This window comes from Roseovarius sp. E0-M6, from assembly GCF_037083845.1.
Classification (GTDB): domain Bacteria; phylum Pseudomonadota; class Alphaproteobacteria; order Rhodobacterales; family Rhodobacteraceae; genus Roseovarius.
The window spans coordinates 57,672-170,647 of record NZ_JBAPLA010000003.1; the positions used below are offsets into that span (position 1 = coordinate 57,672).

Consider the following 112,976-nt stretch of genomic DNA (forward strand, 5'->3'; position numbering starts at 1 on the left):
AAAGTTTCGGGGGTGAGATCAAGGGGCAGAACCGCGACGGTGCCGGCGCCGTCTTCACGGTCAAACTCAGGGCGGCACAGATAGAGGAAGCCGTGGCATGACAACGCGTGTTCTGTTGGTCGATGACGATCGCGCCGTGCGCGAGGCCTTGGCACAGACCCTGATGCTGGCGGATTGCGATGTCCTGACCGCAGGAAGCTTTATCGAAGCCAAGGATCATATTACCCGCGACTTTGACGGTGTCGTGCTCTCTGACATCAGGATGCCGGGCAAAGACGGTTTCGCGCTTTTGGCCCATGTGCATGCGGTGGATACGGACCTGCCGGTAATCCTGTTGACCGGCGAAGGGGACATCCCCATGGCCGTCAGGGGCATGAGCGGAGGGGCGTTCGCGTTTCTTGAAAAGCCCTGTGACCCTGATGACCTGATTGAAACGCTGCGCAAGGCACAGCGCACCCGTGCGGTTGTGCTTGAAAATCGTGCGCTGAAATCAGCGTTGGAACGTGGGGATGCGGCCTCGCGTATGTTGTTTGGCCGGTCCGAACTTGCCGAAGCTCTGCGCGCACGCGTCCGTGCGGTGGCCCGAAGCGGCGCGGATGTTCTGATTTCGGGTGCTCCCGGATCGGGTAATGCGAAGGTGGCGGAGGTGATACATCTTCTTGCCGCAGGATCGGTGGCACCCTTTGAAAAGACGCCAGCGGATGGGCTCTCGCCGGGGGGCTTGATGCGTTTGCTGGAAAGCGCGCAAGGCGGCACGCTCTATCTTGACGAGGTGACGCAACTCCCCGCTGATACGCAATTTGCACTGCTCGACCGTCTGGAAGAAGAGGCCGGCGCCAAAGACATCCGCGTTGTGGCAGGCACCTATCGCGAGATTGATGCCGAAATGCGCGAAGGCCGGTTCAATTCCGATCTTTTCTACCGGCTTGATGTGATGCGCGTGCGCATTCCCACGCTCAAGGAACGGCCCGAAGACATCCCGATTCTGTTTCGCCACTATCTGCGCATCGCCTGCGAACAGGCAAACCTGCCCGAGCCTGAGGTGCCCCCCGAAACGCTGAGTCGGCTGATGGCGCAGGACTGGCCCGGCAACGCGCGTTCGTTGATGAATGCCGCCATGCGGTATGCGCTCGGGCTCTCGGAAAGTCCCGAGGTGGCCGATATGGGGCTGGCTCAACAGATGGCGGCGGTGGAGCGGTCAATCCTCATTGCCGCCCTTCAGGAATGTGCGGGAAACGCGACGGAGGCCGCTCAATCGCTGAAACTTCCGCGCAAGACATTCTACGACAAGTTGGCACGACACGAGATCCGGGCCGAGGATTTTCGCGTCTGAGACGCACCGCAAGAGGTCATGGCGAGGGCAGAACGCGTAAAGAATGTGCGGGTTTTCGCACATATCGCACTGAGGGGCGTGCGGATTTCCGCACATGGCACAGGCCTTGGTTGCTACCTTCATGATCTAACTAATTAGTTATAAAGGATTATTAACGCCTCACCCGGAAGTGATCTTTTCTCTTGTCAGGTGGGGGCGGTGGCGCTCTTCTGCCCGGTGATCGCAATGTCAGTCGATGTGAAATCACTGACCTGATCGAAACCGGGAGGATGAAGATCATGAAATTCAAGACAACACTGGCTGCGGCGCTTGCCGTCGGGATGACCGCGACAGGGGCGCACGCGGCGGACGCATGTGACGATGGCGAAGTCGTCATCAAGTTCAGCCACGTCACAAACACCGACAAGCACCCCAAGGGCATCGCTGCATCGCTTCTGGAGAAGCGGGTCAACGAGGAAATGAACGGCAAGGCCTGTATGGAGGTGTTCCCCAACTCCACTCTCTATGACGATAACAAGGTGCTCGAGGCGCTGTTGCAGGGCGACGTGCAGCTCGCCGCGCCGAGCCTCTCGAAATTCGAGGCGTTCACCAAGAAATATCGCATCTTCGATCTGCCCTTCATGTTCAAGAACATCGACGCGGTCGATGCCTTTCAAGCATCCGAGACAGGGCAGGCTCTCAAGGACAGCATGCAGCGCCGTGGCCTTCAGGGGCTGGCCTTCTGGCATAACGGCATGAAGCAGATGTCGGCGAACAAGCCGTTGGTCGAGCCATCGGATGCCGAAGGTCTTCGGTTCCGGGTTCAGTCGTCGGATGTTCTCGTCGCGCAGATGGAAGCGATCGGTGGCAGCCCGCAGAAAATGGCCTTCTCCGAGGTCTACGGCGCCTTGCAACAGGGTGTGGTCGATGGTCAGGAAAACACCTGGTCCAACATCTACGGCAAGAAATTCTTCGAGGTGCAGGATGGTATCACCGAAACCAACCACGGCATCATCGATTATCTTGTCGTGACGTCGACCGAATGGCTCGATGGGCTTGAGCCCGATATGCGCGATCAGTTCCTCACCATCCTGACGGAAGTCACCGAGATGCGGAACAGCGAAAGCGCGAAGGTCAATCAACAGGCGCGTCAGGCGATCATCGACGCGGGCGGCACGATCCGCGAGTTGAACGCCGAACAGCGCGCGAAGTGGGTGGAAACGATGAAACCCGTCTGGGAACAGTTCTCGGATGACGTCGGTCAGGAAACCATTGATGCGGCGCAAGAGATCAACGCCAGCATGTAAAAAATTCGCGCGGCCCGAAAATGATCGGGCCGCGCAGTCCGGTTTGAACCCGGCATGAATATTCTTCACGGGAACATCGTCACCACTTACGGAAATCACCTTGCCGGCGGCATGCTTGACGGCTGGCACAGGGAGGGACGGACATGAAACCGACAGGACACCGCTCATCTATCGACCGTATCGAGGAAACGCTCATCGCGTTTCTTCTGGGTGCGATGACGCTTATCACCTTTGCGAACGTCGTGGCGCGCAAGGGGTTCAATTCGAACATCCTCTGGGGTCTCGAACTCACGGTGTTCCTGTTTGGCTGGCTGGTGCTTCTGGGGGCGTCATACGCGGTCAAGAAGGGCGCGCATCTGGGGGTGGATGTCATCATCAACCTGCTGAGCCCGCCCGCGCGCCGCATCATGGCGCTGGTGTCCGTGACAATCTGTATCGTCTTCTCGCTTCTATTGTTGAAAGGCGCGTGGGACTATTGGGCGAATTTCGCCAACCTGCCCGCAACCGAAGGGCGCTGGTTCCCGCTTGGCTTTGAGGACAGGTTTCTGGCCAAGGGCTGGTATGAGGTGAACGACATTCCGCTTCCGTGGGTCCTGCAATGGATGGAACCCGTCTTCAACGAGGGCGAGGCCTATAACAAGATACCGCGCCTTATTCCCTACTTCGTTCTGCCGCTGTCGATGACCCTTCTGACGCTGCGTTTCGTGCAGGCGGGCGTTCGCATCTGGCGTGGCGACATCGACCGCATCGTAGCGAGTCACGAGGTCGAGGACGACCTTGATCAGACCCGCGCCGCCCAGCTTCGCGAGGAGAAAACCTGATGCCCGTTTTGCTTCTATTCGCGATGGTGGTGGGGTTCCTGCTGATCGGGGTGCCGATCGCTGTGGCGCTTGGCTTGGCGTCGGTGCTGTTCCTGCTCATCTTTTCCGACGCCTCGATGGCGTCGGTCGCTCAGACATTGTTTCAGGCGTTCGAGGGGCATTTCACCCTTCTGGCAATTCCGTTTTTCATTCTCGCAAGTTCGTTCATGTCGACCGGTGGTGTGGCGCAGCGGATCATCCGCTTTTCCATTGCCTGTGTCGGCCATCTTCGTGGCGGTTTAGCGATTGCGGGGGTCTTTGCCTGCATGATGTTCGCGGCGCTTTCGGGGTCTTCACCCGCCACGGTGGTCGCGATCGGGACAATTGTCATCGCGGCGATGCGGCAGGCGGGTTACACCAAGGAATTCGCCGCCGGCGTGATCTGTAACGCGGGCACGCTTGGCATTTTGATCCCGCCGTCCATCGTGATGGTGGTCTATGCCGCCGCGGTTGAGGTGTCGGTGGGCCGGATGTTCCTTGCCGGTGTGATTCCGGGGATCATGGCGGGCCTCATGCTGATGATCGCGATCTATGTCATGGCGCGGATCAAGAACATGCCCGCGGGCGAATGGCGCGGCTGGAGCGAGATCGGGGAGTCCTTCCTTGATGCCGTGTGGGGCTTGCTGCTTATTCTGATCATCATGCTGGGCATCTACGGCATTCCCGGTGTGACCGGCGCGTTCTTTACACCGACCGAGGCGGCGGCCGTGGCATCTGTCTATGCGTTCCTGGTGGCATCGTTCATCTATCGCGACATGGGGCCGCTTGCCGCGCGCGATGGGCGGCGGCGCCGAAACCTGCTTCAGGCCCCGCACGCGCTGTTCACTGCATTTTTTCACCGCGACACGCGCGACACGCTTCTCGATGCGGGCAAGCTTACGATCACATTGATGTTCGTCATCGCAAACGCCCTGATCCTCAAGCACGTGCTGACCGAGGAACAGATTCCGCAGATGGTGGCGAATTCCATGCTGAACGCGGGCTTTGGGCCGGTGATGTTCCTTGTGGCCGTGAACGTGATCCTGCTGATCGGTGGTCAGTTCATGGAACCGAGCGGGCTTTTGGTGATTGTCGCGCCGCTGGTCTTTCCCATCGCGATCGAGCTGGGCATAGACCCGATCCACCTTGGTATCATCATGGTGGTGAACATGGAAATCGGGATGATTACGCCGCCCGTCGGTCTGAACCTGTTCGTGACCTCGGGTGTCGCCGGGATGCCGATGATGAGCGTGGTCAAGGCGGCTTTGCCGTTCCTTGGGGTGCTCTTTATCTTCCTGATCCTGATCACTTACGTGCCATGGTTCTCGACGATGCTGCCAAATGCGCTCATGGGCCCTGAAATCATCACGAATTAGCGCGCGTCACACCCGGTCGCGGTCACGCTTCCCGGTGACGGAGTGCCGCCCTAGCGCAGCAAACCCTTGATTGCTGCGGCGTGATCAGGCGTGGCGGCGCGGGTATCTGCCGCAAGCGTTTGCGCTTCGGTCATCAGTGTCTCGGGGGTGGTCAGCCGATCGACAAGACCCCAACCATGTGCGGTCTCCGCGTCGATTTTCTGACCGGCTATCAGGAGGAGCTTGGCCCGCGACGGCCCGATCAGGGCGGTAAGGCGCGCGGGGTCCGATGGTTGCGGCAGAAAGCCGAGCTTCATGACTGGATAGAAGAATTTTGCCTCCGACACCGCCACGCGCAGGTCGCAGGCCAAAACCATGCCCATAGCGCCGCCCGCCACCGTCCCGTTGAGCGCGGCGATGGTCAGACAGGGCAATGCCGACAAGGCGCCTGAAAGGCGCTCCCAGTCGGGGCTGGTGGCAAGACCGGCGCGCGCGGCCTCCAGATCGGCGCCGGCACTGAAAATCTTGCCCGCGCCGGTGAGGACAAGAACGCGCGCATCCTGCGCGGCTTCGGCGATATCGGCCAGTTCCCCCAGCATCTGTGCCGTCAGTGAGTTGGCCTTCTCGGGCCGGTCGATGATCACCGTCCAGACGTCGTCGTCACGTTCGCAACGAATCATTTCAGGCCCGCTTCCTTGCGGATTTGCGGATCGCGGAGTGAGATTTCCTGACCGAGCCAGCCATCGGCCTCGGGCCCGCACATCCACAGGAGTGCGCGCGCGGGCCACTCGGGCGGGATATGCTCGGACCAGTCCAACTCGCTCACCGGGTTGATGCCGCTGTCCTTGATCCGGTGCTGCATGTCGGTGGCCACAGTGCCGGGAGAGAGGCCCATGACCCGAAGGCCCTTTTCCGCCCCTTCAAGGTTTGCCGCTTCGGTCAGCATCGCCGCCCCGGCCTTGGACGTGCAATAGTGGCTCCAGCCTTCGAGCGCGTGATGGGCGGCGCCGGATGAAATGGTGATGATCGTTCCGCCGCCCGCGGCTTCCATGACCGGCATCGCGGAGCGCATCCCGTAGTAGACGCCCTTGAGATTGATGTCGATCGCGCGGCCCCACGCTTCGGGATCGGATTCTGACAGATCGGCGATCGGTTCGATCACGCCAGCGTTGTTGATCAGGATATCGAGCCCGCCCATCTTGACACAGGTTTCGGCCACGGCGGCCTGCATGGCCTGCCAATCGGACACATCGCAGGCTATCGCAAGCGCGCTATCGCCAAGCTCGGCGGCCAGCGCCTCGATCTGATCAGCACTGCGGGCCAAGAGCACGACCTTGGCGCCCGCTTGGGCAAAGATCCGCGCGGTGGCTGCACCGATTCCCCGGCTCGCGCCGGTGATCATCACGGTTTTTCCTTCAACTGACATGACTGAGTCCTATATTGTGCGCCAAGTGTTGGTAGCGCGCAAAGACGCAAAGCGTCCAGCAGGAACCGCCCTTGACCCCGCTACTGAATAGCGTGAAGTTTGTGCGGGCTTTGATTTTTAGGGAGGGGGGTCTTCATGGGCGCTTCAAGAATTCTGGGCGGCGTGACCGCCACCGCAACATTTGTCATGACGTGTGCCCCGGCTTTTGCCGATGTGACCTCGCAGCAAGTCTGGGAGGACTGGAAGGCATATCTGGGCGGCTTTGGGTATAGCGTGCAGGCTGATGAGGCTGCCGATGGTGGCGACCTGACCGTGTCGGACATCGTCCTCGATATGCCGTTACCCGAAGCGGAAGGCGACCTGACGATTTCCGTTCCCGAGGTGTCCTTCACCGATAATGGCGATGGCACGGTATCGGTTTCATTTCCCTCGCCGCTTCCGATTCTGATCCAAGGATCGGGCAAGGAAGGCAGCGGCGCGGTCACGCTCGACTATACGACCACGGGGTATTCGATGGTGGTTTCGGGCGACGTGGACGCCATGACCTATGTCTACGAGGCCGACACCATGGCCGTGACCCTCGAGGATGTCATGGAAGATGGCGAGATGGCGGAGGTCGGCGACGCGCGCTTCGAATTGACCGATGTCTCCGGTCAGTCGGAGATGCGCGTGGGCGACCTGCGGCAGGCGACTCAGGAATTCACGTCGGGTCCGATCTCTTACATGCTGGATTTCGAGGACCCCGAAACCGGTGATCGCATGCAGATGAACGGTGAGGCTGAAAGCCTGTCGGTCACCGCCGAAGCGGCCATGCCGCCCGCGACGGATATGTCAGATCTCAACGCCGCGCTCGCGGCCGGATTTGCCGTTGATGCGGAATATTCATTCGGCCCGGGCAACACCACTATCGACGTTGATCAGAAATCCGGGGGCGAGGCGTTCAAGGCCACCACCACGAGCAATGGCGGCACCCTGAGCGTGGCCATGGACGAAAGTCAGCTTGGATATGGCATCGCTTATCAAGGGCTGGAAATGGAAATGGCCAGTAGCGACCTGCCGTTTCCGGTGGAGCTCGCGTTCGAGCAACTGGGACTGGATCTCATGATGCCGGTTTCGCAAAGTGAAGAGCCGCAGAACTTCAAGCTTGATCTGCTTCTGGCCGATTTCACGATGTCGGATTTCATCTGGGGCATGTTCGACCCCCAAGGCACTTTGCCGCGCGATCCGGCCACTGTCGCGGTTGACCTTTCCGGTCAGGCGACGCTCAACACCGATCTGATGGATCCCGAGGCGATGGCCTCTGCGGATATTCCGGGCGAAGTCAACGAAGTTGCCCTCAACGATCTGCGGGTGAGCTTTGCCGGGGCCGAGTTGACCGGTTCGGGGGACGTCGAACTCGATAACAGCGATATGTCGTCCTATGATGGCATGCCCAAGCCTGTGGGCACCGTCAATCTGGCCCTTGAGGGCGGGAACGCGTTGCTGGACAAGCTTGTCGCCTTGGGACTCGTTCCCGAGGAGCAGGCGATGGGCGCGCGCATGATGATCGGCATGTTCGCGGTGCCCAGCGGCGAAGACAGCCTGACATCCACGATCGAGTTTACCGAGGAGGGTCAGATTCTGGCCAATGGTCAGCGCCTGAAGTAATCCATCGGCGTCACCACACGGGCAAGGGCCGCTGGCAAAAACCGGCGGCCCTTGTTTCATTCGGTCGCGCGGTCTACCTCTGCGCCACAGTTCCGGAGGCACAGTATGATCATGACACCGCAAACCCTGACCGAAGCCCTGCTTGACGCGGCGCACCGCGCCGGGGCCGACACAGCGGATGCAATGGCCTCGGGTGGGGCGTCGATTACTGTCGATGTGCGCGCCAGCACGCTTGAGCAGGCAGAGCGGGCGGAGGGAACGGATATTGGCCTGCGTGTCTTTGTAGGGCGCCGTCAGGCCAGTGTTTCGGCCTCGGATACCAAGCCCGAGACGATCACCGCGCTGGCCGAACGCGCCGTTGCCATGGCGCGCGAAGCGCCGGAAGACCCCTATGCCGGGCTTGCCGACCCGGAACAACTCGCGCGCGACTGGGATCTTGCCGCGCTTGACCTAGAAGAGCCCGACTCGGAGCCTGCTCCGGTCACGCTTGAAGAGGTTGCGCGCCGGGCCGAGGAGGCCGCGCGCGCGGTCGAGGGTGTGACGCAGGTTCAGTCCGCCACCGCCGCCTATGGCCACAGCGAGACTCATCTTGCGGCCAGCAACGGATTTTCGGGCGGCTATGCCCGGACCGATCACGTTGTCTCCTGTGTTGCCATCGCGGGCGAGGGCGCGGGCATGGAGCGAGATCACGACAGCGATGCGCGCATCTACCGCACTGACCTGCGCAGCCCCGAAAGCATCGGACGCCTTGCCGGAGAGCGCGCAGCGGCGCGGGAGGGGGCGCGCAAGCCACCCACCGGCGCCTATCCGGTGCTCTTTGACGAACGCGTGGCGCGTAGCCTGATCGGGCATTTGCTGTCGGCTGCCAACGGCGCGGCCGTGGCGCGCGGGTCTTCGTGGCTGATGGGGCGGCTTGGTGCTCAGGTCCTTCCCGAGGGGCTGACCCTGTTGGAAGACCCCCACCGCCCGCGCGTCATGGGCTCGCGTCCGTTTGACGCCGAAGGCCTGCCCACGTCCAGACGCACCATTGTCGAGAATGGCATCCTTACCGGTTGGACACTTGATCTTGCGACAGCGCGGCAACTGGGCATGTCGTCCACGGCGAACGCGCAGCGCGCCACATCGGGCACACCAAGCCCCGGCGTTTGGAACGTCGCCCTGACCCAAGGGGACCGCGACCGCGCGGGCCTGATGCGCGACATGGGCACAGGTCTTCTTGTGACGTCGATGATTGGATCGACGATCAACCCCAATACCGGTGACTATTCACGCGGCGTGTCCGGTTTCTGGGTCGAAGACGGTCAGATCGCCTATCCGGTGAACGAAGGCACCATCGCGGGAAGCCTTCCGGAGTTCTTGTGCCGGATGACCCCGGCCAACGATGCGCGCCCCCATGTGTCGCATGTGGTGCCATCGCTTCTTGTCGAGGGGCTGACGCTTGCCGGGTCGTGACCTTTCGCTACTGATTGAGGCCGCGCGCGAGGCGGGAAGCGTTGCCGCGCGCTATTTCGAAACCGGAGCGGAACGCTGGGACAAGTCTGCCGGGGCAGGCCCCGTGACCGAGGCGGACCTGGCCGTGAATGGCCTGCTGAGTGCCCGGCTTCGGGATGCGCGCCCCGACTATGGCTGGCTTTCGGAAGAAAGCGAGGATGGCCCCGAACGCACCGAGCGGGACAGTGTTTTCATCATTGACCCGATCGACGGCACACGCAGCTTCATAGATGGATCGCGGGCCTGGGCACATGCGTTGGCGGTGGTCAACGCGGGACGCGTCACCGCCGCTGTTGTCTATCTGCCAATGCTGGACAAGCTTTATGCAGCGGAAACGGGTGGGGGAGCATCCCTCAACGGGGTGCCGATTGCCGTGTCGCGGGGCGCTGACCTTGCGCAGGCTTCGGTGCTCTCGGCCAAGCCCACGCTTGATCCGAAACACTGGAAAGAGGGGATACCCCCGGTGTTTCGTCGCGAGCATCGCCCCTCTCTGGCCTATCGTCTGAGCCTTGTGGCCGAGGGGCGCTTTGATGCGATGCTGACCTTGCGGGGCACATGGGAATGGGATGTCGCCGCGGGTGATCTTATCCTGCGCGAGGCGGGCGCGTTAACCAGTGACCGGACGGGCGCGCCGCTTTTGTTCAATAACCGGTATCCGCAGGTGAACGGCATCGTGGCGGCGGGCCCGGTTCTGCATGGTGATCTGTTGGGCCGCCTGGCCTGAAGGCAATTCGGGCAGCCTCAGAAAGCGCCCATCTCCAACCCGGCCCCAAGCGCCTGCCCAAGCTCTCGGCAGCGGTCGAGTTCCGTCTCGGGGATGGTTTTCTCGGCAAGGATATCCTCAGGGGTCTGGGCGTGGGTGCAGACGATCAGGGCAGGTTGCACCTCTTTCAGGCGCCAGCCCTGTGCGATCCTTGCGGTCTGTCGCGCCGCGTTTTCTCCGTCCGAGCCTGCGCAGACCATCTGCGCATAGGGGCGGCCTTCGATCCGGCCCAGAACCGGGTAATAGCAGCGGTCAAAGAAATCCTTCATGACCCCGGAAATCGCGGCAAGGTTTTCAGGCGCGCAGAACACATAGCCGTCGGCCTCTAAAAGCGCCTCCGGCTCCGCCTCGGCAGCAGGCAGGAGGGTGACCGATGTCTCTTCGCCCGCGGCTTTGGCGGCGGCCTCGGCCATCTGGCGGCTGCCTCCGGTGCGGGAATGATAGACGATCAGAAGCTCGGCCATGGCCCTATTTCTGGCCGATCTTGGATTCGGTGCCCGCTTTGATGCGTTTGATGTTGTCCCGGTGTCGCCAGAAAATGACAAGCATCAGAAGAACCCCCAACACAAGTATCTGTCCATACCCCAGAAGCACGATCCAGATGATCGAGAGCGAGGCCGCCGTGATCGCTGCCATGGAGGATATCCGCGAGATGACGGCCGTCACAAGCCACGTCAGGCATGCGGCAACGCCGACGGGCCATGCCAGCGCGAGCAGAAGGCCCAGAAACGTCGCAACCCCCTTGCCGCCGTGAAACCGAAGCCAGACCGGAAAGCAGTGACCGACAAAGGCCATCAGTCCGGCCGCCTGTGCCGCGTCCTCACCAGAGACGGCCCGCGCAATAAGCGCGGCGAGCGCACCTTTGGCCCCATCCAGAAGCAGCGTGGCCAGTGCCGCGCCCTTTGAGCCGGTGCGAAGCACATTCGTCGTGCCGATGTTGCCCGATCCGATTTCGCGCAGGTTGCCGAGCCCCATGGCACGGGTGATGACGATGCCGAACGGCACCGACCCGAGAAGGTATCCAAACGCGGCCCAGAGAATGAGCAGAAGCGGTGTGGTCTCGATCGGCGGCATCAGGGGGCCTCGAACACTTGGGAGCCTGCGACGTAGGTTGCCAGAACCTTACCCTGCATCCTCGCGCCGTCAAACGGCGTGTTCTTGGACTTTGACCTCAGCGTCCAGCGGTCGAGCACGAAAGGTGTATCCGGGTCGAAAAGAATCAGGTCGGCGGGCGTTCCGCGGGCGAGCGTGCCACAGGGCAGTCCAAGCCGTCGCGCCGGATTCGTTGCCATCGCCCGAAACAGGGTCGGCAGATCGATATCGCCCGAGTGATAGAGGCGCATCGCCGCCGGCAGCAGGGTCTCAAGTGCCACCGCGCCGCTGGCCGCCTCCTCGAAGGGCAGTCGTTTGCTTTCTTCATCCTGCGGGGTGTGCATCGAGCTGATGGTATCGATCAGCCCGTCGCGCACCGCCGCGATCACCGCCTGCCGGTCGTCTTCGGATCGCAGAGGAGGTTTTACCTTGAAGAAGGTGCGATAGTCGGCCACGTCCAACTCATTAAGGGTGAGGTGATGGATCGACGTGCCTGCCGTGATGTCCAGACCGTTGCGCTTGGCACGGCTCAGGGCGGGCAGGGCGCGGGCGGTCGTGATCTGATCCGCATGATAGCGCGCGCCGGTCATTTCGAGCAGGGCGATATCGCGATCAAGGCCCATACGCTCGGCCATCGGGCTCACGGCTGGAAGCCCCCTGAGCGATGCGAATTTACCACTTGTCGCCGCCGCACCATCCGAGAGGATCGGTTCCTGAGGGTGGGCAATTACCAGAGCGCCAAGGCTGCGCGCATAGGTGAGCGCCCGCGAAAAGGCCTTGGTCGACGTGACAACATGGTCGCAATCTGTGAACGCGATGGCCCCCAAATCCAGAAGAAAGCCGATTTCGGTCATTTCCTGCCCGGCGCGCCCTTTGGTCAGGGCGGCCATGGGCCGGACATTGACCGGGGCGGCCTCGTTCGCGCGCCGCGCCACGAATTCGTAGGTCTCGGGGGTGTCGATGGCGGGGTCTGTGTCCGGGCGCGTGACCATCGTCGTGATCCCGCCCGCCGCCGCGGCAAGCCCGGCCGAGCGGTAGGATTCTTTGTGGCGCTCTCCGGGTTCACAGACCTTGACGCCGATGTCGACGATGCCCGGTGCAAGGCATTTGCCCCCGCAATCTATCACCTGCGCGTCGCCCGAGCCCTCTGGCGCGTCGCCTGTGCCGCTTGATGCGATGGCCGTGTCCTCGACCAGAAGCCAGCCGGGCGCATCCGTTCCGGCCTCGGGGTCGATCAGGCGGGCATTCCTGAAAAGCGTGCGTGTCATGGGCGGGCCTGTGAAAAGCGTCTCAAAGGCTCATAAGACAAAACTGCGAGCGGGAAAACCGTTGCAATCGCCGATGGGCGTGTGATGCTGCCTTTATACCCTTAGGAGGTGTGTGCATGTTGGGCAGGTTTGTATTTTTTGTGGCACTGGCCGTAGCCGGAGCGGTCAGCGGGCAGGACGTGGAGGTGCCCGCCGAGGTGATCGAGGAGTGTGATGCGATGGTCGACGGGTATGACAAGATGCCCGGATGCCTCAAGGGCGGCACGATCGGGTATCATATGCTTGAGGCGGCGGCGCGTGACGATCTCTATGGTGATACGGCGCGTGAAATCGCACGCGCCTGCGCCGCCAGTAACGAAGGGTATTACAAGCAATGGGTCTGCCTTGAGAATGCTGCCGAAAAGGCGGTCGAAATACGGGGTATGATCGGTGAAGAGCAGATGAAAGACCGGTGCTATCGCGCCGTTTCGGACCCTGACACATATGAGCGCCTCATGCAGGAGGCGGGTGACCTTCGCAGCCGGGTTTTGGGGGACGGGTATTGGAGCGGGATCACCAGCTATCATGCGTTTGAAGGCTGTGATGACGATGCCGGGCACGACCACGAGCATGAGCATGAGGACGATTCCGGCGGGTTTTCGCCCGCGTCGTGCCGGGCCTATGCCGAGGTCGAGACTGTGCTCGAAACCCGAAGCGAGAGCGAGTTGCGCGCCAGTTTGCAAAGCCTGAAGGCCTTGCCCGAGCAGGCGCGCCTCGACGCGCTGGCGGATCATGGGCTATCGCCCCAAAGCGTCGAAGCGCTTCGCTCGGAGTTGGACGGTGACGCCGCTTTGGGGGCGATGATGCTGATGATGGGGTTTCTGCGCGACGCGCATCCCGATCTTTTTGCCGACGTGTTGGCCTTGCAAGGAGAAAGCGCAGAACCCATGGCCGACGCGATGACCGCCGGTATGCTTGATCTTCTGTTGGGCGGCATCATGAACAGTTACCGCACGGCCTGCCCCAGACAATGAACGGGCCTGATTGCCCGGTTTCCGCGGGGCGCAGGCGGCGGCTTAAGCCGGTCTTGACCCGGTCGACCCACCCGCCGCGAAGAAGGGGGTGTCTTTTACGCGTCGGGCGCTCCGCCGTGGCGTTGGGCCGTTTCGATCCGCTTTCGGATCTTGTCGGGACTGCGCACGAAATGCATCAACATCGCAGTGCCATCCGTAAGCTTCAGCCGCAGGTTCCACGAAAAAATTGGCGTGGCGCTGGCGATCTGGGAGAGAGGAAGCGCGAAATCCTGTTCGGGAAAACGGGCATCCTCAAAGAGAAGCCGGCGATCCGTCAGATGCCAGCATTCGCTGCTGTGCCGCATCCAGCGCGATGGCCCGTCGAAGAGGAAAACCGACAGCGCCGCAAAACCAATGACTATGCCCAGAAAGCGCCACATGGGAAGCACGGGTGACCAATACCCCAGCCCGAGAGCGAGACCCGCAAAGACAAGCGCCGTGATCGCCCCGATGAGCAGGGCCCGGTAAATGAAGACAGACAGGGAGGCCGGAAACATGGCCAGATGACGCTCACCCTCCAGTAGCGGGGTGGCGGGCGCCTTTGACAGGCTCATGCGGCGATCCAGATCATCAGGCCGGTGAGCACGAAGATCACAAGGAGTGCGATCATCGCGACGCGGCCCGACATGGCAGCCTCGGAGGGCTTCTCGGGCTGTGTCTCTACGGGAACTTCGCCCTGCGCACTCTCATGCGGGAGGGTTTCGAATTGCACCGGGGCGCGTTCCTCGCGCCATGTGCCGATCCAGCGCAGAGGCGGTTGGGGGGCGATCTGCTGTTCATGGCCGCCGAAGGCCCGTGACAGCACCACAAGAACATGGCCGCTGACGGCATCAAGTTGTGCGCGGTCGCCTGCCAGATCGGCCTGAGAGATGCCCAGCCCCTCGTTCATATAGCCCATCAGGCCCAGCCCCGTGAGATCGCTTACCGGGAACACTTCGATATATTCGTGCTCGAGGTGGCCCGCGCCGAGCGCCGCCCGCAACGGCCAGTCATCGCCATTCTCTTCTACGAAGGAGGGGATGTCTTCGGGGGGCAAGTCGATGGAAAACAACCGGACAAGGCCGTGCTCGTTTTTGGGAATGTGAAACCTGTCACTCATACGATGACCTCTCTGGCCGCTTTGGTTCGCAGATTGCGGGCCAACAGGTCCATCGCGGCCATACGCACCGCCACACCCATCTCGACCTGCTTCTGTATAACCGAACGGTTGATGTCGTCGGCGAGTTCCCCGTCGATCTCGACGCCCCGGTTCATGGGGCCCGGATGCATGACGATGGCGTCGGGCTTTGCGTGACTCAATTTCTCGGTATCAAGGCCGTAACGGTGATAATATTCGCGCTCGGACGGGATGAAACCGCCATCCATCCGCTCACGCTGAAGGCGCAGCATCATGACCACGTCCACATCGTGGAGCCCTTCGGTCATGTCATCGAACACCTCGACGCCGAACGCGTCGATGCCCGAGGGCATCAGGGTGGGCGGGCCGATCAGGCGCACGCGATTCTCCATCTTGCCCAGAAGCTGAATGTTCGAGCGGGCCACGCGGCTATGGGCGATATCGCCGCATATCGCGATGCTGAGCCGGTGCAGCCGCCCCTTTGCCTGCCTTATGGTGAGCGCGTCCAGAAGGGCCTGTGTCGGGTGTTCATGGCGGCCGTCCCCCGCGTTGAGAACGGCGCAATTTACCTTCTGCGCGAGAAGGTCCACCGCGCCTGAATGCGGGTGCCGAACCACCAGAAGATCGGGATGCATCGCATTGAGCGTGAGCGCCGTGTCGATCAGCGTCTCGCCTTTCTTGATCGAGGAGGCCTGCATCGCCATCGACATTACATCCGCCCCGAGCCGCTGACCGGCGAGTTCGAAACTGGCCTGCGTGCGGGTGGAGTTCTCGAAGAACATGTTGATCTGGGTGAGCCCCGCCAACGCGTCCGAATGCTTGATGTCGCGGCGGTTGAGATCGGCATACTGATCCGCGAGATCAAGAATGGTGGTGATATCGCCGGGCGACAGGGGGTCGATCCCCAGAAGGTGGGAATGTGCAAAGCTCATGAGCGAATCCGTCCCGTATTTGCCCGCTTATAGGAAGCGGGCGGTCGATGAGCAATAGGAGGGACGGATCGCCGCGAGATCAGGCCACCGGGCAGACGAGGAACGAGAATCGCCTGTCTGTGGCGTCGAAATGTTTGTCAGTGGTTATGATCGTAAAGCCGGTTTCGGATGTCTCCAGCACGACTGCCTTTTCGACATAGTTTTCCTCAGCGACGGCGGTGGCCAAAACCACAGGCGTCTTGTCATAGGCGGTGTCGAACGTGGCGCGGTAGGAGCCGGGGCGCTGGCGGACGATCTGAAGTCCTACAGTGGATATGTCCAGATCGGCCCCATCATACATACCCCATATCCACCGATGCTCGGCCTGCCAGTCTGGATCGGGCTGATCGGTGAGGATCGCGCACTGAAATGCGCCGGACCTGTCGAAATGACGGTGCCCGTCGCTTCCGACGCCGAGTATGTTTATCCCCGCGCGAAAGACGTGGCCCTTGCGAATGCCGGTCTCGCGCAGCACCGAACCGTTTGTCGGTGCGCCGGTCGCCTCTCCTTGGGTGGAACGTGCGATCGGGCAGATCAGGCCGGCGTGGTTCCAGTCTTCATTGAACTCCCGCGGATTTAAGGCGTTCGTAAACTCCTGATAATAGCTATCTTTGAGCGAGATCGTGTAGGCATTTTGCCTGAGTTCGGTGGTCTTGGTGCCGTCGTATTCAGGCTTTTCGATGTCAAGATAGGTCATGCCCTTGTTGGGGTTGCCATCGACCTGAAAGAATTCGGGTGGTTCGCTGATGTGCGATCTACCCGAGTGGGAATAGTCGTCCACCGTCTTGCCAAGGAGGCAAGCGCCGCGACGGTTGCCATGGCTATACCCCGAAGAGCCGCTATGTATCGGATAGGCGAAATCCGACCGGATCAGCACGAAGTTGAAGTTGCGCGCACCACGATAGGCGCCGCCGACGGTCGTCGCGATCTCGAAGGAGCCGTCATCGGACACCGGGGTCCGAAGGAGATAGGCGGAATCGATATAGTCGCTCGATTTGCCATACTGATTGAGCAGAAGCACGGCATCGCCGCCGCCCCCGCTGACCGTTATGCCAAAAATCCCGCCGCCTTTGTGCGTGACCTCGAAATCGCCCTGGCAGAGCTTTGTGCCATTTTGCGATACGCGGCCCGCAACGAAATTCGGAGTTTCTGAAATCACGGTAGGTCTCCATCTATGTCTTTTCATGGTTGATAAGTGATTAACGGCACGGTGTTAAGCATATTGAGCCAGAGTGAACCTCAGGGTCCGCCGGTGCCCTGTGCCGGTGCCACCTTTCATGCCGTCACGTGACGCGTTAAGGTCTGGCCATGGATTTGCAGCTTGATCATCACACGGCGAAGGCGCTGCTAGACTGGCAGATCGAGATGGGCGCGACCGAGGCCATCGGCGATGCGCCGATTGATCGCTATGAGCTTGCTGTGGCGGCGGCCAAACCCGCGCCGATTGAGGCCCCGACCGATCCGGTGCCCACCGGTGACGACGCGGACCCGATTGCCGAAGCCCGCGCGGCGGCGGCCAAGGCGGATGATCTGGGCGGGCTCAAGGCTGCGATGGCGGCGTTCGAGCATTGCGACCTAAAGCTTGGGGCGCGGCAGCTTGTCTTTTCGGACGGTCACCCGGCGGCACGGATGATGATCGTGGGAGAAGCGCCGGGGCGGGATGAGGACCGCGTGGGCAAGCCCTTCGTGGGCCGGGCGGGTCAGCTTCTTGACCGGATGCTGGGTGCGATCGGATTGGACCGCGCGTCGGACGATCCGTCGAAGGCGGTTTATATCACCAATGTCCTTTCATGGCGGCCACCCCAGAACCGTGATCCGTCACCCGAGGAAATCGCGATGCTGTTGCCGTTCGTCGCGCGCCATGTGGAGCTTGTGAACCCCGATATTCTGGTGCTCATGGGCAATATCAGCTGTCAGGCCGGGTTGGGCCGCCGTGGCATTACGCGGCTCAGAGGGACATGGACCGAAGCCTATGGCAAACCCGCGCTGCCGATGTTTCACCCCGCCTACCTGCTGCGTCAGCCGACGGCCAAGCGCGCGGCATGGGCCGACCTTCTCAGCCTTCAGGCGCGGTTGCGCGGCTAAGGCGCGCGTCATGGACCCTTTGGCTTGCACATCCTGCGCCAAGGTCCAATATCGGCGGAAAGCCAAAGTATGAAAGCCCCTGATATGAGCCAGATCGACGAAACCCGCGATTTTATCGCCGTGCGCATTGCCGTCCTGACCGTGAGCGATAGCCGCGACGCGAGTGACGACCGCTCGGGCAATATTCTGGTGGACCGGCTTGAGGCGGCGGGGCACACGCTTGCCGATCGGATGATCGTGCGCGATGAACGCGATCAGATCACCGAGCATCTGCGCGAATGGATTGCCTCGGACGAGGTGGATGTCGTCATCTCGACAGGCGGCACCGGCCTGACCGGGCGGGATGTGACGGTCGAGGCGCATCGCGATGTCTATGAGAAAGAGATCGACGCCTTCGGCACGGTCTTCACCCACATTTCAATGCAGAAGATCGGCACCTCGGCGGTGCAGTCGCGCGCCACGGGCGGTGTTGCGGGGGGAACTTATCTTTTCGCTCTGCCGGGTAGCCCCGGCGCCTGCAAGGACGCGTGGGATGAGATCCTCAGCTATCAGCTGGATTATCGCCACAAGCCCTGCAACTTCGTCGAGATCATGCCGCGCCTGGACGAGCATTTGCGACGCAAGTAACCGCTCGGGGTTCTTGGTTTTTGGCGCGGAGCGGCTAAATATACGGCATCCCGCGCCCGAAAGGCTGTCTTAACCCATGCGATTTCTGCGTCAAAGCCTGACCGGATTGGTTCTCGTGTCTCTGACACTGGGGCTGTTGGCGCTCGCCGGACAGGTGATCTGGACCGCGGTGGATGAACGCTTGTCGCGTGAACCGCGCGCTGAATCGCGACGCGAGAGGGTCTTTGCGGTAAATGCGATCCGGGCCGAAGCGGGTGTGGAAACCCCCGTTCTGACAGCCTTTGGAGAGGTCCGGAGCCGCCGCACACTTGAAATCCGGGCACGCACGGCGGGAACAATCATCGAATTGGCGCAAAGCTTTGTCGAAGGAGGCGAGGTGCGCGCGGGGCAGCTTCTGGCACGGATCGATCCGGCGGATGCACAGTCCGCGCTTGATCGTGCCGAAAGCGATCTGGCCGATGCCGAGGCCGAAACACGCGATGCCGAACGCCGGCTTGCGCTGGCGCGGGATGAATTGGCCGCGTCCCAGGATCAGGCGGCTCTGCGCGAGCGTGCGCTGGCCCGGCAGCGCGATCTTGCCGAGCGCGGCGTCGGCACTGCCGCCGCCGTCGAGACCGCGGAGCTGGCCGCCAGTCAGGCACAGGGCGCGGTTCTGGCCGCGCGGCAGGCCGTGGCCGCCGCCGAGGCGCGGGTGGATCAGACCTCCAACGCGCTGACACGGGCCGGGATTGTCCGCGACGAGACCGCCCGCCGCCTGACGGAGACGCGCATCACCGCAGATTTCGCCGGACGTCTGAGCGGGGTGGACGTGGTTGAGGGCGGGCTTGTTTCAGTGAATGAGCGTTTGGCCGATCTCGTGGATGCCGATTCACTGGAGGTGGCGTTCCGCGTCTCGACGCCGCAATATGCGCGGCTTTTGAACGATGCGGGGACACTCATTTCCGCACCCGTGCGTGTGACGCTTGATACGTTCGGAGCCAATATCACCACGAGCGGCACGCTCACCCGCGCCAGCGCTGCCGTGGGCGAAGGTCAGACCGGACGCCTTCTGTTTGCGCGGCTTGAGGATGGGCGGGGCCTCAAGCCCGGCGATTTCGTCACCGTCCGGGTCGAGGAACCGCAGCTTGCCGATGTGATCCGCCTGCCGGCCACCTCTTTGGGATCGGATGGCACGGTGCTGGTTCTGGGCGAAGACGACCGGCTTGAGGCGATCGGGGTCACGCTTGTGCGGCGGCAAGGAGACGACGTGTTGTTGCGCGCGCCCGCACTCGAAGGGCGCAGGGTGGTGGCCGAACGCTCGCCGCTGCTGGGCAGCGGGATCAAGGTGCGTCCGCTTGATCCGGCGGGACAGACCGGGGCCGAGGCCTCGGCGGTGATCCTCACGGATGCGCGCCGCGCGCGCCTTATCGCCTATGTGCGCGAGAGCCGTGATCTTCCGCAAACCGAGAAAGAGCGCCTGTTGCGTCAGCTTGATGGACGCGAAGTGCCTGCCCGCGTGGTCGAGCGGCTTGAATCCCGGATCGGGGGCTAGCGCGCATGGCGCGCGCTATTCCTCCGGCCGCTGGTGGGCTTTTGTCGTATTTCACACGCCACCGGACGGCTGCGAACCTACTTCTTGTGGTGATGATCGTGCTTGGCGTTGCCGCCGCGCCGCGCATGCGGGCGCAGTTCCTGCCCGATGTGATCATCGACACCGTGAGCGTCAATGTCATCTGGGAGGGGGCAGGGGCCGAGGATGCGGACGCGGCCATCGTTCAGGTTCTTGAGCCCGCGCTCCTTTCGGTCGAAGGGGTCGAGACAAGCAGCGCGCGCAGCCGCGAGGGCGGGGCGAGCATCACGCTCGAGTTCGAGCCGGACTGGGACATGTCGCGCGCCGCCGACGATGTGCAAACCGCTGTCGATGCCGTCACAACGCTACCGGAGGGCGCAGAGGAGCCGACGGTACGGCGCGGGGCATGGCGTGACCGGGTCACAGACGTCGTCCTGACCGGGCCTGTGTCACCCGATCAGCTTGGGCTTTATGCGGACGAGTTCGTGGCCCGCCTCTTTGACCGGGGTGTGACCCGCACGACCCTGCGGGGAGTGGCAGCACCCGAGACGATCATCGAAGTGCCCGCAGTCAACCTCATGGCCTATGACATCACCATGGCCGAGATCGCCGCCATTGTCGGGCAGGAGGCCGACGCCAATCCGGCGGGCGACGTGAGTGGCGCCAATACCCGCGTGCGCACCGGTGTTGAAAAGCGCGAAGCGGATGAGATCGAGGCGATCGCGCTGCGCACCAACCCGGACGGCTCGACCCTCAAGATCGGGGACATCGCCACTGTGAGGGTCGAGGGGATTACCCGCGAAAACAGCTACTTCGTGGGTGAGCAGCCGGCCATGTCGATCCGCGTTGACCGCAGCGCGCAGGGCGATGCGATCGGGATTCAGAAAACCGTGGAAGACGTCGCGCGCGATCTGGCCGAGACATTGCCCGAGGGGGTCGAGATCGACCTGATCCGCACCCGCTCCGAGCGTATTTCGGGACGGCTCAACACGCTTCTGGAAAACGGGGCTATGGGCCTTGCCCTTGTGGTCGCGCTCTTGTTCCTGTTTCTGAACGCGCGCACCGCCTTCTGGGTGGCGGCGGGTATTCCCGTGGCGATGCTTGCGGCGGTGGCGCTGATGTATGCCGCGGGACTTACCTTCAACATGATCTCGCTTTTCGCTTTGATCATCACGCTGGGGATCGTGGTGGACGATGCCATCGTGGTGGGCGAACATGCCGATGCGCGCTCTCGCAAGCTGGGCGAGCCGCCGGCCATCGCCGCCGAAAACGCGGCGCGACGGATGGCGATGCCCGTTTTCAGCGCCACGCTGACCACGCTTATCGCGTTCTTCGGTCTGACATTCATCGGCGGGCGGTTCGGGACGCTGATCCTCGATCTGCCGCTTACGGTGATCCTCGTGCTGGCCGCCTCTCTGGTGGAATGTTTCCTGATCCTGCCGCATCACATGAGCCATGCACTGACCCATACGGCGAAGAAGCATTGGTATGATGCGCCGAGCCGGGTGGTCAATCGCGGCTTTGTCTGGCTTCGCGAGACCATCTTTCGCAAGCTGATGGCCGGGGTGATCGCGTTGCGTTATCCGGTGCTTGCGCTGGTGGTTCTGGTGCTGGCGACACAGGCCGCGGTGTTCGCGCGCGGGGATGTCACCTGGCGGTTTTTCAATGCGCCCGAGCGAGGCAGCGTCACCGGAAATTTCGCAATGGCACCGGGCGCCACGCGCGACGACAGCCTTGAGATGATGCACAAAATGCAGCGCGCAACCGAGGCACTTGGCGCGGAATACGAGGCGCGCTATGGCCGCAATCCGCTTAGCTATGTCATCGCCGAGATCGGCGGCAACGCGGGTTACGGGCTGGCGGGGGCGGAAACGAAAGAGCCTGATCAACTGGGCGGTATTTCCATCGAATTGATCGATTCGGACCTGCGGCCCTATTCCAGCTTTGCCTTTGTCGCGGAACTTCAGGAAAAAGTGGTTAATCATCCGCTCGCCGAGACCGTGAGTTTCCGTGGATGGCGGTCGGGACCGGGGGGTGACGCGCTTGATGTGCAGTTCTTCGGGGCCAGCGCCGAGGATCTGAAGGCGGCGTCACAGGCGCTCAAGCGTGCGCTGTCGATCTATCCCGAGGTGTCGGCGGTTCAGGACGATCTGGCCTATGACAAGGAGGAACTGATCCTTGAGTTGACGCCGCAGGGTCAGGCGCTGGGCTTTGAGATTGACGGTTTGGGCCGAACGCTGCGCAACCGGCTGGGCGGGATCGAGGCGGCGGAATATCCCATTGGTCCGCGCAGCGCGACGATCCGCGTGGAGCTTCCCGAGGCGGAGATGACTGCCGATTTCCTGGAACGAATGCAGCTTAGGACTGTGGAGGGGAGCTATGTTCCGCTGGCCGAGATCGTGAGCGTAACACAGCGCACGGGCTTTTCGACCGTGCGGCGTGAAAACGGGCTGCGCCTGATCAGCGTGACAGGCGATATTTCCGAGGACGACCCGGCCCGCGCAGCCGAAATCATGGCCGCGCTCGAGGCTGATATCCTGCCGCGGATCGCGAGCGAAGAGCAGGTGGAATGGCGTCTGTCCGGGCTGAGCGAACAGGAGGATGATTTCCTGCGTGATGCCCAACTTGGCCTGATGCTGACGCTTCTCGGTATTTACCTCGTGCTGGCTTGGGTGTTCTCAAGCTGGACCCGACCGGTGGTGGTGATGGCGATTATCCCCTTCGGCCTGGTTGGTACGATTTACGGGCATCATCAGTGGGATGTGCCGCTGAGTATCTTTACGGTGGTGGGCCTTCTGGGAATGACGGGGATCATCATCAACGATTCGATCGTGCTGGTGACGACGGTGGATGAGTATGCCACTGAACGCGGTCTTGTCCCGTCGATCATCGACGGGGCGGCGGACCGATTGCGACCCATCATGCTAACCACGATGACCACGGTTCTGGGGCTGACCCCGCTGCTTTTCGAGCGGAGCCAACAGGCGCAGTTCCTCAAGCCGACCGTGATCACGCTGGTTTATGGATTGGGCTTCGGGATGGTGATGGTGCTTCTTGTGGTGCCAGCACTCATGGCGATGCAGCAGGACGTGGCGCGGCAGGTCGCGGCGCTGCGGCGCGGGCTGCGGTTTCGTAACGGGAGCGTGCGCGCGGCTCTTGTCCTGGCAGTTGCGGCGGTGGCGGCGTGGTTCGTTATGAGCCTTGGATGGGTGATGGCCACCGGGGCCACCGCGATGGGCCATGTCATGACCAAGGGTGGGGCACTGGGCGCGTTCGTAGCAGGCAGCCTTTTGATTGCGCTGGTGATTTTCGCAGTGATCGGAATCGCGCGGATCGTCCGTAAGCCCGCCTGAGCAGGCTGTGTAACACCGCCGCGCGTGTCACCCGTGGGTGCAGCCCTTGATGTCGACTGCGCGGTTGGTGCCGAGCACGGTAAAGCGCAGCCCCGATCGGTTGACCGCGAAAGGACGCCCCGACACATGCGCCAGAAAGCTTCGCGCGGTGAGCAGATCACCGTCGCGGGCGGTCTTGGCGGGGGCCACCCAGATTTCGGGATTGGCGGTTTCGATGACCACCACTTCGGAACCACCGGTGGCGGGCATGGTGATCCGGGCGGTGACAGTCAGGCCGTTCTTTGCAGGCTCGATCCGGCAGGTGACGCCCGACACGCCTGCCTCATGGGCGGAGTGTGGGCGCGCCGCGAGGGCCGCAGCGATCGCCGGGTCGGGGCGCGTCACAGACGCGGAAAGCCGGCCCTGAACCCGGAGGGACACGGGCACGCAAACATCGCTGCATACCCCCATGTCGAGCATACCGTCGAGCGTGACATCGCCCCTTGTTTTGCTGGGCTTCACGGCAAGGGGGAGGATCACCTGATCCTTGTAGCCGATGGTCCGCACGCCGCCCTGATCAAGGACGCGGGGGCGGGGCCAGAGGGTGTGAACGCCAGACAGGTTGCGTGACCCGCGCCAATCGAATTGCGGTGGGATGCCGGCATCGCCGGGTGCGCGCCAATAGGTTTTCCAGCCGGGATCAAGGGTGAGCAGAAGCCCGGCCATATGGGTGCCGTCAGCCATCCGCCACCCCGGCAGAATGCGCGCCTCGACCACGTATTCGCCTGCGCGCAGGGGCAAGGCGACAAAGAGCGTCAGCAGAAAAGCGAGGATACAACGTGTCATCCGCGTGACATGGGCGATTTTTGGGACAATTCCAACTCACTTTCGCGCCAGCTTTGTTGCGGGTCGCTGCCGGGGCGGGTTGCGGAACCGGCCCGAAGGACCCATTGTCAGAGGCATGAGTGATGACATGGACCTGACCGGAAAGCTATTGATCGCCATGCCCGGCATGGGCGACGAGCGGTTTGCGCATTCCGTCGTTCTGATCTGTGCCTATTCCGATGACGGGGCCATGGGACTTATCATCAACAAGACAGCCGACGATCTTCGTCTGGATGACCTTCTTGAGCAATTGTCGATTGAAAAGAACGCTTTGTCCCGTGATATGCCGGTGCATTTCGGAGGGCCCGTGGAGCATGGCCGGGGATTTGTCCTGCATGACCGGGGCTATCATTCGTCGATTTCTTCGATGGAATTCGCACCGGAATTTGCCATGACCGCGACGCTCGATATCCTTGAGGATATGGCGCAGGGGGGCGGGCCAGACGAGGTGATCCTTGCGCTGGGATATGCCGGATGGGGGCCCGGTCAGCTTGAATCCGAGATTGCCTCGAATGGCTGGCTTATTTGCGATGCCACGCCGAAAATCGTCTTTGGGACGGGCGATGATCAGAAGTGGGAGGCGGCGCTGACCACGCTGGGCATATCGCCGCTGACCCTGTCTTCAGATGGTGGCCGGGCCTGAACGGCCGCCGATTTCCTTACAGTTTATGACCAGAGCGCGGGAAATGTAGGTGCGGTCCTGCACCGAATTATCTGTGCGCCCTTGGTTAACAGGGGTAACGGCGCGGTTTCGAATGTCGGCATTCACGTCGGTATTCACGTCGGTATCACGTCGGTGCGCGGACGGCCCCGGCCCCCTCTTAACACAGCGCACGGGTGGAATTTCGGGTTATTAAGTCAGGTTTGTTGCCGTAAAATTGGTGAAAAACAAGCCTGAATTTTCACGAACTTCTATCAGGCCCGGTCACGTATCCCGGGGGGCCGCGGCACGGGCAAGGCGGTCGTTGATTGCCGCGCCAAGGCCGGTGGTCGGTATGGGGGCCACAGCGATGCCCGCAGGGGCACGCGCATCGAGCGTGTGCAGATGGCCAAAAAGGTTTGCCGCGGCCTCGGTCAGATCGCCGGCGCGCGAAAGATTGAGATCACATGCCATCGGGCCAAAACCAAGCAGCACCTCGCCCGGCATGACATGGGTGGCCTCAAGGCGGACCCGCGCGCCGGGGGCATAGTGGGAGACCATCTGCCCCGGCGCAGTCAGTGCAGCCTCTGCCGACCTGCGCAGGAGAGGCGCGCCAAGCGCGGCCTCGATCGCTTCTGCGGGCAATCCGCCGGGGCGCAGAAGAACAGGTGTGTCCGAGAGGCCCACGATCGTGCTTTCGAGGCCGACCGCGCAGGCGCCACCGTCAAGCACCGCGTCGATGCGCCCATCAAGACCGTCATGCACATGGGCGGCGGTGGTCGGACTGATCCGGCCCGACGGATTGGCCGAAGGGGCCGCGAGGGGGCCGCCGAACGCGCGTAGAAGGCGTTCGGCCAGCGGATGCGCCGGGCACCGGATGGCAAGCGTCGGCAGTTCGGCGGTGACGAGAGGCGAGAGGCCGTGCCCCGCCCGAAGAGGGAGCACGAGGGTCAGCGCACCGGGCCAGAACGCCCCGGCGAGCCGGTCGGCCAAGTCGGACCATACGACGAAATCCCGCGCCTGTTCGGCATCGGCCACATGCACAATAAGCGGATTGAAGCGGGGCCGGCCCTTGGCCTCGAATATCCGGGCGACCGCCATGTCCGAGCGTGCATCGCCGCCCAGACCATAGACCGTCTCGGTCGGGAAGGCGACGAGACGGTCTGCGTGCAAGACCTTGGTGGCGCGGGTGATCCCGTCATCGTCGGGTGAAAGATGCAATGTCTTGGTCATGTGTGACGCGGCGTTTCCATTGATGGACCGAGACTGTGGCTTAGGCTATGTCCCGAGACAATGCAAAAGCCCGGCAAAAGCCTTTTGGAGTGGAGTTCAGATGCCCTATCACGCCCCTGTCGAGGAATACCGGTTCCTGTTCGATCATGTCGTGGCCCTTGAGCAGGTGACCGCCACGGAGAAATTCGCGGAGGCCACGCCCGACATGGTGTCGGCCATTTTGACCGAGGCGGGGCGCATGTGCGAGGATGTTCTGGCCCCGCTACAGCGACCGGGCGACCTACATCCCGCGCATCTGGAAAACGGTGTCGTGCGCACCAGCCCCGGCTATGCAGAGGGCTATAAGGCCGTGGCCGAAGGTGGCTGGGTGTCGATCAGTGCGGACCCCGAGCATGGCGGCATGGGGTTGCCTTTGACGCTGGCCACGGCGGTCAACGAAATGATGAGCGCGGCCTGCCTGAGCCTTCAGCTCAACCCGCTGATGACACAGGGCCAGATCGAGGCGCTTGAGAACCACGCGAGCGATGAGCTCAAGGCGATCTATCTGCCCAAGCTGGTGAGCGGTGAATGGTCGGGCACGATGAACCTGACCGAGGCGCAGGCCGGATCGGATGTGGGCGCCTTGCGGACCCGGGCCGAGCCCAATGGCGACGGCACGTATGCGATCACCGGTCAGAAAATCTATATCAGTTGGGGCGACAACGATTTTACGGAGAATGTGTGCCATCTTGTTCTGGCCCGGCTTCCCGGCGCGGCTGAAGGGACGAAGGGCATCAGCCTGTTTCTTGTTCCGAAATACATTCCCGACGCCGAGGGCAATCCCGGAAAGACCAACGATCTCAAGGTGGTGAGCCTTGAGCACAAGATGGGTCTGCATGGAAGTCCGACCGCGGTGATGCAGTATGACGGGGCACAGGGCTGGCTCATCGGGGAGGAGCATGACGGGATGCGCGCCATGTTCACCATGATGAACAACGCGCGGCTGGGTGTTGGCGGACAGGGCATCGGTGCGGCCGAGGGCGCCTATCAACACGCCTTGGCCTATGCTCAGGAGCGCAAGCAGGGCCGCACCCCCGTAGCAGGAGGCAGCGGCACGATCATAGAGCATGCCGATGTTCGCCGGATGCTCGCCACGATGAAGGCCGAGATTTTTGCCGCGCGGTCGATCGCGCTATCCTGTGCGGTGGCGATCGACATGGGCCATGCCACCGGAGAGGCGGAGTGGAAGGCACGTGCGGCGTTCCTGACGCCCATTGCCAAGGCGTTCGGCACCGAGACGGGCATGCGTGTCTCTGAAATGGGTGTGCAGGTGCATGGCGGCATGGGCTTTATCGAAGAGACGGGGGCCGCGCAGTATTCCCGCGATGTGCGGGTGACGGCGATCTATGAGGGCACGAACGGCATTCAGGCGATGGACCTTGCCGGTCGCAAGCTGATGGACGGGGGCGAGGCCGGTGCCGCGATCCTTGACGAGGTGGAAGCACAGGCAGAGGCCGCGCGCGGCACGCTTCCCGCGTTGGCCGAGCCGGTCTGGCAGGCGGGCGAGAGCCTGCGCGAGGCGACAGAGGCATTGGTGGCATCTGAGGCGCAGGACCGGTTCGCCGGGGCCGTGCCGTTCCTGATGGGGTGGGCGCGGGTGTTGGGTGCGCACCATCACCTGACCGCGGCGATGGCCGAAGGTGGTGACGGACCGCGGACGCGGCTGGCCACGTTTTACATCGCCCGGATGCTGCCCGAGCATGCCGCGCATCTGGCCCATGCGGTGGCGGGGGCCAAGGGGCTTTATGCCCTGAGCGACGAAGATTTCGCGGTCTGAGGTGAGTGCCGGGCTGAAGCCCGGCCTACGCGCGGCTGTGGTTGACGCGGTTCGCGTGACGGGCGAAGAGCGGGGCCATGGATAGCATGACAAGATCAGGTAAGATTTGCACACCTTGGCCCGAGCCGCCACAGGATGGTGAGGCCGTGGAAGTGGCGCGGGGCATCCTGTGGATCAGGCTGCCGCTTCCGATGGCGCTTGATCATGTGAATATCTACGCGCTTGATGATGGGGAGAGTTGGACCGTGGTGGACACGGGCATCCATTCCAAACGCGCGGTGGCGCTGTGGGAAAAGGTGTTGTCGGGGCCGCTTGGGGGCAAGCCGGTAAAGCGTGTGATCCTGACGCATCACCATCCCGATCACATTGGCATGGCGGGCTGGCTGATGGAGCGGTTCGGGGCCGAGCTTGTGACAACGCGCACCGCCTATCTTTTGGCGCGGATGCTTATCCTCGACGTGGAAGAGCGCCCGACCGAGCAGGCGCTGAGCTTTTGGCGGCGGGCCGGGATGGCGCCGGACATCTATGCCGAGCGCAAGGACACACGGCCTTATAATTTCGCCGACACGAGCTATCCCATACCGGTGGGCTATACCCGCGTGGCCGAAGGCGACACGATTTGCGCCGGTGGCCGCGATTGGGACGTGCGTGTGGGCCATGGCCACGCGCCCGAGCATCTGACGCTTTGGTCGCGGCAGGACGATATTGTTCTTGCGGGGGATCAGATCATCAGTTCGATCAGCCCCAATATCGGTGTCTATCCCACCGAGCCCGAGGCCGATCCGTTGAAGGAATGGCTTGCAAGCTGTGAGCGGCTGAGGGGCTACGCGCGGCCTGATCACCTTGTGCTGAGCGGTCACAAGCTACCGTTCACGGGGCTGTCGCACCGGTTGTGGCAACTGAGCGAGAATCATCATGGCGCGCTCAGGCGGCTGGAGGCGCATCTTGATGTGCCACGCACGGGGGCCGAGTGCTTTGCGCCGCTCTTCAAACGAAAAATTGATCACGGCACCTATGGATTGGCCCTTGTCGAGGCGGTTGCGCATCTCAATCATCTGCATCAGGCTGGTCGGGTCACCCGCACGGCCCGCGCCGATGGCGCATGGCTCTGGCAGAGGAGAGACGAGTGATGGATGATGAGATCAGAACATCGGCGGAGGCACTGGAGGCTGCGGCTATTCCACGTTGCCGCGAGGTGCATGCCGATCCCGAAAGGTGTCAGCAGGGCGAGGACGTGACCGAGGGCGTGAAGCTTAAGCCCGTCGAAGAGAAAAGTGCTGCGCAATGGGCGTATGAGCGGCTGATCCTGTATATCCAGAATTTCGAGAAGACCCTCGACAATGAACACGAGGTCGCGATGGGCTTTGCCGGGGATACGACAGGTGTCATCCGCATTGAGGGGATGGGATTTTTCGATCCCGATATCGTGACCTTCTATGGCAGCGATCCGGCGGGGTCCAAGACCCAGCTTGTTCAGCATGTGACGCAACTGAGCGTGATGCTTCGCACCTTGCCCAAAAAGGTCAAGCAGGCCGAGCCAGAGCGCATCGGTTTCCGGCTGGCGGCGGCGCTTGAGAAAGAGTGAGCGCGCAGCCCGGCACCCCGGTCCGTTTCCCCCTGAACATGCATCTTAAGATGTGGCGATAGGCAGTTTTACCCACCGCCGCGCAAGGCCCCGGCGCTATGGTCAGAGCCGACATATGCGGGCTATGCCGGGCCTTAAAGCGTTTCACGCCTTTCGCTGATGTCTCAGGGGAAAGGCGAAATGCTTTGGGTCATGCGTGGCGGAACAGGCTGCCATAACCGTCGAGCCGGTCGGGGATGCCCGCGAGGCGCAGGCAATGCCACATCATCGCCTGATTGGAACAGATTACTGGCTTGCCCAGCTTTTGTTCGAGCGAATCGACGATGTCGAGCGACCGCAGGGCGCCACAGCTGATGAAGAGGGCGTCTGCGTCGGGGCTGTCCACCGAGGCGGCGAATTCGGCAAGATAGTCAGGCCGCAGGCGGATCATGTCGCTGTCTTTTTCGACATTGAGGCCGCGAATGGCCGTGATTTCAAAGCCTGCGGCGTTCATGTAGGCGGCTTCCTGATGGTTGATCGCGTCAAGATAGGGCGTGGCCACGGAGATGCGGTGGGCCCCGACGGCGCGCAACGCGGCCAGAACGCTCGCGATGAGCGAGGTCGCCTGTGCGCCCGGAGCGACCTTGCGCAGTTCGTCATGCACGCGCTCTTCTCCGATAACGAGGCTCCCGGATTTGCAAGCATAGCAAACGACGTCAAGCGAGCCATCGGGTAGAAGCGTTGCCGCCGCCGGAGCAAGATCGTCCACTTGCCGGGCGAGCGTTTCGACGGTGATCGAATCGGCGATGGGCGCGCGGGCGAAATGGATGCCGACCCCCTCGGGCCGGAGCGTGAACATGTCATCCTCGACTGTCTGTTCCGTGGCAAGCACGACGAACCCGATCTTGGCCCGCGCGTGGCGACCGCTGTCAAAGCCTGTGTCGGGGACGGAATGGCCGGATTCCTGTATACGCATTTAACCGAAATCCTTTGTTAGAGTTTGCAGTTTCGCTTTTTGACTCAAAAGATCTATGCAGCATACGAATTTTTACGCAAGGTAGGTGAGTTCCCTCCCGTCCCCCCGAAATACCAACCCAGGAGGCCCCCGAGATGCTGGATGAAGCCGGCAACCGCACCCGCCGAAGACGTGGCGGCCGCCGCGAACGAGGTCGACCGGCAGCGGGGCTATGAGACCGGGTATCGCACCGGACGCTCGATCGGGGTGGCCTATCTGGAGGCACCCGAACTGAAGGAAGGGGACCGGGCGGTGCTTGAGCCGGGCATGACATTTGCGGTGGATGGCGGCATCTCGGTTGACGGGGTGCCGGCGGGCCGTATCGGCGACAGCGTCGTCGTGACCGAAACCGGAGTGGACTACATAACCGAGTATCCCCGCGAGATACTGCTGAGCAAAAGTTGAGCCTGCCGGGGCCGCGACGGGCGATATGCGCGCGATTACCGCAGCCATTGGGCGTGACACCCTTTTCCAAATGCAGTAATCAGCGGTGAAACGGATGCACCTATCAGGGAATTGGCACGATGGCTGAGCACAAGCACGGCGAAATGGATATCACCGAACAGGAAAAAACCTTCGAGGCGTTCATCAAGTGGACGCTTCGGGTTGGCATCTTTTCGGTGGCGGTTCTGATCTTCCTCGCGATCTTCAACGCCTGACGCCCTGAGCGCGGGCATGATCCGGGGCCGGAACATGCGCAAACTGGCTATTGCCCTTGGGGCTTTGCTTATACTTGCAGGCTGTGCCGGAAAGGGCGTCTGGGCCCCGGATGAGGATGTCGCCCGCGCGGCTTATGCCCATGACGGGCCGCCGCGCCTGACGCTTTTTACCATGCTCAACAACCGGACCGGGGCTGGGGCGCATACGTCGCTGATGGTCAATGGATCGCAGCGGATCATTTTCGATCCCGCCGGATCCTTCAAGCACGAGACCATCCCCGAACGGAACGATGTGCTTTACGGGGCGACGCCGCAGGTGGTGGATGTCTATACGCGCTATCACGCTCGCAAGACATTTCATGTGAAAATTCAGCGGCTTGATGTTTCGCCAAAGGTGGCGCGACAGGCGATGGCGCTGATGCAGACTCATGGCGCTGTCGGGCAGGCCATGTGCTCGAAGTCGACGTCGGGGATACTGGCCGAGCTGTTTCCGGGCCGGATCAGCCCGACATGGTATCCCAAGACCCTCGCGGCGCAGTTCGGCGCTTTGCCCGGCGTGACCGAAGAGACGCTGCACGAATATGACAGCGACGACAATTCCAAGGTTCTGGCCGAATGGAACGCGGAAAAGGCGAACTGAGACCTTCAGGCGTTTCGCGAAACGCTTTGGTCGTAAACTCCAAAGACAAAGGCCCGCCAGAGGATGTCTGGCGGGCCTTGTGCGGTCCGAGAGGCGATGTCAGCAGAAGATCTTGGTCAACGCCTTGTCGGTGGCGGTGATAATCTCGTCGATGTCGTCCTTGGTCGCGATGAGCGCGGGCGAATAACAAAGCGTGTTGTTGAAGCCGGGGATCGAACGGTTGGTGACACCGATGACCACGCCCTGCGCCATGCAGTCGGCGACAACCGCCTGTGCCTGTTTTTCGTCCACCGGCTCTTTGCTGCTGCGGTCGGCCACAAGCTCGGCCCCGAGAAAGAGACCCTTGCCGCGCACATCCCCGATGACCGCGTGCTTGTCCTGAAGCGCGCGAAGCTGATCGGTCATGTAATCGCCCATGGCGGTGGTGTTCTCGAGGAGGCCTTCTTCCTCGATGATCGCCATGTTTTCGAGTGCGGCCGCGGGGCCGGCGGTGCAGCCGCCGAAGGTCGAGATGTCGCGGAAATAGTTCAGCGGATCGGTGGCGTCGTCGCGGAACATCTCGAAGACGCGCTCATTCGTGACACAGCAGGCGATGGCCGCATAGCCCGAGGCGACGCCCTTGGCCATGGTGACGAAATCGGGTTCCACGCCGTAATGCTGATAGCCGAACCAGTGGGTGCCGGTGCGGCCCACGCCGCAGACGACCTCGTCGATATGCAGCAGGATGTCGTATTTGCGGCAGATTTCCTGCACGCGGGGCCAATAGCCATCAGGAGCGGGAATAACGCCGCCGCCTGCGGTCACGGGCTCAAGACAAAGCGCGCCCACGGTGTCGGGGCCCTCGGCAAGGATCACCTCTTCGATGGCATCGGCGGCGCGCCGGCCATAGTCCTCGCCCGAGAGATCCCATTGCGCACGGTATTCCATACAGTGCGGCACACGAACGAAACCGGGCGCGAAGGGGCCGTATTGTTCGTTGCGCTCATCCTGACCGCCCGCCGACATCGTGGCGAGGGTGGAACCGTGATAGTCGCGGTCGCGGTAGAGGATCTTGTGCTTGCGGCCGCCATGGCGCTTGTGGGCGATCTGGCGGACCATCTTGAATGCCTTCTCGTTCGCCTCGGAGCCGGAGTTGGTGTAATAGACCCGGCTCATCCCCGGCATTTTCGAGATCAGTTTTTCGGAGAACATGGCACCGGGGATGGAGCCTGCGGAGCCCGCGAAATAGGGCAGCTTGATCAGTTGGTCGCGGATGGCGTTGGCGATGCGTTCCCGCCCATAGCCCACGTTCACCGTCCAGACACCGCCAGAAACGGCGTCGATATGTTCCTTGCCCTTCTGGTCCCAGACGCGCATGCCCTTGCCCTCGACGATGATCCGGGGATCGGCCTTGGGGTCGTCGCCGGTAAAAGGCTGGTGCTGAATCAGGTGATGCCAGACATGGGCGCGGTCCGCGTCCACGACTTTGTCGATGTCGTTCTCGAGAAACTTTCCGTCCATCATTGGGGGCCTCCATTGGCCGGACGCGCCGACCTTCGTACGATTTGATCAAAGATCATTGGACCGAGATTCGCCAAAAGCGATAGGGCCAGTCCACAAGGAAATGTATCACCAGATTGCCGCATGGCGCAAAGGCGGGCGTGGCGCGGGCCATTTTTCTGCGGTGAAGAAAACGGCCCTAGATTATGTGTTGAACGCCTTTCGACGTCCGGGATAGGTGCGAAATGCCGCAGCGCGGCGGGGAGGCACGACTATAAAGACGAGGGTTACCTGGCGATGGAAATCGACGAACCGGACGGCCCGCTCATCCGCCCACCCCGTCATAGCCGCGTTTCTGCGCTTTGTAGAGCTGTGCATAGAGGCCCTCTTGGGCCAGAAGCTCTTCGTGCGTGCCGTCTTCGACGAGGCGCCCGCTTTCGAGCACGAAAATGCGGTCGGCATCCGAGATCGAACTGAGCCGGTGGGCCACGACGATGGTTGTCTTGCCCTTGGTGAGCCGGGTGAGCGCGGTCTTGATGCGCTCTTCGGTGGCCTGATCGAGAGCGGAGGTCGCCTCGTCCAGGAGCAGGATCGGTGCGTCGCGCAGGAAGGCGCGGGCGATGGCGATGCGCTGTTTCTGACCACCGGAGAGTTGCGCGCCCTTGGGGCCGACCGGGGTCGGGCCGCGGCGTTCGATCAGGTCCGCGATCTCGGCATCGCGGGCCGCCTGCCAGACCTCTTCGTCGCTGGCCTCGGGTTTGACGTAGCGGATGTTGTCCCAGATCGACGCGTTGAAGATCACGATATCCTGCGCGACCACGGAAAATGCCGCCCGGAGCGCCCCCACCTGAAGCTGATCGATGGAGGTGTCGCCGAAGGTGATGCGACCGCCCTGCACGTCATAGAGGCGCGACAGGAGCGAGAGGATCGTTGTCTTGCCCGAACCGGTCGCGCCCACGATGGCCGAAACGCGGCCCCCCTTGAACGTCATGTCGAGCCCGTCGAAGAGCGGCTGTTCGGGATCGTAAGAGAATGTCACGTTCTCGAGCGTGATGTCGGCCGACGTGTCAAAGTGATCGACCGCGCCTTCGGCATCCGAGATGGTGGGTTTTTCGCGGAAGAGGCTGCGCACCCGGTCCAGCAACACGAGATTGGCCTGAAGACCACCGAAGAATTGTGCCAGGAGGCGGGCCGGATCAAAGACCATGACCATTCCCAGCAGGAAGGTGATGATACCGGCGCCATCGACATCAAAGGAGGGGGAGAGCACCATGTAGCCGCCGCCGCCGATCACGAGGACATAGACGAAGGCCGAACTGAGGTCGATCGAGGGCATCACCAGCGCCTGTGTGATCTGCACCCGGTTGAGAAGGTCGCGAATCGAGGCGGTGCCTTTCATCAGGCGGCTCGCCTCCATCTTTTCCTGACTGGCGATCTTGACGGTGCGCATGCCGGTCATCGTCTCTTCGATGCCGTTCATGTATTCGGCGATGGCGGTTTCGGCCTGTCCCTGTGCGTCCTTCACCCGGTCCGAGACATAGTTCATCACCCAGATGATGAAGGGAAGGATCACGACGGCGGTGGCGAACAGGATCGGATTTTTCCAGATCAGGTAGCCCGAGACGATAATCACGGTGACCGCATCGCGCACGGCGTTGGCGATGCCGAGCCCTACGAAATTGCCCAGAAGCTGTGTGTGAGTGACGATGCGCAGGATGATATCGCCGGATTTCGTGCGCTCGAAATAGGCAAGGTCGAGCGACATGAGATGGACGAGCAGATCCTGTCGCATCTCGAAAATCGCCTGATTCGAGACGCGCACGGTAACCAGCGGCACGAGATAGGACATGAGCCCGCGCACCGCGAAGAGAAAGAATACCGCGACGCAGACCAGCGCAAGATCGCGCAGCGAGCCGCTTTCGAAGATTACGCGCAACCCGCTTTCGGTCATCGACAGGAACTGCTGATAGACGAGCCCCTGAACGAGGATCATGAGGAGCACGAGAGCAAGCCGCCCGGAATGCTTGCGCAGGTAGGTCCGCCAGAACCAGAGCAGATTGTCGCGGTCGGCCGGGGAATAAAGCGGTCCGCGGGTTCTCGGAGGGGTGTCGGTCATCGGTGGCGGAGTCCTTGGTCGTTGCGACCACGCTTTAGCGCGTCACCCGGTCAAGGTCACGCGGAAAGGCGGGCGGGGATTGGGGGCGCTGCCCCCCGCCGTGACCGCCCCCGGGGCGATCACGGCACCCCCCGGGATATTTAAGGCAAAAAGAAAGAGCGCGGGTGCCGTTCGATTTATGCAGGTCACTCCCAGCAGCTGACGAGCACTGTCATCCGGCGGGCGCGATCAGACAGCGCGTCGGGGCTGATCTGATTTTGGGTCGAGGTGGAGGTGGGCTGAATGCCTGCGGTGTCGAGCGCGGTGATGATGGCCTCGGCATCAATGGCGAGGCTCACGCCGTCGGGCAGTTGTCGGCCCGTGTCGGGGCCGGGCAGGAGCATGCCGAGCACACCGCCCGCCGTATCCAGCACCGGGCCGCCCGCGTCACTGTCGAGCGCGTCGAGCGCGAGGCGCGACATGGTTTCGTCACCCGAGAGCCCGCGAAGATCGGCCAGTTCGCCATAGGTGAGCGATGGGGCGCCCAGCACGCCGCCGAAGGAATAGCCCGCGACCGCAATGCTGGAATTGAGCCGTGGTGTGGATTGCTGGAACGCGGCCACCGCCATGGGTGCAAGCCGGTCCTGCGGGCGGAGAATGGCGATGCCAGTGGTGTCGTTGCGGTCCACGATATCGGCACGGTGATCATTTTCGATGGTGATATGGCCGCAGCCTTCGACCGCACGCGCCGACGTTACGACGGCGCCGGAACTGTCCACGAAGAAGCCCGAACGTGACCGCAGCGGGCGGCGGATTTCGAGCCCCGACACGAGATCGATGCTTTGAGCGTCGTTAAAGCCTTTGGCGGGATCAAGTACGCCGTCGATGCGGGTGAAGCTATCTTGCATTTCACCCAATATACGTGTGCGGCGCTCCTCGTCGCCGGCGGGCCAGACAAGCGTGAAGCCCTTGATCCGCCCGTTTTCGAGCGAGGCGACAGTGTGCGATATCATCGTGGCGCTTTCGCCGATGAGCACGAAACTGCGGTCTTTGCGTTCGCGCGGGCCGTCCACCGGCACGATCTTGAGCGTCTGCATGATGTCGTAGAGCCCGAACAGCGTGTCCTGATCGCCTTCCTGACTGATCAGGAGCACTTTGGCGGGAATGTCGCCCGTGGCCTCGTAATGGGCGAAGGGCGGCTCGAATTTCTCGAAGGAGACGACGCCGAGGGGCAGCTTCATTTCGATCCCGGTTTCAGGGTCCGAGACAAGGCGCAGGTCCATCCCCTCGAGCACGGCGTTATATTGACGCAGAAGCTCGGCGCGCTGACGGGTCGTGAGCACTCCGGTCACCTCGAAGCCATTCGCGCTTTGCCATTCGGACATGGAGCGCCGGGTGCCGCGCCCGAACGCCGCGTCGATGCGGCCATCATAGAACCCCGCCCATTTCAGTGCGATCTGAAGGTCGGCGCGTTCTTCGCGTGTCAACCGGCGTTCGCTTGCGCGGGCTTCGCGCGGGGTCTCGTCGACGGGTTCGAGTTCGGGCTGTTGGACCGGGACGGATGTGGTCGTATCCGTGTCGGCGGCATCAGCGGTATTTTGGGTGTCGGTCTGAGGCTCTGCCGCTTCGGGATCGGCCTCGGTGCCCTGAAGATCGGCGAGCGTGGTGCTTCCCACGGGCCATATCTGACGGCGATAGGCGGAACTTTCGGCAATATAGCTATCGCGGGGGATGCGGCCTTCGGCGCGCAGCACGCTCAACACCTGTTCGGCATCGGCGCGCCGGTATGGGCCAAGGGCGACGGCATACCATGTCGCACTCAACTGAAACCCGTTGACGTCCTGCAACTGGGTTGCCCGGCGCCCCAGCGCCTCGTTGATCTGGGTTACGCCCGGTTGAGCCTCGATCTGGACCCAGACAAGCTCGTCCTCGGTCTGTTGCGCGAAAGTGACCTGCATCATCGCAAAGATGGCAAACACCGCCCCCAAGAAAATTCGCGTCATGTAGTCATTACCCCTGCCGATGCCCCAAGTTTCCGAATTCTCATTGTTTTAACAAAACTCCGGAATGATGCATCTAAAATATCTCTATTGCCTGTATCCGCATAGTGAGGGTTTCCAGACCATTGAGCGGCACCGGCGCCCGGTGCGATCATCGAATTGACCCGCGCCCGCGCCCGCCGTAGGTAGGGGCGGAACTTTCAGGGGCATGCATCATGGGCGACGCAACCGGCAAACCGCGCAGTTTTCAGGAGATCATTCTGAGGCTTCAGTCCTATTGGGCGGGCAAGGGGTGCGCCGTGATGCAGCCCTATGACATGGAAGTGGGCGCGGGCACATTTCACCCGGCCACGACCCTGCGCAGCCTTGGAACGCAGCCATGGGCGGCGGCCTATGTGCAGCCCTCGCGCCGTCCCACCGACGGGCGCTATGGCGAGAACCCGAACCGGCTTCAGCATTACTATCAGTATCAGGTGCTGATCAAACCCAGCCCGCCGGATTTGCAGTCGCTTTATCTTGGCAGCCTTGAGGCGATCGGCATAGATATGGCGCTGCACGATATCCGATTTGTCGAGGATGACTGGGAAAGCCCGACGCTGGGCGCATGGGGGCTGGGCTGGGAGGTCTGGTGCGACGGGATGGAGGTGAGCCAGTTCACCTATTTTCAGCAGGTGGGCGGGCATGACTGTCATCCGGTCTCGGGCGAGTTGACCTATGGGCTTGAACGGTTGGCGATGTATGTGCTGGGCATCGACCATGTGATGGACATGCCCTTCAACGACCCGGATGCGCCCATCGCGCTGAGCTATGGCGACGTGTTCCGCCAAACCGAAGAGGAATACGCGCGCTGGAATTTCGACGTCGCGAATACCGAGGTGCTGCTGGATCACTTCAAGGAGGCGGAGGCCGAATGCGAGGCGATCCTCGCGGTCGAGGATGTGGACCCCAAGACGGGCAAACGCATCGTCATGGCGCATCCCGCCTATGATCAATGCATCAAGGCCAGCCACATCTTCAACCTTCTGGATGCCCGGGGCGTCATTTCCGTGACCGAGCGGCAGGCTTATATCGGGCGGGTGCGCGCCTTGGCCAAGAAATGCGCCGATGCCTTCGTGCGCACGTCCGCCGGCGGCTGGCAGGGCGAGGCGGCCTGATGGGCAAGTTCCTTGTCATTCTGACGCTGGGCTGTGCGATCGTTGCGGGTGCGGGTATGTATTACCTGCAGGTCTATCATTTCTACCGCGAGGTGCCGGTCTACGTCGAGGTGCCGGAACGGACCCTTGAGATGACATCGCGTGTGACCGGGAAACCGGAGCCGGTGCCATATGACAATTTCCGTGCCATCGACGCCAATAGCAGCCCGATCCGGTATCGTGCCTGTTTCACCACGATGCTGGACCATGCGATGCTGCGTGACACCTATGAGAGCTATGACAACGCGGTGCCGCTTACCGCGCCGGGCTGGTTCGACTGTTTCGATGCCGAAGAACTGGGGGCCGCGCTGGAACGCGGGGAGGCGTTGGCCTTTCTGGGGACAAAGAACATCCAATACGGTATCGACCGGGTGGTCGCGATCCACGAGGACGGGCGCGGTTTTGTCTGGCATCAGATCAATCGGTGCGGCGAGGTTGTCTTTGACGGTCAGCGCGCGCCGGAGGGTTGCCCCGAACCGCCCGAAGGCTATTGACCGCCGCGTGGCGGGCCGGGCCCCGAGAGCGGGGTGAACACCTGTCCCGCTATTTGCTGGACGCCACGCCGGGTGGGCGTTATCCACCGACCCGAAACCGCCCCCCGAGGGCCCGTCTTTGGGTGAGCATATGCCTGATCTTCTGATCGAACTTTTTTCCGAGGAAATCCCCGCGCGGATGCAGGCGCGGGCAGCGGATGACCTCAAGCGGCTGATGGCCGACGGGCTGGTGGAGGCCGGGTTGACCTATGCGGGTGCCGCGGCCTTTTCGACACCCCGGCGGCTGACCCTGACGCTTGAGGGGATGGCGGACAGCTCGCCCACCCTGCGCGAAGAGCGCAAGGGGCCGCGTGTGGATGCGCCGGAGAAGGCGATCGAAGGGTTCTGCCGGGGCGCGGGGGTAAGCCGCGACGATCTGAACGTGCGGGACGAGAAGAAGGGCCAAGTCTATTTCGCAACCGTGACAACGCCGGGACGCCCCGCCGAGGTGATCGTGGCCGAGGTTCTTGAGCGGGTCATTCGCAATTTTCCGTGGCCGAAATCAATGCGTTGGGGCAAGGGTGGCCTGCGCTGGGTGCGGCCCCTGCACCGCATTCTCTGTATTCTGAGCGATGACGCGGACGAGGCGCGCATTGTGCCGCTGACGGTTGACGGCATCACGAGCGACGACAAGACCGAGGGCCACAGGTTCATGGCGCCGGGTGCCTTCGCGGTAAAATCGTTCGACGATTACGCGGCCAAGCTCAAGCAGGCCAAGGTGGTTCTCGACCCCGAGGAGCGGGCGGAGGCGATCCGTCAAGAGGCGCAGAACCTTGCTTTTGCGTCCGGCATGGACCTTGTTGAGGATGCGGGGTTGCTTCGTGAAGTGGCCGGGCTGGTGGAATGGCCGGTGCCGCTCATGGGGCGGATTGACGATGAGTTCATGGACCTGCCGCCCGAGGTGTTGATCACCTCGATGAAGGAGCATCAGAAGTTCTTTTCGGTGCGCAACCCCAAGACCGGGCGGGTGGAGCGGTTCATCACCGTGGCCAACCGCGAGACGGCGGACCATGGCGCGACCATCCTCGCGGGCAATCAAAAGGTGCTGGCAGCACGGCTCAGCGACGCGAAATTCTTTTGGGAGAATGACCTGCGCATTGTGCGGGAAAAGGGCCTTGAAGGCATGGCCGAGGGGCTGCGCGACGTCACCTTCCACAACAAGCTGGGGTCACAGGCCGACCGGGTGGACCGCATCGCGGCGCTGGCGCGCGAGATCGCACCGCTGGTGGGCGCCAAGCCCGATCTGGCGGCCGAGGCCGCGCGCGTGGCCAAGGCCGATCTGCAATCCGAAATGGTCGGAGAATTCCCCGAATTGCAGGGGCTGATGGGCCGCTATTACGCACAGGCCGCAGGCCATGACGACGGCGTGCCCGAAGCCTGCGAAGAACATTACAAGCCTCTCGGGCCGGGCGATGCCGTGCCCTCCGCCCCGGTCTCGGTCGCCGTGGCGCTGGCCGACAAGATCGACACGCTGACGGGCTTCTGGGCGATCGACGAGAAGCCCACCGGCTCGAAAGACCCCTACGCGCTGCGCCGCGCGGCCTTGGGGGTTATTCGGTTGGTTTTGGGGAATGGGGTCCGAGTATCAAGCGCTCCAATTATCTTTGCAAATGTGGGAAAGCACATTGCTGCGCTGATAGAACGAGAAGAAAAGAAAGTAGATGCAGGCATCAACGACCTTCTTAAAAGCCTTTACGAGACTACGACGTTTGACGAACGCTCCAAGGCCTACGATAGGTATCGCGCTGACACGCATTCTATTGCCTTCGACACCGAGGAATTGGAGAATAAAGCTCCCGACCTCCTCGCCTTCCTCCACGACCGCCTCAAGGTCCATCTCAAGGACGAGGGCCTCCGCCATGACGTGATCGACGCCTGCCTTGCGATGGAGGGCAATGACGACCTCACCCTGCTCGTCCACCGTGCCCGCGCGCTCGGGGACTTCCTCAAGACCGACGATGGCGAGAACCTTCTCCAAGGCTTCAAACGGGCCAACAACATCCTCACTCAGGCCGAGGACAAGGACGGGGTGGAGTACTCCTTCGGCGCGGATGTGAAATTCGCCGAGACCGACGAGGAAAAGGCGCTCTTTGCCGCGCTCGACACCGCTGAACCGCAGATCGCCGCCGCCCTCAAAGCTGAGGATTTCGCCGGGGCCATGAGTGCGATGGCCGCCCTGCGCGCGCCCATTGATGCGTTTTTCGAGGCGGTGCAGGTCAACACCGACAACGACATCGTGCGCCGCAACCGGCTCAACCTTCTGAGCCGTATCCGCACCGCCTGTTCCTCGGTCGCTGACCTCACCCGCGTTGAGGGGTAGGCGGTTCCTGAGACAAACGCGTTCTTGCCTTGTGTGTGATCCCGCGTATGCTGCGCCCACGAAACAGGGATGCCGCAATGCAGCATAGCGATCAAGATATCACCCTCATCACGCCGGATGCGCCGATGACCGCCGAAACACATGGCGGTCGGGCGAAATGCCTGCAACGTCTCGTGCGGCTTGACTTGCCGGTGCCCACGACGCTGGCGCTGTCGTTCAAGGCGGTGCGGGCGATTGCGGCGGGGGAGATGCTCAACGGTAAGGCGCTTCTTGAGACATTCGGGGCGCAGCCGCTTTTGTGTGTGCGCCCGTCGTCGGAAGACCCCGATTGGGGTGGGCCGCGTGCGATTCTGAACATCGGAATGAACGATGCGAAGCTGGCGGAGCTGTCCGAACGGCTGGGCGAGGCTGCGGCGGCCAAGCTTTACCTGCGGTTCGTGCAATCCTACGCGATCCATGTCGCGCGGCTTGATCCCGATGTGCTCGACGATGTGAGCGATGAGCCGGTCGCGGGCCTGAAAGAAGCCCTTGGTGTCTATGAGAGCGAGGCCGAGGAGCCGTTTCCGCAAGACCCGGTGACACAGCTTATCGAGGTGCTTCGGTCGATGGCGCGGGCGTGGGAAGGGACGACCGCGCGGCTTTTGCGGCAGGCCAAGGGCGCGCCGGCGGAGGCCGGGCTGGGCCTTGTGGTGCAGTCGATGGCCTTGGGTCTGGGCCGGGCCGAATGCGGATCGGGTGTCATGCAGCTTGTCAACGGGACGACGGGCGAGCGCAAGATCACCGGTCGCTATCTGAGCCAGAGTCAGGGGCGTGATGCGCTGACCCGGGGGGCGGACGCCATGTATCTTGAGCGTGATCCACGTGGTCCGTCGCTTGAGGAACTGGCGCCGGAGGCCTTTGCCAAACTCAGGGATTATACCGCGCTGATGCGGGAGAAGCTTCGCGAAGAGATGCAGGCGGAGTTCACCATAGAGGATGGCGAGGTCTTTCTTCTGGATGGTGTGCGGGTGGCGCGCAACGCACGGGCGGCGGTGAGCATTGCCGTGGCGCTGGCGCAGGACGGGATCATCACGCGTGAAGAGGCCCTGATGCGGATCGAGCCGCGCGCGCTCAACGAGTTGTTGCACCGGCAGGTGGACCCCGAAGCGACGCGAGACGTGCTTGCCCGCGGTGTCGCGGCAAGCCCCGGCGCGGCGAGCGGTGTCATTGTCTTTACCTCGGAGGGGGCACAGGCACATGCGGCGCAGGACATCCCTTGCATCCTCGTGCGGCGTGAAACGAGCCCCGAGGATATTCGCGGGATGCATGCCGCGGCCGCCGTCCTGACCGAGCGGGGGGGCATGACGAGCCATGCCGCCGTAATCGGACGCGGTATCGGCCTTCCTTGTGTGGTGGGTGCCTCAGCGATCCGGTTCCAGACCGGCCAGCGCCAGATCGTCGCGCCTGATGGCCGCATCTTTCGCGAGGGGGACCGGCTGACCATTGATGGCACGAATGGCGATGTGTTGGCCGGAGAGACGACGCTTCTGGAAGCGGGGCATGACGACAGCCTCAAGGTGCTGATGGGATGGGCCGACGCCGCGCGCGACATCGGGGTGCGCGCCAATGCCGATACCCCGCAAGACGCCGAGACCGCCCGCAATTTTCAGGCCGAGGGAATCGGGCTTTGCCGGACCGAGCACATGTTCTTCGAGGCCGACCGCCTGATCGTGATGCGCGAGATGATCTTTGCCAACACGAGCAAGGACCGCGCCGCAGCACTCGAGCGGCTTTTGCCGATGCAGCGGGACGATTTCGCCGAGCTTTTCCGCATCATGCAGGGCAAGCCGGTGTGTATCCGTCTTCTCGATCCGCCGTTGCATGAATTTCTGCCCACCGGACGCAGCGGGCACCGCGAACTGGCCGAGGCGCTTGACCTGCCTTTGTCGGACGTGACGCGGCGTGTCGAGGCGCTGGTGGAATACAACCCGATGCTGGGCATGCGCGGCGTGCGCCTTGGGATCACCATGCCCGAGATTTACGACATGCAGGCGCGGGCCATTTTCGAGGCACTTCTCGAGGCGCGCGAGGATGACGACCCGGTGGTGCCCGAGATCATGATCCCTTTGGTGTCCGCCAGCCGTGAGGTCGAGCTTGTCAAAGCGCGCATCGACGCGGTGGCGAGCGCGGTGCGCAGCGAAACCGGCGAGTCGTTTACCTATCGTCTGGGTGTGATGGTCGAGACCCCGCGCGCCGCGCTGCGCGCCGGCGACATCGCGCCCAAGGTGGCATTCCTGAGTTTTGGCACCAACGACCTGACCCAGATGACCTATGGCCTGTCGCGTGATGATGCCGGGCGGTTCATGTCTGATTACGTGCAGCAGGGTGTCTATCCCGAGGACCCGTTTCACACGCTTGATGTTCATGGCGTGGGAGAGCTTCTGCGGCTTGGGGCCGAGCGTGCGCGGGCGGGCAATCCCGACCTTGTTCTGTCGATTTGTGGTGAGCATGGGGGCAACCCCGAATCGATTGCCTTCTGTCGGGAGGCCGGGTTTGACTATGTCTCCTGCTCGCCATTCCGGGTTCCGGTGGCGCGGCTGGCCGCGGCCCAATTGGCGCTTCGGAACAAGATAGGGTAGGCGGCGGCGCCCACCTGTCCAGATATGCCGGGACGGGCGGGCCAAATCGTCGCAGAAATGGTCTGAACGCGACACGCGCTGGACGAATCCCGTCAATTTGATTAAACGACCCGGATCGCAGACGGCAGGGCCCCATCGGGCCATGGAGGACCGGCATGCTGACACGGATTTTTTTGATCTTATTTCTCATGACAGGTCAGGCGGTGGCGGAGTCGTCCGCGGCCAAGCTGATCGGGCATGAGAAACGCGCGCTGAAGGCCATGAAAGAGGACCGGCTCGCGTCGCTCCTGCGGCCCGGCGCTGGAACTTTCACCTATTCGAAGTCCTGGCTCGACCAACAGAAGGCCGCCAAGGGCGGAACCGAGTGGCGTTGTCTTTCCGAGGCGCTTTACTTCGAAGCGCGCGGAGAAACGGTCAAGGGGCAGTTCGCGGTGGGCGAAGTGATCCTCAACCGCGTCGACAACCCCGAATACCCGAACACGGTGTGTGGCGTGATCAATCAGGGGACGGGGCGCAAATATGCCTGTCAGTTCACCTATACCTGTGACGGCCACAAGGAAGTGATCGGGGAGCCCCGCGCCTTTGACCGCGTAAGCAAGGTGGCGAGCCTTCTTATTGGGGGTGCGCCACGCAAGCTCACCAAGGGGGCCACGCATTACCACACGCGGGCCGTCAATCCGCGCTGGTCGCGCACGTTCCCGCGCACCGCCACAATCGGCGTGCATCATTTCTATCGTCAGCCGACACGCGTGTCGCAGAACTGAGGCAAGTGACCGCTTTTGCGGATTTGTCTCGGGGCCTGCCGCGTGCTAAGGCGCGGGCGACCGGCGGGTATGGCCCGTGATCGTTAGGGGCGGATACCTGAAATGAGCAATGAAGTGAGGCTTGCCTTCGAGCATCCCAAGAGCCGGGCCAAGGCGACATCACCGGACGGACCGCTTGACCGCATTTCGGTGCGTGATCATGTGGTCGAAGTCGAAATCGGCGCCTTTCAGGCCGAACGCGGCAACACGCAGCGCGTTTCGTTCAACGTGGTGGTCGAGGTGCGTCCCCTGTCGGACGATGTGGATGACGATGTGGATCGTATCCTGTCTTATGACCGCGTGACCGAGGCGATTGCTGCGGAGTTGGCCGAGGAGCGCCTCAACCTTCTGGAAACATTGGCTGAACGCATTGCCGAGCGTATCCTGTGGGAGCCGCAGGCGGTTCGCACCTTCGTGCGGATCGAGAAGCTGGACCGTGGGCCGGGTGCTTTGGGTGTCGAGATCGTGCGCTCGGTCGAGGATCTGGCGACCAAGCCCGTCTCGCCGCATGCCGATACCGCGCCGCATCCGCATGTTGTCTATCTCAGCAATGCCGCGATCACATCGCCCAACCTCGCACGGTGGCTGGATCAGCTTGAACGGCGGGCCGAGCCGGTGATCTTGTGTGTCGGGCGGGCGGATGTGCCCGCGCCGCAGACCGGCCACCGCATGACACAGCGGCGGGTGGATCTTCTGGCCATCGAACAGAATGCATGGTGCCTTGGCGGGCGCGATGATCGCTGCGTGGTGGTGTCCACGCGCACCGAGCTGGATTGGGCGATGAAGAACGGCCAGATTAGCGTCTGGGCGCCGTCCAAGATCGTGCTTGATGCGGTCGACGGGCCAAGCGTGGGGCCTGATGATCCTGTGGCGCTTGCCGCATGGTTCGCGGGCCACATGGATGCGTCGGACCTGCTTTTGATCGGGGCCGCGCCCTCGGGCACGGCAGATGTGCCCGTGCAGGTGCAGGACGTCGCGCAATCAGGTCTATGAGCGCTTATTACCGTCCTGTCGCGCGGTTCGATCATGCGCGCCCCGAGTCGGCCCTGCCGCTGGCCGGGGGGTGGTGCTGGTTCGATACGGTCGAGGAACTGCGCCGCGATGGGCCATCGCGCCTTATCCCGGCGGCTGACCTTCCGGAGACCGCACGCGCGCGGCTGAGTGCTCCGCGCGACGCGATCACAGGGCTTGCCTTTGACGTGCCGGCGATCATGGGCATCCTCAATGTGACACCTGACAGCTTTTCCGACGGGGGCCAGCATTTCGACCACGCCGACGCGGTGGCGCGGGCGCACGCGATGGAGCGCGAAGGTGCGGTGATCATCGACGTGGGCGGTGAATCCACGCGCCCCGGTGCCGCGGAGGTGTCGGTTGAGGAGGAAATCGCCCGGACAGCGCCGGTGATCGCGGCACTGCGACGGGTGAGCGATGTGCCGATTTCGATCGACACGCGCAAGACGCCGGTGGCACGGGCGGCCCATGACGCCGGGGCGACCCTTGTGAACGATGTGGCGGGTTTTACCTTCGACCCCGGGCTTGCGCCCTTCTGCGCCGAAGCCGGCCTTCCGGTGTGTGTGATGCATGCGCAGGGCACGCCCGATATCATGCAGAAAGACCCGCGGTATGATCATGTGGCGTTGGATATCTATGATTACTTGGCGGGGCGGATCGACGCGCTGATGGCTGAAGGTGTGGGGCGGGGGCAGATCATCGTCGATCCCGGCATCGGCTTTGGCAAGACCATGGCGCATAACCTCACGCTGTTGCAGAATCTTTCGCTGTTTCACGGGTTGGGGTGCCCTGTCCTTCTGGGGGCGTCGCGCAAACGCTTTATCGGTGAGATCGGCGGAACCCAGGACGCAGGCGCGCGCATGCCCGGCTCACTTGGTGTGGCGCTTGCCGGTGTGGCGCAGGGGGTGCAGATGCTGCGTGTGCATGATGTCGCGGAGACGCGCGCCGCCCTGGCGCTGTGGCGGGCTGCGACGGTTGGGTCATGAGTATTTGGGAAGATTGAAAGCAGGGATTTTCAATGCTCTCCAAATACTCGGGCTCGGGTATCAGCCGTTTGACCTGCTGCTTGTGAAAAGGCGGCTCAGCGCGCCAAGCTGACTCAGTGCGACGCCGGACAGGATGAGCACCAGCGCCCAGAAGAGCCCCTCGGGCATGGTTTCACCCAAAAGCACCATGCCGAAGATCACCGACCAGACGGGCACCTGATAGTTAACGAGACTCATGAAGACCGGACCCGCGTCGCGGATGATTTGAACAAGCACGATTTGGGCCACGCCGGTGGGCAGTATGCCAAGATAGAGGAGCGCCAGAAGGCTTTCGCGGCCCAGTGTTTCGGGCCAGCCTTCGGTCCAAAGCGCGTAGGGCGCAATGGCCAGAGCAGCGAGCATCAGGGCCGCCGCCGAGAGCGAGATCATATCGACGCTCGGGCAGAGGCGGGTCGCGATGGTGCCGATTGCATAGCAGAGCGGCACCGAGACGCAGGCAAGGCGCGCCAGTGTCTCCAGGTTGTTGCCAGTCGAGGAAAAGGCGCCCGGCCCGATGAGGATGAGAACACCGCCGGTGCCGATGAAAAACCCCAGCAGCCGTCGGAGTGTCATGGTTTCGCCCGGCACGAACATATGCGCGAGCGGCAGCACGAAAAGCGGCCCCATCGCCATGCAGACGCCCGCAAAGCCCGAGGCCACGGATTGCTGACCCCACGCCAGAAGCGCGAAGGGGATCGCGTTGGAAAAGAGCCCCATCACGAGCGCCGCAAGCCAAATTCGCCCCGCATTCGGCCCCCGAAGCGAGGGCAGGCCCAGGCCGCGCGCATGTGCAAGGATCAAAAGAAACGTCGCGCCCAACGTGATCCGCGTCGCCGCCACAAAGAGCGGTCCCGCCCCGCGCAGCGACAGCTCGATCGCCATGAAGCTTGCGCCCCAGACAATGCCGAGAAAGGCGAGTTTGAGCCAGTTGATGGGCCGGATCTGCATTGCGGTGCTCCACATGAAAAAGGGGCGTTCGCGACGGAACGCCCCTTGACCGTCAGAGTGTAAGCCTGATCAGTTCTTTTCCTGATCCACAAGCTTGCCTGCGGAAATCCAAGGCATCATGTCGCGAAGTTTCTTGCCGGTTTCTTCGATCATATGCTCGTCATTGAGGCGGCGGGTGGCCTTGAACGAGGGCTGACCCACCGCGTTTTCGAGCATGAAGTCGCGCACGAATTTACCCGTTTGGATATCGGTCAGAACCGCTTTCATCCGGGCCTTGGTCTCGTCATAGGGGAGGATCCGCGGGCCGGAGGCATATTCGCCGTATTCGGCGGTGTTCGAGATCGAGTAGTTCATGTTGGCGATACCGCCTTCATAGATCAGGTCGACGATCAGCTTCACCTCGTGCAAGCACTCGAAATACGCCATTTCGGGGGCGTAGCCCGCCTCGACCAGCGTCTCGAAGCCCATACGGATCAGTTCGACAAGGCCGCCGCAGAGCACGGCCTGTTCGCCGAAGAGGTCGGTTTCGCATTCTTCGCGGAAGTTGGTCTCGATGATGCCCGAGCGTCCGCCGCCGATGGCCGCGCAGTAGCTCAGGCCGATTTCCAGCGCCTTGCCTGAGGCGTCTTTGTCGACGGCCACGAGGCACGGCACGCCGCCGCCTTTGACATATTCACCACGCACGGTGTGGCCGGGGCCCTTGGGGGCCATCATGATCACGTCGACGCCCTCTTTCGGCTCGATCAGGCCGAAATGGATGTTCAGGCCATGGGCAAAGGCAATCGCCGCGCCCGGCTTGATGTTGTCATGGACGTATTTGCGATAGGTCTCGCCCTGAAGTTCGTCGGGCATGGTGAACATCATCAGGTCGCACCACTTGGCGGCTTCGGCAATCTCCATGACCTTGAGCCCTTCGCCCTCGGCCTTTTTCGCGCTGGGCGAGCCTTCGCGGAGCGCCACGACGACGTTCTTGGCGCCCGAATCGCGCAGGTTGAGCGCATGGGCGTGGCCCTGGGAGCCGTAGCCCAGAATCGCCACGTTCATGTCCTTGATCAGGTTGATGTCGCAATCGCGGTCGTAATAAACGCGCATGGTCTTGTCCTCGCTGGTTTGTTTGAAGGCAATTTATCGGATTGGACAAGATTAGCGCGGCATTTTTGCATGGATATTGCTGATAATTTAGATATTCATAATCAGATATCAAATTTAACGGAAATATCATGCTTGACGATACGGACAGACGGATTCTCAGACGGTATCAGCACGAGCCGCATCTTGGTCCGGCCGAGTTGGCCGAGCGGGCGGGCGTCACCCCCGCCACATGCGCGCGCAGGCTGGACCGGATGCGGGCCGCCGGGATAATTCGGGCGAACCGGGCTGTGATCGATTGGCACGCGCTTGGCTATGAGGTGGAGGTGTCGTTGCGGGTCAGCCTCGACAAGACACAGCCGCGCGCGATTGATGACTTCATGGCCGCGGCGCGCGAGGTGCCGGAGGTGGTGGAAATTCAGACATTTCTCGGGCGGGTCGACCTGCGGCTTTCGGTCATCGCGCGCGACATGGCGCATTATCAGCAGATTTACCGCGAGGCGATTCTCACCCTGCCACACATGACGGATATCGAGGCGCTGATGCATGTGGCCCGGATCAAGTCGGACGAGGTGCTGCCGCTGTGATCGAACTCGATACACTTGACCGTAAAATCCTGCGCGCACTTATCGAGGATGCAACGCAAAGCGCCACCGCGCTTGGCCGCAAGCTTGGCCTGTCGCAACCCGCGACATGGCGGCGGGTGAAGCGGCTTGAAGAGGCGGGTGTGATCGCCGGGCGCAGGCTTGAGCTTGATGCCGGGAAGCTGGGCTTTGGCGTGACGGTCTTTCTGGGGGTCAAGCTGGCCACCAAGGGGCGTGTCAGTCTCGAGGATTTTGAGCGCACCATTACCGCGATACCCGAGGTTCAGACCGTCGAGCATATTCTGGGCGTCTATGACTACCGGCTACGGGTCGTGGCGCGGGACATCGCGGATTTCGAACGGGTTTTGCGCCGGCGGATCATGATGCTGCCGGGGGTGGGTGACGTCGAGGCCAATGTGCTTTTGACCGAAGAGCGGCGGGCGGGGCCGATCGGCTGAGCCGGGCACATGCCCGCGCGGCTTGTTTCGGGTTGTCAGCCCTTTGCGCTACTCTCGCCTTCGGGCGGATATTCGATCAGCGAACTGCGGCTTTCGATGACAAGGATGATCGTATCCTCGTTGACCTTGCCGTGGTAGTAGGTCGCGCCGCTGCCGCACATATACATCGCGCCTTCGCCCAGTGTCGTGACCGTGCCATCGCTGTCGGTGAATGTGACGTTGCCGCGCACGATCAGTTTCTCGTGCTTGGGGTCGGTGTGGCGGTGCAGGGGGATGTCATCGCCCGCCTTGAATCTGGTGAGTTTGACGCGCAGGTCATCCTCGCGGACGAGATATTCCTCACCGACGCCGCGGCGCGAGGGGGTGTAGGGAACATCGTTGACGTCAACATGATCGGGCATCTGTAAATCCTGTCTTTGAGTGCTGAAAATACGGTGAAACCAATACGCTGAACCCGGAAATGATCCGCGCCGGGGCGGTTCAAGTCAAGCGTCAATCGGAGGGGCTTAGCGACCGGACGCCCCAAGCCCCATCTGCATGAGCACCCGGCGCACCGGTGCCATCGCGTAGAGCGCATCGAGCGTGCCGGCGCGCAGGTCGCGCAGGGGTTGGGAGTGCAACTGCGAGGCCCGGTTGAGAAGGTCGATGCCGGTGACGCGGGCGCGCACCTCGGGGTGGCGGGCCTTGTGATAGGCATCGAGCATCGCGCGATCTCCCAGCCGATCAGGTGCGGCCACGGCCAGATCGCGCAGGCACCGCAGATCGCCCAGCGACATGTTGAGGCCCTGCGCGCCGATGGGGGGCACAACGTGGGCAGCCTCGGCCACAAGTGCCAGCCGCTCGGCGGACATCGTATCGGCGACCTGACTGATGATCGGCCAGACGGTGCGGCGCGATGCCAGCGTGAGCGGACCAAGCAAGTGGCATGAGCGCGTGCTCATCTCGGCCTCAAACGCGGGGATGTCGAGCGCCGCGAGGCGGAGTGCTTCGGGGCCGTCCTCCATCCAGACGACGGCGGACGAGGGCAGGCCCTCGTGATCGGGGAGCGGCACCAAGGTGAAGGGCCCACCCGAGCGATGCACTTCGGTGGAGATATTGCCATGAGGGATCGCGTGGGTGACGGCGAAGGCCAGCGCCTTTTGTCCGTAGCGCGTGGTGCTGACGCCGATGCCCGCCGCATCGCGCATGGGCGAGCCGCGTCCGTCGGCAGCGACCACCAGCCTTGCTTCGACCCGCTCACCATCGGTGAGTCTCACACGCGCGCAGGTTTCGCGGGTGAAGAGCGATGTGGTGCCGGTGCCGGGACGGAAATCAACCGTCTCCAGCGTGGCCAGCCGCGCGACCATCTCGCGTCGCAGGAGCCAGTTGGGAAGGTTCCAGCCAAAGGGCTGATCCGAAATATCGTCGGCGTCGAAATCACGGGTTAGGCGTGGCTCGGGCGTTTCGCCGCCCGCATCCACGATGCGCATGGTCTGAAGCGGCGCGGCGTGGGGGGCGAGACGCTCCCACAGACCGCATTCGTCCAGCAGGGCGCGTGCGGGTTGCAGGAACGCTGTGCTGCGCAGATCCGACCCATCTACGTCGCGCTCGGTGATGGGTGGGGTCGGGTCGACGCAGATCACGCGGAAACCGGCCGTGCCGAAGACCGCCGCCGCGGTCAGGCCCGCAACGCCGCCGCCGGAAATCAGGATGTCACAGGTGTCGTCTGTCATCGGTGCGCCTCCGAAGGCTTAGGTAGAGCGACGGGCGGCCGGAGCCAAGGCGCGGATCGTCACAGGAGCTTTGCGAGAAAACCGCTCAGATCGTCGGTATGGTGGTGGATGTGACCGGCAGTGTCGGGTTTGGGTGCGACATGCACGGTGCGCAGGCCCATTTGGTGCGGGATTTCGAGGTTGCGGGCCTCGTCCTCGAACATCGCGCCGCGCAAAGGGTCGAATCCGTCGGCCTCGAACACGGCTTCAAATGCCGCGCGGCGGGGTTTGGGGGTATAGTTCGCATGCTCGACACCATAGACCGCATCGAAAAGCCCCGACAGGCCGCGCGCCGCGATCACCCGTTCGGCATAGGGGGCGGTGCCGTTGGTATAGACGATACGGCGGCCCGGAAGGTCCGCGAGCCGCGCGCGCAAGGCCGGGTCCGGGCTGAGCGCGTCGAAAGATATATCATGCACCGCGTGGAGGAAGGGGCCGGGATCGAGCGCGTGTTCGGCCATGAGCCCGGCCAGCGTTGTGCCATGTTCGCGCCAGTAGGCCACGCGCAGGGCATCGGCCTCGGCGTGTGGGATATGCAGCGTGTCCATGACAAACTGCGTCATCCGCTTCTCGATCTGATCGAACAGGCGAACGGAGGGACAATAAAGCGTATTGTCGAGGTCAAAGACCCATGTCGTGACGTGTGAAAACTGCGCTTTGGGCATATCCGGGAAATAAACCGGCGGGCCGCTTTTGGAAAGGGTGCTGCGCGCTCATGTCGCTTGAACAGGGCGGCGGGCCATGCGTAGGATCGCCGGAACGACACCGGACCGGGACGTGCGACTATGAAACCAGTGCAGAAAGACGCCTATACGCTCATCCTCGAGGCGATTGACATGGGCGTCTACAAGCCCGGCGATCGGCTTGTCGAAAGTGATCTGGCCGAGAAGCTGGGTGTGTCACGCACCCCGATCCGTGAGGCGTTGCAGCGGCTCGAGACGCAATCGCTCCTGACGCGGGACGGGCGGAGCCTGATCGTGTCGTCGCTTGATCATAACCAGATGGCCGAGCTTTACGTGGTGCGGGCCGAGCTTGAGGGGCTGGCTGCCGGATTGGCGGCGCGGCATGCCTCGGACGAGGAGGTGCGCGTGCTGCGCGACATGGTCGAACTGGACCGGGGGCTGATCGGCAATCCGGCGGCGATGGCGCGGGCGAACCGGCGGTTTCACAAGCAGATACACCTGGCCTCGCACAACCAGTTTCTGGTGCAGCAGCTTGACCTCGTGCATCGGTCGATGGCGCTGATGGCGACGACGTCCCTCGCGGCGGTGGGGCGCGACGAGGTCGCGATCGCCGAGCATGACGAGATCATCACCGGTATCGAAGCCCGTGATCCCGATGCCGCCAGCGCCGCGTTGCGCACCCATATCTCAAAGGCGTTTGTCACGCGCCTCAAGCTGGATTCGGGCGAGGTCGACAGCACCCTTTGAAGGGATAACGCCGGTCAAGCCCCCCGGGGCTTTCAGAGACAGCCCATGGGCGGTCTTGTCCCAGAAGAACGGTGCGAAAATCATTTCGTAAAGCGCCTTGTAGGCGGCGATGGTGCCCAGTGGGGCATAGACATGCATGAGCGGCACCCATGGTAGAAGATGCCGGTGAAACCGGCCCGAAACAGCGGCGAAATGAAAGACGACATTGAGCATTTCGACCGCAAGAAAGAGCTTGCCTGCCGACACCAGCAACGTGCGTGACAACACTGGATCGAGCGGATGCGGCAAGCCCAGCAACACGAGCCAGAACGACCACAGGAAAGGCGCGAGAAAGACCTGTGACAGGGCGGTGAGGAAATGGGCCTGAAACCCCCAGAAACGCCATGCGCCCAACTGCCGGTGAAGCAGGCGTGGCTCACGCATGTGAACAAGATAAGTGGTCATGTATCCCTTGAGCCAGCGTGACCGCTGTTTTACCCATGGCCAGAGCCGGCAGTTTGCCTCCTCTCCGGTGACGGTGCCGACCATCTCGGTTCGGTAACCGTGCCGCGCCAGCCGGAACCCAAGATCGGCATCCTCGGTCACGTTGTGTGCGTCCCATCCGCCAAGCTTCTCAAGCGCGTCGCGCCTAAAATAGACTGTGGTGCCACCCAGCGGGATCGCAAAACCCAGTTTGGCCAGTCCGGGCAGCATGATGCGGAACCATGTGGCGTATTCGATGGTGAACGACCGCGCGAGCCAGTTTTGCTTTGGATTGTAATAGTCGAGGATCCCCTGAAGGCAGGCCACTTCGGGCGGTGCGGATTGAAACCGCCGCGCGATCATGGTGATCTGATCGGGGTCGGGGGCGTCTTCGGCATCGAATATGCCGATGATATCGCCCTCGCAGAAATCGAGCGCATAGTTCATTGCGCGGGGTTTGGTCCGGGGCTGACCGTCGGGCACGACGACGGCGCGCATCCACACGGGCAGGTCGATTTCAGCCAATGTTTTCTGGGTCAGCTCATCCTTTTCCTCAAGAACGAGGACCACTTCGAGCAGGCATTTGGGATAGGTCAGGCGCGACAGTCTTGCGACAAGCGCATGAGCGATCTCGGTCTCACGATACAGAGGCACCAGCACCGAAACCTTGGGCAGCTTTGTGTCGCGGGCAACGGGAGGGGTGTTTTCAACCGGATTGCCCGCTATCAGCCGGGCCGCGAAAGCCGCGCTTTTGAAGGCCGCGGCGACAACAAGCGTGAAGACTGCCCAGCCGACGAACAGACCGAAGACCGCCGTTGGAAAAACGACGGTCAGTGCCAAACATGCCAGCAAAACAGAGACCGCAAGTGCGAGGCGCCGGTGCGGGGTGTCGGCCCAAGTGCGACAGCTTTCGCTTGGGTCGGTGCGTGTCTGGGCCGCCTCGGTGAGGAAGGTCCGGTTTTCACTGGCGACCGCGCTTTGAATGGCGTGATCGGTGGCGATGACATGGGGCAGGTCACAAAGCGACGGGGGCAAGTCAGACCGCAGTTCCGCCGCGCGAGCCGGATCGGAAATCGCGAGCCTGTGCTTGCCATGAGCCGTCTTTACCGGGGCGACACGTAGCCTGAGCAGGTCGCGGGGGTCCGCGTCGCGGGGCGCGGGCGTAACCATGGCGGCGACCTCCGCCGCATCGAAAACCGCGTTGCCATGGGCGCGGGCGCGGGCGGCGATAACATCACGCTCCTGCGCGAGGCCTTCGCTGAGAAGGATACGTTCAAGAGAGGCATCACAATACTGGCCAACCATCTGGGCCAAATCCGCGTCGCTACGGGAGATCGTGCCGGACCGCACCAGATCGAGCCCCTTTTCATCCAAGGGGTCGGTGGTTTTCAGATGCTGCGCGTCCAGTTGACGCAACTCGGAAATACCCATGGGATATCGTTCTCCAACTGTCCTGGAAACGACTATCTTTCAAATGGGTTAATCGCGCGTAAACAAACCCTTAACAAAGGGTTAACCGGGCCTTAACGCGACAGTGAGGCGGCGAAGCGCTCGAAGAGATAGAAGCTGTCCTGCGGTCCGGGACTTGCTTCGGGGTGGTGCTGCACCGAGAAGACGGGGCCATCCTTCATGCGTATGCCGCAATTCGAACCATCAAAGAGCGACACATGCGTTTCCATCACATCTGAAGGGAGGCTTTGGCTGTCGACGGCAAAACCGTGGTTCATCGAGGTGATTTCGACCTTGCCGGTCTCCATGTCCTTTACCGGGTGGTTCGCGCCATGGTGCCCATGGTTCATCTTGACGGTCTTTGCCCCCAACGCCAGCGCGAGCATCTGATGTCCGAGACAGATGCCGAACATCGGTTTGCCCGCGTCGAGAATGCCGCGGATCGCGGGCACCGCATAGACCCCTGTCGCCGCCGGATCACCGGGACCGTTCGACAGGAATACTCCGTCCGGATCATGCGCCAGCACATCTTCGGCGGTGGCGGTGGCCGGAAGAACCGTCACGTCACAGCCCGCCGATGCGAGGCAGCGCAGGATATTGCGTTTCGCGCCATAGTCGATCGCCACGACCCGATGCTTGGCATCGGTTTGCCGCGGGTAACCATCAGGCCAAGCCCAGCGCATTTCATCCCAGCGGTAGGATTGCGCGCAGGTTACGTCACGCGCGAGATCCCGGCCCTCGAGCCCGGCGAAACCGCGTGCCTTGGCGACGAGTGCGTCAATGTCAAAATTGCCATCCGGATTGTGGGCAAGCGCCACGTGCGGTGCGCCTTGATGGCGAATCGCGCGGGTCAGGCGCCGGGTGTCGATCCCGCCGATTGCGATGCGTCCACGCCGGGCCAGCCACTCTCCGAGCCGATCGGTCGCGCGCCAGTTGGAAGGTTCGGTCGGGTTCCATTTCACGACCATCCCCGCCGCGACGGGATCGGCGGTCTCGTCATCCTCGGGGTTGACGCCGGTGTTTCCGATATGCGGGAAAGTGAAGGTCACGACCTGACCCGCATAGGACGGATCGGTCATGATTTCCTGATAGCCGGTCATCGCCGTGTTGAAGCACAGCTCGGCGGTGGTGTCGCCCGTGGCGCCAAAGCCGCGCCCGTAAAAAACGGTCCCGTCGGCCAGCACAAGACAGGCGGTGGGGTGAGACGGGGATATATCGGCCATTGGGCTCTCCGGGTGGCTGTGGACGGGCAGACAAATCTGCGCATGTCTAGGGGTGCGACAGAACCGGGTCAAGAGGCGCCCGCGCCGCGAGCGACCGCGCCTTTGTGTTTCGCGCCATTGGCCGAGGCGCGCCTGTGACCAAAGCCCGCGTCCTCTTTGCCGTGCGGCACCGCCCCTTGCCAAAGGACGTTGCGCTGTGCGGCCATTTTGTGATGTTGGCGGCTGTTGCGTGGGGCGCGCGAATTATATATGTGCCCATGCTTACGGTTTCCGCCCACCACTCGGCGGACGGCCAATTTCCCAAGCGCGTGGCGCTCTGCGATCCAAGGGATGAGAACGATATGACATTGCGTGAACAGATCGGTGCCGCCCTGAAGCAGGCGATGAAGGACAAGGCCGGATCGCGGCTGGCGACCTTGAGGCTGATAAACGCGGCGATCAAGGATCAGGACATCGCGGCCCGCGGTGGCGACAACCACGAAGGCGTGAGCGATGCCGAGATCCTCGCCATTCTTGGCAAGATGACCAAGCAGCGGCAGGAAAGTGTACGCGCCTACGAGGAGGGCGGACGTCTTGATCTTGCCGAACGCGAGCGTGAGGAGATCGCCGTCATCTCGGAATTCCTTCCAAAGCAGCTGAGCGATGAAGAGGTCGAGGCGGCGATCCGTGAGGTCATTGAAGAGACCGGCGCAGATTCGATTCGCGACATGGGCAAGATCATGGGCGCACTGAAATCGAGATATGCCGGGCAGATGGATTTCGGCGCGGTTGGCCCCAAGGTCAAGGCACGCCTGAGCTGAGACGGCGGGCCGGGGATGCTGCCTCGTGTCATGCGGCCTCAGGTCAGAACGATCAGCCCCTGGTTGAGCGCGCGCGCAACAGCGTGAATCGTGTTCATCGCGCCAAGCTTGTGACGCGCGCTTTCGATATAGGTGCGCAGCGTATTTTCAGAGATCGAGAGGGTCTGGGCCACCTGCGCCCGGCTATAGCCCATGGCCAGAAGCGTGATCGTGTCCACTTCGCGGGGGCTGAGCGCAGGGGTTGGCGTCGGGCTTCGGTCGGGCTCGAAATCCAGCGCCTTTTCGTTGAAGGCATGCGCGATCAGGATCAGCTGCCTTCGGTTTTCCTCGGTGAAGGTGGCCCAGCTTTCGTCGTCTGTGTTGCTGCTCACAGTGAAGAGCGCGAACTGTGCGCCGGGTCCGCGAACAGGCACTGAATAGCCCTGATTGCCGATGCCGTGCTCGATCGCTTCGGCCTGAAAGGCGCGGGCGGATTTGGACGACCAGTCGAGCCGTTTCCAATCTACGGGGTGAAACTGTTGGAAGCAGCCGATGATCACCGGATCGACGCGCAGATAATCCTGCTCGATATAGCGTTGAACCCATGCCGGGGCATAGGTTCCGCATCCGTATTGGTCGCCCCCTGCGCTGACCCAGTGATATATCATGTGATCGACGCCGAAGAGGTCGCGCAGCTCTTCAATGGTCTCCTGCAAGCCGGATGTGTCCCGCGCGGTATCGAGCCGGGAGAGGGTCGCATTCAGGTGCGCCTGAGTGGGGGCGTTCATGCGCCGCATGTCCTTTCGTTTGCGACGCAAGGTCCACCGCCGCGACATGCTGGGTATCCTCCAGCTGCGCGGCCAGCTTGGTCAGGCCATTCTGACTGGCGAAACTGCGCAGGTCGGCCAACACGTCTAGTATCCACCCATTATGCATGACCAACCTCCCCAGCGGTAGCATTCGAAAGAACATTTCAACCCTACCATGAGTCTCGGTGTTGCCCCACTCACGGGATACACCCCCTCAGAAATGGTGGGGCTGCAACGGCGTAACGCTTTGAAAGTAAAGAATTCTAGAATTCGTGCAAAAAAACCCCGCGACCCTTATCCAGAGTCGCGGGGTTTTGTTTCCGATTTGGAAACGCTTTATTTGCCTGCGGACAACACGTCTTCGACGGTTTTCAGGCCGGTTCGTGGTGATTGCACGAGCACCGCCATGTTGCCCGGTTTGTGTTCGTTCCGGCGCATTTTTACGTGGGCCGCGGGAATTTCATCCCAAGTGAAGCATTCGGACATGCAAGGGTCCAAACGGCCCTCGATCATCAGCTTGTTGGCTGCGCTCGCCTGTTTGAGATGGGCGAAGTGGCTTCCCTGAATGCGCTTCTGATGCATCCAGACATAGCGCGCGTCCATGGTAAGATTGTAACCGGTGGTTCCGGCGCAGATCACCACCATGCCGCCCTTTTTGCACACGAAGGTAGAGACCGGGAAGGTCGCCTCACCGGGATGTTCGAACACCATGTCGACGTTCTCGCCCTTGCCGGTGATGTCCCATATCGCCTTCCCGAATTTACGGACTTCGGCGAACCATTCGTTATATTCGGGCGTGTTGACGGTGGGCAATTGACCCCAGCAATTGAAGTCTTTGCGGTTGATCACGCCCTTGGCGCCGCATTGCATGACGAAATCGCGCTTGTCCTCTTCCGAGATGACGCCGATCGCGTTCGCGCCTGCCGTGTTGATCAGCTGAATCGCATACGAGCCGAGACCACCCGACGCGCCCCAGACAAGCACGTTCTGACCGGGCTTGAGCGTGTGGGGCCGGTGGCCGAAAAGCATCCGATATGCGGTGGCCAGCGTGAGCGTGTAGCACGCGCTTTCCTCCCATGTCAGGTGCTTGGGGCGCGGCATGAGCTGTTGGGCCTGCACGTTGGTGAACTGTGCGAAGGAACCGTCGGGCGTTTCATAGCCCCAGATCCGCTGTGAGGGCGAAAACATCGGATCGCCGCCGTTGCATTCCTCGTCCTCGCCATCGTCCTGATTGCAGTGAATGACGACCTCGTCGCCGACCTTCCAGCGCGTGACCTTGTCACCCACGGCCCAGACGATGCCCGAGGCGTCGGAGCCCGCGATGTGATAGTCGGACTTGTGAACATCAAACATGCTGATCGGAATGCCGAGGCCCGCCCAGATACCGTTGTAATTGACGCCTGCGGCCATCACCAGAACCAGCACTTCGTGGCTGTCGAGCGTGGGAACGTCGACCACTTCGAGCTGCATCGCCTGATCGGGCTCGCCCTGACGTTCGCGGCGGATGGCCCATGCGTACATTTTCTTGGGCACATAGCCCAGCGGGGGAAGCTCACCGACCTCGTAGAGGTCTTTTTCGGGTGCGTCATAGGGCGTGATGCCGTTTTCGGTGTCCAGAGCCATGGGACCCTCCTTGAAAATCCTATTTTGCCGCAACGCAGAATCGCGGTGTCTGCCCAAGTGATATGAGTGGACGCGTAATATTGCAATGCCGTTTGGCTGAGTTTTGTAATTTTATGACCCAGCAGTTGCAGAAATCACTTTGCAGTCGCAGCGTCATCTTCATAAAAATGGGCGATGGAATTGGCGTAATAGGTCAGGATCGCGCGCGCGTCGGGCGCCATTTCAAGGCCCTGTGGGGTGTCCCTGATCATTCCGCGATCCGCCATGATGCGCCGGGCAAGGGCGATCGCGTCAGAAAGGCTTCCCGTTCCCAATTGCGGCAGCACCGCCGAGGCGGCGGAAATCTCGGCCTGCACTGCCGTTTCGAGCGCGGCATCATCGAGCGGCCCGCCGCTACGAAGCAATGCGCGGCTTAGCAGGGGGACGAAAAGCAGCGGCATTTCTTCTTCGATCCGGTGCATGAGCATCTGAGCGAGATCGTCGAGCGCGGGCACCTCGGGATAGTCGCTGAGCCTGACCGGCGCGCCGAAAATCACCTCGGCCACCCCGAATTTCCGAAAGGTGCCGCGCAGGCGGCGCCATATCATCGACAGGATAAAACGAAGGATCACCGTCATCCGGGCGCGGAATCGGCGATCGCCGCGCTGCGCAGCGGAGATCAGCACCCGATCCTCAAGCACGCGGTCATAATTGATCGCGACGGGCACGAAGACCACGTCGCGCCCATCGGCCTTGTAGCCTTGCACCACATAAGACAGCAGGCCAATCTTGGGCGGGCGCAAGCGGCCATCGAGGCTGAGTCCGCCTTCGGGGAAGATCGCCTGTGTGACACCGCCCGTGGTGGCCATCTGCACATAGCGGGCAAGCACCGCCCGATAGAGCCCGCCGCGTGATCTGCGGCGGATGAAATAGGCGCCCATGGACTTGATCAGGCGCGAGAGGGGCCAGACGCGGGCCCATTCGCCCACCGCATAGCTGAGTGCCGAGGCCTGTGCGGCCAGCGTCGTGACCAGAACGTAATCCATGTTGGAGCGATGGTTCATGATGAAAATGACCGTCGCGTCCTTGTCGATGCGCGAGAGCACGGCCTCGTTGTCGGGGCCGGTGCGCACGATATAAAGCATCCGAGCCAGCCAGCGCGAGGCCCGCGTTCCAAAGCCGAAATAGGCAAAGGCGCTGAAACTCGGAACGATTTCACGGGCATAGCGGCGCGCCTTTTCAAAGGCCACGTCTTCGCGCACCGCGTGGCGTTCGGCATAATCCACGATGGCTTGCGTGACCTCCGGATCATAGACAAGGCGTTGGATCATGTCGTGACGCCGGGCAAGCTTGAACGGTTCAATAGGTCGCGTCAGGCGTTCGTTGAGCCGGGCGACCGCGCGCTCAAGGCGGCGTCGAAAGAACCAGCGGACCGATGGGAACAGGAAATGCGACGCAAACGTTACCGCCGCGAAGGCGATGAGCAAGAGCAGCAGCCAAAGCGGCATTTCCACGGGCGTTGTCATGCATGCACACTTGCATCAATGGACGGAAGGGTAAATATGCCTTGCCATGACCGGATTTACCATCCAGCGCGGGTTTCCCGCCGAAACCCGTGACACGGCGGCGCGGCATTATTGGGACGCGTTCGGCGCCAAGCTTGAGCGTGTGATGGGCCCCGAGGCGCGCGCGATACGCTTTTTCACCGAGACGCTGGATGAGAGTTTCGCGCTTTCGGCTGTGGGCCCGGATGGCGCGCTTCTGGGGCTGGCCGGGTTCAAGACCCATGAAGGTAGCATGACCGGAGGCAGCTTTGCCGACATGGCGGCGGTCTATGGCGTGGCGGGCGCGTGCTGGCGGGTTGCGTGCCTAGCCTTGCTTGAGCGCGAGGTCCTTCGAGACGTTCTGTTGATGGATGGTATCTGTGTCGCCGAGCCTGCCCGTGGGAAGGGTTTCGGATCGGCGCTTTTGGATGCGATCATGGCCGAAGCGGCGGCCCGTAACCTGCCGGCTGTGCGGCTTGACGTGATTGATGACAATCGCCGTGCCCGCGCGCTTTATGAGCGCAAGGGTTTTGTCGCGCAGGAGAATACCCGGCTTGGCCCGTTGCGGCATGTCTTCGGTTTCGAGCGGGCAACGGCCATGCGGTGCCCCGTGTCCGCAAGCACCGGATGAGCCCATAGGTTTGGGCGCGCATCAATATTACAAACCGGGTTGCATTGGCGTAATTTGATAACTTATGCTGCATTGCAGCGCGATATGGAGGATTCGTCATGTCAGAGCCCAAGGACCGTCCCTGGCTTATTCGCACCTATGCCGGTCATTCGACCGCAAGCGCATCGAACGCGCTTTACCGTGCGAACCTCGCCCGTGGACAAACGGGCCTGTCGGTCGCGTTCGACCTGCCCACACAGACCGGGTATGACAGCGATCACGTTCTGAGCCAGGGCGAGGTCGGCAAGGTCGGCGTGCCGGTGAGCCATCTTGGCGACATGCGCGCGCTTTTCGATCAGATCCCGCTTGATCAGATGAATACCTCGATGACGATCAATGCCACGGCGCCGTGGCTTCTGGCGCTTTATATCGCGGTGGCCGAGGAGCAGGGCGCCGATATAACCAAGCTGAGCGGCACGGTGCAGAACGACCTGATCAAGGAATACCTCAGCCGTGGCACCTATATCTGCCCGCCCAAACCTTCGCTGCGGATGATTGGCGACGTCGCCGAATATTGCTACAAGCACGTGCCCAAATGGAACCCGATGAACGTCTGTTCCTACCACCTGCAAGAGGCCGGGGCGACGCCCGAGCAGGAGCTGGCCTTTGCGCTCGCCACCGCCGTGGCAGTGCTGGACGAGTTGAAGCCGCGCGTGCCGGAAGAGGATTTCCCGATCCTCGCAGGCCGGATTTCATTCTTCGTCAACGCGGGCATCCGGTTTGTCACCGAGATGTGCAAGATGCGCGCCTTCGTCGATCTGTGGGACGAGATTTTGCAGGAGCGCTATGGCGTCGAAGACCCCAAGTTCCGCCGCTTCCGCTATGGCGTGCAGGTCAATTCCCTTGGCCTGACCGAACAGCAGCCCGAGAACAACGTCTACCGCATCCTCATTGAAATGCTGGCGGTGACCCTATCGAAAAAGGCCCGCGCGCGGGCGGTTCAGCTTCCGGCCTGGAACGAGGCGCTTGGCCTGCCGCGCCCCTGGGATCAGCAATGGTCGATGCGGATGCAGCAGATCCTCGCCTATGAAACCGATCTCTTGGAGTTCGATGATCTTTTTGACGGCAACCCGGCGGTGGACGCCAAGGTCGAGGCCCTGAAAGAGGGGGCGCGCCATGAATTGTCGAACCTCGACAGCATGGGCGGCGCGATCGGGGCCATCGGCTATATGAAGTCGCGCCTGGTGGATTCAAACGCCGCGCGGTTGAACCGGATCGAAGCCGGCGAAACGGTGGTCGTCGGTGTGAACAAGTGGTCCGAGGGAGAGCCAAGCCCGCTGATGACCGGTGATGGCGGTATCATGGTGGTGGATGCCGCGGTCGAGGCCGATCAGATCGCACGGCTAGAGACTTGGCGCGAGGAGCGGGACGAGGCGGCGGTCAAGGTTGCGTTGGCCGAACTGCGTGCTGCCGCAGCGGAAGGCCGCAACGTGATGCCCGCGTCGATCAAGGCCGCCAAGGCGGGTGTGACAACAGGTGAATGGGCGGCGCAGATGCGCAACGTTCATGGGGAATACCGTGGCCCGACCGGTGTTTCCGACAATCCTTCGAACATGACCGAGGGTCTGGACGAATTGCGCGATGCCGTGAATGCGGCAAGCGACCGGCTTGGGCGGCGGCTCAGTTTTCTGATCGGCAAGCCGGGGCTGGACGGGCATTCCAACGGGGCCGAACAGATTGCCGTGCGGGCCCGAGATTGCGGTATGGATATCCGGTATGAGGGTATCCGCATGACGCCCGAGGAAATCGTGACCACAGCAATCGAGGAAGAAAGCCACGTGGTTGGGCTTTCGATCCTGTCGGGAAGTCACATACCGCTTGTTGAGGAACTGATGACGCGGATGCACGCCGCCGGTTTGGGCGATGTGCCGGTCGTGGTCGGTGGCATCATTCCCGAGGAAGACGCCCGGCGGCTCCGGCAGATGGGTGTCGCGCGCGTTTATACGCCCAAAGATTTTGAACTGAACACGATCATGCGGGATGTGATCACGCTCACCGATCCGAAGGCTGTCGCGGCGGAATAGCCGCGCGTTACAGGGCAAAGTGGCGGAGTAGCCGCGCGTTAGAGAGCGGGGGGGGGCGGGCGTGTCCCCCCGCCCCCCGGGGATTTGCTCAAGGGCTTTCGACCTTAACGGGAGATGTCACCCAAAGCCGAAACGCCTTAATCTTCGGAAGCTTCGTCGTCCGGCGTTTTTATTTCGGCCACGATCCGGGCCTGAAGATCCTTGTCGGTCTGGGCCGCCTTGCCGATCGCCATGAACTCGGCGGGGCTCAGGTTTTCAACATCTTCGATCGCTTGTTTGGCCTCGGTATCCGCCTCTTGGATTAGGGCGTTACGCTCATCCTCGCTCTCGAGTTTCTGAATGCGCGGAATATATTCCTGACGCACTTTCTCGATTGCGGTGACGGCCTCGATAAAGGCGCTGACCTGAGCGTCCGTGACGTCAGCGGCGGCCACTTGGGCGGTTTCGGGTTGTGTTTCCTGCGCGAGGGCGGGCGTGGCAACCAGAAGGCCGAGGGCGGCAAGTGTAGGTGCGAATGTTTTCTTGAGTTTCATAGCGTTCTCCAGTTTCGCATAGTGGGTTGAGGCGTCATTGATCTCTTGTTGCATCCACGTGGAGGTGATGCCGGCGAAACGCAACACGGGCCGGCAAGAAAATGCCGTTCCAATCCGCATGGCCCATCCCAAAGACGCTGGACCCTTCGGGTTTGGCGCGGCTATGGTCGCGCATGCGCCATGCATCGAAGGAGACTGCCGATGTCCGAGATCACCATTCGCTTCCTTCGACCCGGCGATGAAGCGGCATGGCGCGCGCTTTGGACGGCCTATCTTGAGTTCTATGAGAGCAGCGTCACCGAAGAGGTCTATGCCACGACCTTTGCCCGGCTTCTATCGGACGCGCATCCGCGACAGAACGGGTTTCTCGCGCTGTCGGACGGGGAGGCGATGGGGCTTGTCCACTATATTTATCATCCGCATAACTGGCGGATCGAGGACGTCTGCTATCTTCAGGATCTTTATACCGACCCGCAGGTGCGCGGCATGGGCTTGGGCCGCAAGCTTATCGAGGCGGTGTATCGGGCGGCGGACGAGGCGGGCTGCCCTTCGGTCTATTGGTTGACGCAGGAATTCAACGCCGAAGCGCGCAGGCTTTATGACCGGATCGCGACCGTGACCCCATTCATCAAGTATTCACGCTAGCGCGTTTCGAACGGAATATGCGTGCCAAGGGCTGTGCCAAATCGTCCATCATCGGCAAAAGGCACTTTTCTCGGTGGGTCAGGGCGCTAAACTTTGGTCAATGCCGTATCATTGGACCCCCGAGCGCGGTGGTGCCCACGCCACGCGCCTTATCCTCTGGCCACACCGTTCGCTTCCGCGTTCGGGTTTTGCGGCGTTCATCCTGATCACCTCGGGCATGCTTGCCGTGCCGTTGCTGCCGCTTTTGGGGTCGCTCGCGCTTTGGGGTTTGCTGCCGTTCCTGATTCTTGCGGTTTCGGCGGTGTGGTGGGCGCTACAACGATCCTACCGCAGCGGCGAGACGCGAGAGGCGCTGCATATCGACCCCGAAACCGTGACGCTGAGGCGCGTTAACCCGGGTGGCGATGAACAGAACTGGGAATGCAACAGCTATTGGACGCAAGCCTTTCTTTATCCCAGCGAAGGCCCGGTGCCGCACTATATAACCTTGCGCGGCAAGGGGCGCGAAGTGGAGCTTGGCGCCTTCCTGTCGGAAGATGAGCGCAAGGTGCTGTTTGGCGAATTGCAAACGGCCTTGAACCGTGCGCGTCAAAGCTGAGGCTCAGCCTGCGGTCGAATGCGCCCAGTCCCAGTAGAGGTCGCGGGCGCGGCGCGTGATCGGACCCACCTGATACGACGTGTCGTCAAAGGCGGTAACAGGGGTGATCTTGGACATGTTGCCGGTGAGGAACACCTCGTCCGCGGCGTGGAAATCCTCAAAGCTCAGAACCCGTTCCTGAACCTCGTAGCCATCGGCCCGCAAGTTGGAGATGTGGCGCGCACGTGTGATCCCGGCCAGAAACGTGCCATTTGGAACAGGCGTCATGACCACCCCGTCGCGCACCGCGAAAACATTGGCTGTCGCGCTTTCGGCGACATTGCCCAAGGCGTCGGCGACAAGCGCGTTGCCAAACCCCTTGGCGCGCACCTCGGCCAGCATGCGGGCGTTGTTGGGATAAAGGCAGGCGGCCTTGGCATTGACCACCGCGTCCTCGAGTACCGGACGCCGGAAGCGGGTGCGGGTCAGTGTGGTCGTGGTGTCCGCTGTGGCCAGAGGAACTTCCTCGAGGCTGATCGCAAAGCCGGTTGCGCCGCCCGGCTTGGGAAGAATGGCGGCGTAGCCGCAGTCGATGGCCCAATACATTGGCCGGATATAGACCGCCGCATCGCTGGCAAAGCGCGTGAGGCCGTCGCGCACGATCTCGACCATATCTTCGGGCGTCACGGTGGGCTCTACCATCAGCGCCCGCGCCGAGGCATTGACGCGCGCGCAATGCAGATCGAGATCGGGGGTCAGGCCATGTGCAAATCGGGCGCCATCGAAGACATTGCTGCCAAGCCACATACCGTGATCGGCTGCACGCATGACCGGGGTATCGCCCGCGTGCCAGCGACCTTCGAAATAGGTGTGGATGTTCTTGCCCGTGGCCATGTGCCCCTCCCGTCCGCGATTATTCGCTGGCAACCTATTCCGGGCCGGAGGGCGCGTCCAGTGGGATACGCTCAGGTGTTCGTCGCCTCGGTCAGGAGGGCCGCGATGTCGAGCGGGCCGTTGTGCATCCTGAGTGCGCCCGAAGTGTCGCGGGGCCATTCGCTTTCGGGGCGATCGACGTAAAGCTCGATCCCGTTGCCGTCGGGGTCTTTCAGGTAGACGGCCTCGCTCACCCCGTGATCTGCCGCCCCTTCGAGCGGGATGCCGGCGGCGACGACACGCGTCAGAACGTCGGCCAGCGTGCGCCGGTCAGGATACAGAATGGCGGTGTGATAAAGCCCGGTATGCCCCTTGGGCGGGGGTGTGCCGCCAAGGCTTTCCCATGTGTTGAGGCCGATATGATGGTGATATCCGCCCATCGACAGGAACGCGGCCTGTGTCCCGAAGCATTGCTGCAACTCGAACCCCAGAACGCCGCTATAGAAGGCGATGGCGCGCTCGAGGTCTGCGACCTTGAGGTGAACGTGGCCGATGCGGCCTTGGGGCTGTGGTGCGGATGACATGGTATCAGACTCCCGGTGGATGACGTCAAAGGCGCGCGTGTGGGCCTAAGGATCACTAAGGTATCCTGCCGCCAGCGGACCAGTGGGAGAAACCGCACAATTTCTGTGCGCCAGCCGCACCGCCTATGAATGCTCAGTCAAGCGTGTCGAGCAGTGCCGGGTAGTCGCGCAGGCCGAACCGCGCACCCATTGTTGCCTTCCACCGGGCCGCGAAACGGGCGCGCACCGCATCGCTAAGGAGATGCGCCTCGCCCGAGACTGTGCCCGTGTGAACCTTTGACGCCTTCCCGTCCGGAGGCAGGCCGCACGCGGCATCCCGGCTTTCGCGGATGAGGTGGTCATCGAACTGACGCTGATGGGCCTTCATGAAATCGAACGTGGCCTGCCGTGTCGCGATGCTGATGGCGGCGGGATCGGTCACGCCGATAAAGCGCGCCACGCGCGTCACCGTGCCCGCAAGATCGCCGCGCATGTGCTCGTAGGCCAGTATGAGCACCTCGTCGCGGTTTCGGACATCCCACCACGACATCGCGTGGGTCCAGTAATCGTCCGAGGTGTCGCGATCGAGATAATATTCGGCGAACGTGTCGAATGGAATGCTGCCCGGCTCGAAATACCAGCCTTCGAAAAAACGATAGAGAGAGCGCATCGCATCAAGCGGATCGCGCATGACGACGATATAGCGCCCGCCTTTGGGGATGTCATGCCAGCTCAGATGGCTTTTGAAGGCGCGCGGGCAGGGTTGATCGCTGGGGATGTCGATACCCATGTCATGCGCCATTTCGATCCATGGCACGGCGGCGGTAATCTCGTCAAAAGACATGTCGCCGCCGCTGCGAAGGCCATGCACGATCTGCTGCATCCACGTGGTGCCGCATTTGGCATATGGCGAGATGAAAACATCCGTGGGATCGGGACGATAGGCGAGACCACGCGTCCAGCCCGTGTCGGTTGCAAACCGCGCGGAGATCGCCTTCATCTCGTCAAGCGTGGTGGCACGGCGCGGCCCGGTCATGTCGTGCGGCTTGTGGCGAGCGCCATCGTCATTCCATTGCCCCCGAAACCATGCCGACGATATCGTAGGTCTTGCGCATGATGGGCGTCGCGATGTCGCGGGCGCGTTCCGCGCCGCGCGCGAGGATCGCGTCAATCTCGGTCACATCCTGCATGAGCCGTGCCATTTCCGACGAGATCGGGGCAAGGCGGTCCACGGCCAGATCGGCCAGTGCGGGTTTGAATTCGGAAAACGGTTTGCCGCCCATCTCGCGCATCACCTCTTCGACGCTCAGGTCGGCGAGGCCCGCGTAGATATTCACCAGATTGCGCGCCTCGGGCCGGTCGGCAAGGCCGTCCACCTCGGAGGGGAGTGGCTCGGGGTCGGTCTTGGCCTTGCGGATTTTCTTGGCGATGGTGTCGGCATCGTCTGTCATGTTGATGCGGCTCATGTCCGAGGGGTCGGATTTGGACATCTTTTTCGATCCGTCGCGCAGGCTCATGACCCGTGTTGCGGCCCCTTCGATCACCGGCTCAGTGATCGGAAAAAACTCCACCCCGTAATCGTGGTTGAATTTCAACGCGATGTCGCGGGCCAGCTCGAGATGCTGCTTCTGATCCTCGCCCACGGGGACATGGGTCGCGTGATAGACGAGAATGTCGGCGGCCATGAGCGCAGGGTAGGCGAAAAGCCCAAGCGAGGCGTTCTGCGCATTCTTGCCTGCCTTGTCCTTGAACTGCGTCATGCGCTGCATCCAGCCCATGCGCGCCACGCAGTTGAAGACCCATGCCATTTGCGCGTGTTCGGGCACTTGGCTTTGGTTGAAAAGGATCGAGCGTTCGGGATCGAGCCCGGAGGCGATGAACCCGGCCGTCAGTTCGCGCGTGGCATGGCGCAGGGCCTTGGGTTCCTGCCAAACGGTGATGGCGTGCATGTCGACCATGCAGAAGATCGACTGAATACCCTGATCCTGACCCCCGGCAAACCGTTTGAGCGCGCCGAGATAATTGCCCAGCGTCAGTTTGCCCGAGGGTTGAATCCCGGAAAAGACGCGCGGGGTGAATTCGGATATGCGGCTCGCGCCCTCGGTCGTCATGGGTGGTGCTCCGTCTGGGATGTCACAGTGACGCAGCGATTAAGCGCCGCGCGCGGGCAGGTCAAGGCAGGGCGCGGTGGATGCAGTTTATCCGGTGGGCGCGTTCGGGTCGTCCTTACCGCCGAGACCGAGCCCGAGGGCGGCGGCCCCGTTTGACAGGAGTTCGATCCCGAGAAGCAGGCCAAGCGTGATCGCGGCGCTTTCGGGAAGCCCCAGAAGAATGAGAATGCCAAGCGCCGCCGACACACCGCCCGAGAGCAGCACGAGCAACTTGAGCGCGGAAGAGGCGAGAGCAAAACCCAACATCAGCTTGAAAAGACCGGAGACGAGGAAAGCCACACCCGCGATGACAGTCAGCGTCACTAGCCCCGCAAGCGGATCCGCGAGAAGCATGACACCCAGCAGGAGCGCCACGACACCAAGGAGCAATGACCAGAGCTGTCCGCTCAGGTCGCCCGAGCGGACCGCGGCATAGATTTGCAGGATACCCAAAAGGACAAAGGCCCAACTGGCAAGGATTTCGACCGTCATGGACGCGGCCAGAGGATTGAAGAGGGCCAGAAGCCCGGCAGCCAGAAAGAGAACGCCCGTAATGATGAGAAGAGTGCGGTTTTTCATAGGGTTGATGCTCCGGTTTGACGCGCCGCGGGGGGCGGCTTTGCAGGCACCATAAGACAACGGGCGAGGGGGCGAAACCATGATACGCTTTTGGCACGCCGTCTTTCATTTCACGTTTGGTTACGCTACATCCCGGCAAACGGCTTTGCCCGTTGGACGCTCCACAGGCCAGAACGGGACGCAGATCATCATGAGCACACCACCGGCACCGCCCGTCAATCCTCTGCCCCCTGTCGTTGTGGCGCTTTTCCTGGCCATCGTGGGGGTCGAGGCGGCCTTCGTGATGGGCGAACAGGGGCTGATCGGGGGGCGTGCCGCCGTGGGCTGGCGTCAGATGGCGATCGAAAGCTATGGGTTCAACGGCGATATCCAGAGATGGATGCTGTCGAATGGCGTTTTCCCGGTTGAACATCTGATGCGCTATGTGACCTATCCGTTCGTGCATGGCTCGATCGCGCATATGGCCTTTGCGGCGGTGATCCTTCTGGCGATGGGCAAGTTCGTGGGCGAGGTGTTCCGGCAATGGGCCGTGCTGGCGGTGTTTGTCCTGTCCTCGGTTGCGGGGGCCGTCATCTACGGGCTTTTCACGCTTGAGCAGCCATGGCTGATGGGGGGGTATCCGGGGGTTTATGGCCTGATCGGGGCTTTTACCTATCTCTTGTGGCTGCGGCTTGGAGAGTTGGGCGAGCGACAGATCAGGGCCTTTTCGCTTATCGGGATTCTGATGTTCATCCAGTTGATTTTCGGGCTTTTCTTTGGCGCGAACAGTATGTGGATCGCTGATGTGGCCGGGTTCTGCATAGGCTTCGTGATGTCGTTTTTCGTGGCGCCCGGCGGCTGGGCCAAGATTCGAGACCGGCTACGCCAGCGAAGCTGATCCGGGGCGCGTTATCCGCGCCTGAGGCTGTCCCGAAATTCGGCGAAAGAGAAGGCGCGCACCATCGCGCCCAACGCGAAATAGGCGGCCGCGCCAAGCCCCACCAGAAGCAGCAACGCCAGCCAGCGCCAGCCGGGATAGGCAAAGAGCGGACCGAGCAGCAGCATCAAGCCCGCCAGCACCGCCCCCATGAGCAGCGACGCCAGAACGATACGCCACGCTCTGCGGCGAAACCGGCTGTCGAAACGCGTCGTTTCGCCCATCCGGTGCCCGCCCCACACGAGTAGCCCAAGCATGACCCAGCCCGCCACGGTGGTTGCAATGGCCGCCGCGATCCAACCGATATAGAGCGCGAGCCCGACCGCGATGACCGCATTCACCACCATCGCGACAAGCGCGTAGCGGAACGGGCTCCGCGTGTCCTCGCGGGCAAAAAAGACAGGCTGAACAACCTTTTGCAAGACGAAAGCGGGTAGACCCAACCCGTAGGCCGCAACCGCGAGCGCGGTCGCAGCGGTATCGTCGCTGGTGAAGGCGCCGCGTTCGAAGAGCACCGAGACAAGCGGCAAAGGCACCACCACGAGCGCCACCGCACAGGGCACAGTCAGCACGAGACACATTTCGCCAGCGCGCGAAAGGGCCGCGCGCCCGCCTGCGTCATCTCCGGCCTTGAGGCGGCGTGAGAGGTCAGGCAGGAGCACGATGCCGATGGCGATGCCAACCACGCCGAGGGGAAGCTGATAGAGCCGATCGGCGGCATAGAGCCAGCTCACCGCGCCCTCGTAATTTGAGGCAACTATCTGACCTACAAGAAGATTTACCTGAACCACTCCACCGGCGAGCGCGGCGGGAATGGCAATGCGCACGAGGCGGCGCATCTCGGGCGAGAGGCGCGGGCGGCGCACCCGCAGGCTGAACCCGGCGCGGCGTGCGGCGATCCAGACAAGGACCAACTGCGCCAGCCCTGCAAGCGGGATGGTCCAGACAAGTGCCTCGACCACGCGGGCACCGCCGGTGAGGGCCGCGGCGCCCATCGTGACGCACAGCATGACATTCAGGAGCACCGGCGCGGCAGCAGCAGCCGCGAAGCGCCCGGCGCTGTTGAGCACCCCGGAAAACAGTGCGGCCAGTGATATGAAGAAGATGTAAGGGAATACCACGCGCCCGAAATCCACAGCCATATCAAAGCGTTCGTCACCATAGAACCCTTCGGCGGTGACCCAGACAAAGGCCGGCATGAAGACCATTGCCAAGGCGCAGAGGATGAGCAGCACGAAGGCCAGACCGCTCATTGCCTGTGAGGCGAAGCCCTCGGGGTCGTTGCCTGCTTCCAGCCGCTTGGAGAACATGGGCACGAAGGCGGCGTTGAAGGCACCTTCGGCGAAGAAGCGGCGGAACATGTTGGGCAGGCGAAAGGCCGCGACGAAGGCGTCCATCACCGGGCCGGGGCCGACGAGATTGGTGATCATGACGTCGCGCACGAAGCCCAGGATGCGGCTCAGAAGTGTCCAGCCGCCCACGGTGAGGATGCTGGAAAGAAGCCGGACGGGTTTCATCAAGGGGCCTTTCGGGAAGACTGATGCGCGAAGGGTTAGCCGATCGCACGGTCCCGGAAAAGGGTGCAGAGCGGCAAGGGCGCGCGAATCATGGTTAATGGCCTGATTTTCATGGGTTGCCGGAGGTCGGCATCCACGTCGGCATCCACGTCGGCATTCACGTCGGTATCACGTCGGTGCATTTCGCCCACCAGAGGCGGGTTAACGGGGCGAACGCTGCGCCGAAGCCCGCCGGACCGCGCGCCGGTGTCGGCGGGCCGTCGGACGGGAAAGCGGATGGAAGACAGGCGGGCGGGGCTTATAGCGTTTCCTGGCTCGGTTGTGGGAGCATTCGCTGCCTGTCGCCTTCGGCTCCAACGCGAATGCTCCCTCATGCGATTCTGTGTTTCCAGGAAACGCTTTAGATCGTCTGATCGTAGTCGCCGACGCCCGGCTCGGTCCGGATGACCGCGTCGATATCGGCAAAGATCGCGCGCATTTCGGCCTCGCTCTCGGAGCTTTCACAGACAACGACGAGGTTGGGAGTGTTCGAGCTTGCCCTGACAAGACCCCATGAGCCGTTGTCGAGGATCACGCGCGCGCCATTCACGGTGACCACCTCTTTGATCGGGCGGCCGCCGACGGTGTCTCCGGCCTCGTGGCGGGCCACCAGTTTTGTGACCAGCCGGTCGAGGATGTCGTATTTCTCGGTATCGGCGGCATAGGGGGACATGGTGGGCGTGGCCCATGTGCGGGGCAGCGCGCGGCGCAAATCGGACATGGATTGTGCCGCGTTGGCGTCCAGCAGCTTGCAGATTTCGACCGCGACGCGTAGGCCGCAATCATAGCCCCGCCCGACGGGTTCGGCGAGGAAGTAGTGGCCCGATTTCTCGAATCCGGCAAGCGCGCCGATTTCCTTCACGCGCCGTTTCATGTGGCTGTGGCCGGTTTTCCAGTAATCGGCACGGGCGCCGTTCTTTTGCAACTCGGGGTCGGAGGCGAAAAGACCGGTGGATTTCACGTCGGCGACAAAGGTCGCGTTCTTGTGGGTCTTGGAAAATTCGCGCGCCATGATCACCCCGACCTTGTCGGCGAAAATTTCTTCTCCTTCGTCGTCCACGACGCCGCAGCGATCACCATCGCCATCAAACCCGAGCGCGAGGTCAGCGCTCGACGCCTTTACCGCGGCGGCCATGTCATGCAGCATTTCCATCGCTTCGGGGTTGGGGTTGTAATGGGGGAAGGTATAATCGAGGTCGCAATGCAGCGGCACGACCTCGGCTCCGATCCGCTCAAAGAGGGCGGGCGCGAAGGCCGAGGCGGTGCCGTTGCCCGTGGCGCAGACGACCTTGAGCGGGCGGGACAGGCGGAAATCCCCCACCAGATCATCGAGGTAAGCCTCGCGCACGCCGTCCACGAATTCATAGCCGCCGCCGGGTCGGGCCTGTCCCTTGCCGTCAAGCACGATATCGCGCAGTTCGGCCATTTCATCGGGGCCGTGGGTGAGAGGACGCTCAAAGCCCATCTTGACCCCGGTCCAGCCGTTCGGATTGTGCGAGGCCGTGACCATGGCGACGGCGGGCACATCAAGGTGAAACTGTGAGAAATAGGCCATGGGCGAGAGGGCCGGGCCGATATCCTTGACGGTGATCCCGGCCTGCATCAGGCCAAGGATCAGCGCGTTTTTGATCGAGAGCGAATAATCGCGGTAGTCATTGCCCACCGCGATCACCGGGTCGATGCCGCGCGTCTGCATCTGCGTGCCGAGCCCGAGGCCGAGTGCGGTCATGCCGGGGAGGTTAATCTCGTCGGGGTATTTCCAGCGCGCGTCGTATTCGCGAAAGCCGGTGGGCGCGATCATCGGGTCGCGCAGGAAATCCCAAGTATTGGGTGTCACGGTAGAGGCGGGTTTGGGCACGGAGACGTCTCTCGTTTTTCAGATCTTGAGGGGGTGACGCTTGGCCAGCGCATCGAACTGCATGAGCGTGTCGATAAGCGCGGGCATGTCGGCGAGCGGGATCATGTTGGGCCCGTCCGAAGGGGCGGTGTCGGGGGCTTCGTGGGTTTCGATGAACACGGCCGCCACGCCAAGCGCCACGGCGGCGCGCGCCATGACCGGCGCAAATTCGCGCTGGCCGCCCGAGCTTCCGCCCTGACCGCCGGGCTGTTGCACGGAATGGGTCGCATCCATGACCACCGGATAGCCGGTGGCGGCCATCTGTGGCAGGGCGCGCATGTCGGCCACAAGGGTATTGTAGCCGAACGACGTGCCGCGTTCCGTCAGCAGGATGCGGGTATTGCCGGTCGATTCGATCTTGGAGATGACATTGGGCATGTCCCACGGTGCGAGAAACTGTCCCTTCTTGACGTTCACCACCGCGCCGGTTTCGCCGGCGGCGAGAAGCATGTCGGTCTGACGGGAGAGGAAGGCGGGGATTTGCAGGATGTCCACGGCGTCGGCGGCAGGGGCGCATTGTTCGGCGGTATGAACGTCGGTGAGGGCGGGCACGCCCACAGCGCGGCGCAGATCGTCAAGCACCTTGAGCCCGTCGTCGATGCCCGGCCCGCGTTTGCCCGAAAGGGAGGTGCGGTTGGCCTTGTCGAAGCTGGCCTTGAAGACGTATTGCGCGCCGGCCTTTTCGCAGGCTTCTTTCATGCGTCCTGCGATCATCTGTGCGTGGTCGGCGGATTCGAGCTGACACGGGCCTGCGATGACGGTCAGGGGCGCGTCATTTCCGATCGTCAGACCGGCAACGGAGACGTGTTTCATGTCAGGAGGATACCTGTTCTCGGAGGACGGATGCGGTGAGCGATATCATAAGGTAGATGCCCGCGAAAATGAGAAACGCCAGCACCGTATTCTCGAACGAGCGAGGATAGGATGGATCCTGTGAGGCGACGGGCTGCACCGAGACGGTGAGATAGCGCACCTGCTTGTTGGCCTCGATATCGCTTTGGCGCATGGTTTCGAGCGCGGCCTGAAGCACCATGTCGGCGGTGAGCAGGTCGGCCTCGGCCATCTTGATATCGGCGGTTTGCGAGGCGAGTGAATCCTCGCCTTCGGCGGCTTCGTTCAGGCGGGCGGTCTGTTTTTGCAATTCACGTTCGAGGACCTCGATTTCGCCTTCGAGGGCGGCAACCCGCGAGGTATTGGGCCGGGTATTTGCCATTTGGGTGGCGAGGGCGAGTTCTTTCTCCTGCAACTGCACTTCAACATTTGAGATAAGCTGCCGGATGCTCGCGATTTCGCCCTGTGGATCGAGGAGCGAGTTTTCCTGAAGGCTAACGAGGCTGCGTTGAGCCTCGCGGCGCTCTTGCTTGGCGTCCTCGAGGCTTGCCCTGGCGGTCTTGACCGCGTCCTGCCGTTTCTCGGCCGAAAGCTGATCCACGCGCTCTTCGGCGTAATCGATCAATTGACGGGAGAAGCGCGCCGCGACCGCGGGATCGGGGGCCGACACGTCCATGCGCATGACGCCTTCGGTCGGATCATATCCGAGCTTCACGTATTTCTTGTAAAGGCTGTAGGCATCTTCGGTGCTGGCATCCTCTGGCAGGCGCTGAATCGGGTCGATGTCGCTTTGGCTGAACTGATCGCGGAAGCCCGAATCCTGATCAAGGCGCAGCATGGCGTCCTTGGAGGTCAGGTAGTCCTGGGTGGCGATCGCGTCCTGCGATGTGGCGAACTGGCTTGGTAGGAGACCGCCAAGCCCGCCACCCCCGGCACCGCCATCGGCGGACAGAATGAGGAAGGCCGACTTGGTCGTATACATCGGCGTGGCAATGGCATAGTAATAATACCCCGCGACCAGCGTCGGCAGGAATACGAATGCCGAAAGGCGCGAGAAGAGAAGCAGAAGCTTGCGCCGCCGCCGGCGCGCGATGTCTTTCTGGATGCGGCCGATTTCCTCGGCGCGACGGTCTGCCGGGCTGAGCTCTGTTGAGGGGAGATTGCGACCCTGCATCGGCATGGTCTGCGGCAGTTGCACCTTGTCCTTGTCCCCGAATTGGGTCTCGGGCGTGCTGCTTCCGGCGTTTTCCACCTGTCCTTGTTCGTTGCTCACAAGTTCGAGGATGGTGCCGCGCGAAAACGGATCAATGCCACGGGCGCGTAGCAGGCGCACGGCATCGAAATCCGAGGTGGGGGCAAGCCCGTGTTTCTGGGCGAGACGGCGGGCCATGCGAAGCTGTCGCCCTGTGAGACCTTCCTGACGGATGGCGCTTATGGCTTCGGCGGCGCTCATTTCGCGGGCCGAGCTGACCTGCCCTTCGCGGGGTGTCTGAGCCGACGTTTCCTCGGGTTCGGGGGCGGCGGTTTCCGGCGCGGTGCTGGCGTCTTGTGCTTCGGCCGTGTTCTCGGGCCGGTCGGCCTGTGGGGCTCCGGGCGAGGTGCGGCGGATGCGGAATTTTCTAGCCTTGGGTTTCATAGTCATAGAGCTGCTTTGCCTCTTCCAAGGTGTCGAACATAAACAGTTGCCCGTCCATCAGAACCGCGGCCGACGTGGCGAACTTTTCCAGCGTCTTGGGATCGTGCGACACGATGATCACGGTCGTCGTGCGCAAACGCTCCTTGAGGATTTCACCAGCCTTGCGGTTGAAGTCCACGTCTGTGGAACTGGGCATGCCCTCATCAATGAGATAGATGTCGAAATCGAGCGCGAGGAGCAAGGAAAAGGTGAACCGCGCGCGCATACCCGACGAATAGGTGCCGAGAGGCTGATCGAAATATTCGTCCAGATTGCACATCCAGCGGCAGAACGCCTCGACATAATCGGGGTCAAGGCCGTAGAGCCGCGCGATGTATCGGCTGTTTTCCATGGCCGAGATGCGGCTGATGACGCCGCCCATGAACCCCAACGGAAAGCTGACGCGGCAGCCGCGCCGAATTTCGCCTTCGTCGGGCTTTTCAAGGCCGGCCATCATGTTGATCAGCGTCGTCTTGCCGGTCCCGTTGGGAGCGAGGACACCCACCGACTGCCCCAGTTCGACACGAAAGGACACCCGGTCAAGGATGACCTTGCGCTGGGTGCCGGTCCAGAAGGACTTGCTTACATTGTCGAATTCGAGCATCGAATGGCTCCGGGTCTGCTCTGGCACCCTCTTTGCGGGGTTTTGTTGACCATCTCGTTAAAATGCCTTTGTTCAGGCTGAATTGTTTCTGTGTTTATACACCAAACAAAGGCAAAATTATGCCTTTTATGCACAAAAAAACGGAATGAATTCCATAGAGTTTATCTATGGGACGGGCGCATGACCAGCCCTGTCAATGCCGCGGGCGGCGTGGCGGCTCAGGCGACCGCCTGCCAAGCCAGCCCCGCGAGCACCGCACCGATAAAGGCGAAGGCGATATAAGCCGCGAAAACCCGTGGCTTGACCAGCGCCCAGACCGCGATTGCGGCGGGAATGCAGCTTACACCACCGGCGATGACAAAGGACATTGCGGCCCCGTCACTCATGCCCTGTGCAAGGAGCGCATCAACCAGCGGCACCGCGGCATAGCCGTTGAGATAGGCCGGGGCCCCGACGATCGCGCCCATCAGGATCGGGCCGATGCCGGTGCCGCCAAGCGCCTGAGCAATCCATTCGGCGGGGACGTATTCCAGCATCAAAGCCTCGACCACATAGGCCAGCGCCAGCCATTTGAAGAGGAACAGCGCGTTCTCGATCACCGTCTGACGGAATGTCGCACGGCGCTCGGCCTCGTGCCAGAACCTCCAGACAGGCTTTTGCCGAAAGGGCTGCGCCCCGCCGGAACAGCAGCTTCCGCAGGTGGATGCCGTGGTGTTGCGCAGCGGGTCGGCGAAGACCACGGAGCGCGCGGCGAGCATGGTGACATAGCCGCCCAAGAGGCCGATGGAGATGGCCGCGAGCGTCTTCGCGATGGCGAAATCCCAGCCGAGTGTGCCGGAGGTGATGAGAAACATCGCCGGGTCCATGAGCGGCGAGGCCAGCCAGAAGGCCATGACCGCCGCCAAGGGCGCCCCGACCGCCAGCATGGCCGCGATGAACGGAATGACTTCGCAGGAGCAGAACGGCGAAAGCCCGCCCAAAAGGGCCGCCATTGCGATCATGCGTAGTTGCCGCCCCTCGAAGGCGCGCGCGACAAGGGCCTCGGCGCCCGTGGCCTTGAGCCAAGCGACGGCGAGCACCGCGAAGACGATGAAAACACCTGTATGCGCGAGGGAGGAGGCGGCAAAGGTGATCGTCGGGATCGCCTGTGGCGGGTCAAGCACGGCGACGAGCGCGAGAATGCCGGCGATGGCGAGCCACACACGGTCAACCCGTGCGAGCGGTCCGGGGCGGGGGCCGGTGGCGGTGTCAGCCATGGTCATGTCCTTTGTGTGGTTGGGCGCTGTCGGCGCAACATTCGCGCAGCAGGAAATCCGAAAGAGCGCGCAATTCGTCATAGGCGACGGCGGCACAGATGATCGAGCGGCCGCGCCGTTCCTGTGCCACGAGCCCGGCCTGTGCGAGCACCTTCATGTGATGCGTGAGGGTGGACCCGGTGACGCCGCAGCGCGTGCCCAACTCCCCGATGCTGAGCCCGTCGGGCCCGGCCCGGACGAGCGTGTGAAGCACCGCGAGGCGCTGTTCGCTTCCCAGTGCCGCAAAGGTCGAGGCGGCATGGAGGAAGTCGGGAGAGGAGGGATCTGCTATTTTCATGTTTCTAGAAATATCGAAATAACTGCGTACACACAACTCTTATTTCTAAATTATTCGAAATAATTGCGGAGGGCATGCGCGGCGCTGTCGCTCTCGGGTTGTCTTGGCCCGGCGGCGCAGTAGATAGGGGGCATGACGCCACCATCCGAGACCGAACTGCCCACCCAGATCAGCGCATGCCGCCTGTGCGCGGATCGCTTTGCCGCCACGGCGACCGCCCATGCCCCGCGGCCCGTGGCATGGTTTCGGCCCGCCGCGCGCATCCTGATCGCGGGACAGGCGCCGGGACTGCGCGTGCATCAATCGGGCGTTCCGTTTGACGATGCCTCGGGCGATCGGCTTCGGAAGTGGCTGGGGATCGGGCGCGACACGTTTTATGACACCGACCGCGTGGCGATCGTGCCCATGGCATTCTGTTTTCCGGGCTATGACGCAAAGGGAGCGGACCTGCCGCCGCCCGCGATCTGCCGCGCGACATGGCATGACCGGGTGATGAGCGCCCTGAGCGAGGTGCGCCTACGCGTGCTGGTGGGGGGGTATGCGCATCGCTATCATCTGGGCACGCGGGCAGGCGTGACCGAGACGGTCAGAGCATGGCGTGCCCATGCGCCGGGCATCTTTCCCTTGCCGCATCCAAGCTGGCGCAATACCGGGTGGTTGAAGAAAAACCCGTGGTTCGAGGCCGAGGTTCTCCCGGCGTTGCGGATGCAGGTGAGGGAGGTTCTGGATGACGGATGAAACGGCATTGGACCGCGCACATTCGGCGGCCGAAAATGATGAGGCGCAGCGCCTCGGGCTTTACCGCACGGTGGCGGAAAGCGAGCTTTTCCTGATGCTGGCGGAGGAAGCCGAGGGCGATGCGATCACGCCCGAAGTGTTCGAAGTCGATGGCACGGGCTATGTTCTGGCCTTTGACCGGGAGGCGCGGCTGGCGGCGTTCGCGGGGCGCGAGGTGCCTTATGTGGGGCTGAGCGGTCGGGCGCTCTCGGGGATGCTGTCGGGGCAGGGTCTTGGCGTTGCGCTTAATCCCGAAGTGGCGCCTTCGGCGATGCTTCTTGATCCCGAGGCGGTGGCGTGGCTGGCGCAGATGGTGGGCGAGGCGCCGGGAACGCATGAGGCGCGGATCACCGAGGTGGCGCCGCCTGCGGGCCTTCCCGAGGCGCTGCTTCCGGCGCTTGATGCCAAGCTTGCGAGTGCGGCGGGGCTTGCGCCGCTGGCCTATCTTGTCTCGGTGGCATTCGAAAGCGGTGCGCGGGGGCACATGCTTGGTATCGTGGATGCGGTGCCGGGGGCCGAAGAGGCGCTGGCGCAAGCGGTGCGCGAGGCGCTGATCTTTTCCGGGCTTGAGGCGGCGGCGCTCGAGGTCGGGTTTTTCCGCGGGTCCGATGCGATGGCGGCGCGGCTGGCGCGGCACGGGCTGCGGTTCGATCTGCCGGAGCCGACGGCCCGGGCCGAGGCGCCGCGCGCGCCGGGGCGCGATCCCGAGGCACCACCGATCCTGAAATAGGCCCCCTTTACCGGGCGGGGCCATCTATCAGATGTGGTGCATGACCCGGACCGGGCGCGCTGCGCCTCCGCCGCCTCGAAGGACGGCCCGGCGTCGGTTATGCGGACCCCGGCGGACATCCGACACCCAGCCCGGCATGTCCAACCTCAGACAAGGGGGCCCCGCAGCGGACATTGCCCGTGGTTCGACCGCTGAACACCGCGCGGCGGGGCCAACACCACTTCTGGTATGGGACGCGGGCTGGGCGCTGGGATCAGTAACCCAGATCGCGATCCACCACATGCAGCAGGGGCTGTCCCGACTCGGAGCGGCGGATATTCTCGGCGATGACATCGGCAGCGGTGGAGGCGCGGGTGTCGGAGGCGATATGCGGCGTCACGGTCACCCGTGGATGGCTCCAATAGGGGTGATCGGCGGGGAGCGGCTCGACCCGGAACGTGTCGAGCGTGGCATGTCCGATATGCCCGCTGTCGAGCGCGGCAAGAAGCGCGTCGTCGTCGATGAGCGGCCCGCGCCCCGGATTCAGGATGACCGCGCCTTCGGGCAGCAGCGCGAGGCGGCGGGCGTTCAGCGTGTTCTCGGTTTCCGGCGTTTGCGGCAAGAGCAGCACCACGATTTGCGCGTCATGAAGTGAGGCGTCGAGCCCGTCGTCGCCCGAGAGGCAGCGGATGCCGGGCACATCCTTGGCGCTGCGGCTCCAGCCTGTGACCGGGAAGCCAAGCGCGACAAGCGTCTTGGCGCAAGCGGTGCCGAGCGTGCCAAGACCAAGGATCGTCACGGGCCGGTCGGGCGCCAGCGGCGGGGCGCCGGGGTTCCAGTCGTGATCGGGGTTGACGATATGGGCATCCATGCCGAGGTGATGGCGCAGCACATGCCCTGTGACCCATTCCACCATGCCGCGCCGCAGCCCGTCATCGACCATACGGGTCAGCGGTTGGGTGAGGCTTTCGTTGCCAACGATCTTTTCGACCCCGGCCCAGAGGCTGAGCACCGCCTTGGTGCGGGTATAGGGCGTGAAATCGGAGATCGGGCCGTTGGGTGCGTAGACGATGTAATCCACCTCGGCGGGGGGAATGTCGGTCGAAAGATTGGCCGCGACCCCTTCGCGTGTCAGGGCGGCATCGAGAAGCGGCTGATACTCCGCCCAGCGGTCCGGGCGGCCTGCGAATAGAACATTTACGGGCATAAAACTACCTTGGTCTGTGGACATGTGCGCTTTGGACGAGGCCAAAGCCTATGAGCAGCACCAGCATGGCCGAGCCCCCGTAACTTACCAATGGCAAGGGCACGCCCACGACCGGCGCAAGCCCCATGACCATCGACATGTTCACCGCGAAGTAAAGGAAGAAATTGACAGCGACCCCAAGCGTGAGGAGCGAGGAGAAGCGGTCCCTCTGAGCCAGAGCCGAGAGCACGCAGAAGAGGATGATCAACGAATAAAGCGCAAGCAAAGAGGCGCCGCCGAGAAAGCCCAGCTCTTCGGCCAGCGTGGTGAAGATGAAATCGGTGTGTTTCTCGGGCAGGAAGTTGAGCTGTGATTGCGTGCCTTGCATGAAGCCGCGTCCCGTCCAGCCCCCCGAACCGAGGGCGATCTTGGACTGGGTGATGTGATAGCCCGCGCCAAGGGGATCGGTGCTTGGGTCTATGAAGGTGTCGATGCGGCGATATTGGTAGTCGGCCAGCAATTGCCATGGTGTGCCCCGCGACTGAACCACGACCGTCACAAGACCCGCCCCGGCGGCGATGACCGCCCCGAAATAGGCCCAGTGGACGCCTGCGAGAAACATCATCAGCCCGCCCACTGTCACCAGCAGGATGGCCGTGCCAAGGTCGGGTTGTGCCAGCACGAGATAAACCGGCGCCAGAATTAGAATCACTGGCAGGATGACCCAGAGCGGGCGCGACTTTTGCGCCGCCGGCAGCCAGTCGTAGTAGGCGGCAAGGGCCATCACCAGTGCGATCTTCATCAACTCCGAAGGCTGGAGCCGTATGACCCCAAGGTCGATCCACCGCTGCGCACCCATGCCGACCGCGCCCACATATTCGACCGCCATCAGCAACGATAGTCCAACGAGATAGGCCGCAACGGAGACCGAACGCCAATACCAGATCGGCACGAGCGCCACCACGATCATCAGCACGAAGCCAAGGGCAAAGCGTTTGATCTGGGCCGAGGACCACGGATCGAGAGAGCCGCCAGCGACGGAATAGAGCATGAGGAAGCCGATACAGGCGACCGTTGTCACCAGCAGGATCAGCGCCCAGTTCAGGTGGAAGATCTTGCCAAGCCCCGACGGCACGTGTTTGACGCTGTATTCAAGATAGCTCATGGCATTTCCCGCATATCAGGCCCGATCCCCGGCGTTGGCGTCCTCGCGTTCGCGGCGCTCGCGTTCGAGCCGCTCTTGAAGTGTGCGGATACGGCCTCGTTGACTGCTTGGGTAGGCTTCAAGGGGCGGGGTGCCGCCGTGGAGGGCCTGAAGCGTGATGTCGCGCGCGATGGGCGCCGCCGCTGTCGAGCCGCCACCGCCATGTTCAACCACCACCGCGACCGCGATGCGGGGCGCGTCGCTGGGTGCGTAGTTTACAAATAGCGCGTGGTCGCGCCGCTCCCACGGCAGATCTTCGTTGCGGGACACGCCGCGTGCGCGTTCCGCGGCGGTGATGTTGCGGACCTGGCTGGTGCCGGTCTTGCCCGCCATCCGGTAGCTTTCTTCGACGATGCGGCTTCGGTAGGCGGTGCCGCGACGGTTGTTCGAAACGGCATGCATCGCGCGGCGCACTTCACGCAGGTGATTGGGGTTGAGACCCAGATCTTCGCCGGTACCCGGTTCGGTTTCGACCCCGTCCACCGATTTGATCAGCCGGGGCGACACCGAGCGGCCGGTGGCGATGCGTGCGGTCATGATGGCAAGGTGCAGCGGCGAGGCCAGCACATAGCCCTGACCGATGGCCGAGTTGACCGAGTCACCGATCACCCAATCTTCGCCACGGGTGGCGCGCTTCCAATCTTTTGTGGGCATCAAGCCCTGTGCCACGCCGGTCATCGGCAGGTCGTGTTCAACGCCGAGTCCAAGACGCTGTGCCATTGCGGTTATCTTTTCGATACCCACGCGCAGGGCCATTTCGTAGAAAAAGACATCACAGCTTTCGCGGATGGAGCGTTGCAGATCGACGTTACCGTGCCCGACCCGTTTCCAGCAGTGGAAGCGCCGTCCGCTCACCTCGAGGTGACCGGGGCAATAGACCGTGTCGGACGGTGTGACCTGACCGTCCTCGAGCGCCGCCAGAAGCACAACCATCTTGAAGGTGGAGCCCGGTGGATAGATGCCCTGCACCGCCTTGTTGGGCAGCGGTCGATACTTGTTTTCGAGCAGGGATTTGTAATCGGACACCGAGATGCCCCGCACAAAGAGATTGGGATCGAAGGAGGGGGTCGACCCACAGGCGAGAATGTCGCCGGTTTCGGTATCGAGCACCACCGCCGCCGCGCTTTCGCCCTTGAGCCGGGCCTTGACGTATTCCTGAAGGTCGCTGTCGGTGGTCAGTTGCAGGTTCTTGCCCGGTTCGCCTTCGCGGCGGTCGAGTTCGCGCATGACACGGCCGGCGGCATTCTGTTCGACGCGCCGTGTGCCGGCTTTGCCGCGCAACAGGTCCTCGCGGCGTTGCTCTAGCCCGACCTTGCCAATCTGAAAGCGCGGGATCAGCAAAAGTTGATCCGGGGCCTTGATCCGCTCGAGATCGCGATCGCTTACCGGTCCGACATAGCCCACGATGTGCGCGTAATCCTCGTGTTGCGGATAGCGGCGTGAGAGGCCGACTTCGGGGCGCACGCCGGGCAGGGCGGGCGCATTGACCGCGACCCGGCTCAATTCCTCCCAGGTGACACGATCGGCGATGGTGACGGGGTGGATACGCGAGCGGCGCATCTCCTCGTGTGCGCGGGCCACTTCGTCCGGGTCGAGGGTGATGATCTTGGAAAGGCGAGCGATCACCGCATCCACGTCACCGGCCTCTTCCCCATCAAGCATGATCCGGTAGGAGGGCACGTTTTCCGCGATGACCGAGCCGTGACGATCATATATCTGGCCGCGTGCGGGCGGGATCAGGCGGATCTTGATCCTGTTCTCGTCGGCCAGAAGGCGGAACTGATCAGCCTGCTCGACCTGAAGGTGGCGCATCCTGAGGCCCAACAGACCGAGAAAGCCCACCTGCGCCCCGCCAAGGATCAGCGCGCGGCGGTTTATCTGCCGATGGCTTTCGGCGTTGTCGCGGGCGGGTCGTCTCATATGCGCACCCCAAGGCTTTCGGCGTCACCGGGTTTGATCTTGCGCACGCCGAAGAGCGCGGACGAAATCAGAACGATCACGGGGTAGACGAGGATTGTGAAGGCAAGCTGCATCAGGCTGAGACCGAGGGGGGCCTGGGGCACGAAAAACAGACCCAGCACGATGCGAAAGAGCAGCCAGATCGCGGTCATCGTTGCCGCCGCGGTGAGCCATTCGGGCAGGAACCCCATGTCGCGCAGGCCCGGCGCGCGCGTCTTGAGCGCTTCGCATCCCATGACGACAAGCGCCGCCCAAAGACCCGGTGGGCGCTGAAACAGGAGATCGGCCACGAGAAAAATCAATGCGACAAGCAACGGCGGCGCATATTCGGGGCGGCGCAGAACCCATGCGAAGGCAAGCGCGACCATGAGGTCGGGCCCGGCCAGCCCGTCGGGGAGCGTGTTGAGCGGCAGCAGCCGCCAGAACATGAGCGCGGCGCAAAGGGCGACGAAAAAGACCCGCATGAGCCACAGTTTCAGGGTGCTGCGCTCAGCCATTGGTGGCCTCGCCTGTGACGGTGGCGGGCCGGGAGTCGGATTGCGCGGGGGCAGGCGTGCCCTCCGGCGGAGCAATGAGGCTGCCGGGGGTGTCGATGCCGGGGCGGCCGTATTCGCGCAGAACGCGCAGAAATTCGAGCCGTTCGTAATCCGCAGCGAGCCGCAGACGGAACCGCCCGCCGGGATCCAGCGCGACCTGACCCGCAAGCAGCCCGGCGGGGAAAATCCCGCCATCGCCCGAAGTGATCACGCGGTCGCCGGGGCGCACCTGTGCCTTGTCCTCAAGGAAGTCGATGGGGGGTGCAGACGTGTTATCCCCGACAATCAGCGCGCGTTGGCCCGAGGGCTGAATCGTGACGGGAATCCGCGAGGAGGTATCGGTCAGCAGGATAACGCGCGAGGTGTTTTCACCCACGCCGGATATGCGGCCCACAAGGCCCAGGCCGTCCATCGCCGCCCAGCCATCGACGATCCCGTCGCGCGATCCGATATTGACGATCACCGATTGCCGGAAGGGTGATCCGCTATCGGCCATCACGACGCCGGTGACATAGGTCAGGCGCGGGTCGAGGCGCACATTGTTGAGATCCAGAAGCCGGGCGTTTTCCTGTTCAAGCTGAAGCGCCGCCTCTTTCCAAGCTTTCATTTGCTGCAACTCGCGGCGCAGTTCCTGATTCTGTTGATAGATGCGCTGATAGCTCTGGAAATCACGGGCGATGTTGACCGTTCCGGTGACGGGGGCCATGGCCCAGTCGAAGTTCGGAACGACGCGGTCCACCACCTGCGCGCGGAACCGTTCGACGCGGGGGCTGTCGACGCGCCACAGCAGGAACACCCCGAGCAGGCAGACAACGAGAATACCCAAGAGAAGCCGCCGGAGCGGTCCCTTGTATTCATTGCCCTGCGCGCGGTCACGGGCCAAGCCGTATCCCCCTGTTATGCAAGATCTATGCATGTTTCATAACGCATCCGGTGGCGGCTGCGCAAAACATTGGTGCGAGGTCGGCGCGGGATTGCCTCAGCTGTCGTAGTCGATGGCGTGCCGCAACTGCTTTTCGTATTCAAGCGCCTTGCCGGTGCCAAGTGCCACGCAGTTGAGCGACTCGTCCGCAATCGACACGGCAAGCCCCGTCTGTTCGCGCAGCGCCAGATCAAGATCACCCAGAAGAGCCCCGCCCCCCGTCAGCATCACGCCACGGTCGACAATATCGGCGGCAAGATCGGGTGGTGTCGCCTCAAGCGCGGTCATCACCGCTTCGCAAATCTGTTGAACAGGTTCGGCCAGCGCCTCGGCCACCTGGGCCTGGGATATCTCGGTTTCCTTGGGCACGCCGTTGAGAAGATCGCGCCCGCGGATCTTGATCGACGCGCCGCGCCCGTCATCGGGCATCCGCGCCGTTCCGATCGAGGTCTTGATCCGCTCGGCGGTCGAATCGCCAACCAGCAGGTTCTGCTGACGGCGCAGGTAGTTGATGATCGCCTCGTCCATCCGGTCACCGCCAACGCGGACCGAGCGGGCATAGACGATGTCGCCAAGCGACAGAACGGCCACCTCGGTGGTGCCGCCGCCGATATCCACCACCATGTTGCCGGTTGGATCGGTGATCGGCATGCCCGCGCCGATGGCCGCCGCGATGGGCTCGGCAATCAACCCGGCGCGCCGGGCGCCGGCAGAGAGCACCGATTGGCGAATGGCGCGTTTCTCGACCGGGGTCGCACCATGCGGCACGCAGACGATGATCTTGGGCTTGGAGAAGGTCGAGCGCTTGTGAACCTTGCGGATGAAATGCTTGATCATCGCTTCGGCGGTGTCGAAATCGGCGATGACCCCTTCGCGCATGGGGCGGATCGCCTCGATGCTGCCCGGTGTGCGGCCCAGCATCAGCTTGGCATCCTCGCCCACCGCGAGCACCTTCTTGACCCCGTCCTTGACGTGGTAGGCCACGACCGACGGTTCAGAGAGGATCACGCCGCGCCCCTTGACGTAGACCAGCGTGTTCGCCGTCCCGAGGTCGATGGCCATATCCGATGTGAAAAGGCCGGGAATACGCTGCAAAAGGGACATGTGGTGCGGTGTCCTGTTATTTGAATGCCAAAAGGGCCCGCGCGCCATGGGCACTGAGCCGCTTGCCTTATAGAGCGCGGCCCGGACCTGCGAAAGGGGCAGTTTCGCGGGCGTAAGCGCCAAACTGCCGGTGGTGCGCCGGTTTGGCGCGAGAACGGGGCCTTTGCGGGCAGCGCATTTCGGAGCCGGGCCCGCGCGCAGCCCCCCGGCGGGGCGACATTAGATTTGATATAATCATGAAATGATCATACAAATTCAGGATCAAAGCACCGAGGCACCGCCCATGAAGACCGATTTCCGCGAGGTGAAAGACGATATGCGCCGCCGGATCGTCCGCGGCGAATGGACCCCCGGCGCCCTGATCCCCGGCGAGGTCGATCTGGCGCGGGAGTTCGGCTGTGCGCGGGCCACGATCAACCGTGCGATGCGCGAATTGGCCGAAGAGGGGTTGGTCGAGCGCAAGCGACGGGCGGGCACGCGGGTGCGCCTGTCACCGCGCAGGGAGGTGCGGTTCGAAATTCCTATCGTGCGCAACGAGATCGAGGCACGAGGCGCGCGCTACCGCTATGCGCTCGTCGAGCGTGAGGTGAGCGTGGCGCCCGACTGGCTTCGGGCGCGAATGGCGCTCTCGGACGGGGCGCGGGTTCTGCATTTGATTTGTGTGCATCATGCCGATGGCCTGCCCTATCAGTTCGAGGACCGCTGGATCAGCCTTGCGGCGTTGCCGCAGGCCGAGACAGCCTCGTTCGAGGTGCAGGGACCGAATGAATGGCTTGTCTCGGAGGTGCCGTTTTCGGATGCCGAAATCAGTTTTTCCGCCACCTCGGCGGATGCCTCCCTTGCGCGGCATTTGGGGTGTGCGCAGGGGGACGCGCTTTTCATGGCTGAGCGCGCGACGTGGTTCGAGGGGCAGGCGATCACCTATGTCAGGCTCGTCTTTCAGCGCGGGCACCGGATGACGACGCGCTATTGAGCGCAGGCTCAAAGCCCGCTGCGCAAAGACGACACGGCCTCGGTATAGGCGCGGGTAATCGTCTCGCGGTGGATGTGGCGGCCGTCTTGGACCATGTGCCGCCCTGCCGCCCAGACATCCGATACCATCGCATCACGCCCGGCAAAAACGAACGTGTCGAGGAGCCGGTCGCCGGTCAGCCCCGCAAGGTCGATATGCCCGGTGTCGAGGGCGAGGATATCCGCCCATTCCCCCGTTGCCAGCGCACCGCGCCCCCGGCCCGCCGCCTGAGCGCCGCCTTGGGCAACCGCACCGAAAAGCCGCCGTCCGGTCGAGTGTTCCGAACTGGCGAGAGCGGCGCGGGTGTGATCGCGCAGACGCTGTGACGTGTCCAAGGCGCGCAGCTCTTCGTGTAGGGAAATCAGTATGTTGCTGTCCGATCCGACAGAGATGCGGCCACCCGTGTCAAGCCAGCGCACACCGTCGAAGATACCATCGCCCAGCGAGGCTTCGGTGATCGGACAAAGCCCGGCGACCGCACCGGTGCGGGCAAGGCCGGTGGTTTCTTGGGGAGTCATCTGGGTGCAGTGGATGAGGCACCAGCGATCATCGAGCGGCAGGTTGTCGAGCGCCCATTCGACGGGTCGCGCGCCGCGGGCGGCGAGAACCTCGTCCACCTCGGCGCGCTGTTCGGCCAGATGCATGTGGATCGGCCCATCGGGCACGAGCATCGAAACATTGGCAAGATCACCGGGGGGCACGGCGCGCAGGGAATGCGGGGCAACGCCTAGTCGCGCATCTTTGGGCAGAACGTCCAGAAGCTTTCGGGTTTCGTCGACGAGGCGGGCGAAACGGTCGAAATCATTGCCGAACCGCCGTTGTCCCGCGCCAAGCGGACGGCCATCGCAGCCGCCATGTTCGTAATGGACGGGTAGAAGCGTGAGGCCAATGCCCGAAACCGCCTGAGCCGCCGCGATTCGCTCCGCCATTTCCGACAGCCGGTCATAGGGCGCGCCGTCGGGTTGATGATGGAGATAGTGGAATTCTACGTTCGTGGCATAGCCCGCTTCGAGCATTTCCATCTGGACAAGGGCCGCGATGGCCTGAACCTGATCCGGGGTGATGCGATCAAGGAAACGATACATCAGACGCCGCCATGTCCAGAAACTGTCGGTTGGGTCTTCGCCGCGCGCCTCGGTCAGGCCCGCCATCGCGCGCTGAAAGGTGTGGCTGTGGCTGTTGGCCGGGGCGGGCAGAAGCAGGCCAAGCCGCGTTCCCGCAGGGGCGGCCCCGGTTTCGAGCGATGCGATGCGTCCGTCCGACCCGATGTCGATGCGGACGGCCTCGGCCCAGCCCTCGGCGGTAAGAGCGTGGTCGGCCCAGAGAACGGTCATGGCAGGTCATCCCTTGACAAATTAATATGTGCAGACATAAGCAGGTGTATCACGATTTTGCAAGGGGGGAGACCGCATGCTGCTCACAAACGCCAAGCTTGCCACGATGGATGGCGCGGAGGGGTATGGCCTGATCGAGGACGGTGCGGTCGCGCTTGAAGACGGGCGGATCGCATGGGCTGGCGCCATGACGGAGTTGCCGGAACGATTCGGAGATGGGCCGGTGCGCGATCTTGGTGGCCGGTTGGTGACGCCCGGCCTGATCGATTGTCACACGCATGTTGTGTCGGGCGGCAACCGGGCGCGCGAATTCGAGATGCGGCTGGAGGGGGCCTCCTACGAGGAGATCGCGCGGGCCGGGGGCGGTATCCTCTCGACGGTACGGGCCACCCGCGCGGCGGATGAGGACCTGTTGCTTGCGCAGGCGCTCCCCCGTGTCGACGCGCTCTTGGCCGAGGGGGTGACGGTGATCGAGGTAAAATCGGGCTATGGGCTTGATACAGACACGGAACTGCGCATGCTCCGCGCCGCGCGCCGGATCGCCGAGGAGCGCCCGGTGCGGGTGCTGACCACATTCTTGGGCGCGCACGCGGTGCCGCCCGAACATAGCGACGATCCCGATGCCTATATCGACGAGGTGTGCATTCCCGCCCTGCGCGCCGCCCATGCCGAAGGGCTGGTTGATGCGGTGGACGGGTTCTGTGAGGGGATCGCCTTTCAGCCTGATCAGATCGCGCGGGTTTTCGAGGTGGCGCACACGCTTGACCTGCCGGTCAAGCTTCATGCCGAGCAGCTTAGCAATCTGGGGGGTGCGACGCTTGCCGCGCGGCATGGTGCGCTGTCGGCGGATCATATCGAGTATCTGGATGCCGAAGGCGTGGCCGAGATGGCCCGCGCGGGCACCACGGCGGTGATCTTACCGGGGGCGTTCTATACCTTGCGCGAAACACAAGCCCCGCCGATCGCGATGCTGCGCGCGCACGGTGTGCCGATGGCGCTGGCGACGGATGCCAATCCCGGCTCTTCGCCGCTGACCTCGCTGCTTTTGACGATGAACATGGCCTGCACGCTTTTCCGGATGACGCCGACCGAGGCGCTGGCGGGTGTGACGGGAAACGCGGCGCGGGCGCTGGGCCTGAAGGATTGCGGGCGCATCGCGCCGGGGCTTCGGGCCGATTTGGCGGTCTGGGATGCAGAGCATCCGGCCGAGCTTTCCTACCGGATCGGATTCAACCCGCTGCATCAACGTATTTTCGGAGGTGAAACATGAGTGTGCTGACCCTGACCCCCGGTGACGTGACCTTGTCGCAGCTTGCCAGTGTCTACTGGAACGACAGGCCTGTCGCGCTTGACCCCGTGTGCCGCCCGGATGTGGAGGCCGCCGCGGCCCGGATCGCCACCGCCGCGCAGGGCGAGGAAGCGGTTTATGGCGTCAACACGGGCTTTGGCAAGCTGGCGTCGATGAAGATCGCGCCGGGCGATACCGCGACGCTGCAGCGCAATCTCATCCTGAGCCATTGCTGCGGTGTCGGGGCGCCGGTGCCCGAACGGATGGCGCGCCTGATGATGGCGCTCAAGCTTCTGAGCTTTGGCCGGGGTGCCTCGGGTGTGCGTTGGGACTACATCGAGCTGTTGCAGGCGATGCTGGAACGCGGTGTCACGCCGGTTATCCCGGCACAAGGGTCGGTCGGGGCCTCGGGCGATCTGGCGCCGCTGGCGCATTTGGCGGCAGTGGTCATCGGCGAGGGTGAAGCGACCTATGAGGGCGAAACCCTTTCCGGTGCGGCGGCGCTTGAGCGGGCGGGGCTTGCGCCCATCGCGCTTGGTGCCAAGGAGGGGCTGGCCTTTATCAATGGCACGCAGTTTTCGACCGCTTATGCATTGGCCGGACTTTTCGAGGCGTGGCGTGCGGCGCAGAACGCGCTTGTCATTTCGTCCATGTCCACCGATGCGATCATGGGCTCGACCGCGCCGCTTCAGCCGGAAATCCATAGCCTGCGTGGCCATCGTGGACAGCAGGACGCCGCAACGGCGATGCGCGACATTCTGGAAGGGTCGGTCATTCGCGAAAGCCACCGCGAGGATGATACGCGCGTGCAAGACCCCTATTGCATCCGGTGTCAGCCACAGGTGACGGGTGCCGCGATGGACGTTCTGCGCCAAGCCGCGCAAACCCTTCGGATCGAGGCCAATGCCGCCACCGACAATCCGCTTGTTCTACGTGAGGCCGATCTGATCGTGTCGGGGGGCAATTTTCATGCCGAACCGGTGGGGTTCGCGGCGGATATGATCGCGCTTGCCCTGTCGGAGATCGGAGCGATCGCGCAGCGGCGGATCGCGCTCATGGTCGATCCCACGCTGTCGCATGATCTTCCGCCTTTCCTGACGCCCGAGCCGGGGCTCAATTCGGGCTATATGATCGCCGAGGTGACGACCGCCGCGCTGATGAGCGAGAACAAGCATCTGGCCAACCCGTGTGTGACAGACAGCACGCCGACATCGGCCAATCAGGAGGATCACGTGAGCATGGCCGCCCATGGCGCGCGCCGCCTGATGCGGATGGTGCAGAATCTCAACCGTATTCTTGGGGTGGAGGTGTTGTGCGCGGCGCAAGGCGTGGAGTTCCGGGCGCCGCTCGGCACCAGTGTGCCGCTGGTGCGTGTGCTGCGCCGACTGCGCGAGACCGTGCCGACGCTTGAGCAGGATCGCTATCTTGCGCCCGATCTTGAAACCGCCGCACGGCTTGTGTCGGGGGCCGAGCTTATCTCGGCTTGCGATGTGACGTTGCCCGACCTTGATGCCTGATTCGAGATTTTGAGGAGTAAAACCATGACAAACCCCCGCAAGAACACCCGCGATGTCTATCCCCCGACCGGAACGGAGATTACCGCGAAAAGCTGGCAGACCGAAGCCGCGATGCGGATGCTGATGAACAACCTGCACCCGGACGTGGCCGAAAACCCGCATGAGCTTGTCGTCTATGGCGGTATCGGACGGGCCGCGCGGACATGGGAGGATTTCGACAGGATCGTCGCAGGCCTGAAGGATCTCGAGGCAGATGAGACGTTGCTGGTTCAATCGGGCAAGCCCATCGCCATCGTGCGCACCCACGCGGATGCGCCGCGCGTTCTGATTGCCAACTCGAACCTCGTGCCGCATTGGGCGACGTGGGATCATTTCAACGAACTCGATAAGAAGGGCCTGATGATGTATGGCCAGATGACCGCCGGGTCATGGATCTACATCGGCACGCAAGGCATCGTGCAGGGCACCTATGAGACCTTCGCCGAAGCAGGGCGCCAGCATTACGACGGGACGCTTTCGGGCCGCTGGATTCTGACCGGGGGTCTTGGCGGTATGGGCGGTGCGCAGCCATTGGCGGCGGTCTTTGCCGGAGCCTGCTGTCTGGCGGTCGAGTGCAATCCCGACAGCATAGATTTCCGCCTGCGCACCGGGTATCTGGACGAGAAGGCCGAGACGCTGGACGAGGCGATGGCCATGATCGAGCGGTGGACCAAGGCGGGCGAGGCGAAATCGGTGGGCCTCTTGGGCAATGCCGCCGACATCTTTGCAGAGATCCATGCGCGCGGCATCCGCCCCGATATCGTGACCGACCAGACAAGCGCGCATGATCCGGTGAACGGATATCTGCCACAGGGCTGGAGCATGGGCGAGTGGCGCGAGAAGCGCGAGAGCGACCCCAAGGCGGTCGAGAAGGCCGCGCGTGCCAGCATGCGGGTCCATGTCAAGGCGATGGTCGATTTCTGGAACGACGGGGTTCCGACGCTGGATTACGGCAACAACATCCGGCAAGTCGCTAAAGAGGAGGGGCTTGAGAACGCATTTGCCTTCCCCGGCTTCGTGCCTGCCTATATCCGGCCCCTGTTCTGCAAGGGGATTGGGCCGTTCCGCTGGTGTGCGCTGTCGGGCGACCCGGAGGATATCTACAAGACGGACGCCAAGATGAAGGAGCTATTCCCCGAGAATGCGCATCTTCATCAGTGGCTTGATATGGCGCGGGAGCGTATTTCCTTTCAGGGGCTTCCGGCGCGCATCTGCTGGATCGGGTTGGGAGATCGTCATCGCGCGGGTTTGGCCTTCAACGAGATGGTGGCCAATGGCGAACTCAAGGCGCCGGTTGTGATCGGACGCGACCACCTTGACAGTGGCTCGGTCGCGAGCCCCAACCGCGAGACCGAAGCGATGAAAGATGGCTCGGACGCGGTGAGTGACTGGCCGCTGCTCAATGCGCTGATGAACACCGCGAGCGGCGCGACATGGGTGAGCCTGCATCATGGTGGCGGCGTTGGCATGGGCTTTTCGCAGCATGCGGGGGTGGTGATCTGTGCCGATGGCACGCCCGAGGCGGCGAAGCGGCTTGAGCGGGTGCTTTGGAACGATCCGGCCAGCGGTGTCTGGCGGCATGCCGATGCGGGGTATGAAAGCGCCATAGACTGCGCGCGCGAGCATGGTCTGCGGTTGCCGGGTATCCTTGGCAACTGAGGCGAATCAGGTTCGGATCGTCGTGCCGGTGTCACCCATCGCCTGACGGGCATGGGTGGCGATGGCGGTATCCTGCACCCCCGTGCCTGTGAGGTCGCAGATCGTGACCGCATCGTCGGAGGTGCGGCCAGTGGCCGTGCCGGCGATGATCTGACCCAGTTCAGGCGGGGTTCCGTTGGTCCAGAGGCCGGCAGCCAGCGCCGCCTCAAGCTCGCCCGAGGTTTCGCACTGGCTGACCCGGTCACAGACATAGAGGTCGGCGTTGAGCAAAGCGCGCGGGGCGATTTCGTTCTTGCCCTCCTGATCCGAGCCCATGGCGGTGATGTGCAGACCGGGATGCAGCCATTCGGCCTTGATCACCGGGGTGCGCGAGGGCGTCGTGGTCACGACAAGCTGGGATTGGGCCACAAGCGCGGCGGGATCGGTGGCGACCTCGGCGGTGATGCCAAGCGTTTCGGCAAGATCGCGCGCGCAGGTGGCGGCGCGCTCGGGATCGCGGCCATGCACGAGCACACGGGTGAAGGGCCGCACCAGATGCGCGGCCTCGATCTGAATCCGGGCCTGAACGCCGGTGCCGATGACGCCCGCCGTTTCAACGGTTGAGGGCGCGAGGTGCCGCGCGGCGACCGCCCCGGCGGCGGCGGTGCGGATATCGGTGAGATAGCCGTTGTCGAGAAACACGGCCTCGACCAGTCCGGTCTTGGCCGAGAAGAGGATCATCAGGCCATTGAGGCTGGCCAGTCCGAGCGTGGGGTTGTCGAAGAAGCCCGGACTGACCTTGATCGCGAAGCCGTCGAAGCCCGGGATGTAGGCGGTTTTCACGTCCACCTCGGCATTGATGTCGGGCATGTCCATGCTGAGGATCGGGGGCATGATCACGTCGCCGGTGGCCAGCGCGGCAAAGGCACGTTCGATCACGTCCACGGCGGTCAGATCAAGGCCGATGGCCGCGCGAAGCTGAGATTCGGTCACGATGCGGATGTCATGGCTCATTGCGTTTTCCTTCTAGGTCGGCGACCAGTTGGCGGGCCATCGTATCGGCGGATTGGAGTATGTCCGGGTGCGCGGTCAGGTCGCCGGGAGCGCGCACGCCACAGGCGCGGATCACCTCGCGCCGGGCAAATCCCAGCTTGTCCAATGCGGGCCCGTAGTGATCTAGAAGATCGCCGTATCGTTCGGGCCCTTCGCCCTGTGCCTGCACTAGCACCAAGGCCTTGTTTCGGCCCAGAACCGATGGTTCGGGGTTGGTCACGTAGTCGGGCTTGAAAAAACAGAAGAACCGATCGAACGCCTGTTTCAAAAGACCGGTCATGTTGCAGAAATAGATCGGCGTGGACATGACCAGAAGATCGGCAGTTTTGATGGCCGCCAGAGCCGGAGCGAGATCATCGTCGGGGCCATAGGGCGTGGCGGCTTGAGGTGTTGTATACCCCTGAAACTGCATATCGCGCAGCGCGAAGGTTTCGATCTGCGCGCCAGCCTGTGCCGCGGCGCCGCAAAACCGTTCAGCCAGCATATCGCTGTTGCCGCCCGCCCTTGGGCTGCCCAAAAGACAGACGACCCGTATCACGTCAGCCCCGCATAGGGCTTGCCCGGCAAGGTCGCATCGCCCAGTTGCACGGATTGCCCGGTGACGATGCGGGTGAAGATTTCCATATCCAGATTGCGGCCCGTCACGATGGTGGCCGTAGGACCGGTTAGGGTGACCTTGCCGTTCAGCACAGCAGCGAGGCCCACGACGCAGGCGCCCTCGGCCACGATGCGGTCCTCATAATAGAGCACCTGCATGGCGTGATAAATCTCATCCTCGGTCACCAGCACGATGTCATCGAGGAGGTCACGGCAGATCGGGAAGCTGAGCTTGTTTTGCAGTCCGATGCCGCCACCAAGGGAGTCGGCCAGTGAGGGCAGTTCAGGCACCTCGACCGGTTTGCCTGCCTTTATGCTTTCATACATTGCCGCGCCACGGTCCATGGTGATGCCGACGACCCGGATGCGCGGATTGATGGCTTTGGCGGCGACGGCGACGCCCGCCGCAAGCCCGCCGCCCGAAAGCGGGACGAGAAGGGTGTGCAGGTCCGGGCGGGCTTCGCAAATCTCGAGCCCGATCGTGCCTTGGCCCGCGATGACATGCGGGTCGTCGAAGGGGGAGATTTCGGCCAGCCCCTCGGCTTTGACAAGGCGTTCGCTTTCGGCTTGGGCGTCGTCCTGGCTTGTGCCGCAGATGCGCACTTCGGCGCCGAGCGCCTTGATTCCGTCGATCTTGGTCTGGGGCACGAGGTTTGACATGCAGATCACGCCGCGCATCCCGCGCCGCGCGGCTGCATAGGCCACGCCGCGACCGTGATTTCCGGTCGAGCAGCAGGTGACGCCGGTCACGCCCTCGGGCAGACGCATCACCGCGTTGAGCGCGCCGCGCAGTTTAAACGCGCCGATGGGCTGCATGTTCTCAAGTTTGAGGAGGAAATCGTGACCGCAAAAGCGGGTCATATGGGGCGAGGGCACAAGCGGCGTGTTGTCGGCCACGCCTGCAATCGTGCGCCGGGCCGCAAAAATATCGGAAAGCGCAAGGGTCATTGGTGTAGGTTTGCCAATCGAGCGCGTCTGTCAAGGGCGCGCCCCGGATCAGGGGGCGGTTCCCGCCGTGCGCCGGGTCACATGAAGGCGACGCAGGAACGCAAGCACGAAGACCGCGGTGAGGATCAGCACGATGGTCGCGGCGGGTGCGCTATCGAGAAAGAAGCTTGCGTAAACCCCGGCGAGCATGGAGAGGGTGCAGACAATGACAGCGACGACAAGCATTTGCCCGAAGCTTCGCACCAGCAGGAATGCAATCGCCCCCGGCGTCACCAGAAGCGCCACTGCGAGGATGAGGCCCGTTGCCGACAGCGTTGCCACGATGGCGAGCGAGAGCGCCGAAAGCAGCGCATAATGCAAGAAGGTCGTAGGCAGGCCGCTTGCCTGTGCCTGAGCAGGATCGAAGGCGTGCAGGAGAAGGTCTTTCCATTTCAGCAGAAGAAAAGCCGTCACCCCGAGCGAGATGAGCCCCGCCGTCCAGAGATCCTGTGGCCCGACACCCAGCATGTTGCCGAAAAGCACATGGTCGAGATGTTCGTTGGTTGAAATCGACGTGTAAAGAATGAGGCCCACGGCGAACATCCCCGAAAAGACCACCCCCATGACCGTGTCCTGTTTGACGCGGCTGTTATGCGAGAGATAGCCGGTTAGAAGTGCACAGGTCATGCCTGCGCCGAATGCGCCGATGATAAGCGGTATGCCGGTCATCCACGCCAGCACGACACCGGGCAGGATCGCATGGCTTACCGCATCGCCCATGAGCGCCCAGCCTTTCATCACCATGTAGCACGACAGCAGTGCTGTGGGCGGGGCCACCAGAAGCGCGATCAGGAACGCGTTCTGCATGAAGGGAAACTGAAAGGGCAGGAGGAGGGTGTCGAGGATCATGGGCGCATCCCCTCCGGCCCCTCACGGAGCGCGCGCGCCGCCTTGGCCCGTGCGGCGAAAAGCCCGTGCTTGGGCGCAAAGAAGAAGGCGACAAGGAAGATGATCGTTTGAAAGGTGACGATGATCGCCCCTGTCGCGCCATCGAGAAAAAAGCTGAGATAGGCGCCCGTGAAGCTTGTCACCGTGCCGATCAGGACCGAGGTCACGATAAGGCGCGGAAACCGGTCGCAGAGCAGGTAGGCGGTGGCCCCGGGTGTCACGACCATCGCGATCACGAGGAACGCCCCGACCGTGATCATTGCCGCCACGATGGCCGCGGACAGAAGCGCGAAGAACATCACGCGCAGCAGATCGGGCCGCAGGCCGATAGAGCGGGCGTGGGTCTCGTCGAAGAAGGTGACCATCAGGTCCTTCCACTTGGCCAGAAGCACGATCAGCGAAACGCATCCGATAAGCGCGAGTTGCAGCGTATCGCCGGGCGTGATGGCAAGGATATTGCCCATGATGATCGTCTGAATCGACACCGAAACCGGGTTCACCGAGATCATGAACAGGCCAAGCCCGAAGAATGAGGTAAAAATGATGCCGATGATCGCGTCGATCTTGAGCCCCGAGCGCCCCGACAGGAAAAGCATCGATCCGGCGGCAAGGCCGCCCGCGATGAAAGCGCCCAAGGCGAACGGCAGGCCCAGCATGTAGGCCCCCGCCACCCCCGGCACGACGGAATGCGATAGCGCGTCCCCGATCAGCGACCAGCCCTTGAGCATCAGGTAGGCCGACAGAAAGGCACAGACCGCGCCCACGAGTGACGACACCCAGATCGCATTGAACATGTAGCTATAGGCGAAGGGTTGCAGAAGGGTGTCGATCATGGGCCGTCGGTCCCATCGCGGGCGTGCTTGTCGTGGTATTGCACGAAAGGGCGTTCGTCATCCGTGATGATGCGCACCTCGCGCGGGTCGTCATCGTCATGAAGCTGATCGCCGCCAAGGGTGAAGTGGCGCAGGACACCGCCGAAGGCCCGTTCGAGATTTTCGCGGGTGAAGACCTCTTCTGTGGGGCCGTAGGCCAGAACGGTCTGCTTGACCAGCACTGTCCGGTCGCAGAATTCCGGCACCGAGCCGAGGTTGTGCGTGGAGACGAGCATCACGCGCCCCTCGTCGCGCAGGTCGCGCAAAAGCGCGACGATCTGCTCTTCGGTCTTCACGTCGACCCCGGTGAAAGGTTCATCAAGCAGGATGACCTGACCATCCTGTGCCAGAGCGCGGGCGAGAAAAACGCGCTTGCGCTGACCGCCCGAAAGCTCTCCGATCTGGCGGTGGCGGAACTCGGTCATGTTGACCCGGTTCAGCGCCTTGTCGACCGCCTCACGGTCGGCGCGGGAGGCCCGACGCAAGAAGCCCATATGGCCATAGCGGCCCATCATCACCACATCCTCGACAAGGACGGGAAAGGCCCAGTCCACCTCTTCGGACTGGGGCACATAAGCCACGAGGTTGCGGCGCAGCGCATCGCGCACGCTGTATCCCATCAGGGAGATACGGCCTCGGGCGGCGGGCACGAATCCCATGATCGCCTTGAAAAGCGTGGATTTTCCCGCGCCGTTCACTCCGACAAGCGCGGTGATCGTGCCGCGCGGGATCTCAAAACTGGCATCATAGAGCGCGGTGTGCCCGTTGCGATAGGTCACGGTCACGCCGCGTGCGGCAAGTCCGCTACAGTCTGTCTGATCGTGATCGGGCATCGACCTTCCTTTCAGGGCTGTGCGAGCGCGGTCACTCGGTTTGGCCGGTCAGGCCGTTGGCAACCGTTTCGGACGTCACGCGCAGCAAATCGAGATATGTCGGCACCGGACCATCCGCCGTGGTCAGGCTATCCACGTATAGGACGCCGCCATAAGTTGCGCCGGTTTCGCGGGCGACCTGTTTGGCGGGCGCGGTGTTGACCGTGCTTTCGCAAAACACCACTGGAATATCCCTTTCGCGGACGCCGTCGATGACGGCCCGGACCTGTTGGGGCGTGCCGACCTGATCGGCGTTCATCGGCCAGAGATAGAGCTCTTTCATACCAAAGTCCCGTGCGAGATAGCTAAAGGCGCCTTCGCAGGTGACGAGCCAGCGTTGATCTTCGGGAACCTGCTGCACGCGGTCGCGCAGGGGGGCGATCGTCTCGCGGATGCGTGCCTTGTAGGCGGTCGCGTTGGCGGCATAGGTCTCGGCATTCTCGGGGTCGTGCTCGGTCAGGGCCGCGGCGATGTTGTCCACGTAGATCAGCGCATTGTCGAGGCCCATCCACGCGTGCGGATTGGGCTGCCCTTCGTAGGAGCCGGACGCGATGGAAATGGGGTCGATCCCCGTGGTGAGCGTGGCGGATGGGAGATCACCGAGATTGGCAACGAACTGTTCGAACCAAAGCTCGAGGTTCATCCCGTTCCACAGGATCAGATCGGCGCCAGAGGCGCGCACGATGTCCTGTGGGGTCGGTTCATAGCCGTGGATTTCCGCGCCGGGCTTGGTGATCGACACAACTTCTGCCGCGTCCCCGGCCACGTTGCTCGCCATGTCGGCGAGGACCGTGAAGGTTGTGACGACTTTCATCGGCGCCGTGTCTTCGGCGGCCAAGGCGGTATGCCCGGTTGTGATCAGGCACGCCAGACTGAGGCACAAGGATTTTGCGAGTCCTGTCATGAGATACTCCTGTCGTTTGATCGGGACAGTATGCAAATGCGAGGCGGTTGCAAGTAGAGAATCGCAAAAAGCCGGGTTCGTTCCGGCTAACGTGGAACACACCGGACCGTTCCGCTGAAGGCGGGTGTTTGGAGTATATTTTCAGGATTTCAGTGGTGAGCCGTGCAGGGATCGAACCTGCGACCCACTGATTAAAAGTCAGTTGCTCTACCAACTGAGCTAACGGCCCACTAGGGCGCTGTCTAGAAAGACCGGGGCGGGGGGTCAAGCCCGAAATTCACGGTTTTTCATGCGAACGCTGGATTCGTCCGAAGCGGGGGTTTATATGCGCACGCATGGACAACGAGAGTGAAAACGGGCTGCCTTTCATGAAGATGCACGGGCTGGGAAACGACTTTGTCGTTTTCGATGGTCGTGTGCGCGATATCAAGGTGACGCCGGCCTTGGCGCAGGCCGTTGCGGACCGGCATCGCGGCATCGGTTACGACCAACTCGCCCTGATTGAAAACGGGCCGGGGGATGCGCATCTGAGTTTCTGGAACGCGGATGGGTCGGTGGCGCAGGCCTGTGGGAATGCGACACGCTGTATTGCCCGCTATCTGTTGGATGAGAGCGGCAAGGATCGGTTGCATCTGACAACGGTGCGCGGTGATCTTTTCGCGGTTGACGCGGGGCAGGGGCGCACCTCGGTCAACATGGGCGTGCCGATGACCGAATGGCGCGACATTCCGTTGGCCGAAGCCATGGACACCCTTGAGCTTCCGATCGAGGGCGCACCCACGGCGACCAGCATGGGCAACCCGCATTGCACCTTCTTTGTCGAGGATGCAGAGGCGGTGGCACTGGACAGGTTTGGACCGCGATACGAGCATCATCCGCTATTTCCTGAACGGACCAATGTTCAGGTGGCAAGCGTCATCGCCCCCGATCATCTTCGAATGCGCGTCTGGGAGCGGGGCGTGGGTGTAACGCTGGCCTCGGGGTCGTCTTCTTGTGCTACGGCCGTCTCGGCGGCGCGGCGCGGCCTGACCGGGCGCAAGATGCGAATCGATCTGGACGGTGGCAGTCTTGAGATCGACTGGCGCGACGACGGTGTCTGGATGACCGGTGACACGATGCATGTGGCCGAAGGGGTGTTCCGTCCGCAATTCCTGAGGTCTCTGACATGACAGCGCCGAGGTTCACGACGCTCGGGTGCCGTCTCAACGCTTATGAGACCGAGGCGATGAAGGAGATGAGCCGCGAGGCGGGGCTTGAAAACGCGGTCATCGTCAACACCTGCGCCGTCACGTCCGAGGCTGTGCGCAAAGCGCGGCAGGAGATTCGCCGACTGCGGCGTGAGAACCCGGAGGCACGGGTCATCGTGACAGGCTGTGCGGCACAGACCGAGCCCGATACGTTTGCCGCGATGGACGAGGTGGACTCGGTGATCGGCAATACCGAGAAAATGCAGCGCGACACATGGGCCGGGCTTGCCACCGATTTCGTGGGCGAAACGGAAAAAGTGTGCGTGGACGACATCATGTCGGTGACCGAGACGGCGGGGCATCTTATCGACGGGTTCGGCACGCGCAGCCGCGCCTATGTTCAGGTGCAGAACGGCTGTGATCACAGATGCACCTTCTGTATCATTCCCTATGGGCGCGGCAATTCGCGCAGCGTGGCGGCGGGTGTCGTCGTGGATCAGATCAAGAGGCTGGTGGCGCGCGGATATAACGAGGTGGTGCTGACCGGGGTGGACCTGACCTCGTGGGGGGCGGACCTTCCGTCCCAGCCGAAGCTGGGCGATCTCGTCATGCGCATTCTCAAGCTGGTTCCCGATCTGCCGCGCCTCAGGATCAGTTCGATCGATTCGATCGAGGTGGATGAAAACCTGATGCAGGCCATCGCCACCGAACCGCGCCTGATGCCGCATCTGCATCTGAGCTTGCAGCATGGCGATGATCTTATCCTCAAGCGCATGAAGCGGCGTCATTTGCGCGACGACGCGATCCGGTTTGTCGAAGATGCATCTCGCTTGCGCCCGGAGATGACGTTCGGGGCCGACATCATCGCGGGTTTCCCCACCGAGACCGAAGCGCAGTTCGACAATTCCCTCAAGCTTGTCGAAGAGTGCGATCTGACATGGCTTCATGTCTTTCCCTACAGCCCCCGTCCCGGCACACCCGCCGCGCGGATGCCGCAAGTCGATGGCAGGGCGATCAAGGCCCGCGCCGCGCGCCTGCGAGACGCCGGAGCGCGGCGCGTGTCACGGCATCTGGAGGCTCAGGTGGGGCGTGCGCACAGGGTTTTGATGGAGAACCCCCATATGGGACGCACCGAGCAGTTTACCGAGGTGGCTTTTGACGCGCCACAGACCGAAGGTGAGATTGTGGACGTGACCATCGCGGGCCGGACCGGAGACCGCCTTGTCGCCTGAGGTGGCGCGCCCGGTGCTCTGGTCCTTTCGGCGGTGCCCCTATGCGATGCGGGCGCGTCTGGCGCTCGCCTCGGCGGGACAGCCGGTCACGCTTCGAGAGGTCGTCCTGCGCGAGAAGCCGGCGGCCTTTCTGGCCGCGTCGCCATCTGCCACGGTGCCATGTCTGGAGACGGACGAAGGGGTCATCGACGAGAGCCTTGATATCATGCTCTGGGCGCTGGACCGGGGCGACCCCGAAGGATGGCGCGACATGCCGCGTGACGGCTTCGATCTTATCGCGCGCTGCGATGGTCCGTTCAAGGCGTCACTCGACCGTTACAAATACGCGACCCGCCACCCGGAAAGCGACCCGTTGGCCGAGCGGGCGCGGGGTGCGGCCTTTCTGGGTGAGCTTGACGCGCGGCTGGTGGGGCGGGCGTGGCTGTTTGGTGGCTCTGCCCGGCTTGCAGATATGGCGATCCTGCCTTTTGTGAGGCAGTTCGCGCATGTCGATCCCGCATGGTTCGAGTCGCAGCCATGGCCTGATCTGCTGAACTGGCTGACTGCGTTCAAGGCGTCTGACCGGTTTCGGCAGATCATGCCGAAATATCCCCGGTGGCAGGACGGCGATGCGCCGGTGAGGTTTCCCTGACGGCTTGCCATTTCAGGATTTCGGGCTGACTGTCGCGCCGAACCGTTTAGGACGACCGGCCATGCATCCCAACCCCGCATTCAGAACCGAACCACGCGAGCAAAACATCGCGTTCGTCCGCGAGCAGGGGTTCGGTATGCTGGCCGTGGCAACGGAGGATGCGCCGCTTGTCTCTCATGTGCCGTTCCTGCTGAGCGAGGATGGAGGCTTGGCCGAACTGCATCTTGTGCGGTCAAATCCCATTGTAGGGCTGCTCAAGCAAGGACCCTGCGCTGTGCGGCTCGCCGTGCAGGGACCGCAAGGATATATCTCGCCCGATTGGTACGGGGTCGAGGATCAGGTGCCGACATGGAATTATGTTGCCGTGCATCTGGTGGGAGAGCTGTCGCTTGGCGCGATGGAGGGCCTGCGAGATTTGCTTGACCGGCAATCGGCGCTGTTCGAAGAGCGTCTCTTGCCCAAACCGCCTTGGACGACTGCAAAGATGTCGCCCGAGGTGATGGACCGGATGATGCGTCAGATCGTGCCCTGTGCCATCAGGGTGGACGAGATCGATGGAACGTGGAAGCTTGGTCAGAACAAGCCTGCTCCGGCGCGTCAAGGCGCGGCGGACCAGCTGGACGCGTCCGGATTGGGACAGGAGCCACGTCTTCTTGCGGCGCTGATGCGGGGGGTCTGATGAAGGTACCGGACCACCGGACCCGGCAGCCCCGGCGCGGCGCAAAGCATGTCTGGGGTTAGGCCGTGTTATTGGGTGTCCTGACCCGAAGGACCCGGCAAGTTGAATCAAACCCGCCGCATGATCGCTTCGGCCGGGCATGTTGGATCATTGTGCGATGGCGTGCTTGAATCGGGTGTCATATGTTAGGGGGTGAACACCAATGCGGTGGGGGAAATCTGTGTTTCAGGTTCTTCTCGAAACGCTTTGGTGTTTTTGACTGTGAACCCGGAAGGAACAAACCTCATGAAACTGATTTCGGCGGATGCCTCGCCTTTTGCGCGTAAAGTGCGTGTTCTGTTGTTGGAAGCGGGTCTCGCCGATCAGGTCGAGGTCGTATCCGTGACCACGACCCCGTTCGCCACCGACCCGCAGGTCGCGTCGGCCAATCCGCTGGGTAAGCTACCGGCGCTGCTGCGCAATGAGGGGCCGGCACTTTATGACAGCCGGGTGATCACGCGCTATCTTGACGATATGGCCGGGGCCGGGCTTTATCCCTCAGCGCGGCTTTGGGAGGTTCTGACGCTCGAGGCGACGGCGGATGCGGTGATGGAGGCGGCGCTTCTCATGGTTTACGAGCATCGGGTGCGGCCGGTCGAAAAGGTATCGGACGACTGGATCGAGGCGCAATGGGCCAAGGCCGCCCGTGCGCTCGACGCGATCGAGGCGCGCTGGATGAGCCACCTCTCGGGGCCGCTCGATATGGGGCAGATCGCTGTGGGCTGTGCGCTGAGCTATCTCGACTTCCGTCTTGGCGATCGTGACTGGAGGGCGGGGCACCGCGCGCTTGCCGAGTGGCACGAGACCTTTGCCGCACGCGAGAGCATGGCCGCAACAGTGCCGGAGTGATGCCAAAGAAAAACGCCCGGCTTTGGGGCCGGGCGTTCGCGATGCCGGGGGGCAGGCTTCGGTTCAGAAGCTGTAGCTGATCCCGATATTCACGGCGTGGGTTACCAATGTGGTGTCGAGTTTGCCCGCGGTCTGACCGGGGACGGCCGGATCGGCGTCGATCGTGATGTCATTGTCAGACCATGTTGCCTGATATTCGCCGAAAAGCGACCACTTGTCGTTGAGGGCGTATTTCATGCCCGCGATGCCGCGCGCCGCGAAGCCGGTGGTCTCATAGTCGAACGTGCGATTGGTGGCGCCTATCACCTGAGCGTCCACATGCGGGATGGCGATCCCGAGGCCCGCGCCCACATAAGGCGTGAAGCGGGAATTGGCGAACGCGTCGGGAAACCGTTTCATGATGTTTGCGGTGATGATGTTGTGCCCGTCCGACAGCTCGAACCGCGATAGCCCGAGCGCCGCGAGATCCGCGTTCGAGGCGTAGGCCTTGGCGTGGGTGCCTTCGATCCCGAACCCGATGTTGTTCTGGGTCCACCATGTTACGCGGCCACCATAATAGAACGGGGTGTCGAGAGAATTGCCTTCCCAGTCGATATTGCGGCTGAAGGGCGCACCTCCGGGGAGCGTGCCGGACCCGGTGCTGTCCTGAACGCCCTGCAAGCCCATATAGAAGCTGAGTTCAAACTCGGCGGCGGCGGGGGTTGCCATGACGAAGAGCGCGGCGATGGCGACCTTGAGGGATTTGAACATGGAATTGTGCCTTTACAGTAACTCGTGCCTTGTGGCCTGCTTACACCGCGCGCCACGGCCTCACAAGCGCGACAGATGCGCGCCCCCTTCAATTCCGCGTCATTGCGCACTGGACGGGCCACAAAAGCGCCGCTAAACACGGGGCCCAAAGGTCGCGGGATTCCGCGACCCGTGGATGTTTGAGGCCCCAAGAGGCCATAATAATGGAGTAAACCTCGTGTCCCACGCAGACGATCACGAAGGCACCCGGAGGGACTTCCTCTATTACGCAACCGCAGGCGCTGGCGTTGTGGCCACGGGCGCCGCCGTATGGCCGCTGGTCAACCAGATGAATCCATCGGCGGACGTTCAGGCCCTCAGCTCGATTCGCGTGGATGTGGGCGGTATCTCGGAAGGCACGCAACTTACCGTGAAATGGTTGGGTAAGCCTGTGTTCATCCGTCGCCGCACCCAAGCCGAGATCGAAGAGGCCATGTCGGTGGATGTGTCTTCACTTCCCGATCCGGAGGCCCGCAACGAGAATATTTCCGCCGGTGCGCCGGCCACCGACGCCAATCGCAGCCTGCTGCCGCCGGAAACCGAGGGCGCCACGAGCGAATGGCTCGTGATGATGGGGGTTTGCACCCACCTTGGTTGTGTGCCGCTTGGCGATGCCGGGGATTTCGGCGGCTGGTTTTGCCCGTGCCATGGGTCGCACTATGATACGGCAGGACGCATACGCAAAGGCCCTGCGCCGACGAACCTTCCGGTTCCCGTCGCGGAATTCGTCGACGCAACAACGATCAAACTCGGATAAGGGAGCGCGCAGATGGCCGGAATTCCGCACGATCATTACGAACCGAACAGCCGCGGCGAGAAGTGGCTCTACAAGCGCCTGCCGATCATGGGGCTGCTTTACGACACCTTGATGATCCCGACGCCCAAGAACCTCAACTGGATGTGGATCTGGGGGATCGTCCTGACCTTCTGCCTTGTGTTGCAGATTATTACGGGCATCGTTCTGGTGATGCACTACACGCCGCATGTCGATATGGCGTTCGCCTCGATCGAGCACATCATGCGCAACGTAAATGGCGGTCACTTCATCCGCTACCTGCACATGAACGGCGCGTCGCTCTTCTTCTTTGCCGTCTATCTGCATATCTTCCGTGGTCTCTATTACGGCTCGTACAAGGCCCCGCGCGAGATTACGTGGATCATCGGCATGCTGATCTATCTGATGATGATGGGCACGGCCTTCATGGGTTACGTTCTTCCTTGGGGTCAGATGTCGTTCTGGGGCGCCACGGTGATCACCGGTCTTTTCGGTGCGATTCCCCTTATCGGCGAGCCGATCCAGACCTGGCTTCTGGGGGGTCCGGCGGTGGACAACGCCACGCTGAACCGCTTCTTCTCGCTGCATTACCTGCTGCCCTTCGTGATCGCGGCATTGGTGGCCGTCCATATCTGGGCCTTCCATACCACGGGCAACAACAACCCCACGGGTGTTGAGGTGCGGCGCGGATCGAAAGCCGAGGCCGAGAAAGATACCTTGCCGTTCTGGCCCTATTTCGTGATGAAGGATCTGTTCGCGCTGGGGGTCATTCTGGTGGTGTTCTTTGCCATCGTGGGCTTTATGCCGAACTATCTTGGCCATCCGGACAACTACATCGAGGCCAACCCGCTCTCGACACCTGCGCATATCGTGCCGGAATGGTATTTCCTGCCCTTCTACGCGATCCTTCGCGCCTTCACATCGGACGTGTGGGTGGTGATGTTCGCGGGCTGGATCACCGGTGGCATCATCGACGCCAAGTTCTTTGGCGTGCTGGCCATGTTCGGTGCGATCATCGTGATGGCGCTGGCACCCTGGCTTGATACGTCGAGTGTGCGGTCGGGTCGCTACCGTCCGATGTTCAAGTGGTGGTTCTGGCTTCTGGTGGTGGATTTCATCGTTCTGATGTGGGCGGGCGCAATGCCGGCCGAGCCTCCATATTCCACGATCTCGTTGATCGGGGCGACCTACTGGTTCGCGTATTTCCTGGTCATCCTGCCGCTTCTTGGCGTCATCGAGAAACCTCTGGCACAGCCCGAGACCATCGAGGAAGACTTCAAGGCCCATTACGACGCCAAGACCGGTGGCACGCACACCGTCGTCACCAACCCCGCAGAATAAGAAAGGATCAGGAACAATGTTGAAGACACTTGGCATTGCCGCCCTGTCGGCCCTGACCCTGTCGACCGGCGCTGCACTGGCCGCCGGAGCCGAAGGGCACGTCCATGACGTGGACTTCTCGTTCGAGGGGCCATTCGGCAAATTCGACCAGAACCAGCTTCAGCGCGGCCTCAAGGTCTATACCGAGGTCTGTGCCGCCTGCCACGGCCTGCAGTATGTGCCGATCCGCACCCTCGCGGATGAGGGTGGGCCGGGCTTTTCACCCGATCAGGTGCGGGCCTATGCGCAGAACTTCGAGATTTTCGACCCCGAGATTGACGATTATCGTGCAACGAAACCAGCCGACCGGTTTCCGGGCTCGAACCTTGAAAATGCGCCGGACCTTAGCCTGATGGCCAAGGCCCGCGCGGGGTTCCACGGACCTTACGGCACGGGCATGGCGCAGCTCTTCAAGGGAATGGGCGGGCCGGAATATATCGTGTCGCTGCTCACCGGATATACCGGCGAGACCAAGGAAGAGGCCGGCGTGATCCTGTATGAGAACACCGCGTTTCCCGGCGGCTGGATTGCCATGGCCCCGCCGCTCGAGGATGGGCTTGTCGAGTTTGATGACGGGCACGACAATTCGGTCCATCACATGTCCGAGGATGTCGCCGCCTTCCTGATGTGGACCGCGGAGCCGAAGATGATGGCACGCAAGCAAGCCGGGCTTACCGGTGTGATTCTGCTGATCGTGTTGTCGGTGCTGCTTTACCTCACCAACAAGCGGCTTTGGGCCCCGATCAAGAAGAAGGTCAAAAAGGAGTCCTGAGGGCTCCTTGACCATGATGCATTGACCCCCGCCCGAGCGATCAGGCGGGGGTTTTTCATTGCATCGCGCCACCGGGCCGGATGCGGTCTTTCCCCCCTGCGCCTAATCCGGTAAACGGCGTGGGACCCCCGAACGCAGTTGTGGAAGACAAGATATGAAATTCACCCTGTCCTGGCTCAAGGAACATCTGGAAACCGACGCCAGCGTCGACGAGATCGCCTATGCGCTTACCGATCTTGGCCTTGAGGTCGAGGAGGTGATCAACCCGGCCGAGCGGCTGAAGGACTTTACCATCGGCAAGGTGACACGCGCCGAAAAACACCCCGACGCTGACCGGCTCAGGGTGTGTCAGGTCGCGACCGACGAGGGCACAACCCAGATCATTTGCGGTGCGCCCAATGCGCGCGAGGGGATCACCGTCGTGATCGCCAAGCCCGGCGTTTATGTGCCCGGCATCGACACGACCATCGGCGTGGGCAAGATCCGCGGTATCGAAAGCCACGGCATGATGTGCTCGGAGCGCGAGATGGAGTTGAGCGAAGAGCATGATGGCATCATCGAACTGCCTTCGGGCGAGGTGGGTGAGCGTTTTGTCGATTGGCTGTCGGCGCATGACCCCGACAAGGTTGACCCGGTGATCGACATTGCAATCACACCGAACCGCCCCGATGCATGCGGCGTTCGGGGGGTCGCGCTTGATCTGGCGGCGCGTGGGCTGGGCCGGATGAAGCCCGCGCCCGATGCCCATGTCGAGGGTGAGTTTCCCAGCCCCATCAAGGTCAGCATCGACGAGGACACGCGCGCCGAAGGCTGTGAGGTGTTCGCGGGCCGTGTGATCAGGAATGTGAAGAACGGCCCAAGCCCCGATTGGCTTCAGCGGCGGTTGCGGGCGATCGGACTACGCCCGATTTCGGCGCTGGTGGACGTGACTAACTTTTTCACCTTCGATCGCAACCGCCCGCTGCATGTGTTCGATGCGGACAAGGTGACGGGTGATCTTCGCATTCATCGGGCAGAGGGCGGTGAGGCCTTTGTCGGTCTGGATGAGAAGGACTACAAGATCGGCGCGGGTCAGGTCGTGATTTCGGACGATGCGGGAGTCGAGAGCGTCGGCGGCATCATGGGTGGGCTTGCCACCGGATGCACCGAAGACACGACGAATGTGTTTCTTGAAGCCGCGGTATGGGACCGTGTTCAAATCGCCGCGACCGGACGCGCGCTCAAGATCAACTCGGACGCGCGGTATCGCAATGAGCGCGGTATTGATCCGGCCTTCAACATGGAGGCTTTGCAGCTTGCCACCCGGATGATCATGGAGCTTTGCGGCGGCGAGCCTTCGGAGATTGTCGTGGCCGGCAAGGTGCCTGATACAAGCCGTGCCTACAAGCTTGATCCGGCGCGGGTTCGGTCGCTCGTTGGGATGGATATCCCCGAGGCGGAACAACGGCAAACCCTGACTGCGCTTGGTTTCCGGCTTGAGGGGAACATGGCCCATGTGCCAACTTGGCGCCCCGATGTTCAGGGCGAGGCCGACCTTGTCGAGGAGGTGGCGCGCGTGGCGTCGCTGACCAAGCTCGAAGGCAGGCCGATGGCGCGTATGGATGCCGGCCTGCCAAAGCCGATCCTGTCACCCATGCAGCGCCGCGAACAGGCGGCGCGCCGGTTGACTGCGGCGCTTGGATATAATGAATGCGTCACCTACAGCTTTATTGATCGCGCATCGGCGCGGATGTTCGGCGGGGGGGACGATGCGACAATGCTGGCAAACCCGATCAGCGCCGACATGAGCCACATGCGTCCGGCGCTTCTTCCCGGTCTGTTGCAGGCCGCGGCGCGCAATCAGGCGCGTGGGCATATGGATATGGCGCTTTTCGAGGTGGGTCACGCATTCGAGGGCGGTGAGCCGGGAGAACAGCATTTGCAGATCAGCGGTATCCTTGTGGGGCGCACCGGCCCCAAGGACTCGCATGGAAGCTCGCGTTCTGTTGATGTCTATGACGCCAAGGCGGATGCCGAGGCGATCCTGGAGGCGATGGGCGCACCGGCCAAGGTTCAGATATTGCGCGGTGCCGATGACTGGTGGCATCCCGGACGTCACGGCAAGATATGCCTTGGCCCCAAGAAGGTTCTGGGCGTTTTCGGTGAGTTGCATCCGAAGATTCTCAACGCGATGGAGGTGAAAGGGCCGGTGATGGGCTTCACCCTCTGGCCTGCGGAAATTCCGCTACCCCGAAAGGCTTCGGCGAGCCGTGGTGCGCTTACGTTGCGCGATTTGCAGGCGGTCGAGCGTGACTTCGCCTTTGTCGTGGATGCGGAGATCGAGGCGCTGACTCTGGTCAACGCGGCATCCGGGGCCGACAAGGCGTTGATCGACGAGGTTCGCGTCTTTGACGAGTTCATCGGTGGCAGCCTTGGAGAAGGCAAGAAAAGTCTTGCCATCACCGTGCGCATGCAGCCCACCGAGAAGACGCTCACCGATGCCGATATCGAGGCCGCAAGCGCCAAGATCGTCGAGAAAGTGACCAAGGCCACGGGCGGCACGCTACGCGGCTAAGGCCGGGGCCGGAACGCAAAAGAAAGGTAATCAGATGCTGAATGTATATCTGTCGGGCGAAATCCACACAGATTGGCGGGATCAGATACGGGACGGAGCCAAGGAACTTGATATCACCTTTGCCGCGCCCGTGACCGATCACGGCGCGAGCGACGATTGCGGCGTGACCATTCTTGGCTCCGAAGACGACAAGTATTGGCATGACCACAAGGGAGCGATGGTCAATGCGATCCGCACTCGCAAGGGGATTGCCGATGCGGATGTGGTGGTCGTGCGGTTTGGCGACAAGTACAAGCAGTGGAACGCGGCGTTTGACGCCGGCTATGCAAGCGCGCTTGGCAAAAGCCTGATCATCCTGCAGCCGCCTGAGCATGATCACGCGCTCAAGGAGGTGGATGCCGCCGCGCTTGCGGTGACGCGCAGCCCCGAACAGGTGGTGCAAATCCTGCGCTATGTTCTGGACGGTAGTCTGCCGGGCTGAGGCAGGCGCCTCGCCCGCGCACTGATAAATCATGACATTGGGGGCATGGGAAGCATCCCATGTTTTTCCCCCGCCAAAAGCGGGCTGGCATGCCTTTTTCTGTGATACGGTCGCGCGTGGGCGCGATCAGCCCGTTTTCAGGGACAGGAAAAGACACATGATTCAGGAATTCAAGGATTTCATCGCCAAGGGCAATGTCATGGACATGGCGGTGGGTATCATCATTGGCGCGGCCTTTACCGCGATCGTCAGCTCGCTTGTTGCGGATCTCATCAATCCGATTGTCGGGCTTTTCGCGGGAGGCGTCGATTTTACGGAATTGTTTGTCGTTCTCGGGGATGGAGAGTTTGCGACACTTGCCGAGGCCGAGGAGGCAGGCGCGGCTGTGTTTGCGATAGGCCGGTTTATCATGGCCATACTCAACTTTCTGATCATCGCCTTTGTCGTCTTCCTGTTGGTCAAGGCGGTGAACAATCTCAAGCGCAAGGAAGCGCAGGATCCCGAGCCGGTGGCGGAGACAGGGCCGACCGAGCTTGAAATTCTGATGGAAATTCGCGACTCGCTCAAAAAGTGAGCTTTGATGCGCCCCGGAGGGCCCGTCATCGGCGGATCTTCCGGGGGGCGCCTTAGCGTGGGCGAAAAAACGGGATCAGGAAGACAAGGCAGGCGATCAGGAAGAAAACGCTTCCGAAGGTGGCCCAGAAATGGCCCCAGCTTGCGATGATGAAGCCGATGGCCGACACGATGAAGAGTATCCAGCCGATTAGGTTGATGTGATGGTCGCTCATTCTTGGAGTTCCAGATGTTCGCGTGCGTTTGCAACGTCATACGCGAATGACAATGACTGATCCAGCCGTGACCCAAGGCGCAGGTGTGGGCATTTGGCGTTGGGGCTTTTCGTGGCGGGGTTCATCGGGTTTACTGTAACAGCATAACAGCCCCGGTTTTTCGGGGATGAGATGGGGGCGCACAGAGCTATGTCGGAGTATTTGGGCATCGGGGTTTTGGTCGCGGGGATTACCGCTCTGGGATATTGGGGCAGTCAGACCCATGCCGTTCGGATAGAAGAAAGCATTCGCGAGGCATCAAGTGCGGCGGCTGTGTCTGCGGTGCATCCCTTGGCCACCCGTGTCACGGGCCGCGACATACGTATTTCGGGCTATGTCGATGACGACGCCGCGCGGAGCCGGATTCTGGACGTGCTTGACAAGGTCGAGGGGCGACGCGTCGTCGTGGATGGCCTGATCGTGTTGCCGAGAGTGGCACCGTTCAACCTTAGGATCACCAAGGGAGCAGGCGGCTTTGTGGCAGAAGGGTATGCACCTTCGGCGCAGGCGCGCGCGCGCCTTGCCGACGCGATCGAGATTGACGCCGGAGAGATGCCCCTCGCCAGCGGGGCGCCGTTGGGCTGGACCGATACGGTTCTCACCGGGGTCGAGGCTCTTGCCGTTTTGAACGGTGGCGTGCTTGAGGTCGAGGACGCGCGGCTTGCCCTGCGCGGCACCGCCGAAACCCCCGATGACCGCATGCGCGCCGAGGCGCTTCTGGCCGGGGTGCCGGACGGTGCGACGGTGAGCGCGGATATCGACGTTTCAGACGACGGAACGCTTCCCTTCGAGGTCACCTATGACGCA

Annotated in this window: 108 protein-coding genes and 1 tRNA gene (2 of these 109 cut by a window edge); 54 read left to right on the forward strand and 55 right to left on the reverse strand. The window is 62.5% G+C overall.

Annotated elements, in window-relative coordinates:
• The 5 genes from V8359_RS10085 to V8359_RS10105 form a co-directional block, all read left to right on the forward strand.
• On the forward strand, positions 1-101 hold the end of the coding sequence (locus tag V8359_RS10085; RefSeq protein WP_336428694.1) for a sensor histidine kinase. The gene continues 1,618 nt to the left of window position 1, outside the view; the window shows 101 of its 1,719 coding nt (coding positions 1,619-1,719); its start codon lies off the left edge, out of view; it ends in the stop codon at positions 99-101.
• The gene (locus V8359_RS10090) at positions 98-1,333 is read left to right on the forward strand and encodes a sigma-54-dependent transcriptional regulator (RefSeq protein WP_336428695.1); all 1,236 of its coding nucleotides are present in this window, start codon (positions 98-100) and stop codon (positions 1,331-1,333) included. Before V8359_RS10085 ends, V8359_RS10090 begins: the two co-directional genes overlap by 4 nt.
• Before the next feature lie 278 nt (positions 1,334-1,611).
• Positions 1,612-2,619 carry a DctP family TRAP transporter solute-binding subunit gene (locus V8359_RS10095; RefSeq protein ID WP_336428696.1) on the forward strand — a complete coding sequence of 336 codons (1,008 nt, stop codon included), beginning with the start codon at positions 1,612-1,614 and terminating at the stop codon, positions 2,617-2,619.
• Positions 2,620-2,762: 143 nt separating this feature from the next.
• Positions 2,763-3,440 (forward strand): TRAP transporter small permease, encoded by a 678-nt coding sequence (locus tag V8359_RS10100; protein ID WP_336428698.1) that lies wholly within the window; start codon positions 2,763-2,765, stop codon positions 3,438-3,440.
• A complete protein-coding gene (locus tag V8359_RS10105) occupies positions 3,440-4,834 on the forward strand; it encodes a TRAP transporter large permease (protein ID WP_336428700.1) in 1,395 nt (464 codons plus the stop codon). Before V8359_RS10100 ends, V8359_RS10105 begins: the two co-directional genes overlap by 1 nt.
• A gap of 50 nt (positions 4,835-4,884) precedes the next feature.
• On the opposite strand, the gene V8359_RS10110 is transcribed toward V8359_RS10105, so the two are convergent.
• Both V8359_RS10110 and V8359_RS10115 read right to left on the reverse strand, forming a co-directional pair.
• Positions 4,885-5,493 carry an enoyl-CoA hydratase/isomerase family protein gene (locus tag V8359_RS10110; protein ID WP_336428701.1) on the reverse strand — a complete coding sequence of 203 codons (609 nt, stop codon included), beginning with the start codon at positions 5,491-5,493 and terminating at the stop codon, positions 4,885-4,887.
• On the reverse strand, positions 5,490-6,239 hold the full coding sequence (locus V8359_RS10115) for an SDR family oxidoreductase (protein WP_336428702.1): 750 nt from the start codon (positions 6,237-6,239) through the stop codon (positions 5,490-5,492). Before V8359_RS10115 ends, V8359_RS10110 begins: the two co-directional genes overlap by 4 nt.
• Before the next feature lie 135 nt (positions 6,240-6,374).
• On the opposite strand from V8359_RS10115, the gene V8359_RS10120 reads away from it, so the two are divergent.
• The 3 genes from V8359_RS10120 (at position 6,375) to V8359_RS10130 (ending at position 10,101) form a co-directional block, all read left to right on the forward strand.
• Positions 6,375-7,886 (forward strand): DUF2125 domain-containing protein, encoded by a 1,512-nt coding sequence (locus tag V8359_RS10120; protein WP_336428703.1) that lies wholly within the window; start codon positions 6,375-6,377, stop codon positions 7,884-7,886.
• A 105-nt stretch (positions 7,887-7,991) separates the two neighbouring features.
• The gene (locus V8359_RS10125; protein ID WP_336428705.1) at positions 7,992-9,338 is read left to right on the forward strand and encodes a TldD/PmbA family protein; all 1,347 of its coding nucleotides are present in this window, start codon (positions 7,992-7,994) and stop codon (positions 9,336-9,338) included.
• Positions 9,325-10,101, forward strand: a complete 777-nt coding sequence (locus V8359_RS10130; RefSeq protein ID WP_336428706.1) for a 3'(2'),5'-bisphosphate nucleotidase CysQ — start codon at positions 9,325-9,327, stop codon at positions 10,099-10,101. Before V8359_RS10125 ends, V8359_RS10130 begins: the two co-directional genes overlap by 14 nt.
• Before the next feature lie 17 nt (positions 10,102-10,118).
• Here the strand turns inward: V8359_RS10130 and V8359_RS10135 are convergent, their stop codons facing one another.
• From V8359_RS10135 to pyrC, 3 genes are read right to left on the reverse strand one after another with little or no spacing between them, the layout of a single operon-like run.
• Positions 10,119-10,604 carry a flavodoxin family protein gene (locus V8359_RS10135; RefSeq protein ID WP_336428708.1) on the reverse strand — a complete coding sequence of 162 codons (486 nt, stop codon included), beginning with the start codon at positions 10,602-10,604 and terminating at the stop codon, positions 10,119-10,121.
• A gap of 4 nt (positions 10,605-10,608) precedes the next feature.
• Positions 10,609-11,214, reverse strand: coding sequence for a glycerol-3-phosphate 1-O-acyltransferase PlsY (gene plsY, locus V8359_RS10140; protein WP_336428709.1), 606 nt, complete (start codon positions 11,212-11,214; stop codon positions 10,609-10,611).
• Entirely contained in the window at positions 11,214-12,500 is a 1,287-nt protein-coding gene (gene pyrC, locus V8359_RS10145; RefSeq protein ID WP_336428710.1) for a dihydroorotase, read from the reverse strand. Before pyrC ends, plsY begins: the two co-directional genes overlap by 1 nt.
• A 116-nt stretch (positions 12,501-12,616) precedes the next feature.
• On the opposite strand from pyrC, the gene V8359_RS10150 reads away from it, so the two are divergent.
• Entirely contained in the window at positions 12,617-13,513 is an 897-nt protein-coding gene (locus V8359_RS10150; protein WP_336428711.1) for a hypothetical protein, read from the forward strand.
• Positions 13,514-13,608: 95 nt separating this feature from the next.
• Here V8359_RS10150 and V8359_RS10155 read toward each other — a convergent pair whose 3' ends face one another.
• The 4 genes from V8359_RS10155 to V8359_RS10170 form a co-directional block, all read right to left on the reverse strand.
• A complete protein-coding gene (locus V8359_RS10155) occupies positions 13,609-14,106 on the reverse strand; it encodes a hypothetical protein (RefSeq protein WP_336428712.1) in 498 nt (165 codons plus the stop codon).
• Positions 14,103-14,651 (reverse strand): hypothetical protein, encoded by a 549-nt coding sequence (locus V8359_RS10160; RefSeq protein ID WP_336428713.1) that lies wholly within the window; start codon positions 14,649-14,651, stop codon positions 14,103-14,105. The genes V8359_RS10155 and V8359_RS10160 overlap by 4 nt, the downstream gene beginning before the upstream one ends.
• Positions 14,648-15,601: an aspartate carbamoyltransferase catalytic subunit gene (locus V8359_RS10165; protein ID WP_336428714.1), complete on the reverse strand. Its 954-nt coding sequence runs from the start codon at positions 15,599-15,601 to the stop codon at positions 14,648-14,650. Before V8359_RS10165 ends, V8359_RS10160 begins: the two co-directional genes overlap by 4 nt.
• A gap of 79 nt (positions 15,602-15,680) precedes the next feature.
• Complete coding sequence (locus tag V8359_RS10170; RefSeq protein WP_336428715.1) at positions 15,681-16,799, reverse strand: hypothetical protein; 1,119 nt, start codon at positions 16,797-16,799, stop codon at positions 15,681-15,683.
• Positions 16,800-16,948: 149 nt separating this feature from the next.
• Between V8359_RS10170 and V8359_RS10175 the strand changes: the two genes are divergently transcribed.
• From V8359_RS10175 to V8359_RS10190, 4 genes are all read left to right on the forward strand, one after another.
• The gene (locus V8359_RS10175) at positions 16,949-17,725 is read left to right on the forward strand and encodes a uracil-DNA glycosylase (RefSeq protein WP_336428716.1); all 777 of its coding nucleotides are present in this window, start codon (positions 16,949-16,951) and stop codon (positions 17,723-17,725) included.
• Between the two features lie 84 nt (positions 17,726-17,809).
• On the forward strand, positions 17,810-18,352 hold the full coding sequence (moaB, locus tag V8359_RS10180; RefSeq protein WP_336429041.1) for a molybdenum cofactor biosynthesis protein B: 543 nt from the start codon (positions 17,810-17,812) through the stop codon (positions 18,350-18,352).
• Between the two features lie 76 nt (positions 18,353-18,428).
• Positions 18,429-19,883 carry an efflux RND transporter periplasmic adaptor subunit gene (locus tag V8359_RS10185; RefSeq protein WP_336428717.1) on the forward strand — a complete coding sequence of 485 codons (1,455 nt, stop codon included), beginning with the start codon at positions 18,429-18,431 and terminating at the stop codon, positions 19,881-19,883.
• 5 nt (positions 19,884-19,888) lie between these two features.
• On the forward strand, positions 19,889-23,254 hold the full coding sequence (locus V8359_RS10190) for an efflux RND transporter permease subunit (RefSeq protein ID WP_336428718.1): 3,366 nt from the start codon (positions 19,889-19,891) through the stop codon (positions 23,252-23,254).
• Between the two features lie 27 nt (positions 23,255-23,281).
• Here V8359_RS10190 and V8359_RS10195 read toward each other — a convergent pair whose 3' ends face one another.
• Entirely contained in the window at positions 23,282-24,079 is a 798-nt protein-coding gene (locus V8359_RS10195; protein ID WP_336428719.1) for a protein-disulfide reductase DsbD domain-containing protein, read from the reverse strand.
• Between the two features lie 115 nt (positions 24,080-24,194).
• On the opposite strand from V8359_RS10195, the gene V8359_RS10200 reads away from it, so the two are divergent.
• The gene (locus tag V8359_RS10200) at positions 24,195-24,761 is read left to right on the forward strand and encodes a YqgE/AlgH family protein (RefSeq protein WP_336428720.1); all 567 of its coding nucleotides are present in this window, start codon (positions 24,195-24,197) and stop codon (positions 24,759-24,761) included.
• 282 nt (positions 24,762-25,043) lie between these two features.
• Here the strand turns inward: V8359_RS10200 and V8359_RS10205 are convergent, their stop codons facing one another.
• The gene (locus V8359_RS10205; protein ID WP_336428721.1) at positions 25,044-25,991 is read right to left on the reverse strand and encodes an L-threonylcarbamoyladenylate synthase; all 948 of its coding nucleotides are present in this window, start codon (positions 25,989-25,991) and stop codon (positions 25,044-25,046) included.
• A 100-nt stretch (positions 25,992-26,091) separates the two neighbouring features.
• On the opposite strand from V8359_RS10205, the gene V8359_RS10210 reads away from it, so the two are divergent.
• The 3 genes from V8359_RS10210 (at position 26,092) to V8359_RS10220 (ending at position 29,392) form a co-directional block, all read left to right on the forward strand.
• Positions 26,092-27,807: an acyl-CoA dehydrogenase gene (locus tag V8359_RS10210; RefSeq protein WP_336428722.1), complete on the forward strand. Its 1,716-nt coding sequence runs from the start codon at positions 26,092-26,094 to the stop codon at positions 27,805-27,807.
• A 77-nt stretch (positions 27,808-27,884) separates the two neighbouring features.
• The gene (locus tag V8359_RS10215; protein ID WP_336428723.1) at positions 27,885-28,937 is read left to right on the forward strand and encodes an MBL fold metallo-hydrolase; all 1,053 of its coding nucleotides are present in this window, start codon (positions 27,885-27,887) and stop codon (positions 28,935-28,937) included.
• Positions 28,937-29,392: a DUF6173 family protein gene (locus V8359_RS10220; protein ID WP_336428724.1), complete on the forward strand. Its 456-nt coding sequence runs from the start codon at positions 28,937-28,939 to the stop codon at positions 29,390-29,392. Before V8359_RS10215 ends, V8359_RS10220 begins: the two co-directional genes overlap by 1 nt.
• A gap of 190 nt (positions 29,393-29,582) precedes the next feature.
• On the opposite strand, the gene V8359_RS10225 is transcribed toward V8359_RS10220, so the two are convergent.
• On the reverse strand, positions 29,583-30,347 hold the full coding sequence (locus V8359_RS10225; RefSeq protein WP_336428726.1) for a maleate cis-trans isomerase family protein: 765 nt from the start codon (positions 30,345-30,347) through the stop codon (positions 29,583-29,585).
• Between the two features lie 141 nt (positions 30,348-30,488).
• Between V8359_RS10225 and V8359_RS10230 the strand changes: the two genes are divergently transcribed.
• From V8359_RS10230 to V8359_RS10240, 3 genes are all read left to right on the forward strand, one after another.
• Positions 30,489-30,791, forward strand: a complete 303-nt coding sequence (locus tag V8359_RS10230; RefSeq protein ID WP_336428727.1) for a M24 family metallopeptidase — start codon at positions 30,489-30,491, stop codon at positions 30,789-30,791.
• A 119-nt stretch (positions 30,792-30,910) separates the two neighbouring features.
• Positions 30,911-31,045, forward strand: coding sequence for an aa3-type cytochrome c oxidase subunit IV (locus tag V8359_RS10235; protein WP_336428728.1), 135 nt, complete (start codon positions 30,911-30,913; stop codon positions 31,043-31,045).
• Between the two features lie 16 nt (positions 31,046-31,061).
• The gene (locus tag V8359_RS10240; protein ID WP_336428729.1) at positions 31,062-31,685 is read left to right on the forward strand and encodes a hypothetical protein; all 624 of its coding nucleotides are present in this window, start codon (positions 31,062-31,064) and stop codon (positions 31,683-31,685) included.
• A gap of 99 nt (positions 31,686-31,784) precedes the next feature.
• On the opposite strand, the gene V8359_RS10245 is transcribed toward V8359_RS10240, so the two are convergent.
• From V8359_RS10245 to V8359_RS10255, 3 genes are all read right to left on the reverse strand, one after another.
• The gene (locus tag V8359_RS10245) at positions 31,785-33,185 is read right to left on the reverse strand and encodes an aminotransferase family protein (protein ID WP_336429042.1); all 1,401 of its coding nucleotides are present in this window, start codon (positions 33,183-33,185) and stop codon (positions 31,785-31,787) included.
• A gap of 304 nt (positions 33,186-33,489) precedes the next feature.
• The gene (locus V8359_RS10250; RefSeq protein WP_336428730.1) at positions 33,490-35,280 is read right to left on the reverse strand and encodes an ABC transporter ATP-binding protein; all 1,791 of its coding nucleotides are present in this window, start codon (positions 35,278-35,280) and stop codon (positions 33,490-33,492) included.
• Between the two features lie 185 nt (positions 35,281-35,465).
• The gene (locus tag V8359_RS10255; protein ID WP_336428731.1) at positions 35,466-37,262 is read right to left on the reverse strand and encodes a serine protease; all 1,797 of its coding nucleotides are present in this window, start codon (positions 37,260-37,262) and stop codon (positions 35,466-35,468) included.
• Between the two features lie 212 nt (positions 37,263-37,474).
• On the opposite strand from V8359_RS10255, the gene V8359_RS10260 reads away from it, so the two are divergent.
• The 7 genes from V8359_RS10260 to folP all read left to right on the forward strand — a co-directional run bounded on the left by V8359_RS10260 (position 37,475) and on the right by folP (position 46,723).
• Positions 37,475-38,413, forward strand: coding sequence for a glycine--tRNA ligase subunit alpha (locus V8359_RS10260; RefSeq protein WP_336428732.1), 939 nt, complete (start codon positions 37,475-37,477; stop codon positions 38,411-38,413).
• Complete coding sequence (locus V8359_RS10265) at positions 38,413-38,946, forward strand: DUF6446 family protein (RefSeq protein ID WP_336428733.1); 534 nt, start codon at positions 38,413-38,415, stop codon at positions 38,944-38,946. The genes V8359_RS10260 and V8359_RS10265 overlap by 1 nt, the downstream gene beginning before the upstream one ends.
• Positions 38,947-39,076: 130 nt before the next feature.
• Entirely contained in the window at positions 39,077-41,305 is a 2,229-nt protein-coding gene (gene glyS, locus V8359_RS10270; RefSeq protein WP_336428735.1) for a glycine--tRNA ligase subunit beta, read from the forward strand.
• Positions 41,306-41,382: 77 nt separating this feature from the next.
• Entirely contained in the window at positions 41,383-43,923 is a 2,541-nt protein-coding gene (locus V8359_RS10275) for a putative PEP-binding protein (RefSeq protein ID WP_336428736.1), read from the forward strand.
• 155 nt (positions 43,924-44,078) lie between these two features.
• Entirely contained in the window at positions 44,079-44,687 is a 609-nt protein-coding gene (locus V8359_RS10280; RefSeq protein ID WP_336428737.1) for a cell wall hydrolase, read from the forward strand.
• A 102-nt stretch (positions 44,688-44,789) separates the two neighbouring features.
• On the forward strand, positions 44,790-45,719 hold the full coding sequence (locus tag V8359_RS10285; RefSeq protein ID WP_336428738.1) for a dihydroneopterin aldolase: 930 nt from the start codon (positions 44,790-44,792) through the stop codon (positions 45,717-45,719).
• On the forward strand, positions 45,716-46,723 hold the full coding sequence (folP, locus tag V8359_RS10290) for a dihydropteroate synthase (protein ID WP_336428739.1): 1,008 nt from the start codon (positions 45,716-45,718) through the stop codon (positions 46,721-46,723). The genes V8359_RS10285 and folP overlap by 4 nt, the downstream gene beginning before the upstream one ends.
• Before the next feature lie 60 nt (positions 46,724-46,783).
• On the opposite strand, the gene V8359_RS10295 is transcribed toward folP, so the two are convergent.
• Together V8359_RS10295 and ilvC are read right to left on the reverse strand one after the other, a co-directional pair.
• The gene (locus V8359_RS10295) at positions 46,784-47,710 is read right to left on the reverse strand and encodes a DMT family transporter (protein WP_336428740.1); all 927 of its coding nucleotides are present in this window, start codon (positions 47,708-47,710) and stop codon (positions 46,784-46,786) included.
• 69 nt (positions 47,711-47,779) lie between these two features.
• Positions 47,780-48,802, reverse strand: a complete 1,023-nt coding sequence (ilvC, locus tag V8359_RS10300) for a ketol-acid reductoisomerase (protein ID WP_336428741.1) — start codon at positions 48,800-48,802, stop codon at positions 47,780-47,782.
• A 128-nt stretch (positions 48,803-48,930) separates the two neighbouring features.
• On the opposite strand from ilvC, the gene V8359_RS10305 reads away from it, so the two are divergent.
• Together V8359_RS10305 and V8359_RS10310 are read left to right on the forward strand one after the other, a co-directional pair.
• Entirely contained in the window at positions 48,931-49,386 is a 456-nt protein-coding gene (locus V8359_RS10305; RefSeq protein WP_336428742.1) for an Lrp/AsnC family transcriptional regulator, read from the forward strand.
• Positions 49,383-49,841, forward strand: coding sequence for an Lrp/AsnC family transcriptional regulator (locus tag V8359_RS10310; RefSeq protein ID WP_336428743.1), 459 nt, complete (start codon positions 49,383-49,385; stop codon positions 49,839-49,841). Before V8359_RS10305 ends, V8359_RS10310 begins: the two co-directional genes overlap by 4 nt.
• Positions 49,842-49,876: 35 nt before the next feature.
• Here V8359_RS10310 and V8359_RS10315 read toward each other — a convergent pair whose 3' ends face one another.
• From V8359_RS10315 to V8359_RS10325, 3 genes are all read right to left on the reverse strand, one after another.
• A complete protein-coding gene (locus tag V8359_RS10315) occupies positions 49,877-50,242 on the reverse strand; it encodes a hypothetical protein (RefSeq protein ID WP_336428744.1) in 366 nt (121 codons plus the stop codon).
• 105 nt (positions 50,243-50,347) lie between these two features.
• Positions 50,348-51,553 carry a UbiH/UbiF family hydroxylase gene (locus V8359_RS10320; RefSeq protein WP_336428745.1) on the reverse strand — a complete coding sequence of 402 codons (1,206 nt, stop codon included), beginning with the start codon at positions 51,551-51,553 and terminating at the stop codon, positions 50,348-50,350.
• A 59-nt stretch (positions 51,554-51,612) separates the two neighbouring features.
• Positions 51,613-52,257, reverse strand: coding sequence for a pyrimidine 5'-nucleotidase (locus V8359_RS10325; RefSeq protein WP_336428746.1), 645 nt, complete (start codon positions 52,255-52,257; stop codon positions 51,613-51,615).
• Between the two features lie 120 nt (positions 52,258-52,377).
• Between V8359_RS10325 and V8359_RS10330 the strand changes: the two genes are divergently transcribed.
• Complete coding sequence (locus tag V8359_RS10330; protein ID WP_336428747.1) at positions 52,378-53,022, forward strand: GntR family transcriptional regulator; 645 nt, start codon at positions 52,378-52,380, stop codon at positions 53,020-53,022.
• Here V8359_RS10330 and V8359_RS10335 read toward each other — a convergent pair.
• Positions 52,963-54,915 carry a glycosyltransferase gene (locus V8359_RS10335; protein WP_336428748.1) on the reverse strand — a complete coding sequence of 651 codons (1,953 nt, stop codon included), beginning with the start codon at positions 54,913-54,915 and terminating at the stop codon, positions 52,963-52,965. The two genes, V8359_RS10330 and V8359_RS10335, sit on opposite strands and share 60 nt — an antisense overlap.
• A gap of 92 nt (positions 54,916-55,007) precedes the next feature.
• Positions 55,008-56,156 (reverse strand): glutamine-hydrolyzing carbamoyl-phosphate synthase small subunit, encoded by a 1,149-nt coding sequence (gene carA / locus V8359_RS10340; RefSeq protein ID WP_336428749.1) that lies wholly within the window; start codon positions 56,154-56,156, stop codon positions 55,008-55,010.
• A gap of 341 nt (positions 56,157-56,497) precedes the next feature.
• Between carA and V8359_RS10345 the strand changes: the two genes are divergently transcribed.
• The gene (locus V8359_RS10345; RefSeq protein ID WP_336428750.1) at positions 56,498-56,956 is read left to right on the forward strand and encodes a GatB/YqeY domain-containing protein; all 459 of its coding nucleotides are present in this window, start codon (positions 56,498-56,500) and stop codon (positions 56,954-56,956) included.
• 38 nt (positions 56,957-56,994) lie between these two features.
• On the opposite strand, the gene V8359_RS10350 is transcribed toward V8359_RS10345, so the two are convergent.
• The 3 genes from V8359_RS10350 to V8359_RS10360 form a co-directional block, all read right to left on the reverse strand.
• On the reverse strand, positions 56,995-57,723 hold the full coding sequence (locus V8359_RS10350; protein ID WP_336428751.1) for a helix-turn-helix transcriptional regulator: 729 nt from the start codon (positions 57,721-57,723) through the stop codon (positions 56,995-56,997).
• 357 nt (positions 57,724-58,080) lie between these two features.
• Complete coding sequence (gene ccrA, locus V8359_RS10355; RefSeq protein WP_336428752.1) at positions 58,081-59,367, reverse strand: crotonyl-CoA carboxylase/reductase; 1,287 nt, start codon at positions 59,365-59,367, stop codon at positions 58,081-58,083.
• 134 nt (positions 59,368-59,501) lie between these two features.
• Positions 59,502-60,872, reverse strand: a complete 1,371-nt coding sequence (locus V8359_RS10360) for a 1-acyl-sn-glycerol-3-phosphate acyltransferase (protein WP_336428754.1) — start codon at positions 60,870-60,872, stop codon at positions 59,502-59,504.
• Between the two features lie 46 nt (positions 60,873-60,918).
• Here V8359_RS10360 and V8359_RS10365 point away from each other — a divergent pair, with 46 nt between their 5' ends.
• Entirely contained in the window at positions 60,919-61,521 is a 603-nt protein-coding gene (locus V8359_RS10365; RefSeq protein WP_336428756.1) for a GNAT family N-acetyltransferase, read from the forward strand.
• 98 nt (positions 61,522-61,619) lie between these two features.
• Positions 61,620-63,584 carry a protein meaA gene (locus tag V8359_RS10370; protein WP_336428757.1) on the forward strand — a complete coding sequence of 655 codons (1,965 nt, stop codon included), beginning with the start codon at positions 61,620-61,622 and terminating at the stop codon, positions 63,582-63,584.
• 137 nt (positions 63,585-63,721) lie between these two features.
• On the opposite strand, the gene V8359_RS10375 is transcribed toward V8359_RS10370, so the two are convergent.
• Entirely contained in the window at positions 63,722-64,117 is a 396-nt protein-coding gene (locus V8359_RS10375; RefSeq protein ID WP_336428759.1) for a DUF4168 domain-containing protein, read from the reverse strand.
• A 201-nt stretch (positions 64,118-64,318) separates the two neighbouring features.
• Here V8359_RS10375 and V8359_RS10380 point away from each other — a divergent pair, with 201 nt between their 5' ends.
• Both V8359_RS10380 and V8359_RS10385 read left to right on the forward strand, forming a co-directional pair.
• Positions 64,319-64,762 carry a GNAT family N-acetyltransferase gene (locus tag V8359_RS10380; protein ID WP_336428761.1) on the forward strand — a complete coding sequence of 148 codons (444 nt, stop codon included), beginning with the start codon at positions 64,319-64,321 and terminating at the stop codon, positions 64,760-64,762.
• 100 nt (positions 64,763-64,862) lie between these two features.
• Complete coding sequence (locus V8359_RS10385) at positions 64,863-65,360, forward strand: DUF2244 domain-containing protein (protein ID WP_336428762.1); 498 nt, start codon at positions 64,863-64,865, stop codon at positions 65,358-65,360.
• 3 nt (positions 65,361-65,363) lie between these two features.
• Here V8359_RS10385 and V8359_RS10390 read toward each other — a convergent pair whose 3' ends face one another.
• The 5 genes from V8359_RS10390 to V8359_RS10410 all read right to left on the reverse strand — a co-directional run bounded on the left by V8359_RS10390 (position 65,364) and on the right by V8359_RS10410 (position 69,504).
• Positions 65,364-66,233, reverse strand: coding sequence for a branched-chain amino acid aminotransferase (locus V8359_RS10390; protein ID WP_336428763.1), 870 nt, complete (start codon positions 66,231-66,233; stop codon positions 65,364-65,366).
• Positions 66,234-66,304: 71 nt separating this feature from the next.
• A complete protein-coding gene (locus V8359_RS10395; protein ID WP_336428764.1) occupies positions 66,305-66,796 on the reverse strand; it encodes a VOC family protein in 492 nt (163 codons plus the stop codon).
• A 133-nt stretch (positions 66,797-66,929) separates the two neighbouring features.
• Positions 66,930-67,811 carry a sulfotransferase domain-containing protein gene (locus V8359_RS10400; RefSeq protein WP_336428765.1) on the reverse strand — a complete coding sequence of 294 codons (882 nt, stop codon included), beginning with the start codon at positions 67,809-67,811 and terminating at the stop codon, positions 66,930-66,932.
• A gap of 28 nt (positions 67,812-67,839) precedes the next feature.
• Positions 67,840-68,886: a tryptophan--tRNA ligase gene (trpS, locus tag V8359_RS10405; protein WP_336428766.1), complete on the reverse strand. Its 1,047-nt coding sequence runs from the start codon at positions 68,884-68,886 to the stop codon at positions 67,840-67,842.
• 87 nt (positions 68,887-68,973) lie between these two features.
• Positions 68,974-69,504, reverse strand: a complete 531-nt coding sequence (locus tag V8359_RS10410) for a DUF308 domain-containing protein (RefSeq protein WP_336428768.1) — start codon at positions 69,502-69,504, stop codon at positions 68,974-68,976.
• Positions 69,505-69,694: 190 nt separating this feature from the next.
• On the opposite strand from V8359_RS10410, the gene V8359_RS10415 reads away from it, so the two are divergent.
• A complete protein-coding gene (locus tag V8359_RS10415; protein WP_336428770.1) occupies positions 69,695-70,381 on the forward strand; it encodes a rhomboid family intramembrane serine protease in 687 nt (228 codons plus the stop codon).
• A gap of 11 nt (positions 70,382-70,392) precedes the next feature.
• Here the strand turns inward: V8359_RS10415 and murJ are convergent, their stop codons facing one another.
• The 7 genes from murJ to V8359_RS10450 form a co-directional block, all read right to left on the reverse strand.
• Positions 70,393-71,937, reverse strand: a complete 1,545-nt coding sequence (murJ, locus tag V8359_RS10420) for a murein biosynthesis integral membrane protein MurJ (protein ID WP_336428771.1) — start codon at positions 71,935-71,937, stop codon at positions 70,393-70,395.
• Positions 71,938-72,337: 400 nt separating this feature from the next.
• The gene (locus V8359_RS10425) at positions 72,338-73,834 is read right to left on the reverse strand and encodes a phosphomannomutase/phosphoglucomutase (protein WP_336428772.1); all 1,497 of its coding nucleotides are present in this window, start codon (positions 73,832-73,834) and stop codon (positions 72,338-72,340) included.
• Positions 73,835-73,852: 18 nt separating this feature from the next.
• Positions 73,853-74,686, reverse strand: coding sequence for a 3-deoxy-8-phosphooctulonate synthase (gene kdsA / locus V8359_RS10430; RefSeq protein WP_336428773.1), 834 nt, complete (start codon positions 74,684-74,686; stop codon positions 73,853-73,855).
• Position 74,687: 1 nt separating this feature from the next.
• Positions 74,688-76,346, reverse strand: a complete 1,659-nt coding sequence (locus tag V8359_RS10435; protein ID WP_336428775.1) for a capsule biosynthesis protein — start codon at positions 76,344-76,346, stop codon at positions 74,688-74,690.
• Positions 76,324-76,983 (reverse strand): ABC transporter ATP-binding protein, encoded by a 660-nt coding sequence (locus tag V8359_RS10440; protein ID WP_336428776.1) that lies wholly within the window; start codon positions 76,981-76,983, stop codon positions 76,324-76,326. The genes V8359_RS10435 and V8359_RS10440 overlap by 23 nt, the downstream gene beginning before the upstream one ends.
• Before the next feature lie 218 nt (positions 76,984-77,201).
• Positions 77,202-78,239, reverse strand: coding sequence for a permease (locus V8359_RS10445; RefSeq protein ID WP_336428777.1), 1,038 nt, complete (start codon positions 78,237-78,239; stop codon positions 77,202-77,204).
• A complete protein-coding gene (locus V8359_RS10450; RefSeq protein WP_336428778.1) occupies positions 78,232-78,576 on the reverse strand; it encodes an ArsR/SmtB family transcription factor in 345 nt (114 codons plus the stop codon). The genes V8359_RS10445 and V8359_RS10450 overlap by 8 nt, the downstream gene beginning before the upstream one ends.
• 132 nt (positions 78,577-78,708) lie before the next feature.
• Here V8359_RS10450 and V8359_RS10455 point away from each other — a divergent pair, with 132 nt between their 5' ends.
• The gene (locus V8359_RS10455; protein ID WP_336428779.1) at positions 78,709-79,314 is read left to right on the forward strand and encodes a uracil-DNA glycosylase family protein; all 606 of its coding nucleotides are present in this window, start codon (positions 78,709-78,711) and stop codon (positions 79,312-79,314) included.
• A complete protein-coding gene (locus V8359_RS10460) occupies positions 79,304-80,083 on the forward strand; it encodes an SseB family protein (RefSeq protein ID WP_336428780.1) in 780 nt (259 codons plus the stop codon). The genes V8359_RS10455 and V8359_RS10460 overlap by 11 nt, the downstream gene beginning before the upstream one ends.
• 253 nt (positions 80,084-80,336) lie before the next feature.
• Here the strand turns inward: V8359_RS10460 and V8359_RS10465 are convergent, their stop codons facing one another.
• The 6 genes from V8359_RS10465 to V8359_RS10490 all read right to left on the reverse strand — a co-directional run bounded on the left by V8359_RS10465 (position 80,337) and on the right by V8359_RS10490 (position 86,973).
• Positions 80,337-81,269 carry a 2-hydroxyacid dehydrogenase gene (locus tag V8359_RS10465; protein WP_336428781.1) on the reverse strand — a complete coding sequence of 311 codons (933 nt, stop codon included), beginning with the start codon at positions 81,267-81,269 and terminating at the stop codon, positions 80,337-80,339.
• 4 nt (positions 81,270-81,273) lie between these two features.
• Complete coding sequence (rodA, locus tag V8359_RS10470; RefSeq protein WP_336428782.1) at positions 81,274-82,413, reverse strand: rod shape-determining protein RodA; 1,140 nt, start codon at positions 82,411-82,413, stop codon at positions 81,274-81,276.
• A 15-nt stretch (positions 82,414-82,428) separates the two neighbouring features.
• The gene (gene mrdA, locus V8359_RS10475) at positions 82,429-84,372 is read right to left on the reverse strand and encodes a penicillin-binding protein 2 (protein WP_336428783.1); all 1,944 of its coding nucleotides are present in this window, start codon (positions 84,370-84,372) and stop codon (positions 82,429-82,431) included.
• Positions 84,369-84,908 (reverse strand): rod shape-determining protein MreD, encoded by a 540-nt coding sequence (locus V8359_RS10480; protein ID WP_336428784.1) that lies wholly within the window; start codon positions 84,906-84,908, stop codon positions 84,369-84,371. Before V8359_RS10480 ends, mrdA begins: the two co-directional genes overlap by 4 nt.
• Positions 84,901-85,830, reverse strand: a complete 930-nt coding sequence (gene mreC / locus V8359_RS10485; protein ID WP_336428785.1) for a rod shape-determining protein MreC — start codon at positions 85,828-85,830, stop codon at positions 84,901-84,903. Before mreC ends, V8359_RS10480 begins: the two co-directional genes overlap by 8 nt.
• 96 nt (positions 85,831-85,926) lie before the next feature.
• Complete coding sequence (locus tag V8359_RS10490; RefSeq protein ID WP_336428786.1) at positions 85,927-86,973, reverse strand: rod shape-determining protein; 1,047 nt, start codon at positions 86,971-86,973, stop codon at positions 85,927-85,929.
• Between the two features lie 283 nt (positions 86,974-87,256).
• On the opposite strand from V8359_RS10490, the gene V8359_RS10495 reads away from it, so the two are divergent.
• Positions 87,257-87,946, forward strand: a complete 690-nt coding sequence (locus V8359_RS10495; RefSeq protein ID WP_336428788.1) for a UTRA domain-containing protein — start codon at positions 87,257-87,259, stop codon at positions 87,944-87,946.
• Between the two features lie 8 nt (positions 87,947-87,954).
• Here V8359_RS10495 and V8359_RS10500 read toward each other — a convergent pair whose 3' ends face one another.
• Positions 87,955-89,319, reverse strand: coding sequence for a formimidoylglutamate deiminase (locus V8359_RS10500; protein ID WP_336428789.1), 1,365 nt, complete (start codon positions 89,317-89,319; stop codon positions 87,955-87,957).
• A gap of 76 nt (positions 89,320-89,395) precedes the next feature.
• On the opposite strand from V8359_RS10500, the gene hutI reads away from it, so the two are divergent.
• From hutI to hutU, 3 genes are read left to right on the forward strand one after another with little or no spacing between them, the layout of a single operon-like run.
• Positions 89,396-90,589 (forward strand): imidazolonepropionase, encoded by a 1,194-nt coding sequence (gene hutI, locus V8359_RS10505; RefSeq protein WP_336428791.1) that lies wholly within the window; start codon positions 89,396-89,398, stop codon positions 90,587-90,589.
• A gap of 2 nt (positions 90,590-90,591) precedes the next feature.
• Positions 90,592-92,124 (forward strand): histidine ammonia-lyase, encoded by a 1,533-nt coding sequence (gene hutH, locus V8359_RS10510; protein WP_442970361.1) that lies wholly within the window; start codon positions 90,592-90,594, stop codon positions 92,122-92,124.
• Between the two features lie 24 nt (positions 92,125-92,148).
• Positions 92,149-93,822 (forward strand): urocanate hydratase, encoded by a 1,674-nt coding sequence (gene hutU, locus V8359_RS10515; protein WP_336428794.1) that lies wholly within the window; start codon positions 92,149-92,151, stop codon positions 93,820-93,822.
• 6 nt (positions 93,823-93,828) lie between these two features.
• Here hutU and V8359_RS10520 read toward each other — a convergent pair whose 3' ends face one another.
• From V8359_RS10520 to V8359_RS10555, 8 genes are all read right to left on the reverse strand, one after another.
• Positions 93,829-94,815, reverse strand: coding sequence for a cyclodeaminase (locus V8359_RS10520; RefSeq protein ID WP_336428796.1), 987 nt, complete (start codon positions 94,813-94,815; stop codon positions 93,829-93,831).
• Positions 94,805-95,392: a flavodoxin family protein gene (locus tag V8359_RS10525; RefSeq protein WP_336428797.1), complete on the reverse strand. Its 588-nt coding sequence runs from the start codon at positions 95,390-95,392 to the stop codon at positions 94,805-94,807. Before V8359_RS10525 ends, V8359_RS10520 begins: the two co-directional genes overlap by 11 nt.
• Complete coding sequence (gene eutB, locus V8359_RS10530) at positions 95,389-96,399, reverse strand: hydroxyectoine utilization dehydratase EutB (RefSeq protein ID WP_336428798.1); 1,011 nt, start codon at positions 96,397-96,399, stop codon at positions 95,389-95,391. Before eutB ends, V8359_RS10525 begins: the two co-directional genes overlap by 4 nt.
• A gap of 48 nt (positions 96,400-96,447) precedes the next feature.
• Positions 96,448-97,284, reverse strand: coding sequence for a metal ABC transporter permease (locus V8359_RS10535; RefSeq protein ID WP_336429043.1), 837 nt, complete (start codon positions 97,282-97,284; stop codon positions 96,448-96,450).
• Entirely contained in the window at positions 97,284-98,159 is an 876-nt protein-coding gene (locus tag V8359_RS10540) for a metal ABC transporter permease (RefSeq protein WP_336428800.1), read from the reverse strand. The genes V8359_RS10535 and V8359_RS10540 overlap by 1 nt, the downstream gene beginning before the upstream one ends.
• The gene (locus tag V8359_RS10545) at positions 98,156-99,031 is read right to left on the reverse strand and encodes a manganese/iron ABC transporter ATP-binding protein (RefSeq protein ID WP_336428802.1); all 876 of its coding nucleotides are present in this window, start codon (positions 99,029-99,031) and stop codon (positions 98,156-98,158) included. The genes V8359_RS10540 and V8359_RS10545 overlap by 4 nt, the downstream gene beginning before the upstream one ends.
• 31 nt (positions 99,032-99,062) lie before the next feature.
• Positions 99,063-99,974, reverse strand: a complete 912-nt coding sequence (locus V8359_RS10550) for a metal ABC transporter substrate-binding protein (protein WP_442970357.1) — start codon at positions 99,972-99,974, stop codon at positions 99,063-99,065.
• Between the two features lie 153 nt (positions 99,975-100,127).
• Positions 100,128-100,203 (reverse strand) — tRNA-Lys (locus tag V8359_RS10555).
• A 106-nt stretch (positions 100,204-100,309) separates the two neighbouring features.
• On the opposite strand from V8359_RS10555, the gene dapF reads away from it, so the two are divergent.
• The 5 genes from dapF to V8359_RS10580 all read left to right on the forward strand — a co-directional run bounded on the left by dapF (position 100,310) and on the right by V8359_RS10580 (position 104,591).
• Positions 100,310-101,143 carry a diaminopimelate epimerase gene (dapF, locus tag V8359_RS10560; RefSeq protein WP_336428803.1) on the forward strand — a complete coding sequence of 278 codons (834 nt, stop codon included), beginning with the start codon at positions 100,310-100,312 and terminating at the stop codon, positions 101,141-101,143.
• On the forward strand, positions 101,140-102,393 hold the full coding sequence (gene mtaB / locus V8359_RS10565) for a tRNA (N(6)-L-threonylcarbamoyladenosine(37)-C(2))-methylthiotransferase MtaB (RefSeq protein ID WP_336428804.1): 1,254 nt from the start codon (positions 101,140-101,142) through the stop codon (positions 102,391-102,393). The genes dapF and mtaB overlap by 4 nt, the downstream gene beginning before the upstream one ends.
• On the forward strand, positions 102,383-103,024 hold the full coding sequence (locus tag V8359_RS10570; RefSeq protein WP_336428806.1) for a glutathione S-transferase: 642 nt from the start codon (positions 102,383-102,385) through the stop codon (positions 103,022-103,024). The genes mtaB and V8359_RS10570 overlap by 11 nt, the downstream gene beginning before the upstream one ends.
• 61 nt (positions 103,025-103,085) lie before the next feature.
• Positions 103,086-103,703, forward strand: a complete 618-nt coding sequence (locus V8359_RS10575; protein WP_336428807.1) for an FMN-binding negative transcriptional regulator — start codon at positions 103,086-103,088, stop codon at positions 103,701-103,703.
• 285 nt (positions 103,704-103,988) lie between these two features.
• On the forward strand, positions 103,989-104,591 hold the full coding sequence (locus V8359_RS10580; RefSeq protein ID WP_336428808.1) for a glutathione S-transferase: 603 nt from the start codon (positions 103,989-103,991) through the stop codon (positions 104,589-104,591).
• 63 nt (positions 104,592-104,654) lie between these two features.
• Here the strand turns inward: V8359_RS10580 and V8359_RS10585 are convergent, their stop codons facing one another.
• Positions 104,655-105,341 carry an outer membrane protein gene (locus tag V8359_RS10585; protein ID WP_336428809.1) on the reverse strand — a complete coding sequence of 229 codons (687 nt, stop codon included), beginning with the start codon at positions 105,339-105,341 and terminating at the stop codon, positions 104,655-104,657.
• Positions 105,342-105,558: 217 nt separating this feature from the next.
• On the opposite strand from V8359_RS10585, the gene petA reads away from it, so the two are divergent.
• The 6 genes from petA (at position 105,559) to mscL (ending at position 111,916) form a co-directional block, all read left to right on the forward strand.
• Entirely contained in the window at positions 105,559-106,137 is a 579-nt protein-coding gene (gene petA / locus V8359_RS10590; protein WP_336428810.1) for a ubiquinol-cytochrome c reductase iron-sulfur subunit, read from the forward strand.
• Positions 106,138-106,149: 12 nt separating this feature from the next.
• Positions 106,150-107,496 carry a cytochrome b gene (gene petB / locus V8359_RS10595; RefSeq protein WP_336428812.1) on the forward strand — a complete coding sequence of 449 codons (1,347 nt, stop codon included), beginning with the start codon at positions 106,150-106,152 and terminating at the stop codon, positions 107,494-107,496.
• Between the two features lie 16 nt (positions 107,497-107,512).
• Positions 107,513-108,307 carry a cytochrome c1 gene (locus V8359_RS10600; RefSeq protein WP_336428813.1) on the forward strand — a complete coding sequence of 265 codons (795 nt, stop codon included), beginning with the start codon at positions 107,513-107,515 and terminating at the stop codon, positions 108,305-108,307.
• Between the two features lie 154 nt (positions 108,308-108,461).
• Positions 108,462-110,861, forward strand: a complete 2,400-nt coding sequence (gene pheT, locus V8359_RS10605) for a phenylalanine--tRNA ligase subunit beta (protein ID WP_336428814.1) — start codon at positions 108,462-108,464, stop codon at positions 110,859-110,861.
• 34 nt (positions 110,862-110,895) lie between these two features.
• Positions 110,896-111,342, forward strand: a complete 447-nt coding sequence (locus V8359_RS10610) for a YtoQ family protein (protein ID WP_336428815.1) — start codon at positions 110,896-110,898, stop codon at positions 111,340-111,342.
• A gap of 157 nt (positions 111,343-111,499) precedes the next feature.
• Positions 111,500-111,916: a large conductance mechanosensitive channel protein MscL gene (gene mscL, locus V8359_RS10615; RefSeq protein WP_336428816.1), complete on the forward strand. Its 417-nt coding sequence runs from the start codon at positions 111,500-111,502 to the stop codon at positions 111,914-111,916.
• Between the two features lie 52 nt (positions 111,917-111,968).
• Here mscL and V8359_RS10620 read toward each other — a convergent pair whose 3' ends face one another.
• Complete coding sequence (locus V8359_RS10620; protein WP_336428817.1) at positions 111,969-112,130, reverse strand: cytochrome oxidase subunit III; 162 nt, start codon at positions 112,128-112,130, stop codon at positions 111,969-111,971.
• A gap of 189 nt (positions 112,131-112,319) precedes the next feature.
• Between V8359_RS10620 and V8359_RS10625 the strand changes: the two genes are divergently transcribed.
• Positions 112,320-112,976: the 5' end (the start) of an OmpA family protein gene (locus tag V8359_RS10625; protein WP_336428818.1), read on the forward strand. 780 nt of this gene lie beyond the right edge of the window; the window shows 657 of its 1,437 coding nt (coding positions 1-657); the start codon lies at positions 112,320-112,322; its stop codon lies off the right edge, out of view.

Bases quoted from the DNA above. Each gene is read 5' to 3' on its own strand.
- V8359_RS10090 (WP_336428695.1), top strand. From the start codon at position 98: ATGACAACGCGTGTTCTGTTGGTCGATGACGATCGCGCCGTGCGCGAG.
- V8359_RS10095 (WP_336428696.1), top strand. From the start codon at position 1,612: ATGAAATTCAAGACAACACTGGCTGCGGCGCTTGCCGTCGGGATGACC.
- V8359_RS10100 (WP_336428698.1), top strand. From the start codon at position 2,763: ATGAAACCGACAGGACACCGCTCATCTATCGACCGTATCGAGGAAACG.
- V8359_RS10105 (WP_336428700.1), top strand. From the start codon at position 3,440: ATGCCCGTTTTGCTTCTATTCGCGATGGTGGTGGGGTTCCTGCTGATC.
- V8359_RS10110 (WP_336428701.1), bottom strand. From the start codon at position 5,493: ATGATTCGTTGCGAACGTGACGACGACGTCTGGACGGTGATCATCGAC.
- V8359_RS10115 (WP_336428702.1), bottom strand. From the start codon at position 6,239: ATGTCAGTTGAAGGAAAAACCGTGATGATCACCGGCGCGAGCCGGGGA.
- V8359_RS10120 (WP_336428703.1), top strand. From the start codon at position 6,375: ATGGGCGCTTCAAGAATTCTGGGCGGCGTGACCGCCACCGCAACATTT.
- V8359_RS10125 (WP_336428705.1), top strand. From the start codon at position 7,992: ATGATCATGACACCGCAAACCCTGACCGAAGCCCTGCTTGACGCGGCG.
- V8359_RS10135 (WP_336428708.1), bottom strand. From the start codon at position 10,604: ATGGCCGAGCTTCTGATCGTCTATCATTCCCGCACCGGAGGCAGCCGC.
- plsY (WP_336428709.1), bottom strand. From the start codon at position 11,214: ATGCCGCCGATCGAGACCACACCGCTTCTGCTCATTCTCTGGGCCGCG.
- pyrC (WP_336428710.1), bottom strand. From the start codon at position 12,500: ATGACACGCACGCTTTTCAGGAATGCCCGCCTGATCGACCCCGAGGCC.
- V8359_RS10150 (WP_336428711.1), top strand. From the start codon at position 12,617: ATGTTGGGCAGGTTTGTATTTTTTGTGGCACTGGCCGTAGCCGGAGCG.
- V8359_RS10155 (WP_336428712.1), bottom strand. From the start codon at position 14,106: ATGAGCCTGTCAAAGGCGCCCGCCACCCCGCTACTGGAGGGTGAGCGT.
- V8359_RS10160 (WP_336428713.1), bottom strand. From the start codon at position 14,651: ATGAGTGACAGGTTTCACATTCCCAAAAACGAGCACGGCCTTGTCCGG.
- V8359_RS10165 (WP_336428714.1), bottom strand. From the start codon at position 15,601: ATGAGCTTTGCACATTCCCACCTTCTGGGGATCGACCCCCTGTCGCCC.
- V8359_RS10175 (WP_336428716.1), top strand. From the start codon at position 16,949: ATGGATTTGCAGCTTGATCATCACACGGCGAAGGCGCTGCTAGACTGG.
- moaB (WP_336429041.1), top strand. From the start codon at position 17,810: ATGAGCCAGATCGACGAAACCCGCGATTTTATCGCCGTGCGCATTGCC.
- V8359_RS10185 (WP_336428717.1), top strand. From the start codon at position 18,429: ATGCGATTTCTGCGTCAAAGCCTGACCGGATTGGTTCTCGTGTCTCTG.
- V8359_RS10190 (WP_336428718.1), top strand. From the start codon at position 19,889: ATGGCGCGCGCTATTCCTCCGGCCGCTGGTGGGCTTTTGTCGTATTTC.
- V8359_RS10195 (WP_336428719.1), bottom strand. From the start codon at position 24,079: ATGACACGTTGTATCCTCGCTTTTCTGCTGACGCTCTTTGTCGCCTTG.
- V8359_RS10200 (WP_336428720.1), top strand. From the start codon at position 24,195: ATGAGTGATGACATGGACCTGACCGGAAAGCTATTGATCGCCATGCCC.
- V8359_RS10205 (WP_336428721.1), bottom strand. From the start codon at position 25,991: ATGACCAAGACATTGCATCTTTCACCCGACGATGACGGGATCACCCGC.
- V8359_RS10210 (WP_336428722.1), top strand. From the start codon at position 26,092: ATGCCCTATCACGCCCCTGTCGAGGAATACCGGTTCCTGTTCGATCAT.
- V8359_RS10215 (WP_336428723.1), top strand. From the start codon at position 27,885: ATGGATAGCATGACAAGATCAGGTAAGATTTGCACACCTTGGCCCGAG.
- V8359_RS10220 (WP_336428724.1), top strand. From the start codon at position 28,937: ATGGATGATGAGATCAGAACATCGGCGGAGGCACTGGAGGCTGCGGCT.
- V8359_RS10225 (WP_336428726.1), bottom strand. From the start codon at position 30,347: ATGCGTATACAGGAATCCGGCCATTCCGTCCCCGACACAGGCTTTGAC.
- V8359_RS10230 (WP_336428727.1), top strand. From the start codon at position 30,489: ATGAAGCCGGCAACCGCACCCGCCGAAGACGTGGCGGCCGCCGCGAAC.
- V8359_RS10235 (WP_336428728.1), top strand. From the start codon at position 30,911: ATGGCTGAGCACAAGCACGGCGAAATGGATATCACCGAACAGGAAAAA.
- V8359_RS10240 (WP_336428729.1), top strand. From the start codon at position 31,062: ATGATCCGGGGCCGGAACATGCGCAAACTGGCTATTGCCCTTGGGGCT.
- V8359_RS10245 (WP_336429042.1), bottom strand. From the start codon at position 33,185: ATGGACGGAAAGTTTCTCGAGAACGACATCGACAAAGTCGTGGACGCG.
- V8359_RS10250 (WP_336428730.1), bottom strand. From the start codon at position 35,280: ATGACCGACACCCCTCCGAGAACCCGCGGACCGCTTTATTCCCCGGCC.
- V8359_RS10255 (WP_336428731.1), bottom strand. From the start codon at position 37,262: ATGACGCGAATTTTCTTGGGGGCGGTGTTTGCCATCTTTGCGATGATG.
- V8359_RS10260 (WP_336428732.1), top strand. From the start codon at position 37,475: ATGGGCGACGCAACCGGCAAACCGCGCAGTTTTCAGGAGATCATTCTG.
- V8359_RS10265 (WP_336428733.1), top strand. From the start codon at position 38,413: ATGGGCAAGTTCCTTGTCATTCTGACGCTGGGCTGTGCGATCGTTGCG.
- glyS (WP_336428735.1), top strand. From the start codon at position 39,077: ATGCCTGATCTTCTGATCGAACTTTTTTCCGAGGAAATCCCCGCGCGG.
- V8359_RS10275 (WP_336428736.1), top strand. From the start codon at position 41,383: ATGCAGCATAGCGATCAAGATATCACCCTCATCACGCCGGATGCGCCG.
- V8359_RS10280 (WP_336428737.1), top strand. From the start codon at position 44,079: ATGCTGACACGGATTTTTTTGATCTTATTTCTCATGACAGGTCAGGCG.
- V8359_RS10285 (WP_336428738.1), top strand. From the start codon at position 44,790: ATGAGCAATGAAGTGAGGCTTGCCTTCGAGCATCCCAAGAGCCGGGCC.
- folP (WP_336428739.1), top strand. From the start codon at position 45,716: ATGAGCGCTTATTACCGTCCTGTCGCGCGGTTCGATCATGCGCGCCCC.
- V8359_RS10295 (WP_336428740.1), bottom strand. From the start codon at position 47,710: ATGCAGATCCGGCCCATCAACTGGCTCAAACTCGCCTTTCTCGGCATT.
- ilvC (WP_336428741.1), bottom strand. From the start codon at position 48,802: ATGCGCGTTTATTACGACCGCGATTGCGACATCAACCTGATCAAGGAC.
- V8359_RS10305 (WP_336428742.1), top strand. From the start codon at position 48,931: ATGCTTGACGATACGGACAGACGGATTCTCAGACGGTATCAGCACGAG.
- V8359_RS10315 (WP_336428744.1), bottom strand. From the start codon at position 50,242: ATGCCCGATCATGTTGACGTCAACGATGTTCCCTACACCCCCTCGCGC.
- V8359_RS10320 (WP_336428745.1), bottom strand. From the start codon at position 51,553: ATGACAGACGACACCTGTGACATCCTGATTTCCGGCGGCGGCGTTGCG.
- V8359_RS10325 (WP_336428746.1), bottom strand. From the start codon at position 52,257: ATGCCCAAAGCGCAGTTTTCACACGTCACGACATGGGTCTTTGACCTC.
- V8359_RS10330 (WP_336428747.1), top strand. From the start codon at position 52,378: ATGAAACCAGTGCAGAAAGACGCCTATACGCTCATCCTCGAGGCGATT.
- V8359_RS10335 (WP_336428748.1), bottom strand. From the start codon at position 54,915: ATGGGTATTTCCGAGTTGCGTCAACTGGACGCGCAGCATCTGAAAACC.
- carA (WP_336428749.1), bottom strand. From the start codon at position 56,156: ATGGCCGATATATCCCCGTCTCACCCCACCGCCTGTCTTGTGCTGGCC.
- V8359_RS10345 (WP_336428750.1), top strand. From the start codon at position 56,498: ATGACATTGCGTGAACAGATCGGTGCCGCCCTGAAGCAGGCGATGAAG.
- V8359_RS10350 (WP_336428751.1), bottom strand. From the start codon at position 57,723: ATGAACGCCCCCACTCAGGCGCACCTGAATGCGACCCTCTCCCGGCTC.
- ccrA (WP_336428752.1), bottom strand. From the start codon at position 59,367: ATGGCTCTGGACACCGAAAACGGCATCACGCCCTATGACGCACCCGAA.
- V8359_RS10360 (WP_336428754.1), bottom strand. From the start codon at position 60,872: ATGACAACGCCCGTGGAAATGCCGCTTTGGCTGCTGCTCTTGCTCATC.
- V8359_RS10365 (WP_336428756.1), top strand. From the start codon at position 60,919: ATGACCGGATTTACCATCCAGCGCGGGTTTCCCGCCGAAACCCGTGAC.
- V8359_RS10370 (WP_336428757.1), top strand. From the start codon at position 61,620: ATGTCAGAGCCCAAGGACCGTCCCTGGCTTATTCGCACCTATGCCGGT.
- V8359_RS10375 (WP_336428759.1), bottom strand. From the start codon at position 64,117: ATGAAACTCAAGAAAACATTCGCACCTACACTTGCCGCCCTCGGCCTT.
- V8359_RS10380 (WP_336428761.1), top strand. From the start codon at position 64,319: ATGTCCGAGATCACCATTCGCTTCCTTCGACCCGGCGATGAAGCGGCA.
- V8359_RS10385 (WP_336428762.1), top strand. From the start codon at position 64,863: ATGCCGTATCATTGGACCCCCGAGCGCGGTGGTGCCCACGCCACGCGC.
- V8359_RS10390 (WP_336428763.1), bottom strand. From the start codon at position 66,233: ATGGCCACGGGCAAGAACATCCACACCTATTTCGAAGGTCGCTGGCAC.
- V8359_RS10395 (WP_336428764.1), bottom strand. From the start codon at position 66,796: ATGTCATCCGCACCACAGCCCCAAGGCCGCATCGGCCACGTTCACCTC.
- V8359_RS10400 (WP_336428765.1), bottom strand. From the start codon at position 67,811: ATGACCGGGCCGCGCCGTGCCACCACGCTTGACGAGATGAAGGCGATC.
- trpS (WP_336428766.1), bottom strand. From the start codon at position 68,886: ATGACGACCGAGGGCGCGAGCCGCATATCCGAATTCACCCCGCGCGTC.
- V8359_RS10410 (WP_336428768.1), bottom strand. From the start codon at position 69,504: ATGAAAAACCGCACTCTTCTCATCATTACGGGCGTTCTCTTTCTGGCT.
- V8359_RS10415 (WP_336428770.1), top strand. From the start codon at position 69,695: ATGAGCACACCACCGGCACCGCCCGTCAATCCTCTGCCCCCTGTCGTT.
- murJ (WP_336428771.1), bottom strand. From the start codon at position 71,937: ATGAAACCCGTCCGGCTTCTTTCCAGCATCCTCACCGTGGGCGGCTGG.
- kdsA (WP_336428773.1), bottom strand. From the start codon at position 74,686: ATGAAACACGTCTCCGTTGCCGGTCTGACGATCGGAAATGACGCGCCC.
- V8359_RS10435 (WP_336428775.1), bottom strand. From the start codon at position 76,346: ATGACTATGAAACCCAAGGCTAGAAAATTCCGCATCCGCCGCACCTCG.
- V8359_RS10440 (WP_336428776.1), bottom strand. From the start codon at position 76,983: ATGCTCGAATTCGACAATGTAAGCAAGTCCTTCTGGACCGGCACCCAG.
- V8359_RS10445 (WP_336428777.1), bottom strand. From the start codon at position 78,239: ATGGCTGACACCGCCACCGGCCCCCGCCCCGGACCGCTCGCACGGGTT.
- V8359_RS10450 (WP_336428778.1), bottom strand. From the start codon at position 78,576: ATGAAAATAGCAGATCCCTCCTCTCCCGACTTCCTCCATGCCGCCTCG.
- V8359_RS10455 (WP_336428779.1), top strand. From the start codon at position 78,709: ATGACGCCACCATCCGAGACCGAACTGCCCACCCAGATCAGCGCATGC.
- V8359_RS10460 (WP_336428780.1), top strand. From the start codon at position 79,304: ATGACGGATGAAACGGCATTGGACCGCGCACATTCGGCGGCCGAAAAT.
- V8359_RS10465 (WP_336428781.1), bottom strand. From the start codon at position 81,269: ATGCCCGTAAATGTTCTATTCGCAGGCCGCCCGGACCGCTGGGCGGAG.
- rodA (WP_336428782.1), bottom strand. From the start codon at position 82,413: ATGAGCTATCTTGAATACAGCGTCAAACACGTGCCGTCGGGGCTTGGC.
- mrdA (WP_336428783.1), bottom strand. From the start codon at position 84,372: ATGAGACGACCCGCCCGCGACAACGCCGAAAGCCATCGGCAGATAAAC.
- V8359_RS10480 (WP_336428784.1), bottom strand. From the start codon at position 84,908: ATGGCTGAGCGCAGCACCCTGAAACTGTGGCTCATGCGGGTCTTTTTC.
- V8359_RS10490 (WP_336428786.1), bottom strand. From the start codon at position 86,973: ATGTCCCTTTTGCAGCGTATTCCCGGCCTTTTCACATCGGATATGGCC.
- V8359_RS10495 (WP_336428788.1), top strand. From the start codon at position 87,257: ATGAAGACCGATTTCCGCGAGGTGAAAGACGATATGCGCCGCCGGATC.
- V8359_RS10500 (WP_336428789.1), bottom strand. From the start codon at position 89,319: ATGACCGTTCTCTGGGCCGACCACGCTCTTACCGCCGAGGGCTGGGCC.
- hutI (WP_336428791.1), top strand. From the start codon at position 89,396: ATGCTGCTCACAAACGCCAAGCTTGCCACGATGGATGGCGCGGAGGGG.
- hutU (WP_336428794.1), top strand. From the start codon at position 92,149: ATGACAAACCCCCGCAAGAACACCCGCGATGTCTATCCCCCGACCGGA.
- V8359_RS10520 (WP_336428796.1), bottom strand. From the start codon at position 94,815: ATGAGCCATGACATCCGCATCGTGACCGAATCTCAGCTTCGCGCGGCC.
- eutB (WP_336428798.1), bottom strand. From the start codon at position 96,399: ATGACCCTTGCGCTTTCCGATATTTTTGCGGCCCGGCGCACGATTGCA.
- V8359_RS10540 (WP_336428800.1), bottom strand. From the start codon at position 98,159: ATGATCGACACCCTTCTGCAACCCTTCGCCTATAGCTACATGTTCAAT.
- V8359_RS10545 (WP_336428802.1), bottom strand. From the start codon at position 99,031: ATGCCCGATCACGATCAGACAGACTGTAGCGGACTTGCCGCACGCGGC.
- V8359_RS10550 (WP_442970357.1), bottom strand. From the start codon at position 99,974: ATGACAGGACTCGCAAAATCCTTGTGCCTCAGTCTGGCGTGCCTGATC.
- dapF (WP_336428803.1), top strand. From the start codon at position 100,310: ATGGACAACGAGAGTGAAAACGGGCTGCCTTTCATGAAGATGCACGGG.
- mtaB (WP_336428804.1), top strand. From the start codon at position 101,140: ATGACAGCGCCGAGGTTCACGACGCTCGGGTGCCGTCTCAACGCTTAT.
- V8359_RS10575 (WP_336428807.1), top strand. From the start codon at position 103,086: ATGCATCCCAACCCCGCATTCAGAACCGAACCACGCGAGCAAAACATC.
- V8359_RS10580 (WP_336428808.1), top strand. From the start codon at position 103,989: ATGAAACTGATTTCGGCGGATGCCTCGCCTTTTGCGCGTAAAGTGCGT.
- V8359_RS10585 (WP_336428809.1), bottom strand. From the start codon at position 105,341: ATGTTCAAATCCCTCAAGGTCGCCATCGCCGCGCTCTTCGTCATGGCA.
- petB (WP_336428812.1), top strand. From the start codon at position 106,150: ATGGCCGGAATTCCGCACGATCATTACGAACCGAACAGCCGCGGCGAG.
- V8359_RS10600 (WP_336428813.1), top strand. From the start codon at position 107,513: ATGTTGAAGACACTTGGCATTGCCGCCCTGTCGGCCCTGACCCTGTCG.
- pheT (WP_336428814.1), top strand. From the start codon at position 108,462: ATGAAATTCACCCTGTCCTGGCTCAAGGAACATCTGGAAACCGACGCC.
- V8359_RS10610 (WP_336428815.1), top strand. From the start codon at position 110,896: ATGCTGAATGTATATCTGTCGGGCGAAATCCACACAGATTGGCGGGAT.
- mscL (WP_336428816.1), top strand. From the start codon at position 111,500: ATGATTCAGGAATTCAAGGATTTCATCGCCAAGGGCAATGTCATGGAC.
- V8359_RS10620 (WP_336428817.1), bottom strand. From the start codon at position 112,130: ATGAGCGACCATCACATCAACCTAATCGGCTGGATACTCTTCATCGTG.